Origin of the sequence: uncultured Streptococcus sp. (genome assembly GCF_963456385.1) — a bacterium.
Classification (GTDB): Bacteria; Bacillota; Bacilli; order Lactobacillales; family Streptococcaceae; genus Streptococcus.
Genome location: NZ_CAUOLF010000006.1, coordinates 1 through 99,469 on the forward strand (window position 1 = coordinate 1; position 99,469 = coordinate 99,469).

General features: G+C 43.8%; 98 protein-coding genes, 1 tRNA gene, 1 other RNA gene and 1 pseudogene. 18 read left to right on the top strand and 83 right to left on the bottom strand.

Translation table 11 applies throughout. The features are described 5' to 3' along the window. Positions 1 to 192 precede the first annotated feature (192 nt). From hpf to RP262_RS03365, 3 genes are all read right to left on the bottom strand, one after another. The gene (gene hpf, locus RP262_RS03355; RefSeq protein ID WP_311154315.1) at positions 193 to 735 is read right to left on the bottom strand and encodes a ribosome hibernation-promoting factor, HPF/YfiA family; all 543 of its coding nucleotides are present in this window, start codon (positions 733 to 735) and stop codon (positions 193 to 195) included. 81 nt (positions 736 to 816) lie between these two features. Continuing rightward, entirely contained in the window at positions 817 to 1,482 is a 666-nt protein-coding gene (locus RP262_RS03360; protein WP_311154316.1) for a ComF family protein, read from the bottom strand. Then, positions 1,479 to 2,777: a DEAD/DEAH box helicase gene (locus RP262_RS03365; protein WP_311154317.1), complete on the bottom strand. Its 1,299-nt coding sequence runs from the start codon at positions 2,775 to 2,777 to the stop codon at positions 1,479 to 1,481. The genes RP262_RS03360 and RP262_RS03365 overlap by 4 nt, the downstream gene beginning before the upstream one ends. A gap of 55 nt (positions 2,778 to 2,832) precedes the next feature. Between RP262_RS03365 and RP262_RS03370 the strand changes: the two genes are divergently transcribed. Both RP262_RS03370 and cysK read left to right on the top strand, forming a co-directional pair. Beyond that, positions 2,833 to 3,465 (top strand): YigZ family protein, encoded by a 633-nt coding sequence (locus tag RP262_RS03370; protein ID WP_311154318.1) that lies wholly within the window; start codon positions 2,833 to 2,835, stop codon positions 3,463 to 3,465. A 100-nt stretch (positions 3,466 to 3,565) separates the two neighbouring features. Next, positions 3,566 to 4,495 carry a cysteine synthase A gene (gene cysK / locus RP262_RS03375; RefSeq protein WP_311154319.1) on the top strand — a complete coding sequence of 310 codons (930 nt, stop codon included), beginning with the start codon at positions 3,566 to 3,568 and terminating at the stop codon, positions 4,493 to 4,495. 107 nt (positions 4,496 to 4,602) lie between these two features. Here the strand turns inward: cysK and RP262_RS03380 are convergent, their stop codons facing one another. The 13 genes from RP262_RS03380 to RP262_RS03440 all read right to left on the bottom strand — a co-directional run bounded on the left by RP262_RS03380 (position 4,603) and on the right by RP262_RS03440 (position 19,025). Then, a complete protein-coding gene (locus RP262_RS03380) occupies positions 4,603 to 4,965 on the bottom strand; it encodes a S1 RNA-binding domain-containing protein (RefSeq protein ID WP_002901252.1) in 363 nt (120 codons plus the stop codon). Next, the gene (locus tag RP262_RS03385; protein ID WP_308946676.1) at positions 4,965 to 6,365 is read right to left on the bottom strand and encodes a bifunctional Cof-type HAD-IIB family hydrolase/peptidylprolyl isomerase; all 1,401 of its coding nucleotides are present in this window, start codon (positions 6,363 to 6,365) and stop codon (positions 4,965 to 4,967) included. The genes RP262_RS03380 and RP262_RS03385 overlap by 1 nt, the downstream gene beginning before the upstream one ends. 39 nt (positions 6,366 to 6,404) lie before the next feature. Then, positions 6,405 to 7,037, bottom strand: a complete 633-nt coding sequence (locus RP262_RS03390) for a response regulator transcription factor (RefSeq protein ID WP_002926512.1) — start codon at positions 7,035 to 7,037, stop codon at positions 6,405 to 6,407. Then, on the bottom strand, positions 7,015 to 8,034 hold the full coding sequence (locus RP262_RS03395; RefSeq protein ID WP_311154320.1) for a sensor histidine kinase: 1,020 nt from the start codon (positions 8,032 to 8,034) through the stop codon (positions 7,015 to 7,017). Before RP262_RS03395 ends, RP262_RS03390 begins: the two co-directional genes overlap by 23 nt. Then, positions 8,031 to 8,726 carry a cell wall-active antibiotics response protein LiaF gene (gene liaF / locus RP262_RS03400; protein WP_311154321.1) on the bottom strand — a complete coding sequence of 232 codons (696 nt, stop codon included), beginning with the start codon at positions 8,724 to 8,726 and terminating at the stop codon, positions 8,031 to 8,033. The genes RP262_RS03395 and liaF overlap by 4 nt, the downstream gene beginning before the upstream one ends. A 145-nt stretch (positions 8,727 to 8,871) precedes the next feature. Beyond that, the gene (pknB, locus tag RP262_RS03405; RefSeq protein ID WP_311154322.1) at positions 8,872 to 10,725 is read right to left on the bottom strand and encodes a Stk1 family PASTA domain-containing Ser/Thr kinase; all 1,854 of its coding nucleotides are present in this window, start codon (positions 10,723 to 10,725) and stop codon (positions 8,872 to 8,874) included. Continuing rightward, entirely contained in the window at positions 10,722 to 11,462 is a 741-nt protein-coding gene (locus RP262_RS03410) for a Stp1/IreP family PP2C-type Ser/Thr phosphatase (RefSeq protein WP_004185640.1), read from the bottom strand. The genes pknB and RP262_RS03410 overlap by 4 nt, the downstream gene beginning before the upstream one ends. Positions 11,463 to 11,480: 18 nt before the next feature. After that, complete coding sequence (gene rsmB, locus RP262_RS03415; RefSeq protein ID WP_311154323.1) at positions 11,481 to 12,797, bottom strand: 16S rRNA (cytosine(967)-C(5))-methyltransferase RsmB; 1,317 nt, start codon at positions 12,795 to 12,797, stop codon at positions 11,481 to 11,483. Further along, positions 12,787 to 13,722 (bottom strand): methionyl-tRNA formyltransferase, encoded by a 936-nt coding sequence (gene fmt, locus RP262_RS03420; RefSeq protein ID WP_311154324.1) that lies wholly within the window; start codon positions 13,720 to 13,722, stop codon positions 12,787 to 12,789. Before fmt ends, rsmB begins: the two co-directional genes overlap by 11 nt. Positions 13,723 to 13,805: 83 nt before the next feature. Continuing rightward, entirely contained in the window at positions 13,806 to 16,193 is a 2,388-nt protein-coding gene (locus RP262_RS03425; RefSeq protein WP_311154325.1) for a primosomal protein N', read from the bottom strand. A 60-nt stretch (positions 16,194 to 16,253) separates the two neighbouring features. Beyond that, positions 16,254 to 16,568: a DNA-directed RNA polymerase subunit omega gene (rpoZ, locus tag RP262_RS03430; protein WP_002893503.1), complete on the bottom strand. Its 315-nt coding sequence runs from the start codon at positions 16,566 to 16,568 to the stop codon at positions 16,254 to 16,256. Positions 16,569 to 16,593: 25 nt separating this feature from the next. Continuing rightward, a complete protein-coding gene (gene gmk / locus RP262_RS03435) occupies positions 16,594 to 17,226 on the bottom strand; it encodes a guanylate kinase (protein WP_311154326.1) in 633 nt (210 codons plus the stop codon). 185 nt (positions 17,227 to 17,411) lie between these two features. Then, entirely contained in the window at positions 17,412 to 19,025 is a 1,614-nt protein-coding gene (locus tag RP262_RS03440; RefSeq protein ID WP_311154327.1) for a ribonuclease Y, read from the bottom strand. Between the two features lie 364 nt (positions 19,026 to 19,389). On the opposite strand from RP262_RS03440, the gene RP262_RS03445 reads away from it, so the two are divergent. Continuing rightward, a complete protein-coding gene (locus tag RP262_RS03445) occupies positions 19,390 to 19,872 on the top strand; it encodes an S-ribosylhomocysteine lyase (RefSeq protein ID WP_311154328.1) in 483 nt (160 codons plus the stop codon). 100 nt (positions 19,873 to 19,972) lie between these two features. Here the strand turns inward: RP262_RS03445 and RP262_RS03450 are convergent, their stop codons facing one another. The 5 genes from RP262_RS03450 to RP262_RS03470 form a co-directional block, all read right to left on the bottom strand. Continuing rightward, a complete protein-coding gene (locus tag RP262_RS03450; protein ID WP_311154329.1) occupies positions 19,973 to 21,430 on the bottom strand; it encodes a cell division site-positioning protein MapZ family protein in 1,458 nt (485 codons plus the stop codon). A gap of 12 nt (positions 21,431 to 21,442) precedes the next feature. Beyond that, on the bottom strand, positions 21,443 to 22,597 hold the full coding sequence (locus tag RP262_RS03455) for a class I SAM-dependent RNA methyltransferase (protein ID WP_311154330.1): 1,155 nt from the start codon (positions 22,595 to 22,597) through the stop codon (positions 21,443 to 21,445). 285 nt (positions 22,598 to 22,882) lie between these two features. Then, an RNA gene (gene rnpB, locus RP262_RS03460) (RNase P RNA component class B) lies at positions 22,883 to 23,250 on the bottom strand. Between the two features lie 21 nt (positions 23,251 to 23,271). Continuing rightward, positions 23,272 to 23,634: a cell division regulator GpsB gene (gene gpsB, locus RP262_RS03465; RefSeq protein WP_125337767.1), complete on the bottom strand. Its 363-nt coding sequence runs from the start codon at positions 23,632 to 23,634 to the stop codon at positions 23,272 to 23,274. Between the two features lie 71 nt (positions 23,635 to 23,705). Then, on the bottom strand, positions 23,706 to 24,233 hold the full coding sequence (locus RP262_RS03470; protein WP_311154331.1) for a DUF1273 domain-containing protein: 528 nt from the start codon (positions 24,231 to 24,233) through the stop codon (positions 23,706 to 23,708). A gap of 67 nt (positions 24,234 to 24,300) precedes the next feature. Here RP262_RS03470 and recU point away from each other — a divergent pair, with 67 nt between their 5' ends. Further along, positions 24,301 to 24,903, top strand: a complete 603-nt coding sequence (recU, locus tag RP262_RS03475) for a Holliday junction resolvase RecU (RefSeq protein ID WP_002905196.1) — start codon at positions 24,301 to 24,303, stop codon at positions 24,901 to 24,903. Further along, entirely contained in the window at positions 24,896 to 27,034 is a 2,139-nt protein-coding gene (gene pbp1a, locus RP262_RS03480) for a penicillin-binding protein PBP1A (RefSeq protein ID WP_311154332.1), read from the top strand. Before recU ends, pbp1a begins: the two co-directional genes overlap by 8 nt. Before the next feature lie 77 nt (positions 27,035 to 27,111). Here pbp1a and pepC read toward each other — a convergent pair whose 3' ends face one another. The 13 genes from pepC to rsmH all read right to left on the bottom strand — a co-directional run bounded on the left by pepC (position 27,112) and on the right by rsmH (position 40,678). Next, entirely contained in the window at positions 27,112 to 28,446 is a 1,335-nt protein-coding gene (gene pepC, locus RP262_RS03485; protein WP_311154333.1) for an aminopeptidase C, read from the bottom strand. Positions 28,447 to 28,524: 78 nt separating this feature from the next. Further along, positions 28,525 to 29,085, bottom strand: coding sequence for a GNAT family protein (locus RP262_RS03490; RefSeq protein ID WP_311154334.1), 561 nt, complete (start codon positions 29,083 to 29,085; stop codon positions 28,525 to 28,527). 37 nt (positions 29,086 to 29,122) lie between these two features. Further along, the gene (gene nadE, locus RP262_RS03495; protein WP_311154335.1) at positions 29,123 to 29,947 is read right to left on the bottom strand and encodes an ammonia-dependent NAD(+) synthetase; all 825 of its coding nucleotides are present in this window, start codon (positions 29,945 to 29,947) and stop codon (positions 29,123 to 29,125) included. Next, the gene (locus RP262_RS03500; RefSeq protein WP_311154336.1) at positions 29,944 to 31,404 is read right to left on the bottom strand and encodes a nicotinate phosphoribosyltransferase; all 1,461 of its coding nucleotides are present in this window, start codon (positions 31,402 to 31,404) and stop codon (positions 29,944 to 29,946) included. The genes nadE and RP262_RS03500 overlap by 4 nt, the downstream gene beginning before the upstream one ends. Positions 31,405 to 31,511: 107 nt before the next feature. Then, positions 31,512 to 32,426, bottom strand: coding sequence for a thioredoxin-disulfide reductase (gene trxB, locus RP262_RS03505; RefSeq protein WP_311154337.1), 915 nt, complete (start codon positions 32,424 to 32,426; stop codon positions 31,512 to 31,514). A 65-nt stretch (positions 32,427 to 32,491) separates the two neighbouring features. Further along, positions 32,492 to 32,716, bottom strand: a complete 225-nt coding sequence (locus tag RP262_RS03510) for a DUF4059 family protein (protein ID WP_311154338.1) — start codon at positions 32,714 to 32,716, stop codon at positions 32,492 to 32,494. Between the two features lie 170 nt (positions 32,717 to 32,886). Beyond that, complete coding sequence (locus RP262_RS03515; RefSeq protein WP_311154339.1) at positions 32,887 to 33,630, bottom strand: amino acid ABC transporter ATP-binding protein; 744 nt, start codon at positions 33,628 to 33,630, stop codon at positions 32,887 to 32,889. Next, the gene (locus RP262_RS03520; protein WP_311154340.1) at positions 33,630 to 34,439 is read right to left on the bottom strand and encodes an amino acid ABC transporter permease; all 810 of its coding nucleotides are present in this window, start codon (positions 34,437 to 34,439) and stop codon (positions 33,630 to 33,632) included. The genes RP262_RS03515 and RP262_RS03520 overlap by 1 nt, the downstream gene beginning before the upstream one ends. Positions 34,440 to 34,685: 246 nt before the next feature. Then, positions 34,686 to 36,029 (bottom strand): DEAD/DEAH box helicase, encoded by a 1,344-nt coding sequence (locus RP262_RS03525; RefSeq protein WP_311154341.1) that lies wholly within the window; start codon positions 36,027 to 36,029, stop codon positions 34,686 to 34,688. A 104-nt stretch (positions 36,030 to 36,133) separates the two neighbouring features. Beyond that, on the bottom strand, positions 36,134 to 37,117 hold the full coding sequence (gene mraY, locus RP262_RS03530; protein WP_311154342.1) for a phospho-N-acetylmuramoyl-pentapeptide-transferase: 984 nt from the start codon (positions 37,115 to 37,117) through the stop codon (positions 36,134 to 36,136). A 1-nt stretch (position 37,118) separates the two neighbouring features. Continuing rightward, on the bottom strand, positions 37,119 to 39,407 hold the full coding sequence (pbp2X, locus tag RP262_RS03535; protein WP_311154343.1) for a penicillin-binding protein PBP2X: 2,289 nt from the start codon (positions 39,405 to 39,407) through the stop codon (positions 37,119 to 37,121). Continuing rightward, positions 39,397 to 39,720 (bottom strand): cell division protein FtsL, encoded by a 324-nt coding sequence (ftsL, locus tag RP262_RS03540; RefSeq protein ID WP_002893529.1) that lies wholly within the window; start codon positions 39,718 to 39,720, stop codon positions 39,397 to 39,399. The genes pbp2X and ftsL overlap by 11 nt, the downstream gene beginning before the upstream one ends. A 7-nt stretch (positions 39,721 to 39,727) precedes the next feature. Beyond that, the gene (gene rsmH / locus RP262_RS03545) at positions 39,728 to 40,678 is read right to left on the bottom strand and encodes a 16S rRNA (cytosine(1402)-N(4))-methyltransferase RsmH (protein ID WP_311154344.1); all 951 of its coding nucleotides are present in this window, start codon (positions 40,676 to 40,678) and stop codon (positions 39,728 to 39,730) included. A 200-nt stretch (positions 40,679 to 40,878) separates the two neighbouring features. On the opposite strand from rsmH, the gene RP262_RS03550 reads away from it, so the two are divergent. The 3 genes from RP262_RS03550 to RP262_RS03560 are packed head-to-tail and all read left to right on the top strand — an operon-like array spanning position 40,879 to position 41,857. Further along, entirely contained in the window at positions 40,879 to 41,094 is a 216-nt protein-coding gene (locus RP262_RS03550) for a helix-turn-helix transcriptional regulator (protein ID WP_002903294.1), read from the top strand. A 47-nt stretch (positions 41,095 to 41,141) separates the two neighbouring features. Next, positions 41,142 to 41,684, top strand: a complete 543-nt coding sequence (locus RP262_RS03555) for a DUF3278 domain-containing protein (RefSeq protein WP_311154345.1) — start codon at positions 41,142 to 41,144, stop codon at positions 41,682 to 41,684. Next, positions 41,681 to 41,857, top strand: coding sequence for a hypothetical protein (locus RP262_RS03560; RefSeq protein ID WP_002927526.1), 177 nt, complete (start codon positions 41,681 to 41,683; stop codon positions 41,855 to 41,857). Before RP262_RS03555 ends, RP262_RS03560 begins: the two co-directional genes overlap by 4 nt. A gap of 60 nt (positions 41,858 to 41,917) precedes the next feature. On the opposite strand, the gene RP262_RS03565 is transcribed toward RP262_RS03560, so the two are convergent. The 24 genes and pseudogenes from RP262_RS03565 to RP262_RS03680 all read right to left on the bottom strand — a co-directional run bounded on the left by RP262_RS03565 (position 41,918) and on the right by RP262_RS03680 (position 68,929). Continuing rightward, positions 41,918 to 42,175, bottom strand: coding sequence for a DUF896 family protein (locus tag RP262_RS03565; protein ID WP_002916326.1), 258 nt, complete (start codon positions 42,173 to 42,175; stop codon positions 41,918 to 41,920). A 22-nt stretch (positions 42,176 to 42,197) separates the two neighbouring features. Next, positions 42,198 to 44,237 (bottom strand): glycine--tRNA ligase subunit beta, encoded by a 2,040-nt coding sequence (gene glyS, locus RP262_RS03570; protein ID WP_311154346.1) that lies wholly within the window; start codon positions 44,235 to 44,237, stop codon positions 42,198 to 42,200. A 2-nt stretch (positions 44,238 to 44,239) separates the two neighbouring features. Continuing rightward, the gene (gene glyQ / locus RP262_RS03575; RefSeq protein ID WP_311154347.1) at positions 44,240 to 45,157 is read right to left on the bottom strand and encodes a glycine--tRNA ligase subunit alpha; all 918 of its coding nucleotides are present in this window, start codon (positions 45,155 to 45,157) and stop codon (positions 44,240 to 44,242) included. Between the two features lie 16 nt (positions 45,158 to 45,173). Continuing rightward, on the bottom strand, positions 45,174 to 45,935 hold the full coding sequence (locus RP262_RS03580) for an elongation factor Tu (RefSeq protein ID WP_311154348.1): 762 nt from the start codon (positions 45,933 to 45,935) through the stop codon (positions 45,174 to 45,176). 313 nt (positions 45,936 to 46,248) lie between these two features. Next, the gene (locus RP262_RS03585; RefSeq protein WP_311154349.1) at positions 46,249 to 50,766 is read right to left on the bottom strand and encodes a S8 family serine peptidase; all 4,518 of its coding nucleotides are present in this window, start codon (positions 50,764 to 50,766) and stop codon (positions 46,249 to 46,251) included. A 309-nt stretch (positions 50,767 to 51,075) separates the two neighbouring features. Further along, entirely contained in the window at positions 51,076 to 51,753 is a 678-nt protein-coding gene (locus RP262_RS03590; protein ID WP_009659035.1) for a hydrolase, read from the bottom strand. A gap of 63 nt (positions 51,754 to 51,816) precedes the next feature. Beyond that, complete coding sequence (locus RP262_RS03595; protein ID WP_311154350.1) at positions 51,817 to 53,472, bottom strand: VWA domain-containing protein; 1,656 nt, start codon at positions 53,470 to 53,472, stop codon at positions 51,817 to 51,819. A gap of 13 nt (positions 53,473 to 53,485) precedes the next feature. Continuing rightward, positions 53,486 to 54,175 (bottom strand): hypothetical protein, encoded by a 690-nt coding sequence (locus tag RP262_RS03600; RefSeq protein WP_311154351.1) that lies wholly within the window; start codon positions 54,173 to 54,175, stop codon positions 53,486 to 53,488. Between the two features lie 5 nt (positions 54,176 to 54,180). Next, positions 54,181 to 55,338, bottom strand: coding sequence for a toxic anion resistance protein (locus RP262_RS03605; RefSeq protein WP_311154352.1), 1,158 nt, complete (start codon positions 55,336 to 55,338; stop codon positions 54,181 to 54,183). Between the two features lie 527 nt (positions 55,339 to 55,865). Next, on the bottom strand, positions 55,866 to 56,318 hold the full coding sequence (locus RP262_RS03610) for an acetyltransferase (protein ID WP_311154353.1): 453 nt from the start codon (positions 56,316 to 56,318) through the stop codon (positions 55,866 to 55,868). After that, positions 56,319 to 57,164, bottom strand: a complete 846-nt coding sequence (locus RP262_RS03615; RefSeq protein ID WP_311154354.1) for an aldo/keto reductase — start codon at positions 57,162 to 57,164, stop codon at positions 56,319 to 56,321. It lies immediately after the preceding gene. Positions 57,165 to 57,240: 76 nt separating this feature from the next. Next, on the bottom strand, positions 57,241 to 57,435 hold the full coding sequence (locus tag RP262_RS03620; protein WP_311154355.1) for a hypothetical protein: 195 nt from the start codon (positions 57,433 to 57,435) through the stop codon (positions 57,241 to 57,243). A gap of 158 nt (positions 57,436 to 57,593) precedes the next feature. After that, positions 57,594 to 58,745 (bottom strand): N-acetylglucosamine-6-phosphate deacetylase, encoded by a 1,152-nt coding sequence (gene nagA / locus RP262_RS03625; RefSeq protein WP_311154356.1) that lies wholly within the window; start codon positions 58,743 to 58,745, stop codon positions 57,594 to 57,596. Between the two features lie 342 nt (positions 58,746 to 59,087). Continuing rightward, on the bottom strand, positions 59,088 to 59,561 hold the full coding sequence (gene tnpA / locus RP262_RS03630) for an IS200/IS605 family transposase (RefSeq protein WP_311154357.1): 474 nt from the start codon (positions 59,559 to 59,561) through the stop codon (positions 59,088 to 59,090). Positions 59,562 to 59,736: 175 nt separating this feature from the next. Continuing rightward, positions 59,737 to 60,087, bottom strand: coding sequence for a 30S ribosome-binding factor RbfA (gene rbfA, locus RP262_RS03635; protein ID WP_311154358.1), 351 nt, complete (start codon positions 60,085 to 60,087; stop codon positions 59,737 to 59,739). A gap of 176 nt (positions 60,088 to 60,263) precedes the next feature. After that, positions 60,264 to 63,056, bottom strand: a complete 2,793-nt coding sequence (gene infB, locus RP262_RS03640; protein ID WP_311154359.1) for a translation initiation factor IF-2 — start codon at positions 63,054 to 63,056, stop codon at positions 60,264 to 60,266. 19 nt (positions 63,057 to 63,075) lie between these two features. Further along, the gene (locus RP262_RS03645; protein WP_002893557.1) at positions 63,076 to 63,372 is read right to left on the bottom strand and encodes a YlxQ-related RNA-binding protein; all 297 of its coding nucleotides are present in this window, start codon (positions 63,370 to 63,372) and stop codon (positions 63,076 to 63,078) included. Beyond that, on the bottom strand, positions 63,365 to 63,661 hold the full coding sequence (gene rnpM / locus RP262_RS03650; protein WP_002893558.1) for an RNase P modulator RnpM: 297 nt from the start codon (positions 63,659 to 63,661) through the stop codon (positions 63,365 to 63,367). Before rnpM ends, RP262_RS03645 begins: the two co-directional genes overlap by 8 nt. A gap of 168 nt (positions 63,662 to 63,829) precedes the next feature. Continuing rightward, a pseudogene (gene nusA / locus RP262_RS03655) lies at positions 63,830 to 64,928 on the bottom strand (transcription termination factor NusA); the annotation flags it as partial. A 59-nt stretch (positions 64,929 to 64,987) separates the two neighbouring features. Continuing rightward, positions 64,988 to 65,476 carry a ribosome maturation factor RimP gene (rimP, locus tag RP262_RS03660; RefSeq protein WP_049542830.1) on the bottom strand — a complete coding sequence of 163 codons (489 nt, stop codon included), beginning with the start codon at positions 65,474 to 65,476 and terminating at the stop codon, positions 64,988 to 64,990. Between the two features lie 198 nt (positions 65,477 to 65,674). Next, complete coding sequence (gene trmB / locus RP262_RS03665) at positions 65,675 to 66,313, bottom strand: tRNA (guanosine(46)-N7)-methyltransferase TrmB (RefSeq protein WP_311154360.1); 639 nt, start codon at positions 66,311 to 66,313, stop codon at positions 65,675 to 65,677. Further along, on the bottom strand, positions 66,310 to 67,104 hold the full coding sequence (ccrZ, locus tag RP262_RS03670) for a cell cycle regulator CcrZ (protein ID WP_002893562.1): 795 nt from the start codon (positions 67,102 to 67,104) through the stop codon (positions 66,310 to 66,312). The genes trmB and ccrZ overlap by 4 nt, the downstream gene beginning before the upstream one ends. A gap of 50 nt (positions 67,105 to 67,154) precedes the next feature. Then, positions 67,155 to 68,201, bottom strand: a complete 1,047-nt coding sequence (locus RP262_RS03675; protein ID WP_295505218.1) for an ABC transporter permease — start codon at positions 68,199 to 68,201, stop codon at positions 67,155 to 67,157. Further along, on the bottom strand, positions 68,198 to 68,929 hold the full coding sequence (locus RP262_RS03680; RefSeq protein ID WP_295505217.1) for an ABC transporter ATP-binding protein: 732 nt from the start codon (positions 68,927 to 68,929) through the stop codon (positions 68,198 to 68,200). Before RP262_RS03680 ends, RP262_RS03675 begins: the two co-directional genes overlap by 4 nt. A 68-nt stretch (positions 68,930 to 68,997) precedes the next feature. On the opposite strand from RP262_RS03680, the gene RP262_RS03685 reads away from it, so the two are divergent. Beyond that, complete coding sequence (locus RP262_RS03685; protein WP_002920089.1) at positions 68,998 to 69,408, top strand: HIT family protein; 411 nt, start codon at positions 68,998 to 69,000, stop codon at positions 69,406 to 69,408. 9 nt (positions 69,409 to 69,417) lie between these two features. Then, positions 69,418 to 69,705 (top strand): hypothetical protein, encoded by a 288-nt coding sequence (locus RP262_RS03690; RefSeq protein WP_125341586.1) that lies wholly within the window; start codon positions 69,418 to 69,420, stop codon positions 69,703 to 69,705. A 120-nt stretch (positions 69,706 to 69,825) separates the two neighbouring features. Here the strand turns inward: RP262_RS03690 and brpA are convergent, their stop codons facing one another. The 5 genes from brpA to RP262_RS03715 form a co-directional block, all read right to left on the bottom strand. Continuing rightward, a complete protein-coding gene (brpA, locus tag RP262_RS03695; RefSeq protein WP_311154361.1) occupies positions 69,826 to 71,064 on the bottom strand; it encodes a biofilm formation/cell division transcriptional regulator BrpA in 1,239 nt (412 codons plus the stop codon). A gap of 7 nt (positions 71,065 to 71,071) precedes the next feature. Continuing rightward, on the bottom strand, positions 71,072 to 71,593 hold the full coding sequence (locus RP262_RS03700; RefSeq protein WP_311154362.1) for a GNAT family N-acetyltransferase: 522 nt from the start codon (positions 71,591 to 71,593) through the stop codon (positions 71,072 to 71,074). Then, a complete protein-coding gene (gene tsaE, locus RP262_RS03705) occupies positions 71,586 to 72,026 on the bottom strand; it encodes a tRNA (adenosine(37)-N6)-threonylcarbamoyltransferase complex ATPase subunit type 1 TsaE (protein WP_125378667.1) in 441 nt (146 codons plus the stop codon). Before tsaE ends, RP262_RS03700 begins: the two co-directional genes overlap by 8 nt. Before the next feature lie 139 nt (positions 72,027 to 72,165). After that, positions 72,166 to 73,587 carry an NCS2 family permease gene (locus RP262_RS03710; RefSeq protein WP_311154363.1) on the bottom strand — a complete coding sequence of 474 codons (1,422 nt, stop codon included), beginning with the start codon at positions 73,585 to 73,587 and terminating at the stop codon, positions 72,166 to 72,168. A gap of 145 nt (positions 73,588 to 73,732) precedes the next feature. Continuing rightward, positions 73,733 to 74,362 (bottom strand): DUF1361 domain-containing protein, encoded by a 630-nt coding sequence (locus RP262_RS03715; RefSeq protein WP_083842606.1) that lies wholly within the window; start codon positions 74,360 to 74,362, stop codon positions 73,733 to 73,735. Between the two features lie 96 nt (positions 74,363 to 74,458). Here RP262_RS03715 and RP262_RS03720 point away from each other — a divergent pair, with 96 nt between their 5' ends. From RP262_RS03720 to RP262_RS03745, 6 genes are all read left to right on the top strand, one after another. Continuing rightward, a complete protein-coding gene (locus tag RP262_RS03720; RefSeq protein WP_002908111.1) occupies positions 74,459 to 75,271 on the top strand; it encodes a Cof-type HAD-IIB family hydrolase in 813 nt (270 codons plus the stop codon). A 217-nt stretch (positions 75,272 to 75,488) separates the two neighbouring features. Continuing rightward, complete coding sequence (adhP, locus tag RP262_RS03725) at positions 75,489 to 76,508, top strand: alcohol dehydrogenase AdhP (protein WP_311154364.1); 1,020 nt, start codon at positions 75,489 to 75,491, stop codon at positions 76,506 to 76,508. 461 nt (positions 76,509 to 76,969) lie between these two features. Beyond that, the gene (locus RP262_RS03730) at positions 76,970 to 77,965 is read left to right on the top strand and encodes a PTS sugar transporter subunit IIB (RefSeq protein WP_002893577.1); all 996 of its coding nucleotides are present in this window, start codon (positions 76,970 to 76,972) and stop codon (positions 77,963 to 77,965) included. Between the two features lie 44 nt (positions 77,966 to 78,009). Beyond that, positions 78,010 to 78,813, top strand: a complete 804-nt coding sequence (locus RP262_RS03735) for a PTS mannose/fructose/sorbose transporter subunit IIC (protein ID WP_002908109.1) — start codon at positions 78,010 to 78,012, stop codon at positions 78,811 to 78,813. A gap of 18 nt (positions 78,814 to 78,831) precedes the next feature. Continuing rightward, a complete protein-coding gene (locus RP262_RS03740; protein WP_311154365.1) occupies positions 78,832 to 79,851 on the top strand; it encodes a PTS system mannose/fructose/sorbose family transporter subunit IID in 1,020 nt (339 codons plus the stop codon). A 70-nt stretch (positions 79,852 to 79,921) separates the two neighbouring features. Then, positions 79,922 to 80,284 carry a DUF956 family protein gene (locus tag RP262_RS03745; RefSeq protein ID WP_002908107.1) on the top strand — a complete coding sequence of 121 codons (363 nt, stop codon included), beginning with the start codon at positions 79,922 to 79,924 and terminating at the stop codon, positions 80,282 to 80,284. 186 nt (positions 80,285 to 80,470) lie between these two features. Here the strand turns inward: RP262_RS03745 and RP262_RS03750 are convergent, their stop codons facing one another. The 3 genes from RP262_RS03750 to RP262_RS03760 are packed head-to-tail and all read right to left on the bottom strand — an operon-like array spanning position 80,471 to position 82,245. Beyond that, complete coding sequence (locus RP262_RS03750) at positions 80,471 to 81,103, bottom strand: GNAT family N-acetyltransferase (RefSeq protein ID WP_311154366.1); 633 nt, start codon at positions 81,101 to 81,103, stop codon at positions 80,471 to 80,473. A gap of 13 nt (positions 81,104 to 81,116) precedes the next feature. Then, positions 81,117 to 81,695, bottom strand: a complete 579-nt coding sequence (locus tag RP262_RS03755) for an NAD(P)H-dependent oxidoreductase (protein ID WP_002916366.1) — start codon at positions 81,693 to 81,695, stop codon at positions 81,117 to 81,119. Next, positions 81,688 to 82,245, bottom strand: a complete 558-nt coding sequence (locus tag RP262_RS03760) for a TetR/AcrR family transcriptional regulator (RefSeq protein WP_311154367.1) — start codon at positions 82,243 to 82,245, stop codon at positions 81,688 to 81,690. Before RP262_RS03760 ends, RP262_RS03755 begins: the two co-directional genes overlap by 8 nt. 310 nt (positions 82,246 to 82,555) lie before the next feature. Here RP262_RS03760 and serS point away from each other — a divergent pair, with 310 nt between their 5' ends. Next, positions 82,556 to 83,833, top strand: coding sequence for a serine--tRNA ligase (gene serS / locus RP262_RS03765; RefSeq protein ID WP_125402562.1), 1,278 nt, complete (start codon positions 82,556 to 82,558; stop codon positions 83,831 to 83,833). A 119-nt stretch (positions 83,834 to 83,952) separates the two neighbouring features. Here serS and RP262_RS03770 read toward each other — a convergent pair whose 3' ends face one another. The 16 genes from RP262_RS03770 to RP262_RS03845 form a co-directional block, all read right to left on the bottom strand. Next, positions 83,953 to 84,870, bottom strand: coding sequence for a TDT family transporter (locus RP262_RS03770; protein WP_009659049.1), 918 nt, complete (start codon positions 84,868 to 84,870; stop codon positions 83,953 to 83,955). Positions 84,871 to 84,942: 72 nt separating this feature from the next. Next, complete coding sequence (locus RP262_RS03775) at positions 84,943 to 86,007, bottom strand: acyl-CoA dehydrogenase family protein (RefSeq protein ID WP_049540993.1); 1,065 nt, start codon at positions 86,005 to 86,007, stop codon at positions 84,943 to 84,945. An 18-nt stretch (positions 86,008 to 86,025) separates the two neighbouring features. Continuing rightward, a complete protein-coding gene (locus tag RP262_RS03780; protein WP_009659051.1) occupies positions 86,026 to 86,574 on the bottom strand; it encodes a carboxymuconolactone decarboxylase family protein in 549 nt (182 codons plus the stop codon). Positions 86,575 to 86,773: 199 nt separating this feature from the next. Beyond that, positions 86,774 to 87,544: an acetyl-CoA carboxylase carboxyl transferase subunit alpha gene (locus RP262_RS03785; protein ID WP_009659018.1), complete on the bottom strand. Its 771-nt coding sequence runs from the start codon at positions 87,542 to 87,544 to the stop codon at positions 86,774 to 86,776. Continuing rightward, a complete protein-coding gene (accD, locus tag RP262_RS03790) occupies positions 87,541 to 88,404 on the bottom strand; it encodes an acetyl-CoA carboxylase, carboxyltransferase subunit beta (RefSeq protein WP_002901174.1) in 864 nt (287 codons plus the stop codon). Before accD ends, RP262_RS03785 begins: the two co-directional genes overlap by 4 nt. A gap of 99 nt (positions 88,405 to 88,503) precedes the next feature. Continuing rightward, positions 88,504 to 89,871, bottom strand: coding sequence for an acetyl-CoA carboxylase biotin carboxylase subunit (locus tag RP262_RS03795; protein WP_049540997.1), 1,368 nt, complete (start codon positions 89,869 to 89,871; stop codon positions 88,504 to 88,506). An 18-nt stretch (positions 89,872 to 89,889) separates the two neighbouring features. Next, positions 89,890 to 90,312, bottom strand: a complete 423-nt coding sequence (fabZ, locus tag RP262_RS03800) for a 3-hydroxyacyl-ACP dehydratase FabZ (RefSeq protein ID WP_002896886.1) — start codon at positions 90,310 to 90,312, stop codon at positions 89,890 to 89,892. Beyond that, positions 90,309 to 90,797: an acetyl-CoA carboxylase biotin carboxyl carrier protein gene (gene accB, locus RP262_RS03805; RefSeq protein ID WP_311154368.1), complete on the bottom strand. Its 489-nt coding sequence runs from the start codon at positions 90,795 to 90,797 to the stop codon at positions 90,309 to 90,311. Before accB ends, fabZ begins: the two co-directional genes overlap by 4 nt. 6 nt (positions 90,798 to 90,803) lie before the next feature. Next, positions 90,804 to 92,036, bottom strand: coding sequence for a beta-ketoacyl-ACP synthase II (gene fabF / locus RP262_RS03810; protein ID WP_223312567.1), 1,233 nt, complete (start codon positions 92,034 to 92,036; stop codon positions 90,804 to 90,806). A gap of 64 nt (positions 92,037 to 92,100) precedes the next feature. Continuing rightward, positions 92,101 to 92,835 (bottom strand): 3-oxoacyl-[acyl-carrier-protein] reductase, encoded by a 735-nt coding sequence (gene fabG, locus RP262_RS03815; protein ID WP_002922206.1) that lies wholly within the window; start codon positions 92,833 to 92,835, stop codon positions 92,101 to 92,103. Positions 92,836 to 92,847: 12 nt separating this feature from the next. Continuing rightward, positions 92,848 to 93,768 (bottom strand): ACP S-malonyltransferase, encoded by a 921-nt coding sequence (gene fabD / locus RP262_RS03820; RefSeq protein WP_311154369.1) that lies wholly within the window; start codon positions 93,766 to 93,768, stop codon positions 92,848 to 92,850. Then, entirely contained in the window at positions 93,761 to 94,735 is a 975-nt protein-coding gene (fabK, locus tag RP262_RS03825) for an enoyl-[acyl-carrier-protein] reductase FabK (protein WP_002896881.1), read from the bottom strand. The genes fabD and fabK overlap by 8 nt, the downstream gene beginning before the upstream one ends. A 136-nt stretch (positions 94,736 to 94,871) precedes the next feature. Continuing rightward, positions 94,872 to 95,096, bottom strand: coding sequence for an acyl carrier protein (locus tag RP262_RS03830; RefSeq protein ID WP_002893611.1), 225 nt, complete (start codon positions 95,094 to 95,096; stop codon positions 94,872 to 94,874). Positions 95,097 to 95,151: 55 nt separating this feature from the next. Further along, entirely contained in the window at positions 95,152 to 96,126 is a 975-nt protein-coding gene (locus tag RP262_RS03835) for a beta-ketoacyl-ACP synthase III (protein WP_311154370.1), read from the bottom strand. Then, positions 96,126 to 96,560, bottom strand: coding sequence for a MarR family winged helix-turn-helix transcriptional regulator (locus RP262_RS03840; protein ID WP_002901186.1), 435 nt, complete (start codon positions 96,558 to 96,560; stop codon positions 96,126 to 96,128). Before RP262_RS03840 ends, RP262_RS03835 begins: the two co-directional genes overlap by 1 nt. A 141-nt stretch (positions 96,561 to 96,701) precedes the next feature. Continuing rightward, positions 96,702 to 97,493, bottom strand: coding sequence for an enoyl-CoA hydratase (locus RP262_RS03845; RefSeq protein WP_311154371.1), 792 nt, complete (start codon positions 97,491 to 97,493; stop codon positions 96,702 to 96,704). 250 nt (positions 97,494 to 97,743) lie between these two features. On the opposite strand from RP262_RS03845, the gene RP262_RS03850 reads away from it, so the two are divergent. Further along, positions 97,744 to 99,108 carry an aspartate kinase gene (locus RP262_RS03850; RefSeq protein WP_311154372.1) on the top strand — a complete coding sequence of 455 codons (1,365 nt, stop codon included), beginning with the start codon at positions 97,744 to 97,746 and terminating at the stop codon, positions 99,106 to 99,108. A gap of 229 nt (positions 99,109 to 99,337) precedes the next feature. Here the strand turns inward: RP262_RS03850 and RP262_RS03855 are convergent. Beyond that, positions 99,338 to 99,411 (bottom strand) — tRNA-Asn (locus RP262_RS03855). Between the last annotated feature and the right edge of the window lie 58 nt (positions 99,412 to 99,469).

A 99,469-nucleotide genomic window follows, 5' to 3' on the forward strand; every position in this document is an offset into this window, starting at 1 on the left:
GACAACTATATTAGTATATCACCCAACCACACCTCCTGTCAATACCTTTTCTAATTTTTTTTAAAAATTTTATTTTTTTACTAAGTATAAAGTTAATTCTTTGTAAGTAGGGGCTTGTTTATATCATCTGACAGTATAACTTTCTATAAAATAAAAAGGTTGAGAATCATGTTCTCAACCTTCTTTTCTCATTTATTTGACTTCTAACAGGCCAATATCTCCATCCTCTCGACGGTATATAACATTCGTGCTGCTGTCCTCTGCATCGGAATAGATAAAGAAATCATGGCCCAATAAATCCATCTGCAGAATCGCTTCTTCCAAGTCCATCGGCTTCAAATCGATATGTTTTGAACGGACAACTTTTGACGGAATTTCTTCTGCCTCTTCAGCAAAGGAATCTATAAAAAGCTGACTTGTAGCAACCTTATTGCGATTCTTTCTTTCAATCTTGGTCTTATTTTTGCGGATTTGGCGCTCAATCTTATCTGTGACCAAATCAATTGATCCATACATGTCCTGAGAGATATCTTCTGCACGAAGAGTGATGGAGCCTAGCGGAATTGTCACTTCCACTTTCGCAGTCTTTTCACGGTAAACCTTGAGATTCACACGCGCATCAAGTTCTTGCTCTGCTTGGAAATACTTCTCAATCTTCTCAAGTTTAGAAACTACGTAGTCACGGAGAGCATCTGTTACTTCTAGGTTTTCACCACGGATACTATATTTAAGCATATAAGTACCTTCTTTCTAAACATAAATGTTTTATTTATAATATCATTATAACGCTTTCATTCTTTTTTTGCAAATTTTTTCTTATCTTGCGATTGAAAATGTCAAAATTTCTTTCACTCCTCCTTCCAGCAAGATTTGCTTGGCTAATTGCAAGGTTTTGCCAGTCGTATAGATATCATCAACCAGCAAAATTTTATCTGGCAAATCAACTCCATTCTTAATTTCAAAAGCTTGCTGCGTCAGCAGACGCTCCTCACGTGTCTTGCTCGACTGTGCTAGGGTGTCTTTTTTCTCTAAGATATTTCTATATGATAAGTTTGCAGCATCTAAAATCCCCTGCACTTGATTAAAACCTCTCACTTGAAATTTTTCGTTACTCACTGGAATCGGAACAATGGTATGCTCTCTAAACATTTTGACTGCTTTTTTAGCTGCTTTTGCAAATACAAAACGCAATGCATAGTCTCCCTGAAACTTGTATTGACTGAAATAATCCTTCATTGCATCATTATAGGTAAATAGTGACTGATGCTGGACTTGATTTCCCTCTTTCTCCCATTTTTGACAATCTGTACATAAATCTGATTTCCCGTTGCGAAAACAGCGAGGGCAATACTCTTCAGATATGCGTTCAAAATTTTGATAACAAGTGGAGCAGCAGCTTGCTCCTTCTCCTTTTAATAGAAAAAGCTGCAAAAAACTACCTTTCTCCTCAATTTGCCCTTTACATAAAAGACACTCTGTCACAATCCTGCCTCCTTATTCATATCTCTCATTTCTCGAATTGCCTTTTCCATAGCAAGGGTAGTCCCATCATGAAAAAATAGCAACTGTCCAGTAGGTCTATCCATACTGCGGCCAACTCGGCCTGAAATCTGAACCAGAGCACTACGGCTGAACAAGCGATGATTGGCTTCCAAGACAAAAACATCTACGCCAGGAAAGGTTACCCCACGCTCTAAAATAGTCGTTGTCACCAAAATAGTAATCTCCTTGCGACGAAACTGTTCGACAATTTCCAGACGATTTTCTGTTGTGGAGGCGACAAAAGCCAGCTTTTCATCTGGCAGAGCAATCTGCAAAGCCTGAGCAAAATCCTCTCCTCTTTGAATTTCAGCAGCAAATATCAAGAGAGGAAATTGAGTCTCCCTCTGTTTTTGTATATATTTTAAAAGCTTAGGTGTTATTTTCTTCTTCTGAAGATGTTTCTGAAAATCAGATAACCAAATTTTCTGAGGGATGGTCAAGGGATTTCCATGGAATCTTCTGGGAAGACTCAGGCGTTTCAGCTCACCTTTTTGAACTTTTTTATCCAGCTCATCTGTGGAAGTGGCTGTCAGAAAAATAGTTGTAGCATCCTCTTTAACCGAACTCTCTACAGCTTGATACAACATGGGATTATCCACATAAGGAAAGGCGTCTACCTCGTCAACAATCAGTAAATCAAATGCTTGATAAAATTTTAAGAGCTGGTGAGTGGTCGCAATCACCAAGGGGCTGCGAACATAAGCTTCTGACTCCCCATGCAGAAGGGCTATTTCACAAGAAAAGTCTTCTTTTAGGCGCCGATAAAGTTCTAAACAAACATCAATCCGCGGACTGGCCAAGCAAACAGAACCACCTCTATCAATAACTCTGGCAAGCACTTGGTAAATCATTTCTGTTTTTCCAGCGCCAGTAACAGCATGCACTAACGTATTCTGCCTTTTCTCTAGCGCATCAAGTAAGCCTTTGGAGACCTTCCCCTGAAAGGCTGTTAGCTGCCCCTGCCATTTAAGTACCTGATTCTTAGGAAAATCCTCTTGGGGAAAATAGTAGAGTTTTTGGTCACTACGTACCCGACCCAAGATTAAGCATTCTCTACAATAATAAGCTCCAACCGCCAGTTGGTTTTCTCGTTCAATCAAGCTGTTGCAGCGTCCACAGAGGAGCTTGCCTTTTTCTTCTTGGATACTGGGAATTTCTTTTGCTTTTGCTCGTAAGCTAGGCTCTAACTGACTTTCTGTAAATATCCGTCCTAAACAATCTTGTAACTTTAACATACTTATATATTCGTAATTTTTTGGCAAAATTCATCTTTTTTTGTAAAATATAGTTATGGAATTTAAGACAATTAAGGAAGATGGCATGGTTCAAGAGGAAATTAAAAAATCCCGCTTTATCTGCCATGTAAAACGAGTTTACTCCGAGGACGAGGCTCGCGCTTTTATCGCTGCTATAAAAAAAGAACATTACAAGGCTACTCATAACTGCTCTGCTTTTATCATTGGAGAAAAGAGCGATATTAAGCGGACCAGTGATGACGGAGAACCCAGCGGAACAGCTGGAGTTCCCATGCTGGGAGTCCTAGAAAAGCATAAATTGACCAATCTTTGCGTGGTCGTTACTCGCTATTTTGGCGGTATTAAGCTAGGAGCTGGCGGTCTGATTCGAGCTTATGCCGGCAGTGTTGCTCTGGCTATTAAGGAGATTGGACTGGTTGAGATAAAAGAACAAGCCGGCCTGCGCCTAAAACTGTCTTACAGCCAATATCAGGATTTTGCGAATTTTCTTAAGGCAGAAAATCTTGCTGAATACGATACTGAATTTACAGATACCGTCTCCACTCTTCTTTTCGTTGACAAAGGTGAAAGAGAGCTGCTCAAAGATAAACTGACTGAGTTTTTTAAGGGCAAATTGGAGATGATGGATCAAGGACTGCGCCAAGTAGAAGTCCCCTCGACGTTTTGACATAAAGAAAAGCTATGGCTCTCATAGCTTTTTTATATTTTACAAAGCTCTTGTTTCATTTTATACTAATTCTATTAAATTATATTGAGGTATGTATTCTATGTCACGTATTTATCAAAACATTACAGAACTAATTGGGCAAACTCCCATCGTCAAATTGAACAACTTGGTTCCAGAAGGAGCTGCTGAGGTTTATGTGAAGTTAGAGGCTTTCAATCCTGGCTCTTCTGTCAAAGACCGGATTGCTCTCAGCATGATTGAGGCGGCCGAACGCGATGGCCTTATCAAGTCCGGCGATACCATTGTTGAAGCAACCAGCGGAAATACTGGTATTGGTCTTTCTTGGGTTGGAGCAGCCAAAGGCTATAAGGTTGTCATTGTTATGCCAGAGACCATGAGTGTGGAGCGGCGCAAGATTATCCAAGCTTATGGTGCTGAGTTAGTCTTGACTCCGGGTAGTGAGGGAATGAAAGGTGCTATTGCAAAAGCACAAGAAATCGCCCAAGAACGAAATGGCTGGCTGCCGCTGCAGTTTAACAACCCGGCTAATCCAGAGGTCCACGAACGAACAACAGGAGCAGAAATTATTGCTGCTTTCGGTGAAACTGGACTGGATGCTTTTGTTGGCGGTGTCGGAACTGGCGGAACTATTTCCGGTGTATCTCACGCCCTCAAAAAAGTTAATCCGGACATCCAAACCTACGCAGTTGAAGCAGACGAATCTGCTATCCTTTCTGGTGAGAAGCCAGGTCCTCACAAAATCCAAGGACTTTCAGCTGGATTCATTCCAGAGACTTTGGATACAGCAGCCTATGATGGGATTGTCCGTGTAACTTCTGATCAAGCACTGGAATTCGGACGCTATATTGGCGGTCAGGAAGGCTTCTTAGTGGGGATTTCATCTGCTGCTGCTATTTTCGCAGCTATTGAAGTAGCGAAAAAACTAGGAGCTGGCAAGAAAGTCCTTGCTCTGGCACCTGATAACGGCGAACGCTACCTGTCTACTGCCCTCTATGAATTTGATGCTTAGTATTTTTTGAAAAACAAGTCCGTTTCAACTTAGCAGTCGGCTATGAATTGAATAGCAAGTCTATCTAAAACAAAAATATCCTGTTCTCTTATGGAACAGGATATTTTTTAAACTTTTTCTTCTTTTAAGAATTTTTTTGCCTCTTTGATCCAGATAGGCAGCTGTCTGCCTAAAGGCTCAAAACCAATTTTACAGCGGTCATTTGAAAAGCGGTGGCGTCTAGGGAGGCGGTGCTTTTCTTCTTCTAAGGTTCGCATGGACAGACTGGACTTCCCAGAAAATTCATCATAGTCCACAACTTGTACCAAGACTTGCTGGCCAATCTTTACACTATCATGGATATTTTCAATATAGCCCGGACGAATTTCTGAGATATGAATCAGGCCAATCGTTCCGTTTTCCAGCTCAACAAAAGCTCCATAAGGCTGAATCCCAGTGATTTTGCCTTTTAATTTATCACCGATTTTCATCAGTCTTCTACCTCAATTGTCTCAATCACAACATCTTCCACGGGCTTGTCCATAGCCTCCGTCTCAACAGCTGCAATCTTGTCCAAAACTTGGTAGGATGCTTCATCAACAAGCTGACCAAAGACAGTGTGGCGCCGATCCAAATGCGGTGTTCCTCCCTGACTGGCATAGACTTCAGAGATAGCTTCAGGCCAGCCGCCGCGGCTTAATTCCTTAGCTGAATAAGGAAGATTTTTATTTTGAACAATGAAAAATTGACTGCCGTTAGTATTCGGCCCAGCATTTGCCATGGAAAGAGCCCCACGAATATTGTAAAGCTCAGGTGAAAACTCATCTTCAAATTTCTCACCATAGATAGACTGACCGCCCATACCGGTACCAGTAGGATCGCCACCCTGAATCATAAAGTCCTGAATAATGCGGTGGAAAATAACACCGTCATAGTATCCATCTTTAGCAAGGGCAATAAAGTTGGCTACTGTTTTTGGTGCCTGTTCTGGAAACAGCTGAATTTTCATGTTCCCATGATTAGTCTTGATAGTCGCTTTTGGACCTTCTGCTGCTGCAAGTTCTACTTGCGGAAAATGTAATTCTTTTTCTACCATACCTAACTCCTCTAAAGCGGTAAAAATACCGTCTTCTTCTACTGTTTTTGTAATATAATCTGCTCTTTTTCGCAGTTCTTCATGGGAAACGCCCATGGCAATGCCAATTCCGGCATAGTCAAACAATTCCAAATCATTGAGTCCGTCGCCAAAAACCATGACATTTTCAGGTTTGAAGCCCAGATGTTCGACAACCTTGGAAACTCCAGCCGCCTTGGAACCTTCTGTCGGTACCACGTCTGACGAATGAGGATGCCAGCGAACCAAACGCAGATGCTCCGCTAACGCGTCTGGCAGCTGCAGGCTATCTCCTCTATCTTCAAAGGTCCAAAGCTGATAAATATCCTTGTCTAAATGAAAGTCCGGATTAACGGGCAAATCTGGATAAACCACATCAATGGCCTCTGAAATCAGAGAATTTCGATTGGACAAGGCTGCTCCATGGCTGCCGACCAGACCATAGTCAATCCCTTCCCTCTGAGCCCAAGCAATATAGGAAGTTACTCTATCGGCTGGGATAACCGTCTGATAAATCACCTTCCCTTTGCTGTCTTCGACATAGGCTCCGTTCAGGGTAACGAAAAAGTCTGGTTGTAAAGCTCTCAGCTCCGGCACGACACCAAACATTCCTCGTCCAGACGCAATACCCGTCAAAATCCCTTTGTCCTTCAACTGCTTGAAAACTGTCTGGATAGAGTCTGGGATAAAACCTGTATCCTTGACTCGCAGGGTATCATCTATATCGAAAAAGACAATTTTTATCTTTTTTGCCTTATACTTTAATTTTGCGTCCATATCTCCCCTTGTTCAATCTTAATCTTTTCTATTATACCATTAAAAGTCTTCTTGTGGGACAAGATGGTGCTGAAAAGCATAAACAACTGCCTGAGTGCGATCGCTCACCTCCAATTTGGACAGGATATTGGAAACATGAGTCTTGACCGTTTTAAGGGAAATGAAGAGCTCATCCGCAATCCGTTGATTTTCATAACCCTTGGCTAACAGCCCTAAAATATCACGCTCACGAGCTGTCAAATCCTCATGGAGCTCAATATGGTTACGATGATATTCCACTTTCTTACTGACCTCTGTTTCAATGGCAAATTCTCCCTTGGCCACTTTTTTGACAGCACGGAGGATTTCTTCAGCGCTGGAAGTCTTAAGCATGTATCCATGAGCGCCTGCATCCAGAACAGGATAAATTTTTTCATTATCCAGATAAGAAGTCAAAATCAAAATCTTTGCTTCTGGCCACTCTTTTAAAATGGCCAGTGTCGCTTCAATCCCATTCATCTCAGGCATGACAATATCCATGATAATCACATCCGGACGACTTGCCAAAGCCTGCTCAACTCCTTCTTTACCATTGACTGCTTCAGATACTTCTGCTATATCATCTTGCAGTTCCAGATAACTTTTCAATCCCAATCTGACCATCTGATGGTCATCCACTAACAATATCTTCATGATCTTCTCCTTCTAGTAAAGGTATCGTGATTTCAATAGAAAGACCTTTTCTGGGGGCAGTCAAAAGCTTAAAGGTACCCGCCATATCCCGCACACGGTCTTCCATATTTTTCAAGCCGTAGCTGAGTTCATCTTGAGCCAGCGGATCAAAACCAACGCCATTATCAGATACCTTGATTTTAAGTTCATTAGGTGCCTGATAGAGGTAAATATCCAGCCGACTGGCTTGGGCATGCCGCAGTGTGTTGTTGATAATTTCCTGCATGATCCTGAAGACATGCTCCTCCATCTGTTTGGGTAGATGCCCAACCTGATGATTGAAGTGAACATCAATGTCGCTTTTATCAGTCAGCTCCTTGATAATCACATCCATACCTTCGACCAGAGTCTTATTTTCCAACTCTGTAGGTCGCAGGTGGAGCAGGAGAATCCGCAAATCCTTCTGGGCTGTGTCCAGAATATCTGCAATCCCCTTGAGCTGCTTTTGCAGTTTTTGCCCATCGAGTCGTTCTACATTTCCAGCTACTCCTGAAAGAATCATATTGGCTGCAAATAATTCCTGACTGACAGTATCGTGCAAATCACGCGCAATCCGCCGCCGTTCTTTTTCGATAATTTTCTCTTCTGTCTGCAGGGTTTGATTTTCAGACTTTTGAAGATTCTCTGTCAGACGGTGCAGCCTTCTCTCGAGCTGATGCAGAGAGCGATCCAGCTCGAGTTGGTCTGTCGGCTCCAGCCTCCGTCCATCTAGCAAATGCCGAAGATTTTTTTGCACATGGGCGACCGACAGGTATTGGATCAAGCGGGCCGCAATCACAATCAGAATAGTCAGTGATAAACCGATAATCACAACAAAGAACACAAAAGACTGCAACAGCTCCAAATCATTAAAGAGCTCCTGCCAAGTGAAATCAAAAATATTAAAAATATAATGAAAGATGATAAATAAGACAAAGAAAGTATAGAGGAGAATGAGAAAATAATTTGATTTCTTCACTTTCTGACAACCTCCACATTTCCTAAGAAGCTGACGAGGACAATCTTCACTGTCTTATTGGCTCGTTTATAATCTGGTGTCGTCAGCGAAATGGTTTCGTTGCGCAGTTTGCGAGATGGATGATGCAGAAAGTTCAGCTCCCCGTAAAGAGTATTGATTTGCAGCTGAATTTCCACATCCAGCGGTACAATAATCTTGGTATCGCCAAAACCTTTTCGAATGACAATGACATTATCATGGTTGACCAAAATCACGTCTTCCAAATGAATGGTGTCTTTCCCAATGATACGCAAAAGGTTGATGTCATGAAATTGACAGCTGTCCTTAGAAAAATGCTGCAGGTCCCCCAACCAGCGATTTTTTTCACTCTGAATTTCCACATCTTCTTCGTAAATGAGATGGGTTTCTTGATTTTCCTTATAGATATAAGGATAGGCGACAATCATCCCATAAACCAGCGCGAATAAAAGGGCAGCAATGACGTAGGGATTGAGCATGATAATGAAAAACAGCATAATCATGGAAGCGACCAGCAGAAAATTCCCTTTTTGCTTGCCGAAGTAATAATAGAGCAGCAGCAAAAAAAGGACCAAGATAATGACAACTCGTGAAAAATCAGCTGCCAGCATGGTAACCAATGCCATGGATAATAAGACTGTTTCAACAAAGACAAATAATTGAACCTTCCACATAGCCGTTTCCTTTCTCTACCTTCCTATTTTAACAAAATTAGACCAAAAATCCTCCGTCCAAGGCATGAAATGGGGAAATTTGTCCAGTAAATAAGAAAAAACCATCCGTTTTAAGATAAAAAACTTGAAATGGATGGTTTATTAATCAACTATCAGATGAGCTGGAATTAGTTCCATGTCCACTATCTTCAGACGATGAGCTGCTCTTTGAGCTGCTACTAGACGATGATGATGACGAACTAGATGACGATGGTGTCGTTGCTTCTGTCACGTAAAGAGTGATTTTTTCATTAGACTTGAGGTCAATTGTCTGACCTGCTGCTGGAGACTGAGAGGTCACCAAGTCCGCCTGAGTCGAAGTGACCGAACGGTCAACAACTCGCTCAATTCGAGAAGAAGAAATTCCCATTTGAATCAAGTAAGAACGGGCATTAGCGTAGGTGTATTGCATGCTGCCAAAGTCAGGCATGGCCACACTAGTCACTTCTTTCGCCACTGTCAGCTTGATCTTATGATTAGAAGTCAAATCATAGGTCGAACCAGCTGCCGGAGACTGGCGAATGACCTGACCTGGCTCGTACTCGTCCGATTCCTCCTCAACAATCTCAATCAATTTCTCAGAAACATTATAGTTTGTTTTCAGATTTTCAACTACGGCTGATTTTGCTTGACCGACATAATCTTCCATCACAAAGGTCTTGGATCCCTTGGAAATAATCAGGTCAATCTTGCTGCCTTCGCGGCGCTGACTATTGGCCTGTGGATCAGTTTTAATGACTTTGCCGGATTCGACTTTGTCGCTGTATTCTTCCTTTTCGTCTCCGACAACCAGCTTCTTAGCTTCGATAGCGGAGCGAGCCTCTGCCACAGTCTGACCAGAAACATCTGGCACGCTGGTATTGGATGGGCTATTATAAAGAAGGACAACAAAAGCCGCCAAAACCAATAGGACTGCAAAGAAAAGTACTTTATAACGCGTTCTCAAGCGACGTTTCTTTGGAACTTTCTTAACCGCATCTAGTGTCTCTTCCTTAACTTCATCCGCTTCTGTTTTAACCGGAGTTGGCTTAACAGGTGGAACTGCTGGCTGAGGTACAGGTGAGATTTTTGGTAAGGTCTTGGTGTCTGCTTTCGAAACATCATCAAAGACTAATTTCTTTTCATTACGGCGCTCATAAGATAAGCTACTGGACAAGTCCACATACATCTCTGCAACCGACTGATAACGATCCGTCAATTTTTTGGCTGTTGCTTTAATGACCACATTTTCCAAGGCCTGAGGCACATTAGGATTTTCAGAAATGATGGATGGCAGCGGCTTTTGGAAATGCTGCAGGGCAATCGTAACAGCGCTATCTCCATCATAAGGGATATGACCAGTCAGCATCTCATAAAAAATAATCCCCATCGCATAAATATCACTCTGAACAGTTGCTTTAGAGCCACGTGCCTGCTCAGGCGATAGATAATGAACTGAGCCTAGCATTGAGTTAGTCTGAGTCAGACTTGTCTCCGCAAAGGCCACCGCAATCCCAAAGTCTGTTACCTTGGCATTGCCATCTGGGGTTAAGAGGACATTTTGTGGTTTCAGGTCACGATGGACAATCCCACGTGTATGCGCCAAGCGCATGGCCAGCAAGATTTGTCCCATGATTCTGACTGCTTCTTCATTTGAAATCGGAGAATTCTCTTTGATATAGCGCTTGAGGTCAAGACCCGCCACGTATTCCATAGCCAGATACTGCTGGCCGTCTTCTTCACCAATATCAGTGATCCGAACGATGTGCGGATGGTCCAAGTCAGCCATCGCCTTAGCTTCCCGCTGGAAACGTGCGACAGCGATAGGATCTGTCTGGTAATTGGTCCTAAGAACCTTTACCGCAACTTCCTCACCATCCAAAATCAAGTCCTTAGCCAGATAGACATCTGCCATGCCTCCGCGACCAATCTGCTTGATGATTTTATATCGCCCGGCAAAGATTTTGCCGATTTGAATCATGCCTTATCCTCCTTGTCAAAGCGAACCAGAGCAACTGTGATGTTATCCAGTCCTCCAGCATTGTTGGCAAAGCGAATTAAGGTTTGTGTTTTTTCAGACAGGCTGATGTCGCTGGTGACAATGTCACAAATTTCACTGTCTGAAATCATATTGGTCAGACCGTCACTGTTGAGCAGAAGGTAGTCACCATCTTCCAAGGTAATCATGCCATAGTCAGGCTGTACTTCGTCTTTTTGACCAATAGACTGGGTAATGATATTCTTCTGCGGATGACGCTCTGCTTCTTCTGGAGTGATCTGTCCAGCTTTCAACAAAGCATTAACAAGCGAGTGATCATTGGTCAGCTGGCGGTATGCATCACCGCGAATCAAACCAATGCGAGAATCGCCGATATGGGCATAGATGGCTTGATTATCAATGATAGCCAAGGCTTCCAAAGTCGTGCCCATGCCCTTGTATTCTTCATCTTGGCCAAATTGATGAATGCGCTGATTTTCCTCTTCCAAGTGCTCCGCAAACCATTCACGCACCTGATTCACCGAATCAATCTGTGTATCAACCCAGGCAGCTCCTAAGTCTGTCACAGCCATTTCACTGGCAATATTTCCAGCTCTGTGGCCGCCCATACCATCTGCCAAGATAATCAGGGTCTTGCCAGCCCGATTCACAAAAAGATTGGCATAATCTTGGTTATTTGTACGCTTTTGACCAACATCTGTTAACAATGAAATTTCCATACTGTCAGTTTCCTCCTCTTATTCCGATATCTTCCTAAATTGACTGATAAAAAATCCGTCGCTTTCATATAATTCCGGCGTAATCAAGATACAACCGTCTTTGACGATATCTTTTCTTTCATGGTCTAATAAGACTTGCTCAAAATTCGGATGACTGGCCAGAAATTTCTCGACAACCTCAAAATTTTCTTTGGCCATAATCGTGCAAGTACTATAAGCTATTATACCACCTTTACGTAGACTTTGACAAACGCTGTCTAGTATATCTAGCTGAATTTTTTGTAAATTCTCAAAATCTGCATTTTCTTTATTATATTTTATATCTGGTTTGCGGCGAATTAAGCCGATACCAGAGCAAGGAGCGTCCACCAGGATTTTATCGAAAGCATCTGGGCCAAAAGTCTCAAATACCTTGGTTGCGTCCAGCTTTTTAGTGGTGATTTTATCAGCCAGTCCCAGCCGTTCCGCATTTTCTTCTACGAGCTCTAACTTATGATCGTAGAGGTCCAAGGCTGTAATGTGACCGCTCGTCAGATAGGAAGCCATGTGAACAGTCTTGCCGCCCGGTGCACTGCAAGCATCCAAAATCTCCTCCTCTCCTTCGATGGCCAGAGTAGGAGCCACCAGCTGGCTAGACTCATCCTGAATCGTAATCACTCCGCTTTCAAAGAGCTGATGCCCAGCAAAATGCCCCTGTTTCTTAACCAAGGCTGACGGAGATAAGAGCGAATCCTCAGCCCCTAAAAGCTGGCGAAACTCTGCCTTGCGCGACATATCCGTCACGCGAATGCTGGCCTTGCTGCGAACAAAGAGACTGGCAAAGATGGCCAGAGCTCTTTCTTCGCCATACTCTTCTATGAGAGCTTTGACCAGCCAGACCGGCAGAGAATACTGAATCGAATAGCGCTTATTTTTGCGCTTGATTGTTTCAAAATCAGCTACACCCTCACGCTCAATCCTACGTAACAAGGCATTGACAAATTTCTCGCTGCCGCGCTTACGGATTTTCGCAATTTCAACAGCCTCATGAACAGTTGCATGCTGAGGGATTTTATCCAGATAGAGCATCTGGTACAGACTGAGCATAAGCAGAATGTAGAGCCAGTTATCCAATTTGTTCCTATCCTCAATCAGATGGGACAGATACCATTCCAGAGTGATTTTCCGAGCAACTGTGCCGTAAACCAGCTCTGTTACCAGACCTTTATCAGCTTGGCTCAGCGGACTTTGACTCAGAGCTCGGTTTAAGGCGATATTGGAATAGGCTCCTTCTTCAAAAACTTCTTCCAAAATTTCCAAGGCCTGCCAACGGGCCTTTTTTTGCTTACTTTCCAAAAGTATCTCCTGTGGACAGGCTACGGCCCAGTCCATTCAAAAAATCAACGATAGCCATTTTGGGCTTGCCAGCAGGCTGAACTGTCTTCAGCGAGAGAGCTCCCTGTCCAGCTGCGACCACTAGCTCTTTTTTACTAATAGACAATATCTGTCCCGGCTGGCCGCTGCCAGCTGCCATATCTGCTTCATAAATCTTAAAGCGTTGTCCCTGCAGCAAGGTATGAGCTACTGGCCAAGGATACATGCCACGAATTTGATTGAAAATTTGGCGGTTTGTTTTGCTCCAGTCTATCCGCTCTTCTTCTGGACTTATATTCGGAGAGAAAGTGACCTGGCTTGGATCCTGCGGCTGAGGGATAATCTGCCCTGCCCTATAAGCTGGCAGCACATCCAATAACAGATCTCGACCGATAAGCGCCAATTTTTCAAAGAGAGTTCCGACATTGTCTGTCTCTTCAATGGCTATTGCCCTGCTGGCTATCATATCTCCAGCATCCATTTCCTTGACCATTTCCATAATCGTAACACCCGCTTGCTCATCTCCATTGATCAGAGCATAGTGAATGGGAGCCCCACCTCGGTATTTAGGCAACAAGGAGGCATGAACATTCACCGCAAAGTCAACACTGTCCAGCAAGCGGCTAGGCAAAAACTGTCCAAATGCAGCTGTGACAATACCATCTGCTTCTAAGTTCATCAACTCCTCTAAATCCGAGCTTTGAGCCAGCTTTTCTGGTTGATAAACTTGCAGCCCGTATTCCAAAGCCAATTCTTTTGCTGGAGTCATACGTATCTCTCTTTTTCGGCCGACGGCCCGGTCCGGCTGCGTCACTACTGCTAATACTTCGTATTGACCGCTGTCCAGCAGTCCTTTTAGGACAGTCGCTGAGAAGTCCGGCGTTCCCATAAATATTATTTTCATCATTTTCAACTATTGATTCCTTCTTTGTTCCTTCCCTTATTATATCAGAAGTCGCCTGCAACAACCTTAATCTCGGCTAAAAAGCTTTACATGAAATTTTGTGGCTCATTATCAATTGTCAGGCGCAAATCTTTATTGTTCCGATTTTGTGTCCAATCCAAGACTTGATTTAGTGTCGCCTGCAGCTTGTCTTCAAAGCGATATTTGAGCAAAATCTGATAATGATAGAGATTGTGGGTGCGGGCAATGGGCTTCGGCGTTGGACCCAGGATTTGCACTTTTTCTGACAGACCGCTCCGCAGAATATCCATAACCTCATAGGCTTTTCGCACTGCTGTCTCTTCGTCCTTGTGGGACAGGGTTAGACCGACTGTAAAGTAATAAGGCGGATAGCCTAGCTGCCGGCGGATTCCCATTTCATAAGCATAAAAACCTTCATAATCCTGCTGCTTGGCAAACTCAATGGCATAATGATGGGGATTATAGGACTGGATGAAGACTTGACCAGCCTTTTCTGCTCTACCAGCCCGGCCCGCCACCTGAGTCAGCAGCTGGAAGGTTCGCTCTGAAGAGCGAAAGTCCGGTAGATTAAGAGCTGTGTCTGCATTGAGTACACCAACCAGCGTCACGTTTGGAAAATCTAGCCCCTTGGCAATCATCTGAGTGCCTAAGAGAATATCTGCTTGCCCTTGACCAAAGCTTTCTAAAATAGCTTCATGACTACCTTTCTTACGGGTTGTATCTACATCCATCCGTAAAATGCGAGCCTGGGGAAAGAACTGAACCAACTCATCATAAGCTTTCTGCGTCCCTGTCCCATAATAGCGAATACTGCGGCTGGCACAGTTAGGACAACTCTGAGGAATATTCTTAGTAAAACCACAGTAGTGGCAGTTCATGGTCTTGGTGTCCATATGCAGGGTCAGAGAAATATCACAGTTAGGGCAGCTATCAACGGTCCCACATTCCCGACACATGACAAAACTGGAATAACCCCGCCTATTAAGCATGAGAACCGTCTGCTCTCCCTTATCCAGACGATCTTGAATAGCATCTAGCAGGACTGGCGTGAAATTACTGGCTTCATGCTGACCGATATAATCCCGAAAATCCACCACTTCCACTTGAGGAATCTGCGCCAGCGGATTTGCGCGCTTGCTGAGCAGCTGAAAATCATAGACTCCACGGCTTGCTCGAGCACGGCTCTCCAGGCTCGGAGTCGCCGACCCCAGCACTAAGACAGCTTGATTGTACTGAGCTCGCAGGAGAGCCACCTCTCTAGCATGATAGCGAGGATTAGAATCCTGCTTGTAGGAGGATTCATGCTCTTCATCAATGATGATGGCTCCAATATTTGTCAGCGGAGCAAAAATAGCTGAGCGCGCGCCGACAACGACCTGAGCAGCTCCTCGCTCCACCTTGCGCCATTCATCATATTTCTCACCGTCAGACAGACCTGAATGCAAAATTGCAACTTGGTCGCCAAACCTAGAAATAAAGCGGTCAGTAACCTGCGGAGTCAGAGAAATCTCTGGAACCAGCATGATAGCGGTCTTGCCCTGGGCCAGTGCCTCTGCGATGACCTGTAGGTAAACTTCGGTCTTCCCGCTGCCTGTGACCCCTTCTAGGAGAACTGGCTGAGAATGACTCTGACCAATTTTCTGAGTGATTGCCGCAACCGCTGTGGATTGTTCATCATTTAAGGTCAGACTTTGCTGTTGCCGCTCCTTTTGGAAATAAGCAGCAGAACGGCTGATTTCTCTATCTTCAATGCTAATTAGGCTTTCTTTGATAAAGTAATTAATAATATCGCGCGAAAAGCTTTCTCGTAAATCAGCCAAGAGCCGGCTACCCTGCTGCTCTAGCAAGACTTCTTTTAATTCTTGTTTTTTCTTGGCTTGTCGGGGAAGGTCATGATTTTGCAGAGCGGTATGATTGACCTGATACCATTTCTCAGTCTTAATATGCTTCTTGTCCGTCGCCTGATACTCCAGTCGAATGCGGCCAGTCTGGGTCAGTCGCATCAGCTTGGCCTGACTTTTCTTGTCCAAATCAGAAAAGCGAAGACTGGGCTCCTGACCAAAGATAGCTGAGCGTTCCTCATCATTCAGCAGCTCCGTCGGATAGAGTAGTTTATCATAGCTGGAGTTGAGAAGACTAGGCAGCATAGCCTTTAAAAGGGTAATCTTATAGGAAAAGACTGTCTTGCGTAGTTCGTCCGCCAACCAGAGCTGTTCCTGATTCAGCACGGGACTGAAATCAAGGACTTCCGCAATCTCTTTCAGCTCTTCTTGGTTTCCTATTTCATCAAAACCGACCACAATCCCCTGAATCAGGCGATTTCCCTGCCCAAAAGGGACATGGACTCGCATGCCAGCTGTCAGCACTCCTGCAAACTCTTCTGGAATAGCATAACTATAGGGCTTGTCCGTCTGCATCAGAGGAACATCCACAATAATCTTTGCCACCTTCATATTCTCACCCCACTTTCCTAAACGTCATTACAGAAAAAATAAGATTGAGCATCCCCAACCTTAAATCTTCTCACCTTCTTCTTTTTCTTTAGCGATTTGCTCTTTAATCTTGCGTTCTTCTTCTTCTTTACGCAGACGCTCTTCTTCTGCCCGACGGCGAACTGCCTCGCGCTTGCCTTCTGGATCTGGATGGATAACGACATTGCCGGATTCAATTTCTTCCAAAGCACGAAGAGTGGATTTGACAGACTTGAATTCCTGCGTAGCGGGAGCTCCAGCTTCAAGCTCATGCGCACGCTTAGCTTCTAAAATAACCAAGGAATATTTTGACGGAACCTTGTCCAGCAAAGTGTCAATAGACGGTTTTAACATCATAATTTTCTACCTAATTTCTAACTTTCTATCGAATAATCGTTTCATTTTTTGGAAGCATGTCCTGATAACGGCCGATAACACGGTCTACTCGGAAATGCTCTGCTTCAATCACGCGCTTGACACGGTCGGCAGCCAGCGACACCTGCTCATTGACAATGGCATAATCATACTCGCGCATGAGGGCAATTTCCTCTTTGGCCTTTTCAATGCGCTGGGCGATAATCTCAGCACTGTCTGTCCCGCGGCCGACCAAGCGGTCTTTGAGTTCTTCTAAGTCTGGAGGAGTCAAAAAAATAAAGACGGCATCTGGAACTTTTTTCTTGACTTGCAAAGCTCCCTGAACTTCAATCTCCAGGAAGACATCAATACCTTTATCCAGCGTTTCATTGACATAAGTCAGAGGCGTCCCGTAGTAGTTTCCTACATACTCTGCGTACTCCAGCATCTGGCCCTGACGAATCAGCTCTTCAAACTCCTCGCGAGTGCGGAAGAAATAGTCAACTCCATCCACTTCGCCTGGGCGCTGAGGACGAGTCGTCATGGATACCGAGTACTGGAATTGGTTATCAGTGCTTTCAAAAATTTCTCGTCTAACAGTCCCTTTTCCTACACCAGAGGGACCAGAAAAGACGATTAGTAAGCCTCGTTCCGTCATCATGTCTCCTTCACAGTCTTTCTATCTAGTGTAACAAAATTAGACTGATATTTCAAGAGGATAGGAAGAAATGTATGTGTCTAGAGTTTTGAGAAAATAGAAAAATAAGCAAGTAATCATACGGAAAATAAATAGACCAGCAGAACATTCAAGAAAAAAGCAATCTGTTACCAGACTGCATTTTTTCTTTATTTAGCGTAGTCAACGGCCCGCATCTCACGGATAACCGTTACCTTGATATTGCCTGGATATTCCAAGTTATTTTCGATCTTTTCACGAACATCGTGAGCCAAAATCGTAATCTTGTCATCCTTAATCTTGTCCGGCTGAACCATAATCCGGATTTCACGGCCGGCTTGTAAAGCAAAGCTGTTCTTGACACCCTTGAAGCTATTAGCGATTTCTTCCAAATCTTGGAGACGCTTGATATAGCTTTCCAGAGATTCACTGCGGGCACCTGGACGAGCAGCACTGAGTGCGTCTGCTGCAGCTACGATAACAGCAATGACACTTTCTGCTTCCACATCTCCGTGGTGGCTGGCAATCGTATTAACAACGATTGGATGCTCCTTGTACTTACGAGCCAGTTCAGTCCCGATTTCCACGTGGCTGCCTTCAACCTCACGGTCAATAGACTTGCCAATATCATGGAGAAATCCAGCACGGCGAGCTAAATTGGCATTTTCACCAAGCTCACCAGCGATAATACCGGAAAGTTTGGCAACCTCAATAGAGTGCCGAAGGACGTTCTGACCATAAGAAGTACGGAACTGCAGGCGACCCATGATTTTCATCAAATCAGGATGCAGGTTAGGTGCTCCGATTTCATAAGCTGCGGCTTCCCCGTACTCACGGATGCGATTGTCAATTTCCAGACGGTTCTTCTCAACCAACTCCTCGATGCGGGCTGGATGAATACGCCCATCTTTCAAGAGTGCTTCCATGGTCATACGAGCAATCTCGCGGCGAATCGGATCAAAACCTGAGAGAGTGACTACTTCAGGCGTATCATCAATGATGACATCAATACCAGTCAGACTTTCAAAAGTCCGGATATTGCGACCTTCCCGGCCAATAATCCGACCCTTCATGCTGTCATCTGGCAGATGCACCGTTGAATTGGTTTGCTCAGCGACATAATCACCGGCAATACGCTGCATGGCTTGGACCAAGATATTCTTCGCAACCTTGTCAGACCGCTCTTTGATATCTTGCTCCGCATCCCGAATCCTAGTCGCAATCTCTTTAGAAAGCTTGTCTTCGGTCTGCGTCAAAATAATATCACGCGCTTCTGTCTGCGATAGCGAAGCAACTCGCTCCAGCTCTGCTGCCTTCTGCTTTTCAAGTTCCGCTACTTGTTCTTCACGCGCATCAATGTGTTTAGATTTATCTGAGAGACTTTGTTCTTTTTGCTCCAAAGCCTTTTCTTTGTTGCTTAAATTATCGTCTTTACGGTCAAGGGTAGAAGCACGCTCGGTCAAGCGGCTTTCGATTTGTTTCAACTCTTGACGTTCAGACTTAAATTCTGCATCAACTTGTTCACGATATTTTCTGGCTTCTTCTTTTGCCTCCAAAAGTGCTTCTTTTTTAAGCGAACTTGTTTCCCGCTTGGCTTCTTTGATAATCAAATCAGCTTCGCGTTCAGCTTGTCCGCGTAAATTGGTTGCTTCTTGTTCAGCATTTAAAAGAGTAAGCTCTGCAGCTTCTTTAGATGATTTCATCTTAGCCGAGACACTTACATATCCAATCACTAAACCAATGATGGCAGCAAAAACAGACATAATTATAGTAAATAGGTCCATGTTTTTACTCCAAATCTATTTAATTGTTGAATTCAAAATTCCATACTATTCTATCACAAATCTAAAAAATTCACAAACCTATTTTTTGAAAATCAAGAAAGCTTTTGTCCATTTTTTAGAGACAAAATCTTCAAAGTTTGCAGAAGCCTGAGCACCAAAACCTTTTCAAGACATAAGCACGATTGTTCAAATTTTTCATTTTTCTAAAACCTAAACTTTATTCCCAAATAAAATTTTTTTATGCTATAATCAGAGAAGAAAATGTGTCTATGAGACAGGCCTTTTCTTCGCTAACAAGACAAACCAATGGCTTGATATCACTAGAAAAACCTTCTCGCACTTGCTACATTGTAAAGGAGAAACCATGTCTAAAGAAGTTATCGTTGAAAGCTTTGAGCTGGATCACACCATTGTCAAAGCGCCTTATGTCCGCCTCATTGGAGAGGAAATCGGCCCTAAAGGCGATATCATTTCCAATTTTGATATCCGTCTGGTTCAGCCCAATGAAGATTCCATTCCGACTGCTGGCCTGCATACCATCGAGCACCTGCTGGCTATGCTGATTCGCAAGCGCATTGATGGTATGATTGACTGCTCACCTTTTGGCTGCCGCACTGGTTTTCACATGATTATGTGGGGCCAACACAGCTCCAGCCAGATTGCTCAGGTCATCAAATCCTGTCTGGAAGAAATCGCTGAGTCAACTAGCTGGGAAGATGTCCCTGGAACAACCATTGAATCCTGCGGAAACTACAAGGATCACAGCCTTTTCTCAGCCAAAGAATGGGCCAAACTTATTCTCAGCCAAGGGATCTCTGACGATGCCTTTGAACGCCATGTGATTTAAAACAAAAAAGTTCTCGAAATCGAGAACTTTTTTTGTGCATGTATAATGAAATTCATCAACAAACTAGAAAGCTAGCTGCTAAAGAAATGTTCAAAGATGACTAGAAATCAAGCGAGTCAGCATAACCCGGACCATTTCCGACGAAGTATCCAGTCTTACAGTTGATACTGAAGAGATAGGTGCCGTCTGGTTTGAAGAGGTTGTAGTAGCCGTTTCCTTTGATAATATTAACGCGTTCCAGAATATAGTTGTCTCCAGAAATGTAGCCGCGCTCACGAGAAGTTTGCAAAATCTTCTCCAGAACACCAGGATTGAATGTCCAAGCTGGATTGTTGACGTCATCAATAGCTGCTTGATTATAAGGAACACGACTGAGATCTCTCTGCAGATTTACTCCGTTGCTAGGAAGACCATAGCCAGAGTATGAACTGGAAGCTCCTGAACCAGAAGCAGACGAGCTTGAACCGCCACTTGTACCCGCACTAGAGCCTCCCTGATCAGTAGCAGGAGCTGGTGTTGGTACCTGTTGGCCGCGTCCTTGGGCAATTGCTGCCTTTAGAACTTCATCGAGCTTAGCATTACCACTTGATACATCTGAGAAAGTCGCATTTGTATTGGCCTTGGCTTCCTTGTTCAAGACACCGTCAGTGATTGCTCCGCCATCAAACTGCGAATTGACACTTTGAATAGCTGAAATCTGCTTGACCAAGGAATCATACTTGCTCTTGGCTGCATCATAGTCTTTGCTGCCTTTTAGCTTTTCAAGTAAGGTTTTTAATTTTTCCAAGTCGCCAAATTTACTGTTTTTGACAGCAGTTTGATTGCTATCTGTGAAAAATGCAGCATACTCATCATTAAAGGACTTCAGATCCTTGGCAGTATTATCAGAGCTAGAGGAAGACGAACTCTTTTTGCTGGACTGCGATGTTGAAGAGCTGGAGCTTGTAACGGTCTTGTGACCCCAATTATGCCCCAGAGCAAAGTAGAGCCCTGTTCCCGCTACAGCAATCCCTAGAAGTCCCAAGACAGGATAAAAGAAAGCTTTTTTCTTGTAGAAAGGTATCTTAGGAACCTGTAATTCCTTCTCATCAAGCGGTTCTGGAATAGGACCGTAAGATGTCTTTTGAACGGGAGCAGCAGCAATCGAATCCGCCTGCTCTGAGCGTTGACTGCGAGAACCTAAGGGGTTTGGAGCTGCTTCTGGCTCACTTGCAGCCTCAGTGCCTGCCGACTGAGCCGTTGGAATCTCCTGTTCACTTTCAACCTCTTGCCGTCTTTCTTTGATGAAGTCGGTCAAATCAGAAGATGCTTGCTCAGCCTGAGCCGTTTCCTGCTCCTGCAGCTTTCTGATTTTCTGGGTTTCAAATTTTCCAGCTTCGATTTCCTGACGGTGCTGCTTGATATACTTATCCAGCACATTGTCGCTTTCATTCACACCGGCTTCCAGCTCCTCTTTCTTACGAGTGGCTTGGCCGACTGTCATTTCCTTGGCCTCTTCAAAATCAAGGACCGACTCTTTCTTTTCTTCTTCCGGTGAGTAGTTTTCTTCTTTCGTCACGGCAAATCCTTTCTAATCTAACTGACGTTTGACCCGCTGGCCAAAATACTGATACAAATCAACTTTTAAAGTACCATTATAAAGCTTGCGTTTTTTATCGGCCTGACTGCCGTATTTACTTTCAAAAACTTCATCGCTAGTCAGGATAAACTTGCTCCAGGTTTTGAGCGGCGAAAAGGTTTCACCCATCTCTTGATAAAGCCGGGTCACAGCCTCATCATCTAGGAGGCGCTCCCCATATGGCGGATTAGAGATAATCACACCATTAATCTTATCTGTATGCAAATCCTGCAATCGCATCTGCTTAAAGTGAACCCGCTCTGCTACTCCTGCTTGCTCAGCGTTTTTTCGAGCTAGCTCTACCATACGGCCATCGATATCCGAGCCAGAAATATCCAGCTGGATGGTCTGATCAATCTGACTGAGTGCAGTCGAGCGAGACTGTGCTACCAAGTCTTTATCCACCCAATTCCAGTCTTCAAAGGCAAAGGAACGATGAAGCCCCGGCGCTATCTTCATCCCGATCATGGCTGCCTCGATACAAAAGGTACCAGAACCGCAAGTCGGGTCAATCAAAGGCTTATCTGGATACCAATTTGATAGAAGTAAAATAGCCGCTGCCATATTCTCCTTAATCGGCGCACCACCTTTATCAGCCCGATAACCACGTTTGAAGAGACTGGACCCTGTCGTATCAATCATCACTGTCGCTACATCTTTTAGAATAGAAACCTCTATCCTAAACTCAGCTCCATTTTCCTGCAGGGGCACCCCTTCCGGACGTGCATAGTGCTTCTGCAGCTTCTTGACAACTGCCTTTTTAGAAATAGCCTGAACACCAGGCTCATTGTGAAGTTTTGACTTGACACATTTAGCCTTGGCAATAGGAAATTTAGCTCCCAGAGGTAGATAATTCTCCCAATCCAGAGCAAAAACTCCCTGAAAGAGCTCTTCGAAAGTCTTAGCAGGAAAACTGCCAACTACAATCTTAATCCGATCGGCCGCGCGCAGCCAGAGATTGGTTTGAATAATGGTACTGACATCACCATCGAAGCGAACTCGGCCATTTTCGACCTGACAATCAAGCCCCAGCTCTCTGATTTCACGGCCGACAACAGCTTCCAGTCCTGCCGCTGCGGTCGCAATTAAATTAAATTTTTCTTTCATCTCGGCTTTTTAAATGGATTCCAATCTATACAAACAAAGGGAGTGAGACAAAAATCGTGATTTCGTCACATCGATTTTCCTCACTCTCCCTTTTTAAATTTTGGGCTGAGAAGGTTTCGCTGCCATTTGTCAGCTAGCTCATTACTTGAAATATCCATTAGACAAATGAAGCAACAGCTAGTTGAACTTGGCAGAGAATAGAGCGCTCAGCCACTCTCTTGCTATTCTATTATAAAATTTAAAGAGGACAGGACTTGCCGTCCTAGCCTCAGCCTATATGCAATTTTCTGTAAGCCATGTTTTGTTCCGGAAATGACTAGGTACCATTTCCTTCGATAATCATCTGTCTACTGTTTCCAGTCAGAGTGCTATGTTCGCTTCCACGCACTCCATGCCCCGACCAAAGTTTGGGTTGCTAGCTTGAGGGGTTTACCGCGTTCCACTTCTTCTGTTTCCAGAAGAACTACGTCACTGTGGCACTTTCAGACCTAATCAGACATATCCAAAGACTTAGCCCTTTCAGTCGCCGTAACGGAAAAATCCGTCCCTAGGCTTATTTCTTCGCCTAGCACAAACACTACCGGCATCACAGCCAGTGCTAGCATGGACTTTCCTCATGAAAATCTAAAATTTCCACGCGATTATCCAAAAATTGCACTGTTCTAAAAGAACCATTATTCACGATCCAGAATTTGTTTCCCGAATACTTCCTTTTCAAGACGGTTCAAGCGCTTCAAGATATCAAAATTAGTCGCAGAAGTCATCTGAGGGAAGTTTTCTGCAGTTGACTGAGTCGCTTGTGTTGATTGGACAGGCTGAGTCGGCTGAACCGGTGCTTTTTCAACCGGCTTCGCAGCCAACTCTTCCTTGAGACGGCGATTTTCCTCACGCAGCTCCTTTACCAAGGCTGCATAAGTCTCATAATCCTTGATAATATCATCCAAAAACTCATCCACTTCGGACTTACTATAGCCGCGTACTTCGCGTTTAAAATCCTGATCAAAAATATCTTTTGCTGTAAAAATAATACTTGCCATCTTCTCTCTCCAATCTAGTTTGTCATATTCAATTATAAACAAAATGCACTATAAAAATCAAGATTTATCATCTAATTTTCCGAAAAATTTTCGGCCACTTCATTCAGGTCATCAAATGTTAATTTTTTGATAAAATACTGTTCTTGTTTTTTCATTTCTTGGTAAAGATATTTCAGTTTTGTCTCCTGTTCTTCATCATAAAAGAGGTAGGCTCCGTCCGTATTTTGAATGATGAATTGATTGTAATCACGAAATTGACTTTGATTTTGGTAGGTCGGATAAGCATACTTGACAAAATCGGTCTGCTTAAAAGCAGCTAATTTTGCTTGATTGGCTTCGTTCCAATTTTCACCTTGATTCTCAAAGAGAAAGATGGTTGCCATCTGAAATTCATAATCCTTTTTCAATTCATTAGCTAGCTCCAAAACCCAAGACTCAAAGCCCAGATTACCCATAAAAACCAGCCAATCTACTCCATCTTCCAAAAAACGGATTAAGTCCCTTTTAGCGGCTTCTTTTATGATTTTTATTCTCATATCTTTTTCCGTTGAAATGCCGATTTCAAAGGCTTTGTAGCCTGTTATTAATAGACTGGTCATTTATTCTCCCTTAAAAAAGTTTTTTGTGGTATAATAGAGTGATGCTATTGTACCAATAAGGAGTTTTATGGTCAACTATCCGCATAAGCTAAAGGCAAAAAGCAGTATTAACAGACCTGTTCCCGGCATTGTTAACTTTGCCAATCGTGGGATGTCTTTTGAAAAGATGATCAACGAATCCAACAGCTACTATCTAAGCAGAGGACTCGCTGTCATCCATAAAAAGCCTACCCCCATTCAGATTGTTAAGGTTGATTATCCGCACCGTAGCCGAGCCAAGATTGTAGAGGCTTATTTTCGGCAAGCTTCTACAACAGACTATTCTGGTGTCTACAAGGGCCATTATATTGACTTTGAAGCCAAGGAAACCCGACAGAAAAAATCGATGCCCATGAAAAATTTTCATTCGCATCAGATTGAGCATATGGAGGCAGTCCTTGAGCAAAAGGGCATCTGCTTTGTCTTACTACATTTTTCCAGCTTAAGGGAGACTTACCTACTTCCAGCTTCTTATTTAATTGAGTTTTACAAGATCGACAAGGGAGGGAAGTCCATGCCTCTAACTTACATCCAAGAGCATGGTTATCCGATTGAAATGCAGCAGCTTCCCAGCATTCCTTATCTTGAAATTATCGAACAAAAACTACTAGGTGGTATTATAAATGAATAAACAAACTCTTATGCAGGCTTTGAAATATCTTGCAAGTGCACTTATAACCCTGCTTATGATTGGATTCGTGATTGGCTGTTTGGTATTTACCTACTATGCGGTCAAGGCTCCCAAGCTTTCTGAAAAAGACCTGATTGCGACCACATCCAGTAAGATTTTTGACAGCAATAACAATTTGATTGCGGACCTAGGCGCTGAAAAGCGGGTCAATGCTGAAACAAGTGAAATTCCTACGGATTTGGTCAACGCCATTGTCGCCATCGAAGACCATCGCTTCTTCAATCACCGCGGGGTGGACTTTATTCGGATTGCAGGTGCCCTTGTTAGCAATATCCGCGGAGGTCGTCAAGGTGGTTCAACTCTGACCCAGCAGTTGATTAAGTTGTCCTATTTCTCAACTTCTTCTTCGGACGCGACCCTTTCACGTAAAATCCAAGAAGCTTGGCTGGCCGCTCAGCTTGAGCGTAAAGCGACCAAGCAGCAAATCTTGACCTATTATGTCAATAAAGTCTACATGTCTAACAGTAACTACGGTATGCAGACAGCAGCCCGAAGCTACTATGGCAAGGACCTAAAAGATTTGAGCTTACATCAAACGGCTCTGCTGGCAGGTATGCCTCAGGCACCTAACCAATATGACCCTTATACTCACCCAGAGGCTGCGACCAACCGTCGTAATCTGGTACTTCGTGAGATGCATGATCTCAAGTACATCACAGATGAACAATATGAGCAAGCCAAGAATACCCCTGTAACCGACGGACTTCAAAGTTTGAAAGCTTCCACTAGCTATCCTGCTTACATGGATAATTATCTTAAGGAAGTAATTGAACAAGTAGAAGAAGAGACTGGTTACAATGTCCTAACAACTGGTATGGAAGTCTATACAAACGTCAACACTGATGCCCAAAAGAAACTTTGGGATATTTACAACACAGGAGACTATGTAGCTTATCCAGATGACGAAATGCAGGTTGCCTCCACTGTTATGGATGTGCAAACTGGTAAAGTCATTGCCCAGCTCGGTGCCCGTCACCAGTCTACCAACGTATCCTTTGGTACCAACCAAGCTGTTGAAACCAACCGTGACTTCGGTTCAACAATGAAGCCAATCACCGATTATGCGCCAGCTCTGGAAAATGAAGTCTATACTTCGACAGCTGCTCCTATCACAGATGCTCCATATAATTTCCCGAATTCCAGCACACCAGTCTACAACTGGGATAAAAAATATTATTACGGGATGACGATTCAATACGCTATTCAGGAATCCCGTAACGTTCCTGCTGTGAAAACGCTGGAAGCTGTTGGCTTGGATGAGTCCCTCAAGTTCCTAAATCGTATTGGGATTAACTATCCTGAAATGTTCTATGTTAATGCCTTTTCAAGTAATACCAGCAAATCCGGCAACGAATACGGAGCCAGCAGTGAAAAAATGGCTGCTGCCTATGCAGCCTTTGCCAATGGTGGTACTTACTACAAGCCTCAGTATGTCAATCGCATCGTCTTCAGTGACGGAACGGAGAAGACTTTCTCCAATAATGGTTCCAAGGCTATGAAGGAAACGACAGCCTACATGATGACCGACATGATGAAAACAGTCTTGCAGTCTGGTACAGGTACAAACGCTGCAATTTCAGGTGTTTATCAAGCCGGTAAGACCGGAACCTCCAACTATGCTGATGATGAATTAGCCAAGCTGACCAAGCCTTACTACTACTCTAGCATTGTCACACCAGACGAGCTCTTCGTTGGTTACACGCCTAAGTATTCAATGGCCGTTTGGACTGGCTACTCTAACCGCCTGACACCAATCCTTGATGACGGGGTTAAGGTTGCAACAGATGTCTACCGCGAAATGATGCTTTACCTAGCTCAAGATGGCTCTGCTTCAGAGGATTGGGAAATGCCAGATGGTCTCTACCGCAGTGGCTCTTATGTCTACCTAAACAGTGGTACCGGCTATAACCGTTACTACAATAACCAGCAATACTATAACTCTTCTAGCTATAGCAGTTACAGTACAGAAGCTAGCTCTGACACATCAGCTTCTGGTGAGCATTCTGGCGATTCAAACAATAGCTCTTCTAGCCACAATGACTCCTCTTCCGGTAACGGTGGAAATGACTAGAGTGACGAAGATTAGAATACAAACTAAAAGAGTAAGAATGAAAAATTCTTACTCTTTTCTTATTCTCTCATCAAAGCTTACTTTGCCAAAGCCCCCATCGGATCCCATGGTGCTAGCACAAGTGGCTCTGCTTCATAAGCAGCTAATTCTGCGGCTGTCAGAAATTCTTTACGAACGACGATTTGATAGGTATATTCGTCCATCCAAGCGTCAGAGGCTACGAAATAGCCCTTGTTACCAACCTTTTCACCCCAAGAGTTTTCGACCTTCCATTTCTTAGCCTTACCATTTTCATCCAAGTCTACCCCTGTCAAGACCATGGCGTGGGTCATGAGGCTTTCGCTATAGTCCAAGCGGCCAGCCTTGTCCTGAGTTAGTCGAATACCCATGCTAGCAGTGAAATCGTGCATCCCCTCTGCCATAACACCGGCCTTACGATTGCTAGACTGACCTACATCCGAGCCAAACCAAACGGTCTCGCCAGCCTGCATTTGCGCAATAGCCAGCTCTTTTAGTCGGTCCATTTCAACATTCAAATAACGAACGGGCTTGCTGCCAACGACATTTCCCAACATCTCAACCGTATAGGACCGACCATAAGGCTTGTCTGCAGTCGGCGCATTGATGATAGAAACATAGTCATCTAGCTTGAGGTCGACATATTTTTGATAGAAAGTCAGAGGTGTCAATCCGCTCTCGCTATGGAAATGATTGTCCTTATCTCGATAAGAGAAGTCAAACTGGCGAGGCGGCAAGCCTAAATTCATAGCTAGAAAGTTAAAGACTTCCTGTAGGAGTTCTTCTTTTTTAGTTTGAAGTTCAGCCGATTCTGCCCCTTCCGCTCTTAATTCTCGCAAAATCTGCGCATCTTGACGCAGGAGTTTATTGAGAATCTGATTGAGCTCGCGACTGTCACTGGAAGAGATTGACTCTGGATAGACCGACTTGGGTACGACCCCATATTTCTCAAAGAGGGAAACAACCATATCCCACTGACCGCCATCCTGCTGAGGCGTGTCTAAGAGAAACTTGACCTTGCGACTAGTCAATTCTTGGTCAGCTGTCGCCAGCACCTGCTCTAAGAACCAGTTGGATTTTTCATATTTATCCCAAAAGAAGGTATGGGCCTGAGATAGCTCAAAATCTTCCAATTGGAAGTTCGCAATCATCTTGTGGCGGAAAGTATTAAGAGCTGCAAACATCCAACAGCGCCCTGAAGCTTTCTGGTCACTGACCTTATCTTTCGTGAGATCTAGTGAAAAAACTGGTGTATTTTCCACGGCAGCGCTTCGCTTCTCCAAAGAAGTCAAAAGGCCATTGTGACTGATAGCATTTTCCATTGCTGCAAACTTGGGATTGGCCTCATAAGCAGCATACAACTTATCTGTAAAATCTTGTTCTAACGAATGCATAGAATCCTCCTTGTCATTATACATCTATTATAGAACTTTAAAAAAGGAGCGCAAGTAAAAAGGCTGGACAAAAGAGTCCTAGCCTTTTTCTAAATCGGATCTTAGGATTCCATAGACGGAAAAATCTTTGACTCGTCCTTTATGAAATACAGCCTGACGGAAAGTGCCTTCGTAGCTCATGCCAGCTTTGGCCATAACACGCCCAGAAGCTGGATTGGCTGTTACAAATCTTGCTGTGACACGATTGAAACCTGCACCTTGCAAGAGATAGATTAAAACAGCTTTCAAAGCTTCTGTCATCAGCCCCTGCCCCCAATAGTCTTTACTTAAAATATAACCGACCTCGCAAGCATTGACTGCCTCATCCATGTCCACCACACTAATATCACCAAGAACATGTTCAGGATTTTCTTTCAGGCAGATGGCCCACTTGTAAAAATCCATGTTTTGATAATTCTCAACCCAGCGAGCAATAGACTGTTTGGTGACTTCAGGACTCTCGTGAGCATCCCAGGTCACATGCAGCAAATTATCCGGACGAGAAGCCCAGTTGTCATACATAGCTTGTGCATCCGATTCCAGAAAAGGTCTTAGCAAAAGATGTTTGGTTTCAATGGACTGTGTACCTATCATTTTCATAGCTTCCTCATTTCTTGGATCAGACTAAAAGAGATTTTCACTTCCAAAACTCGTCAAAAATTGTAATTGGCAAATGCCGTTTGTGCTGCCCTTTATACCACCAAGATTCAATAGTTTCTTGGGCTTGGGCTGAAACGGACCTGCCTTCGAGGTAGTCGTCAATTTCATTGTAGGTCACACCCAGAGCAACTTCATCCGCAATCCCAGGTTTTTCTTCTTCCAAGTCAGCCGTCGGCACCTTTTCATAGAGAGCCGGATCCGCTCCTAAGGCGGCCAAAAGCCGCTTTCCTTGACGCTTATTGAGACGGTAAAGCGGTAAGATATCTGCTCCGCCATCCCCAAACTTGGTGAAAAAGGCCGTGACATTTTCGGCTGCATGATCCGTCCCAATGACAGCCCCACTGTATGAACCAGCCAAAGCATACTGGGCAATCATACGGCTGCGCGCCTTGATATTACCCTTGTTAAAATCAGAGACTTTGGCACCCGTTGCCTCTACAGCCTTTGTCATGGCATCAGCAGATTCCTTGATATTGACTGTCAGACTGACATCAGGTTGGATAAAAGCCAGAGCCTTTTGCGCATCATCTTCATCTGCCTGGACACCGTAAGGCAGGCGGACAGCGATAAAGCGATAGCCATCATCTCCAGTCTCAGCTCGCATTTCCTCTACAGCCAGCTGAGCTAAGCGGCCAGCCAAGGTTGAATCCTGACCACCAGAAATTCCCAGAACATAACTTTTCAAAAAAGGGTGCTTTCTCAGATAGGCCTTAAGAAAGTCCACTGACTTGCGGATTTCTTCCTCCGGGTCAATCACTGGTTTGACGCCCAGTTGAGCGATAATTCCTTCTTGTAGGCTCATTTTTCTGCTCCTGTCTGGTAGGCTTTCTTGCGCATCTGGTCAATCAAATCCATCTTATCCTGCCAAATATCTCTAGCCAGGTCAACTGGATAATCCTGTGGATTGAGAACCCGCTTGTACTCATCCCAGAGTTTATCAAATTCCTTACGGGCATAGGTTTGAATTTCGGTCAGACTTGGCTGATCATAGACTAAATTACCTTCTTGGAAAATCTCCACCAAAAGAGGTACGGCATCAAAATTTTTGACCGTTTTATTGATGTATGTATAGGTCGGATGGAACATTTCCAGCTCTTCCAAGCCATTGACATCAAGGCCATCATAGGTAATGTAGTCTCCCTCGGACTTCCCTTTTTCACGACTGGTAATACGCCAAACCTGCTTCTTGCCTGGAGTAGAAACTTTTTCAGCATTATTGGACAGCTTGATGGTATTGCGCAATTCTCCATTCTCATCTTCAATAGCTACAATCTTATAAACTGCTCCTAAAGCCGGCTGGTCATAGGCTGTAATGAGCTTGGTACCCACGCCCCAGACATCAATCTTAGCCTTTTGCATTTTCAAGTTGAGAATGGTATTTTCATCCAAATCATTGGACGCATAAATCTTAGCATCAGGAAAGCCAGCTTCATCTAATTGCTGCCGAACTTTCTTAGAAATATAGGCAAGGTCTCCAGAATCAATACGGACACCCAGAAACTTAATCTTGTCTCCTAGCTCACGCGCCACCCGAATAGCTGCCGGAACACCTAGGCGCAATGTATCATAGGTATCTACTAAGAAAACACAGTTATGATGAGTCTCAGCATAAGCTTTAAAGGCATCATAATCATTTCCATAGACTTGAACGAGAGCATGAGCATGCGTTCCCAAGACTGGAATATCAAAGAGCTTGCCAGCCCGGACATTACTGGTTCCGTTAGCTCCGCCAATCACCGCAGCCCTAGTTCCCCAAATAGCAGCATCCATTTCCTGGGCCCGGCGCGTACCGAACTCCATCAGAGGCTCATCCTCGATAACAGAGCGGATACGAGCTGCCTTGGTGGCAATCAGGGTCTGAAAATTAACGATATTGAGCAGGGCAGTCTCAACAAGCTGACACTGAGCTAATGGACCTTCCACCTGCACGATTGGCTCATTGGCAAAAACCAAATCACCTTCCTGAACAGACCTTACGGTCAGGCTCATCTTGAGATTCCGCAAATAATCCAGAAACTCTCCGTGATAGCCCAAGGATTGCAAATAATCTAAATCGCTCTGGCTGAATGTCAGATTATTGAGATAGGAAATAATTCTTTCCAAGCCCGCAAAGACTGCGTAGCCGTTATTAAAAGGATTTTTACGGAAAAAAACTTCAAAAACTGCATGCTTGTTGTGAATATTTTGCTTGAAATAAACCTGCATCATGTTGATTTGGTACAAATCAGTGTGCAGCGTTAAACTATCATCTGGGTACATCTTCTTGCTCCTTTATGCTAGATACCTTTTATTATATCATAATTCCAAAAAAGCTAAGCAAATCCTGTCAACTCACTTGAATAGACACACTTGCTTAGCTTATATTCTTATGCTTGCTCTGTAAGATATTTGTAGGCTTCCTGACTGGCAATGGCACCATCGCCAACAGCCGTCGTAATCTGGCGCAGGTCTTTCTGGCGAACATCACCAACAGCATAAATGCCGGCTACTGAAGTCTTCATCTGATGATCCGTCAGAATCCAGCCAGCCTCATCAGTGATACCTAAGTCCGTAGCAAATTCACTAACCGGATCTAAACCGACATAGATAAAGATGCCACCAAAATCTGCTTGGCTAGTTTCACCTGTCTTGACATTCTTGAATGTTACTCCAGTCACTTTACGCTCATCACCATGGATGCTTTCCACCACAGAATCCCAGACAAAGCGAATCTTTTCGTTGGCAAAGGCGCGATCCTGCAGCACTTTTTGTGCTCGCAGCTCATCACGACGGTGAACAATGGTCACACTTTTTGCAAAGCGCGTCAGGAAAATAGCTTCCTCTACCGCCGAGTCGCCACCACCGACAACCAGCAAATCTTCATCACGGAAGAAGGCGCCGTCACAGACCGCACAATAGGAAACCCCGCGGCTGTTGTAGTCTTCCTCGCCAGGAACCCCCAGATGACGATGATTGGCACCAGAAGCAATGATGACTGTTTTAGTTTCAAAACGCTCATCTTCTGTGATGATTTCCTTAAAATCGCCTCGGTCTTCAATTTTTTCTACTAGGCCAAATAGATGTTCAACACCCAGATTCTCAAGAGGCTCAAACATTTTCTCTGCTAGCTCTGGACCGCTGATATTGGCATAGCCTGGGTAGTTTTCAATGTCAGCTGTATTGTTCATCTGACCACCAGGAATACCACGCTCCAGCAGGGCAACTTTTAGGTTGCTGCGGGCTGCATAGAGGGCAGCTGTCATGCCGGCAGGCCCAGCTCCAATAATAATTGTATCGTACATAACTCTTCTTTCTCCTTGTTGTAACTAGAATTATTCTAACAACTTTTCTACAGTTTTACAAGCATTTAAGCTTTTAGGACAATGAGCAAGCCCAGCGTTGCAAAAGACAGGACTGGAATCGTCATAATGACAATCAGAAGGACATCGTACAGATGGCTCTGGCGCTCCTTGGCTGTCTTGTCCTTGCGGTGAATCATCCGCAGTCCAATCCATAAACCCGCAATGATCCCTACACCGACTGCTGTATAAAGCAAGCTCTCGATATAAAGTGCAAATATTTGATCTAACATGTCAACTCCTCAAAGGTCAATCAGCCTTATTCTACAAAAATAAGAACAACTCCAAATCTAGCCGTCAGCATAAAACACCCACTAGACAAGAAAGTCTGCCCCACAGCACGCTGAGACTGAAAACAAACTCAGCTGGTCTAGCCAACTGAGCCTTCACTGTCTCTATTATATCAAATATAGGTTCGTTTGTAACTAGCAAAAAATTCCTTGGTTCTTTCTTCCTTTGGATGATGGATAATCTCATCTGGTGTGCCGGACTCTATGATTTTCCCCTTGTCCAAAAAGAGTACCCTGTCGGCCACCTGAGCGACAAAGGACATATCATGACTGACCAGAATCATGGTTTGACCAGACTTGGCTGCATCAGCGATTGATTTTTCTACTTCTCCGACTAACTCGGGATCCAAGGCTGAGGTCGGCTCGTCTAGCAAAAGAACATCTGGATTCATAGCCAAAGCCCTTGCCAAAGCCACCCGCTGCTTCTGACCGCCTGACAGATGTCTAGGATAGTGATTTTCTCGGTCTGACAAGCCAACCTTTGCTAATTCTTCCTTGGCTAGCTTGGTTGCTTCTTGGTCTGACAGTTTCTTAACTACCAGCAGACCTTCCTTGACATTTTCCAGAGCCGTCCGGCGGGAAAAGAGGTTAAACTGCTGAAAAACCATGGCTAGCTTGCGACGCAGCAGCAAAATCTCATCTTTGGAAATCCTTGAAAAATCTACTTTAAAGCCGTCAATAGTAATCTTTCCGCTATCAGGCTGTTCCAGATAGTTGAGACTGCGGAGAAAGGTTGATTTCCCAGCACCTGAAGAGCCAATCAAAGCCACTACTTCACCTTTTTGAATGTCCAAACTGAGATCATCCAGAACCTTTTGACCTGAAAAAGTCTTACTTAAATGTGAAATATTAATCATCAGATTCCTTCTCCTTCTGCTTGCTGAAGCGATTCAAATTTATCCGGCTGCTTGATATCCATCATCTTTTCGATCCAGCGGCCAAGCTGTTCAATGAGAATATTGACAGCCCAATAAATCAGGGACACCGAAATAAAACGCTCAAAGTAACGGTAGTCTGCCCCTGCGATAGCCTGCGCCTTGGCAAAAATTTCCACTACACCGGCACTAAAGGCCAGAGAAGTACCCTTGGTCAAGCCAATCAGGGAATTAATCAGACTAGGCGTCGCTACCACTGCTGCATTGGGGATAATGACACGCATATAAACCTGCTTGTTGGTCATCCCTAAGCTGCGAGCAGCCTCGATTTCTCCCGGATCCACGGACAAGATTGCTGCCCGGATGGTCTCACTGGCATAAGCCGCTTCGTTGAAAGCAAAGGCAACAATCGCAAAGACAGATGCTGGAATATCATTAATATTAAAACTTGTGCCATACTGCTGATTGATGGCCTTCAGCAATAGAGGAATTCCAAAATAGGTCAGCATGAGCTGGACCAGCAGAGGTGTTCCTCTCAGAAAGCTGACAAAGAAAGCCTGAATCGGATACAGGACTTTAACCCGATTAATCTTGACGATGGCAAAAACCATGGCAAGCAGAATACCAAAGACTGCACCACCCGCTGTCAAGAGAAGGGTGATTGGCAGATTTTGCAAAATGCCAGGAATGGCCTCAAAAACGACCCTTAAACTAAATAATTTACCATCTGGAATGAACTTGAGTAACTCCTCATACCAACCAGTTGTCAGAAGATAAGTTGTAACCACCATTATTACTTCCTTTTCTTGATAATGAAATATTTTAACACAATTCTGGAACAAAACAAAGAATTTGCTTCGCTTTTACTGTCTTTTAGCAGTCAAAACGTGAGTAGCTAGTGCAAATCTCGTGTTCCTAAATATCAAATAAGCCACACTAAGCCCAATATAAAAATAGACTAGTTTCACTAGTCTATCATATCTATCTCATAAAGACTAATATATTTTTCTTATCACAGCCATAAGAAAAGTATATCACTAAAAGGTTTGGCGCTTAGCCTTACGCTCTGCCCGGCCACGTGCACGATTCTCTGCTCGTTTGGTCTTGCGGCGCTTTTCGTTAACAGCCCACTGGATTTTTTTCTTGTAGCCTGGCTTGATTTTTTTCTTTTTCTTCTTGACCAGCCCCAGCATTTCCGTATCCAGCTTCTCCCGGCTCTTTTCCCGATTGGCCCGACGGTCTCGGTCGTAGGTATCCTGGAACTCGTCATCTTTTATCATCTTGGGGATGAACTTAATCCCCATCTTTTCTAACTCCCGAATATCTGAGTCATCACTCGGCTGGTAGAGAGTAATGGCTGTGCCGGGAAGACCATTACGGCCGGTCCGGCCTACCCGATGGACAAAGAAAGACAAGTCCTGAGGAATGGCATCATTGATAACATGACTGACACCTTCGATATCAATCCCCCGCGCGGCCAAGTCGGTAGCGACAATGTACTCAAAATCCAGATTTTTGACCTGATTCATGATACGCTTGCGCTCCCTCGGAGCAATATCTCCATGAATTTTAGCAACTTTGAGCCCTTGAGCTGTCAGATAGCTGTGCAGCTCATCTGCCCTCGTCTTGGTATTAACGAAAATCATAGCCAGATAAGGCTGTAGGAGCTGACTGATTTGATAAATCTGGGCATTCTTGTCTCGTCCCTTGGTTGATAGGAGCCAGTTTTCAATGGTGTCCGCAATGACCGTCTTGGTCTTAATCTGCTCAATGACTGGATTAGACAGGTATTTTTTCAAAAAAGGCTGTAGCTTCTGTGGAATGGTCGCTGAAAAAACGAGAAACTGCAAGTCTTTTGGCAGCCGGCCCGCAATCTTATCAACCGTCGCCAAAAAACCCATGTCCAGCGTCATATCTGCCTCGTCAACGACAAAGGTCTTTGCCTTGTGAATAGCCAAGTCGCCTGACTCTACCAAGTCATAAATCCGCCCAGGGGTTCCGATGACGATATGAGGCTGACTGGACTCTAACTTCCCAATCTGACGAGCCTTGTCAGTCCCACCGACATAATTGGCCATCCGAATCTCTCTTTCAGAAAAGCTAGCCAACTGCCGAGCCGCCTGATAAATCTGTGCTGCCAGCTCCCGACTTGGGGCTGTAATAACAGCCTGCACACTGTCTGCTTCCTCATCCAGCATTTGAAAGATCGGCAGCAAAAACGTGTGGGTCTTCCCAGAGCCTGTCTTGGACTCCCCGACTAAATCCCGACCAGACAATACCACCGGAATCAGCTTCTCTTGGACTGGAGTCGCTTTAAGGAAGTTCAAATCCCCGAGCGCTTCCTGAATATAATCTTTAAACTTAAATTCTGTAAATTTCATCTTGTCCTCTATTCTATTATCCTAACTATTATACCAAAAAATTGACCATCCTGCTTACCCTCAAATCTAAGAAGCAGAAAAGCGAGCCAGAGACTCGCTTCTTGCTATAGATATAGGATAGCTAGGGTCAAAAGACTGCCCACGATACCGATTCCCCAGAAGAAGAAATCGACCTTCCATTCGCTCCACTCCTTGCCGTGGCCAGTTAGGCCTCCCAGCTCAAAGTGGTGATGAACCGGAGTCATCCGAAAAATCCGCTTGCCGCCGGTCAGCTTGAAGTAGGTCACCTGCATCATGACAGAAGTTGTTTCAAACACATAGACGATTCCAATCAAGAGCAGGGTCCACTCTTGGTGAAGGGAAATGGAGATAGCAGCCAGCATACCGCCCAAAGCCAGGCTTCCCACATCTCCCATGAAGATTTTAGCGGGCTTGTTGTTGAAGACAAAGAAGCCTAGTAAGCCGCCAATCATGCTAATGATGACAATCAGAATATCAAAACGCTTCTGCTCAACAGCAATCACAGCATAAGCCACCAAGCTGATGACCACCGAGATGCTGGCCAAACCATCAATTCCATCCGTCAGATTGACAGCATTGGAGAAGCCAATCAGCCAAAAAAGAACGAAAAAGATGTAAAGGAAGCCCAGCTGGACAGGAACGGTGAAGACATTGAGAGAGTCCCCTGCCCCATGCTGATTATAGAAGAAGTAAAAGACAACTCCACCGACTAGCTGCAGAAACAGTTTCTGCTTGGGATTAAGACCCTCGTTAATCTTACGAAACACCTTGAGGAAGTCATCCAAAAAGCCAACAACACCATAAAGGACCAAGATAAAAAGAATCATGATGAGGCCGTTGGACAGCTGATTCGAAAACAAACCGATAACAAAGCTGGCCAAAACAGATGTCAAGAGAAAGACAGTACCACCCATGGTTGGTGTTCCGGCCTTGGCCTGATGCTGCTTGACATCTTCGTGCATCTGTTGGCCTGTGATACGAGCCTTATGGTAAAAACGAATAAAGGCAGGAATGCCGATGATAGTTAGGATAAAAGTTACGATTCCTGCAATAAGAGCAATAAGCATATTAGTCTCCCATTGTAATTGTTATTTTCTTGAGTTTTTTCAGCGAAGTATTGGTCTTCTCGCTCTGCTTGACGACCTTGGAGCCCTCTCCTTTGAAAGTGACTTCGATGTCCTGCCACTTGGCAAAACGTTCGACATTGGCCTTGGTCCAGCCGTACATATCAGGCAGACTTTCTAAATCATCTGACAAGATCAAAACCTGTTGATTAGCCTTGAGATTTTTACCCTCTTTGACAGATACTTTTTTAATCTTGCCACCTGTTCCCAGCACAATTGGCTGGACTAGGTTGCGGCGCAATTCATCTGCCAGACCGCCAGGGCTGATTTGATTTTTCAGACCTAGTTGCTTGGTCAGTTCCTCTACGGATGGCATTTTATAACCGGTTTCTTCAGTGACTGTTTCAAGAGCCGGAGTCGCCTCCGTTGTCAGATTAAGGCTGTCTTTGAGAGCGACTGCTTCTTCCAAGACCGGATTGACCACTTCCTGCCAGAATATAGGCTGGAATTTTTCCTCAGGCTGCTGAACTGTCACATACATGATAAACTCAGGATTTTCTGCCGGCGTCATGGCAACAACTGAGTAGATATAGTCGTTCTCACCCTCTAGATAACCATTTTCAGAAGCAATCTGAGCGGTCCCTGACTTAACAGCGACATTCTGACCAGCCACTTGGATGACGGGTTCTCCACCGACATTCAGGGTTCCGTGGTAGGCGTCTGTTCCGACCTGAACCATATAATCCCGAGTGGTTTGAGCCGCTTTTTCTGAGACAGGATTTCCGATAATTTCCGTCGCAGTCTTACGAGCTGTATTAGTTTTAGGATCATGGATAGCATTGATAAACTTAGGCTCTACCATAACACCGTCATTGGCTACGGACGAGAAGGCACGCAGCATCTGCACCTGGGTCACACCAATCCCTTGACCGAAGGAACTCATGGCAATCGTAACATAGTTATCACCTGGCAAGGAGCCATAGGTTTCATTCCCCATACCAAAGCGGGTCGGCAGACCAAACTTAAACTTACTCAAGTAGTCCAACCACTTATCATTGCCCATCTTCTGCTCTAGAATGGTCATACCGACGTTACTGGAATAGGTAAAGCCTTGAGCAAAGGTCAGGGTTTCCCCTTCTGAAATCCCCATGTTGACGTTCCAGTCTCGAATGGTCGCATCCATAACCTTGTACTCTCTACTGTCATAAGTATCATGAGGATTAAAGCTGCCATTATCAATAGCTGAAGCCAGGGTCATGACCTTCATGGTAGATCCAGGCTCGTACTGGCCTTGATAGAGCATGGTGTTCCAGTTGCCCAGATTTTTCTCGTTCAAGCCTTCCTTGGTATCTGCATTATAGGTCGGCCTTTGAGAAGTGGCTAAGATTTCGCCAGTCTTGGCACTGACCAAGGTTGCATTGACAAACTTGCCTTTGACCTTTTCCTGGAAGGCATTCATCCGCGTTTCTAGGTAGGTTTGCAAATCAGCCGACAGCGTTGTATAAACATCCTTGCCGTCCTCTGCTTGTACAGAGACCTTTTCTGACCCAGGCACAACATTGCCATTCCGGTCTTTTTCGTAGGTCACAATCCCATTCTGACCAGCAAGAATCCTATCCAACGCCTGCTCCATGCCAGAAGTCCCTTTCAGCGTCTTATTGCCTTCCTTATCCTCCTGCAGCTGGGCAAGACCGATAAACTGGGAGGCAAACACGCCGTTATTATAACTGCGGTTAGGACTGGTAGTAAAGTCAATCCCTTCAATACCAGCAGCTTCAAAGGCTTCCCGCATAGCGTTCATATTACTGTAGGTAATGCCATTGCCCTGTGCCCCGAAGGAAACCTGCTTGAGATTTTTTTGCGACAGCTGGGTTTTGACGTAGTCCTTGTCCAGCTCTAGGTACTGATTGAAAATCTCTGCCACCTTATCGTACTGGGATTCTTCTACATAGAGAATCTTGCCGGTAGCTGACTTGTAACTCTTGTCAATAATGGCATAGACATTATAAGTCGTGGCATCCTCTGCAATGGGAACCCCATTTCGGTCATAAATCGTTCCCCGCCGGGCAGCGACTGTGACAGTCTTTTGATGGACCACTTCTGCTCCCTTTGATAAATTAACACCGAACTTCTGGTCAGTCCCGATAATGATAGCAAAATTAATCAAGAAAACGAAAAAGAGAAAGATAGCTAAGATACTCATGCTCTTTCCCACTTGCCGGCGATTGTATTCAGGGGTTTGCCTATTTTTCAGGGCGTATTTTTTAATTCTTTCAAAAATTCTATTCTTCATCCGTTGAACTCACTGTTTTACGATTTCCCTTCTGGAGTTTCATATCCTGAGAGCTGGCTAACTGGGACAACCTTTCATAGCGGGTCAGTTCATTGACTTCCTGCTTGATGTCGGCCAGCTCTGTCTGCTCCGCTTCAATCTGTGTATTGACTTCCGTCAAATCCCGATCCACCTGCAATAGCTTGGTCTGCATAAAGACGATGCTGACCGCTAAAATAATGGCAGTCAAAACGATGGAGCCGTAAAAGGCCTTCTCAACTCGGGAAAATTTTCTCATCTGATCTTGAAGCGGGTTTGGTCTTTTTTCTGACATTTTTTCCTCACTTGTGTATCTTACGGGCCACGCGCAGCTTGGCGGAATGAGCCCGGTTATTGCTTTCTAATTCTTCTTTGCTTGGTAAAATTGGTTTGCGGCTGACCAGCTCCAGCTTAGGCTGCAGTTCATCTGGGATGAAGGGCAGGCCCTTGGGAACATCCACTGTTGACGCCTCCTTGAAAAGCTGCTTGGTCAGACGGTCTTCCAGCGAATGAAAAGTAATGACCGCAATCCGGCCGTCCACCGCCAGCAAATCAATAGCTTGCTGAATAGACTTATCCGCCGCTCCCAACTCGTCATTAACCTCAATCCGAATAGCCTGAAAAATCTGCTTGGCTGGATGACCTTTCTTCTTCAGCTCCTTAGCTGGCTTGGCTGACTTGATAATTTCAGCCAGTTCTGTCGTTGTTTCAATGGGCTTGACACTTCTAGCCTGCTCAATCTTGCGAGCAACCTGCTTAGAAAACTTGTCTTCGCCATATTTAAAAAAGATTCGTACCAAATCCTGATAACTATAATGATTGACAACCTCAAAAGCTGTCAAGGCTGCCTCGCGGTTCATACGCATATCCAAAGGCGCATCCTGTTTATAGGAAAAACCACGCTCACGCTGATCCAGCTGAGGGCTGGAAACGCCTAAATCATAACAAATCCCATCAATTTCTTCCACACCGGCTTCTTGCAAACGGCTCTTGAGGTGGCGGAAATTGTCCTTGATAAAGGTCACCATCCCCCGCTCTATATAAGGAGCCAAGCGCTTTTTAGCATTGTCAATAGCTGTCTGGTCCTGATCAAAGGCATAGAGATGCCCTTCGTTTCCGAGCTGGCTCAAAAGATATTCGCTGTGACCAGCACCCCCTAGGGTCGCATCGACATAGATGCCGTCAGGCTTAACAGCCAGCTGGTCAACCGTTTCATGAAGAAGAACAGTAATGTGATGAAATTCGTTTGTCATATCTTACTTATTATATCACATTCAAAAGCAAAAAAAAATTTAAAAGAAAAAGTAAGCGGATGAAATCCTTTTTTAAATTTTTTGTCAGATATACTTGACACTTTTTTCAAAAAGTATTATACTAGCATAAAATAAAAGTCAAATATAACTGACAAACTTGCTGAAAGTTATCAGTTATAGAATTAGAAAGGAAGGGTGTAATGAATCGTGTCAAAGAATTTCGAAAAGAAAAAAAGATGTCTCAGCTAGAGTTGGCAAAGTCTATCGGGGTATCGCGGCAAACTATCAATATGATTGAAAACAACAAATACAACCCCACCCTCGAGCTCTGTATCAATCTGGCTAGAGCGCTGGATACTGACCTCAACGCCCTCTTTTGGGAACCCCAGCTGACAGATGAAGAATCAGATGACTAAGAGTTTTTCCCTGCAGCAACATTCATACCTAAAGAAAGGAAACAAACATGAAAAAAGAAACATTCTCAGACAAGATGATTAAACGATTTTACGGTATTACTGGACCTTTGGACGAGCAAAAGCGCCAACAGGCTGAGCACTTAGGAAATATAGGCTTTATTTGGCTTTTCTTTATCCTGATTTTTGGCAATGCCATCGCCTTTCCCCTAGCCTTTCGCTGGCCCAAAATTATCGCTCTAGCCTATCCTATCATGCTAGAAATCCTTATCCTCGGCTTCTGTGTCTATATAATCATCCAAGCACGCCGCAAAGGAATTGATGACCTAGAGCTAGGACTTCAGGATGAAAAAGAAGAAAAAGCTATGAAACATGCTGGTCTCAAAGCAGGCTTCTCTTATTGGCTGCTCTTTTATCCTCTCTTCGGCATCATGATAGCTGTCATGGAAAAGAAAGATATCCTGCAAATTTTGCTTCAGCCTAAACTCATTATAACTGGATTAGCCGCAGGCCTTGGATTTGGACTGATTATGCATTTCATTGCCAAAGGAAAGATTCGTCAAGCACAAAAAAAGGAGGAAGAAGACCTATGAGACTCAATCTCAAAGAAAAAATGGATCTAGGCATTCTGTCCCTCATTATTGCCATCGCTGCTTATTTCTTTTTCCGTATCACGGAGCCTTGGATTTTCTGGCTGGATGTAGCAATCATCGTTAGCTGCATCTATGTAGCCCTCCGCATTTTGAAAAAACGTAAACAAGAATAAAAGAATCCCTCGACAGGAACTTTCTAGCTTCCTAGCGAGGGATTTTTTATTTATATCTACTTAAGACTCTGGGTCATCCAGACTTCGGCCATGAAGACCTTTCTCGCGCTGAACTTGACGCAACTTCTCAGGTGTCACATCATTGCCATCCTCATCAACAATCTTGATGCCTTCGATGTGATGACGAACAGAGCGACGGTAGCCTTCAATATACTCTTCACGAAGCTTGGCTTGTTCCACTTTTTCCTCAGCAGTTAGGCCTTCCGTTTTTTTCTTTTTAGCCAGTTCGTTGATGCGTTCAATTTTTTTAGGATCCATGATTCTACCTCTCTCTTACCTTTTATTTGGTATTAATCTGATTAAACTGCGCCAACTGGCCAGCCTTGGCTGTCAAAGAAGCTAGGAGAGCTAGGCGATTGTTACGCACAGCCTCATCTTCTGCCATGACCATGGTATGGTCAAAGAAAGCATCAATGACTGGACTGAGGGCAAAGAGTTGATCCAGATTGGCAGCTAAGTCAGATGTAAGCTCCACTGCTTCAATAGCAGCTGCCAAATCTTTTTCCTCTTGATTTTCAAAGAGAGCTGGATTGACAGCTGTCTGCCCTCGGGCTTTCTCAGCTAGATTAAAGACCCGAGACAGGCTTTCGACTGCTGATTTGAAGTTGTCTTCCTGAGCTTTTTCTGCTAGAAGCGCAGCTGTTTCTACCAAATCGCGTACGACGAAGTGAGTGCTTTGAAGAACAGCCGCCACGATGTCTTTCGGAATGCCGCGATCCATCATTTTCTCAACGCGGGCACGGAAGAAGTCCAGCACAGCCTCTTGATTGTCATAGCTTAGGCTATCAAACTTCAGTTCGTAAAGTCGACCAAGAAGCTGAGCCAAGTCAATGTTCCAGCCAAACTTGTCCAAGATACGCACGACACCCTGAGTTGCACGGCGCAGAGCATAAGGGTCATTGGAACCGCTCGGAATCAGCCCAACTGAGAAGAAGGACAGAATAGTATCCAGCTTATCAGCCAGAGCCAAGACTGCTCCGACCTTGGTGTCAGGTAATTCGCCATCGGCTGAAGTCGGCATATAGTGCTCCCGAATGGCAGCTGCCACCGCAGCATTCTCACCAGCCAGAAGAGCATACTTCTCACCCATGATACCTTGCAGCTCATCAAATTCCCCAACCATACCAGTCAGCAGGTCAAACTTATAAATAGCCGCTGCACGAGCCAAATCGACTGTCTCATCAGCATCCAATCCTGCTTCTTGCGCCAAGAGAGCAGCAATCTTGCCAGTCCGCTCCATGTGCTCTGCCAGAGAGCCAATCTTTTCATGGAAGGTCACATTGCTCAGCTTTTCAACCAAGTCGGCAATAGCCAGTTTTTGGTCTTCTCTCCAGAAGAATTCCCCATCTTCCAGACGAGCCACCAAGACTTTTTCATTTCCCTTGATGACATTTTCTAGATGCTCTGCATTTCCGTTGCGAACAGAGATAAAGTGCGGCAAAAGTTTGCCTTCAGCATCGCGCACAACAAAATAACGCTGGTGCTCTTTCATGGAAGTCACCAAGACTTCTTCTGGCACCTCTAAATATTTAGCATCAAAATTACCTAGGAAAGCAGTTGGATATTCTACCAGATTCAACACTTCATTAAGCAGGTCTTCGTCAATTTCGATAGAAACACCGTGCTCCTCTTCCAGTGCTCGAATCTGCTCGACAATAATATCTCCCCGTTCAAGAGGGCTGGTTATTACAAACTGAGCCCGTAGGTCATCTTCATAAGAATCCGCTGAAGCAATCTCCGTTTCTTGACCCAAGAAGCGGTGTCCTCGGCTAGTACGTCCACTCTTGATGTCCAAGAAATCCAAGTCAAAGGCCTGCTCATCTAAGAGTACAGTTAAGGTATGGACCGGGCGGATGTATTCAAAGGTGTTGTTGGCCCAGTGCATGCTGACAGGGAAGGTCAGGGCTTGCAAAACTTCTGTCACTGCTGGGATGATTTCCTCAACCGGGCGACCGACCTCTTCCTTGGTCACATAGACGTATTCTTCCCCCTTAATTTCGCGGAAAGTAATGTCCTCAACCGTCAAGCCCTTGCCACGGACAAAGCCTTCTGCTGCCTTGGTAAAGTTGCCATTAGCGTCCAGAGCAATTTTCTTAGAAGGGCCTTTGAAATCTTCGGTTAAATCGGACTGCTTGTCCGCCAAGCCAACCACGCGCACCGCCAGACGACGAGGTGTGGAGAACATTTCAATTTTCTCAAAGGTCAGACGATGGTCTGTCAGGAAAGCTCCCATCTTGTCACGCAGCTGCTTCATGCTTGGTGTCACGACATAGGCTGGCATTTCCTCCAAGCCTAATTCAACTAATAAATTTTTTACCATGATTATTCTCCCTCCTCTGCCAAGAGTTTCTCGCGAGTCTCTGCATCCAAAAGTGGATAGCCTAGACGCTTGCGCTCAGCCACAAAGGTCTTAGCCACAACACGGGCCAGATTACGAATACGGGCGATATAACCAGCCCGCTCTGTCACAGATACGGCTCCACGCGCATCCAAGAGGTTAAAGGTATGCGAGCATTTGAGAACATAGTCATAGGCCGGGTGCACCAGATGCTCGTTCAGACAGCGCTTAGCTTCCGCTTCAAACTTCTCAAAATTCCCCAAGAGCAAGTCTTGATCGCTGACCTCAAAGCTGTACTTGGAATGCTCATACTCAGGATGAGTGAAAATTTCGCCGTACTTGACGCCATCAGCCCACTCAATATCATAGACAGAGTCCACTTCTTGGATATAAGAAGCCAGACGCTCCAGACCATAAGTCACCTCAGCAGTCACCGGGTGAGTTGGCAGACCTCCGACCTGCTGGAAGTAGGTGAACTGAGTAATTTCCATACCATCCAGCCAAACTTCCCAACCCAGACCAGCTGAACCAGTTGACGGATTTTCCCAGTTATCCTCGACAAAGCGGATATCGTGCTCCAGCGGATTGATGCCCAAGAGCTCCAAAGACTGCAAGTAAAGTTCTTGGATATTGCTTGGAGAAGGCTTCATAACCACTTGAAATTGGTGGTGTTGATAAAGACGGTTAGGATTTTCCCCATAACGACCATCTGCCGGCCGGCGAGACGGCTCTACATAGGCCGCATTCCAAGGCTCTGGCCCAATAGCCCGCAAGAAGGTATAGGGACTCATCGTTCCCGCCCCCTTCTCATTATCATAAGCCTGCATGAGCATACAACCCTGGTCATTCCAGAACTGCTGTAAAGTCAAAATTATTTCCTGAAAGGTAAGTTTTTTAGACATTTGTTACTCCTTTTGTTTATATCTCTTTGTCTATTATTTTCTGCTCTATGAACCAATCCAACAAGGGAAGTGTTTTATCTGTGTTTGCCCACCGATGATAAGAATCAAAGACCGCTTGCACACTGCCTAGATTTTTTACTAGCTTGTCAACTGTCAAAAAACTGCGCCAGTATTCGTAAAAAATACTAGCATAATTCCCTTGATAAGTCGAAGTGCCGAAATCATTCAATGAGTGCCAACCGTGCTTTTTCTGAAAGAGCTTTACGAGAGACTGATTACAAGCTTTTTCCACTCGAAATTCCTCAATTGTAAAGAAATACTTACGGCTAATATACTCAACCATCCCTTCTTCAAACCAGATATAGGCACCGTATCCATCAAAGTCATCTAAAAAATGCTCCGACCAATGAGCTAACTCATGGCCCACAATCTGTAAGAGAGAATTTTCAGACAAAGACTGATAGTGGTTGGCTATTGCTTGAGTTTGGTGAGAGGTCTCGTAATTCTCCAACTGAAGAAGATATAAATCTTTCCAAACCGTCAATTCGGGAGTCATAACCATCCGCCTATCATTTGTATAGGCTGGTACAGGAATTTCCCGAATGATCTGCGTAGCAGAATCAAAATCAGACCAAATGATGGCTTGCGGCAAGTCATAAACCGCAAACTCGTCTTTTAAAAAAGCTAGATAACCCTGCAACTTTGCGGCATTCTTTGCGACGAAATCTCGAAAAGCTGCTAATTGGTTCTCGTCTTTTACAAGATAAAGGTTCTCCACGAATCTCCTTTCTTTCGAACAATAGACTCAGTACGCAAAAGAACCACATCCGACAGTCCTAGGCTCTTCAACCTAGGGGCGTCAAAACGCGGTTCCACCCTAATTTATTACTTCATTGCTTTTGAAATTATAACTGAAAGCGCCACCTGCACTGCTTCCCTATCCGGCTCACACTATCCCGAACTCGCTAAAAAGTAGACAATGAGAATTCTTTCTAAAAAAGATTATAGCAGAAAATAGGGCCAATGTAAAATACTTATCGAAAAATCCCTCAAGTTTCAACTTAAGGGATTTTAACTGACTTGAAAACTAATTAAGCTTGTCTAGGTTTTTTCGGTCTTACGACTCTTGGCTTTCTGCCATCGAGTTTTCTTTTTGCCTCTCTGAGGTTGGCAATAGCTGCTTTGACATCTTCCTGGCTAGCACCTGGATCCGCCAAGACTGCCTTTGCCTGTGCATAAGCCTCTAGATAAGCTGCCTTAACCGCGTCAGTAGCATAGATGAATTTATTGCTGATGGCTTGGTAATGCACTTCATCATCAACTAATTTCTTGAGGTTAGCGAAGTTGGTCACCTTGCCATCCAGCTTCTTCTCTGCTGTAGTCAACTGAGCTAGAGCAGTATCAATTTGCTCCTGGGTCACCTTGTCCTGCACCAAGAGCAGAGCAACTGCTTGGAAGGCCTTATCATAAGCACGGCGAGTTCTATCCTTGGCATTGGCATAAGCACCTGTCTTAGTGGTAGCTGCATAAGCTTCCACAGCTGCTTTAACCGCAGCAATATCAGAGTCCTTGCCGTCTAGAGCAGCAGATGCTGTTTCTAGCTTACCTCTTACGGCATCAACTTGCGCTTGGGTCAGTTTACTTGTCAAAGCTTCCTTGGCTGCCTGATATGCTTGGTCGTAAGCTGTGCGCTTCGTTGCAGAAGCATTGTAATACTGAGCAGTGCCGACTAGACTAGACTGCTGATTGACAGCCGACAGCAAGCCTGACTTGACGATAACTCCCAACTTCAGCAGGTTATTCTTGCCTTCTTTGACCTCAACTGTCGGCTCATTTTCCCAGAGCTCATAACCAGTCGGCAGGTTGACAAAGACAGAGTAGAATCCAGCTGCTACGGATCTTCCGAAGGCATGCTTGCCAAACAGTTCTGCTGGAAGCGTATAGGCATCGCCATTGTTATTCTTGAGAACCACTTGAGTATTCTTCGGAACAGCTTGATCAAAGGCAACGCTGACCGGTGCAAAGACCAGCTTCTTGACCAGAAACTCAATCGTCTTAAAGCTATCTTGGGCTGTCAGCTCAAACTCCTGAGTCAGAGCGCTGTAAAAACGAAGCTCATCCTTATCATAAGTAAAGATCTCAGCTGTGTAGCGTCCAAATGGCAGAGCATTAATTTGCTTGCCTTTGTCCAGTTCGACATACTTGCCCTTGCTATCCTTGATTCGATAGACAAAGGTCGAATGCACATCTTGACGCGTATTGGCATCCACCAGAGCGACACGGATACGACCATCATTTTCAGCACTGACTAGCTCTGACAGAGCTATGGCATCACGGTTACCCGCATAGTCCTCTACCACATAGAAGATCTTGGACTTGTCCACTCCTTTTGGCAAGGTGTAGCTGCCATCTGCATTGGCTGAGATGTAAACCCGACGCTCGTAATCACGCTCAATACCAAAATCATCCACTGCTTTATAGGTCTCTTTCCCTTTTTCATCTGCTTGCAGATAGAAGACCTGTTCTCTCAAAATACCGCCGTTGCCAACATCTTTTGGCTTACGAGCCGTAAAGGTTTCCGCACCATCCTTGGTACTGATATAGCCTGAGCTAATCAAAGGCTTCTGATTATCAATCTGCAGGTTAAAGCTAATCTGCTGCTCTTTAGCACCTGGTACATCTGGCGTATAGCGAACCACATAGGTATAGAGGCCATCTTCCAGCTTCTCACCCTTGCTATCACGACCATCCCAGTATGTATCTTCTAGTAGGTAGGACTTAGGATTGTCTGACTGACCACTATAATAGTTCTTGCGGCTTTCTCTAATCGTGCTGCTCTGCCAGATTGGGAAGCGATAGTCCTTATCATCTGCCGTATAGACACTAGCTGTCAGATTATTGATATTACGATAGAGAACTGTCCGATACTGGATGCTGTCCTGATTGCCATCACCATTAGGTGAGAAGGCTAGACGAATCTTGCCATCTGCCCCCAGCTGCAGCACATGCTTACCATTAGCATTTTCTGCAGTTCCCAGTACAATTGAGCTGCGAGCAGCTGTTCGACCGGTCGAATAGAGCTTGTCATTGGATTCCGTCACAAGCGAAGAGACATTGTCATCAGACAGGATACTCTTGTCCTCTGGCACTGGGTAATAGAAGCCTGACTTGCCTTCTTGGACCAGATCATAGATTGGTCTTTCTACAGCTGGAAGATCTTGGAATTGCCCACGGAAGCCCATAAATGGCAGACTAACAACATCGCCGTCATCTGCTGGATCGACAAAGCGGACAAAGCCTTCTAGGAAATAGCCATTCGGCATCTGCTTGAGCAGCTCTTCCGCAAACTTAGCAGTATTTACCTTGACCGTCACTTTTTGGCTGCTGTGAGCCTTGACCGTAACTTCTGGCCAGACCGTTTCAGTTAGTTTGCGAGGTGTCAGGGTAAAGTAGCCATCCTTGACCGCATCCGTGTTGGTATTGACAATCATCTTCAGTGTCCGATCCTTATCCGTGATATTATGAACCGTAACATCAAAGGTGAAGCTGTCTTGGACATTGCCCAAGGAAACGCTAGGATATTGGTTATCCCCTGTCACATAGAGGCCCGTAGAAATAGCCGCTGCCGTATCTACGATACCAGCTCCCTGCTGACGCGGAGAGGTATGGACACCTGTTTCCTTATTGACGTGCAGCTTGGCTGTGGACATGATGAGCGCTTTGACCAAATCGGCATTCTGGGCAGGTGTCAGGTCTGGATAGTGCTGAAGGAGATATTCCTTGACCAGAGCCGCTACACCAGCCACATGAGGGGTAGCCATACTGGTTCCCTGCATATTTCCATAGGTATTGTCGTTAAGTGAAGAGTAAATATCGCCACCTGGTGCTGTCACATCTGGCTTGAGCAAGCCATCTGTCGTTACACCCCAACTAGAGAAGTCAGACAGACTACCTGCTCCTGGATGCGGCCGATTGACCTTAAGTCCATTAAAGGCCACCTTGTAGTTACCAGCTGCTAAAGCCTCTCCATATTTCTTACTGATAAAGGCTGACGGAACCTTTTTAGATTCACTGTCTAGGCTCATCGTTAGGTTAGCTCCGTCGACATTATTGTAGATCAGAGCACCAATAGCACCATGGCTAATGGCATTTCTAACTTTTTCAGCAAAGGTAAAGGAACCACGCTGGATAAGAGCCAGCTTACCTGTCAGATCCTTACCAGCAAAGTCCTCTTCACGGCCAAGACCAACATGAACATACTCATATTCCTTGCCCTTTTCAAAGGTTGCATTTGTCTCACCCATGGAGTAGCTGAAATGACCGTTCAAAAGCTTATCGTTCTTTTCCAGACCACGAACTTCCATGACTTCCTCTGTCAGAACAGTGTTATTGACAGAAGCGACTGAGATAGAGCTTTCTGCTGTTGAAGGACTGCCAACTAGACCATAGTCTGGATTTTCAACCAGCGGTTTAGAGTATTCACTTCCGAAGGTGTTGTCATTACCCGCTGCAATGACAACGCTCACCCCCTTGGCTCGAGCACGCTCAATAGCGGCCTGCAGACTAGGGCTGACATCAACCGTTGAACCTGTTGCTGAACCTAGACTCATATTGATGGTATCAGCCCCCAAAGCCACCGCATCATCAATAGCTTTGATATAGATAGCGTCGCTAGTTGTGCGTTGACGGTCTGAGAAGACCCGCATAAACATAACTTGTGCTTCTGGCGCAACACCATAGACATACTCGTCATTAGGAGCTTTCTTGTTGGGATTTCCCGCTGTAATCCCCGTTACGTGCATACCATGTGAGTAGCTATTCTTTTCCTTGATATTGTCATCACCGTCAATATAGTTATAGGCATAGACAACCTTGCTGTTGTACCACTTCCCGTAGTCAATGCCGGCCTTTTTCTTGGCTTCTTCCAGAGCTGCCTCTGTCTGATACTTGGCCTTTGATGGATCAGAAATCTTCAGAACCTCATGATGGACATCCAGACCTGAGTCAATAATCGCTACCACACGGCCTTGACCTTTGTAGCCTTGAGACCAGGTCTGAGGAACCTTGATAATCTCATTGGTACTGATGCTGTTTGGTTTAGCATCCCGAGAAGTTGGTGACTCTGCTACTGCATCAGGATTAGCAGCAGGCTTTTCTGAGTTTGCGGCTGACGGAGACTCTGCAGTCGGACTAGCCGGATCTGTCGGTTTGGTCTCTGTGGCAGATGCCTGAGTTACCTTCTCAGCACTTGAAGAAGCCTCTTCTGATGAAGAAGTCGCTCCTTTTTCTACAGGAGCTGCAACTGCTTCCTTAGCCTCTGTCGTAGAAGGCTGGCTAGCCTGCTCTGTACTTGAAGCAGCCGATTCAGAAGAAGCTGGTACTTTCTCCACAGTAGCTGAACTTGCCGGCTGATTCTCAGGTGTAGTTGCTTGAGAAGCAGGCTCAGTCGCTGATACCACAGCGGCAGTCGTCTGACCTTGCCCTGACGAACTAGCTGTCGCCTGCTCATCCGCCTGAGCCTGTCCAGCACCAAAAACTAGAGCAGTTCCCAGGAGAACAGAAGCCAAACCGAACTTATATTTACGGAGTGAAAAACGTTGTCTTTGCATAGAAGTCTCCTTACTTTATTTATAAACCATATTATAATAAAAATTTTCTGACAATTCATACACTTATAACAAATGTAACCAAAATGTAATAATGACGAACATTATAGTCAATAACAGCTATATAATAAAGTTTTAAGCATCTATTTATTTGAAACATAGAATAAATACAGTTTAAAATCCGGAAATAAGAAAAACTCTCGATTCATTTATGACCGAGAGATTTATTTTATATTGTAAATAGTACCTAAAACTCATTGAAACTAAACCGACCAATGACTAGTAATTTTAGGGCTTATTAATCCTGAAATGTTATTCACTATCACTACGATAAATTTCCATTTTCTTATGGAAGTACCGTTCCATCATTCCATAAGCAGTATAGGTAATTGCATTGGCACCAGCTGCAATGGTGTCTAAGATATTTTCTTCTGTTTTACCACCAGAAGCAATAATAGGAACATCTGGGTATTGTTCTCTTACCCATTTTACTAATTCAACCGTATCTTTTCCGCCGCTGACATTGAAAATATTCACACCAGCCTCAAGGTAAGGTCCCAGCGGTCGAGATTTATCAATTACTGTATAAATCAGGGGGATATCGACATAGGTCCGGACAGCTTTTGTTGTTTCAATGTCAACTGGTCCATTGAGTACAATTCCCCCAGCATTGTTTTCTTCTGCGTGAGAGGCTAGTCGAGCTGAACGATCACCACTAGTCAAACCACCTCCAACACCAACTAAAATCGGAGCCTTCGCAACTAGTGAAACTGCATTTAAAATCTGGGTATTTGGTGTAAAGGGGTACACACATAGAATAGCATCTGCATTCGTATTGGCAATAAGAGAAACATCTAGGGAATAGACAATTGATTTAATACGTTTCCCATAGATTATGATCCCTGACGCCTCCTTGATACAAGATGGCATTGCAATAATAGAATCACGCAAGGGGCTGGTTACAACTGGAATTTTTTTATTACTTGTCATTATTTTTTTACACTAATCCTTTATTTAATAATAATCTAACACTCAAATTTAAAGCTGAATTTATTAAAATTCAGCATTAAACAATTCTTTTAATTTATATATAACATCATCATTTGATGCATCAATAGAAACAGATTCATTAATTTTAGACAGCTTGGTTAATTCTTTCAAATCTGCATTGTAACCAATGGTATTAACCGTAATACCTAAAGCTTTAATAATGGGTTCAACTCGTTCAAATTCATAGCCGCCATTAGTCTGACCGTCTGATAGAACAAAGATAACAGGTCTAGCACCTGGATTTTCTTTCATTTTATCCAAAATCATCTTCACCGCTACAAGCGTTCCATCATAAGTGGCTGTTCCACCAGATGGCGTCAATCCTTTAATGGCAGATGTGAAGTATGATTTTTGCGTGCTATTCATAGTGTCAATCGGAACATTAATAGTCACATCATCACTATATGAAACTAGACCTATTTGATTTTCTTCATTGATATATTGCAGGGAATTTAGCAATGACTTCTTCAAATTGTTCATCGGCTCACCATCCATAGAGCCAGATACATCTGTTACAAATACACCGACAATAGGTTGGCTATTATTCTTATTCTTTTTCCAAAGGTTCTGCATGGACATCAGCAGATTTCCGTCAGTCGTTTGTTCTTCAAAACTATAATCATCCAGTTTATTAAAACCATATGATGTCGCTTTTGATTGATTATTTCCTTCAAGAATATAGCTAGAGAATTTCTTCAATACTTCTTGTTTAGTAGCATCATTTGTTGTTGCATAAAGCGGTGAATCCTGACGAATACCAAAAGGAACATATTCATAATCACTGAATTCCGGAGTATTGATATAGGTTTGATAGGAGATAGACAGAATATCAGCGCTACCATTTTTTGCTGCTTCGCGCAACTGAGTTGTCGTTACAAATGTAGATGGAATGTTATTTTGAAATTGTTGGAACTCTGTTTTAGCTTTGTCACTAATTGGATTTTCTTTATCAAAGGTAAACAGTAATTGCGATAACAAACTCAAACCTGTTGATGAGGTGTAAGGATTTGTATAGCCTAGCAATTTCCCGTCTTTCACAGCTTTGGCTAAGTTTTCAACAGTCACGTCACCATAGGCTTTCTTAATCTCATCATAGACATTTTTTTTCATTAAGAGTCCACTGGTGTTACCGAATAACCGTTCTGAAATCTGAGTGGTAGCTGTTCCACGTGCATTTAAAATATAATTCCATTGTTGATTTGATGGAGTATAGCCATCTGGCACATGATTTTTACTTGCGATATAATCGACTGATGTTCCTGAAGGGATAGAACGAATCGATACGCTGACTGTTTTCCCATCAATCGTTTGGTGCTGGTTATTAAAGCTTTCAGCAATTTCATTCAAAATACCATCTTTACCGCTGCCTGCTTTTTCGGAACTGACAAAGATTTCAGCATTGATTTCTCCACTACCTTTCACGGTATAAGGATAAGTTGCATCAATATCTGGCAATTCTTCATTTTCCTGCAAGGAAGTATTTGAAATATCTTTTTTCAACTCTGCAATCTTGGGATCGATTTTCTTATAGTAAGCTTCGACTTCCGTTTTAGCATCTTTTTCTGATAGTTTGGAATTGATAGGTCCATCACCAGAACAAGCAGTTAAAAATAAACTCGCACCAAGCGCAAGAAACAGAGAGGTTTTTTTAAGTTTCATAAATAAACTCCTTCTAAATAAGTTTAATAAGCTCTTTGAGTGATTCTGTCAAGTTCTTCAGATCAATTTCACTTGTTGATGTTTTTACATCAATATAGTTAATCGCTTCAACAATTAAACTATCTGCATCATCAAGCAACTTATTATTATGAATTAATTTAGCTTCAATATTTTCAGCATCTTTCGCAATAATTAATCGACGATAAATGCTTTTGGCATCTTGTAGAATACGGACTCGAATAGAAATTAATTCCTTAGCAATATTTTGAATAATCGGTTGGTCGTTATTCTCAACAATCTCAGCGAAATCATCAGACAATGCTTTAGCATCAAGCAGTTGTTTTAAAATACGTTTTGCATAGTCAATGTATTCAGGATTTTCTATTGTTCCTTGAATACCCGTTAATTTTTCAATCATTGATGCTTCATCGTACAATGGATCTTTTCGTTGTTCTTCTTCAATAGCAACGAGTTGTAATTCTTTGCTTTTACTTGCAATATAAGTCTTGATAACAAAGCCTGCATACAAAATGGTTATCCCCAAGGCGATGTATGCACCAACATTAATCATTTTATAAGTTCTAATACCTGATTCTACAATAATATCATCCTTATCAAACATTACTAATTTAAACAGAATGATGGTTAATATGCTTAATCCACCAGATACTAAACCATGCCTTATAATAAATTTATTTATCATAACTTTTACCCGTTCACATCAGTATGATTGATTGTTGTTACAAGCTGTGTTTTTAATTCCTCACGCAATTCACCAATACGAAGCGATGCTCTTTCACGATATTCTCGTCCTTTGGCTTGTGCCGCATCAATATCTTTCAATGAATTAACAATATCAGATGTCATAGACTCTAAGGTTGTAATATCAATTGCTGCCCGCTCGCTTTGTTCTGCACTACGCTTACTTGTCTGGTGCAGACTCCTTGTGACATCTTTTAATAATTGGTTCGTAGCATCGGTTACATACTGATCTGCTTGCAAAGCTTTTTCCGTTTGGGTATTATAAAACGCAGCCATCATGTACATATTCCAAGCTGGAATCATAATCGTTTTACTACGATTAATCTTTTGGATTAGACCTCGATTAGTATTGGTCAATGTTTCTAACTGGATAGCCATTGCTTGTGACAGAGACATTTGCGCATCTAAGTCATGGATTTGTTTTTCAAACAGATTTAAGGAATTTTTATATTCAGTCAATTCATTAATCTTTGTTTGGTCACCGCTTTTCGCCTCTTCTTCTAAGGCTGGCAACTCAGACTGATAAGCTTCTTGAATCTTTAATTTACCAGCATCCACATAGACAGATAATCTTTGGAAATTTTCTCTATTACCTTCTTTCATCTGTTCTAAGTCTTTATTGTTTTTAATTAAAGTCAGCTGGTTATTTTCAAGGGTTGCAACTACTCGGTCAATATTTTCTTTAGCAGATTCATATCGAATCTGCAAAGTTTTGATATGATCCTTAGCTTTCTTAAAGATCCCAAAAATACCTTTTGGACCATCCTCTTCAGAAACAGTTAATTGTGTAGCTAAGCTAGATAAAAGTCCTCCAATGTCACCAACATCTGAAGCCTTGACATGCGATAAAGTCTTGTTTGTCAGTGTCATCAAACTATTAGACTCTTGTGTTCCGTATGATAGAATAAGATCTTCATCACTTAGTACAATGGCATTTTTTACTTGTTCTACAGCCGCATTTTGTTCATCAGTTCTTTCAATAGGCTCAAAAGTTTCTTCTGTAACTTCAGAGATTAGTTTTTCTTCCTCCTTAAATTGTTTTTCAATTTCAGGGGTGATTAATGGTGAGCCAACTGTTGTGTCACCAACTGTAAATCCTGCCATATGTATTAAACCAAACCTTCCTAGTTTATAACAAAATAAAACTTGCTTAAGATAAAAATTATTTTACTAGTAATTACTTCTTTAAGCTAAGCAATCACATATCTAACTACTTTATCTTCAGTTTTTTAATTTGATTTTTCCAAACTGCAATAACTGCACTAAATCGAGATAACTCTCTTGCTAGAATAGAAGCTAATGAAATTCACATATAAAACAAACTATCCACTCAAGTACAATATCAATTGTATTGCAATGGCTCTTTAATCAAATCGTATTTTAATTTTAACACAATTAGGAACTTTGAGCAATATTAGTATCAAGCTATTCGTTGGCTTATTTGAAGTATGATATACCTAGATTTTAATTCTCAGATTTCAAACTCATGTTTGGATAATTTAGCAGAATTTTTGGAAGCTAAAATCGATTAACTGATATCTCTTAAAACAAGCAATCAAAATCTAATTTATTATGCTATTTTTTAGCTAATATACTAAAAATCCCCAGCTCTTTTCAAACTGGGGATAGCTTTAGATTTTTAATTCATACACTTCCTGCCAGCCGGCTGGTCCTAATATGCGTTGGAGCTGTTTGCTAAAGCCAGTCTCTCGGTAGAGATAGGAAGCTACTTGATTTCTCTCATTGACACCTAGTATGATGCTTTTATACATAGGCAAATACTCTCTTATGAAATCAGGCAAGAGCTTCAGCGTCTGACTACCGTATCCTCGCATCCGAAAGCCTTCATCCGTTGAAAAGCTACGAAGGAGCAGGCTATCTGGCTGACCGCCATAAGCAAACTTCTTTTCTCCAGCATCCAAGATCAGAAAGGTTACGATTTGATGTTCTACAAGGCCCAAGATAGCATAGCGATTTTCTAAGTCAGCAACAGCCTGACTAGGATGATTGGTAAATCTCAAGTCGGTTAAATGGTAAGACTGCAAGGCTTCTCTATCTGAACTTCGATAGAATCGGATTTGCATCTAAAAATCCATCCCATCCGGATTTGGAGCGCCACCGGCCAAACCGCTGACATTTTTGAGCACTTCCAAGTCCGCAGCATCTAGCTCGATGTCAAAGCAGTCCAGATTGCTGGCAATCCGGCTCGGAGTGACCGACTTAGGCAGGGGCAGGAATCCTTCCTGCAAGCTCCAAGCTAGCGCGACTTGTGCAATGGTCTTGCCATACTTGTCTGCCACAGCCTGTACGGCTGGATTTTGGAAGAGCTCGCCTTGACCAAATGGTCCCCAAGCTTCCAGTAAAATCTCATGCTCACGGCAGAAGTTCACCGCTTCTGTCTGATAGACACCTGGAGCCAGGCGGATTTGATTAACAGCAGGAGTCATGCGCGCTGTTTCAAGCAAGGCTTCTAAGTGATGAGGCAGGAAATTGCTGACGCCAATCGCTCGAATCTTACCGAGATTATAAAGATCTTCCATAGCCCGCCAGACTTCGGCATTGCGCTTTTTCCAAGCATCGTTTTCCCTCAGGGGTTTGGGATTCGGCCAGTGGATGAGGTAGAGATCCAGATAGTCCAGTCCCAACCGCTCCATTGAGGCAGCAAAGGCCTCTTGAGCTTCCTCGTAAGTATGAATGTCATTCCAAAGCTTGGTCGTGATGAAGAGCTCCCTCCGCGGGATGCCGCTGTCCTTGATTGCCCGTCCGACACTCTCTTCGTTCTTATAGATAGCTGCCGTATCAATGTGCCGATAGCCTGCCTTGAGAGCGGCTAATGTTGCCTGATAGGCTTCTTCGCCATCCTGAGCCTTCCAAGTACCGAAGCCCAGTACCGGAATGCCTACACCATTGTTCAAAAGATATTCTCTCATCTCACGTCTCCTTTACAAGTTCCATCTACTGCCTTCAGCAAGGCAGCTGCTATAGTGTTCACAAGAGCAGAACTGCTCACTTTTTTTCCTTTCTCTTCAGTATTGGTTTGGGTTTGAAGATATTTTCCTTGGTCGGCTCCATCCCTTTACTGAAAAAGCTATAGATAATGAAAGCTACTCCTGCGACAAGGATTAAGATTCGTCCAAACATCAGTCCGGCCAGCAGTAAAACAAGTCCCATTATCAAAAATTTCGCATCAATTCGTTTCATAGCCTACTCCTGTTTGCATTATAGTCTCATTATATCACGCTTAAGAAAGCAATTCAAATCTAGGCGAAGACTATCAAGGCGTCTGCCAACCAAAAAGAACAGGTTGCCCTGCTCTTTCTGAAAAATATAAGGAGACTAATTTAAAATACCTGCGGTTCTCATACATGGAATCGTTCTTGACCATCAAGATAAGTAGCTACCAGCTCTAAATCTTTATCTAAAACGATAAAATCAGCAGCGTAGCCTTCCTTGATCTGTCCGCAGACATCATCAATATGGACGGATTTTGCTGGAATCAGGCTAGCCATCATAACTGCCTGATGAGGATTGGCAATGCCCCATTTGACCACATTTTTCAATCCGTCCTTGAGTTTGAGGATAGAGCCAGCTAGATTGCCCGTTGACTTGAGCCGAGCTGTTCCTTCCGCCACAACCACTGGAAATTCTCCCAGCATGTAGTCGCCATCTTCAAGACCTCCAGCTGTCATACAGTCGGTAATGAGAGCAACATTTTCATGTCCCTTCTGCTTAAGCAAGATGTCACAGGCCTTAGGATCCACATGGTGTCCGTCACAAATCAGCTCCGCATAAGTGTGAGGCAGCTCGTACATGGCACCAACCATGCCCAGCTCCCGGTGGGTCAAGCCCCGCATACCATTATATGCATGCACCCAGACACTGGCACCTGCTTCGACCGCAGTTTTGGCTTCATCATAGGTTGCGTTAGAATGCCCCAGAGCAACAGTCACGCCTTCATCAGTCAGCGTGCGGACAAATTCCTCCACGCCATCACGCTCTGGTGCGAGAGCAATCTTATTGAGCAAGCCATTTGCGGCTTTCTGCCAAGCACGAAACTCATCCATGCTAGGATCTTTCATATAGGCAGGGTTTTGGGCGCCTTTATACTTCTCGGTGAAATAAGGCCCTTCAAAATAGAGACCGCGAATCTTGGCCCCGCTGGCTTCTTGATAGCGAGCACCGATATTTTCAGTTACTGCTAAGAGCCGCTCATAGGATGAGGTCAGGGTTGTTGGTAAAAAGCTGGTCACACCGGTAGTCAAGAGACCCTCACTCATGGTATGAAGAGTTCCTTCGATGTTATTGTCCATGACATCAACACCGCCAAAGCCATGAATGTGCGTGTCCACCAGACCCGGCGCAATTGAGTAGCCGCTGTAGTCTATGACTTCCGCATCCTGCGGAACAGACTGCACCAGCTTGCCAAATTTGCCGTCAATCAGTTCTAAATAACCGCCCTGACGGATTCCCTGAGGATAGAAAAATTGATCTGCTTTGATATATGTAGGCATAAGACTGCCTCCCTTGTTCTTGACTTCTGTATTCTCTGCCATTCAAAGCGGAATTCTGTGATAGAGCTAGCATCTTTCTATAGCTGCTTTCTAACTCCCGCTTTTGAATCTCTGAGTTTTCTTGACTATATTATAACTCTTTCTTTTTTATTTGTAAATGGTATATACCTATTTTTGCGAAAAATTGTTATATTAAATTAAAAAGTCATAACCACCCGTGAAAACGGGTGGCTTGTACATCGGCTATAAGCCGTTTCCCTACAGCGACGTCTAAAGACGTTCGCTGAACTTCGTTCAGGTTAATGCTATGATTACTTGACTAATGCCCGTAAAAACGAGCTTTTATCTTGTTCTAAAACTACCATCTGAGAACGGATCCTCGTACTCTTTGACACTTAACTTATCCAGGGCAATGTCATTTTTCTCTTGCTCCCGAATATATTTGGCAACTGTCTTTTCATTGAGGCCAACGGTACTTACATAGTACCCTCTCGCCCAAAACTTTCGATTACCATACTTATATTTTAGGTTGGCATGTTTATCAAATATCATCAAAGCACTCTTGCTTTTCAAATATCCCATGAAATCGGAAATCGAAAGTTTTGGAGGAATCAAGACAAGCATGTGAACATGATCTGGCATCATATGTCCCTTAATAATTTCCACACCTTTGTATTGACATAGATGACGAAAAATCTCAATGAGATCTCGTCTTATTTTGTAGTAAATGGTTTTTCTGCGGTACTTGGGGGTAAAGATGATATGATATTTGCACATCCATTTGGTATGTGATAAACTGTAACTGGTTTTAGTCATTTCTTTTTCCTCCTTTGTCCTACCTGAACAAGTAGATTATACCAGGAAAAAGAAATGAAAGCTCAAAGCCTTGGCAGCCACCAGCTTAGCTGGTGGTTTTCTTGTTTTTCTCTGCGAGAAAAACTGGCTTGAAGCCAAAACAAGAAAACCCAGCCATGACAGCTGAGTTTCTACTTTATTTTTTATCTAAATCGCGCAGCATCTGGTCGATTTTATTGCCATACTCGATGGATTCGTCCTTGATAAAGGTCAAATCTGGAATCTTGTACATCTTCAGATTGTGACCCAGCTCTCGCTTGATGGTACCGGTCGCTTTTTCCAGACCGGTCTGAGCTTTTTGATTATCAGAGGCGAGATTGCTCATAATCGTGTAGTAGACCTTGGCCATGGATAGATCGCCCAGCATTTGGACATCGGTAATGGTCACACCTTGAACACGCGGGTCACGAACTTTCTTCTGCAAAATTTCATTGACTTCGCGCTTGATTTCCATGCCCACACGGTCTGTACGAAAATTATTTGCCATGAGATTTCCTTTCTAATTTTTCTCTTCTGCAATATAAGCTAGGCCTAGCCTAGCTTATATGTTTTGTTTTGGTTGATTAAGATTCGTTTTAAACTCTTGGTGAAAAAACGTGGGATTAGAAGTACAGACTTCCACCAAAAATGATTTCACTGCGAGTTTTTAACGGACTTCTTATCTTATTTCTTAATTTCTTCCATGATATAGGCTTCGATCGTGTCATCTACTTGGATGTCATTGTAGCCATCAATCATGAGTCCACCTTCACGGCCGTTGGTAACTTCCTTAACATCATCCTTGAAGTGCTTGAGGCTGGCAAGCTCACCATCGTAAATCACGACGCCGTCACGGATAACGCGAACCTTGGAATCACGGGTAACTTTACCGTTGATAACCATAAATCCACCGATAGTACCAACCTTGGAAACCTTGAAAGTCTCGCGGATAAGAGCTTCCCCGATGATTTTTTCTTCGTATTCTGGATCCAGCATTCCCTTCATGGCATCTTCCATTTCTTCGATAACCTTGTAGATAATGCTGTGGAGACGGATTTCGACATCGTCAGCTTCTGCCTGCTGGCGAGCTTGAGATGTTGGACGAACGTTAAATCCGATGATGAAGGCATTTGAAGCTTCTGCCAGTGTCACGTCAGATTCATTGATAGCACCAACTGCTGAGTGGACGATGGTAATCTTAACGCCTTCCACTTCAATCTTCTGCAGGGAAGCAGACAGGGCTTCTACAGAACCTTGCACATCAGCCTTGATGATAACATTGACAGACTTAACTTCACCAGCTTTGAGGGTATCAAAGAGATTTTCCAGACTGACACGGTGAGTAGCTTGACGCTGTTTGAGAAGGGCACGTTTGGCACGTTCTTCACCGGCTGCACGCGCAGCTTTTTCATCTTCATAGACCGCAAAGTGGTCACCAGCCATCGGAGTTTCATTGAGACCAGTGATAGAAACCGGTGTAGATGGTCCTGCAACCTTAACACGACGGCCCAGGTCATTGGTCATAGCCCGAACCCGACCGAAAGTATTACCAACAACGATTGGATCCTGCACATTCAGAGTTCCCTGCTGAACCAGAAGGGTTGCGACAGCACCTTTTCCTTTATCAAGACGGGCTTCAATAACTGTACCAATCGCTCGAACAGTCGGATCTGCCTTGAGTTCTTGAATTTCAGCCACCAAGAGGACTGTTTCCAGCAAGCTGTCGATATTTTGATTGAATTTCGCTGAGATTTCAACAAACTCAGAATCTCCGCCCCAAGCTGTTGACATGACACCGTGCTCAGCCAATTCACCAATCACGCGCTCAGGATTCGCTCCTGGCTTATCGATCTTGTTGATGGCTACGATGATTGGGACATCAGCGGCTTTGGAGTGGTTGATAGCTTCGATCGTTTGCGGCATAACACCATCATCAGCCGCTACGACTAGGATAGTGATATCCGTAACAGAGGCACCGCGGGCCCGCATAGAAGTAAAGGCCGCGTGTCCAGGCGTATCCAAGAAAGTAATCTTCTTGCCGCTTTCCTCAATCTGGTAAGCACCGATATGCTGAGTAATACCACCTGCTTCACCTGTTGCTACGCGAGAGTTACGCAGGGTATCCAAGAGGGTTGTTTTACCATGGTCAACGTGTCCCATGATGGTTACAACCGGCGGACGCTCTACCAAGGCATCTTGATTGATATAACCTTCTTCTACGAAGAAGCGCTCAATGTCAGCTGTGTCAACTTCCACCTTCTTCTTAGCTTCGATACCGTAGTCCACCATAAGGAGCTCAATAGTATCGCCGTCAAGAGATTGGTTTTGCGTTGCCATCACGCCCATCATAAAGAGCTTCTTGACAATTTCAGCTGGCTCGCGCTTAATCCGTTTTGCGATTTCTGCAACGGTCATTCCGTCTGTATATTCAAATTCAGTTGGCAACTCATGGAACTTACGTTCTGTAACAGGTTTTGGTGCCTGATTATTGTTGCCCTTTCCTTTTTTATTTTTCTTGTTTTTATTCCAATTACTATTTCTTTGATTTCTCACTTGATTTTGACTGCTTCGATTCTTTTGTTGTTTTCTTGGACCTTCTTCTTCGCGATCAAAATCATCGCGCTTCTTATCTGGTCGAGCTTGCTTCTTACGACGCGTATCCACAGCGGCTGGCGCTGGGCTTGGATTCACTGCTGGTGCAGATGGAGCTGGTGCAGGCTGAACTGGTGCACTTGCTTCTGCCTTAGGCTGCTCCTTGCGGCGGTTTTGCCGTTCCATAACTTCTTTTGCTTCCTGAGCTTGCTTAAAGCGTTCCTCGCTGGAGCGAGCGTATTCAGCATTCTGCTCTGCTTTCAAAGCTGCGGCCCGGGCCTTAAAGTCAATCTTCGGTCCTTGAGGCTGTTGGCGGTTTTGACCATTAAATCCTTGATGATTCTGACCATTTCGGCGGCCGTCTTGACCACGATTATCGCGACGGTCATTTGGACGATTGCCCCTATCTCGGTCGTTGCGGTTTCCACGATTCTTATTTCGATTATCGCGGTCCTCACGCTTGCCTTGCTCTTTATTTTGTGGTTTGCGGTTGCCTTGCTGCTTACGACGTTCTGCCTCTTCTTTGGCTCTCGCTTCACGCTCTGCCTTAAAGTTCCGGCTTTGCGGGCGCTTGACAGGCGCCGCTGTTTCTACTTTCGCTTCTGGCTTAGCAGTTACTTTTGCCTCTGTCTGTTCTGCCTTGACTGGCGCAGCCTCTTTGGCAGGAGTTTTTTGCGGTGACGGCTGAGCTGCTACAGGCTTTTCTGCAGTGGCTTGAGGTGCGGCTGCTTTTGTAAAGCTGGATTTGATTCGCTCACCAGCGTCAGCTTCTACGCTAGACGAATGACTTTTGACATCCAGTCCCAGCTCCTTAGCACGAGCCACTACCTCCTTGCTTTCTTTTCCCAGTTCTTTGGCGATTTCATACAATCTTACTTTAGACAAATCTTGTCCTCCTCTTCTATTACATAAGAGACCTCATTTTCTTTGTAAAACCAGCATCTGTCACGGCGAGCACTTTTCTGGCCTTGCCAATAGCAGAGCTTAATTCCAGTGTTGAAAACACGGTTGATACTTCTACTTGGTAGTAACGACTTTTATCAGTGATTTTCTTGCTGAGATTAGGAGCTGCATCCTGGGCCAAAAAGACCAGATGTGCTTTTCCCTCCTGGATAGCTTTGACAGTCAGCTCCTCACCAGAAATGATGCGGCCAGCCCGCTGAGCCAGTCCCAGCAAATTTGCAAGTTTCTCTTTATTCAAGACCTAACTCTCTTCTTTTGACCTTATGATCGACATAAGCGATTAACTCATCATAGAAAGCCTCGTCCACTTCCATACTGAAGCTGCGGTTAAAGACCCGCTTCTTCTTGGCCTGAAGGGCTTCCTGATTATCCAGCTTGATATAGGCCCCACGGCCGTTGGCCTTGCCTGTCGGATCGATAAAGACTTGACCTTCCTTGTTCTTGACAATCCGCAGCAAATCACGCTTGTCAATCACTTCGTTGGACACCACTGATTTTCTTAAAGGGATTTTTCTTGTTTTTGCCATTCCAGCCCCCTTAATCTAGTTCTTCAGCTTCGCTTTCTAAACCAGCTGTTTCTAGTACAGTTTCCTCTGCAGCTGCGTCAAAGTCAGTTGCTTCTGCTGCTGAAACTTCTGTCTCTAAGACAGCTGCATCCGCAAGAATTTCTTCTGCTTCCTGAGCAAATCCGCCCAGCTCATTGGCTGCTTCCATTTCTTCAAACTCTGTGGCAGACTTGATATCGATTCTAAAGCCTGTCAAATGAGCTGCCAAGCGTACGTTCTGTCCACGACGGCCAATAGCCAGAGAAAGCTTGTTGTCCGGTACGACAACCAAGGCCCGCTTGTTATCTTCTTGGTTAAAGATAACTTGGTCAACCTCTGCAGGAGCAATAGCGTTGTAGATAAATTCAGCTGGATCTGCTACCCACTCGATGACGTCGATATTTTCTTCAGTCGGCACCATACGGCCGCTCTTTGGATCGTATTTGGCAGGATGGAACTTGCTCGTAATTTTCTTGATATTGGCTCCACCGCGTCCGACGATTGTTCCAATGGCATCCACATTAGGGTTGTGGCTGCGAACCGCTACCTTGGTCCGATCGCCTGCTTCCCGTGACACGCTCATGATTTCCACAGTTCCGTCATAGACTTCAGGGATTTCCTGCTCCATCAAGCGCTTGATCATTTCTGGATGGCTGCGGCTGACAAAGACATTGACACCGCGAGGGTTATCTTCTACCTTGTAGACAAAGACTTCGATGCGGTCATGAGAGGCAAAGACCTCACCAGGAATCTGATCTTGTTTCGATAGCTGCGCTTCAATGCTGCCAAGATTGACATAGATAAATCGATTATCAAAGCGCTCCACAGTTCCTGACATGATTTCATTTTCATGTTCTTTGTAGGTATTGTAGGTGATTGCTCGGGTCTGCTTGCGCATCTTTTCCATGATGGTTTGCTTGGCAGACTGAGCAGCGACACGGCCAAATTCAGCTGGCGCTTCTTCAAACTTGATCTTATCTCCCAATTCATAGGCTGAACTGATAGCCAAGGCATCTTTGAGACTGATTTCCAAACGGCTGTCAAAGACCTCGTCCACGACTTCGCGAACAGTATAGACACGGAAATCTCCTGACTTTTCGTCAAACTCAATGGCTGCGCTGTCTGCCTGACCATAGCGACGACGATAGGCAGAGCGGAGTGACTCGGTCACTGCGTCAATGATATCTTCTTTCTTGATTCCTTTGTCTTCTTCCAAAATGCGGAAGGCCTCTAGCATTTCTTTACTCATTTTCATATGACTTTTGCCGAAACAAAAGTGTTCCTTTCTTTTCTATATTGCTTCTGCGGCTAAAACTTAACGGCTAATCTGGCTTTGGAAACCAGACTGTAGGGAATTTCGACTTCTTTTCTGCGAGTCTTGTCCAGATATTCCATGTGCAAAACATCCTCTTCAAAGCTCAGTAAGGTACCTTCAAAGACTTTCTGCTTGTCAACAGCCTTATAGAGACTGACATGGATATAACTGCCGACTGCATCGGCTAGCTGTTCCTTGATCTTGAGCGGGCGCTCCAAGCCTGGACTGGTCACTTCCAGAAAATACTGTTCTGGGAAAGGATCTGGCTTGATTTGATCCAAGAGCGGACTGATAATATCCGTCAAATCCGCTGTATCATTGACCGTAATACCTTCAGGCTTATCTACAAAGACACTGAGAACGTAGTCTCCGCCCATCTTTCCGTACTCAATATCGACTAATTCATAGGGGGCCAGAATGGCTGGTTCAATAACCTCCCTCACCAATTCAACAATCGTTGCGATATGACGACACCTCCTCACAGATAAGAGGCGAAGATACTTCCTCGCCTCTCTTTCCTTATTCATTACTAGTATTATAGCACGACAAGTCCCAGAATGCAAGGGAAATATGCTGTGCAAGCTTTTAAAGACAGAATGCCATTTAAAATACTCTTTTTTTAAAGTAAAATTCTTTCCCAATAAAAAGTCTTCAAGGAGTATTTCCTCGAAGACTCTTTCTTATTCAAACGCTGCTTCCACCCGATAGATGACTTGTCCCTTGTTAGCAAATTTCTGCTCATACTCAGTCAGGACATTATCCTCGAAGTCGCTGGCATGCAAATCTAACCACACGCCCTTTAACTTCATACCATACTGTGAAAAGCTAACTAAGCTATATTCAAAAAGACCGCGGTTGTCCGTTTTGAAGTGGATTTCTCCATTTTCTGGCAGAATCTGCTGATAGGTCGCCAGAAAGGACTGATAAGTCAGACGGCGCTTTTCATGGCGTTTCTTGGGCCAAGGATCTGAGAAGTTCAGATAAAGGCGGTCAATCTCGTCCTCTTCAAAATAATCAGTCAGATCCGAACCGTCCACCCAGAGAAGCTTGATATTGGGCACATCCGTTGCTAGCACCTTGTCCAAGGCATAGCTGAGGACCGATTTCTGGATATCAATCCCGATGTAGTTGATCTCAGGATTGGCCTTGGCCATACCGGACACAAAAGCTCCTTTGCCACTGCCAACCTCTACATGAATGGGATGGTCGTTGCCAAAAATCTCCTGCCATCTGCCCTTGGCGTCTGCCGGATTCAAAATCACATACTGGGGATGCGCCTCTAGCAGTTCCGTCGCTCCCTTACGATTCCTTACTCTCATTGTCCTCTTCCGTATTTGGAACGGAAGTTTCGTAATGCGTAAATCTCCCGGTTCACATTTTCTAAATCATTGTTTTCATAGTATTTAGCAATCTGCATCAGATAAGAATACTGTCCAAACCAGTATAGCTTATTGAAAACAGTCTGATTATACTTATAGCCATAAGCACTCAGCCACTCTTGCCAGCCTGAATCAGGCACATAATGGCTCAAAATATGAGCTACATCCATCATCCTGTCTGTCAGACGCACAGAATCCCAATCCACCAAGTAAATAAGCCCGCTGTCGGTCTCTACCCAGTTGCTGTGGCGCACATCTCCGTGAACGATGGTCGCATAATCCTCACGAAAGGCCGGTACTGTCTGGCGCAGGTCGCGGATAACTGATTGCAGATATTGATTATTTCTCAAAGCAAGCGGCACTTGATTGAGCCAAGCATTCAGCAAATCAGTTGGCGTTTCCAGTGTATAGCCCAGCTTGGTCAGCTGTGTCATCAATGGGCGCGAGCGATGCAGCCGTGTCAAAATATTGATTACCTGCTTTTTGGACATATCATTTGGGGTCAGAATAGTGCCTGAAAGCCACTCCTGCCCGCTCATTACGTTGCCGTCCGGCATCCGGCGGCTCCACAAAAGCTGCGGTGCGATTTGTTCTCGAGCTAAGCCTGCTAAGATAGGGGTTGTATTCATCTTGACGAAAACGCGCCCCCCGTCCGGATAAGTCCCCATATAGGCCTTTCCGCTCTTACCAGCTATCGGTGTCAGGGTCAGCTCGTTATCAACCAAGTCCATGTTTCCCCTCCGTAAAAAGTTTCTTTATCATTTTACTAGTTTTACCTCTTTTAGTCAACCAATCTCCGTAACTTAAACGGCAGATAGAACAGATAGAGCAGGGCAGTTGCTCCCAGCATGGCCAGCACTGCTGTCTTGTCTTGGAAAAAGAGCAGAGCAGTCAGCACTTCAGTCAAGAGAACACTGCTGCCAATAGATGTGATAATTTGTCTTGCTCCTTTCAGCTTTTCCCCAATTTCTATCGGAAAAAGCTGGGTCAAAAACTGATAGTCAAAAGCTTCATACAGGGCCGTCAGCTGGAAGAGTAAGAGGTAATTGAACAAGACCGCAAAAGCTGCAGCAATCCAAGCTTGACTGACAAAAACCAAGGCCAAAAGAGCCAAAAAGAGCAGTCTTAAGGTCAGAGCAAAGAAGTCTCCATTTCGCAAGTAAGAGCGCAAAAAGAGATTCTGCCAGGTCTTGCTATGCTGCTTGCCCACAAGCCTCGTCAAACCATCCAGATAAGTCCGGCGCTTGACACTGTTTGAAATGCCTTTAACATTGGTAAAGAGAGCAAAAAATCGCAGAATCGTCTGCTTTCGGGCTGCTTCATAAGCTACCAGAGCCTGCCAATCTAGGCCATTTTCAGCAAAGAACTTCTTGGCCTTAGCCTGAAACAAAAACCATTTCAAGACTAGCATAAGGAGACAGTAGAGCCCGAAGCCCCAAACAGGCAATCCCAGAGCCAGAAAAAGCGGAGCCAACAGCAGCAATATCCCAGTTTGTATGATTGCGAATAAGAGATAAGAACGCAGAATTTGGCCTTTGATAAAATCCCTGACCTCTGCTTCTCTGACCAAGAGAAAGAGAGCATCCGGCTTTTCCAGATAGGTCGCAATCCGTCCAAAAGGCAAGATAAAGGCCGATAGAATAACCAGACTAGCAATAATGGGGAGGTGATTGGTCGGAAAATGCCGCAAAAGCTGACTGTACTGAACACCTAAAAATCCCATAAAAATCAGAAGAAAGAGCACGAAATGATCATTAAAAACATAACGCAGGTACTTCAGGCACTGCTGACGAAAATCCTGCTTTCGTTTGGCAAATAATTCTTTCATAGCACTGCCTCTTCTGTCAGGGCTAGATAGATGTCATTCAGACTAGCATCCGGCATTTGAAATTGAGCCCGCAACTCAGTCAAGCTGCCCTTGGCCCGTACTTGACCCTTGTGCAAGATTACAAAACTATCGCACATCTTCTCGGCAGAGTCAAGAACATGGGTGCTCATCAGAATGGACTTGCCCTTCTTCTTTTCCTCATCCAAGAGCTGGATAAGGTCTGCAATAGCTACCGGATCCAGACCTAGAAAAGGCTCATCTACGATAAAAAGGCTGGGATCAACTACAAAAGCACAGATAATCATCACTTTTTGCTTCATCCCTTTTGAAAAGTGAACAGGGAACCAATCTAATTTTTCCTTGAGTCGGAACATTTCCAGTAGCTTATCCACGCGCTTAAAAGCCGTCTCCTGCTCAATGTCGTATGCCATAGCTACCGTCTCAATGTGCTCGCGCAGGGTCAATTCTTCGTAGAGACTAGGCGTTTCCGGAATAAAACCGATCTTCTTGCGGTAATCGCTGGGATTGGTCCGCAGCTCCAGTCCATCAATCTGAATCTGCCCCTTATAAGGCGTCAGAAGACCGATAATCTCATTGATAGTCGTGGACTTGCCCGCACCGTTGAGACCAATCAGACCAACCAGCTGGCCATTGCCCACTTCAAAGCTGACATCCTTTAAAACCGGGATATTAACATAGCCGCCCGTAAGCTCTTTGATTTCTAACATATTTTCTCCGAATTCTGGTATAATGGTTCTTATATTATAACAAAATCTAGCGAATAGAGGTACCATTTATGGCTGATTGTATTTTTTGTAAAATTATTGCCGGAGAAATCCCTTCTTCTAAAGTCTATGAAGACGAGAAAGTCCTTGCTTTTCTGGATATTTCCCAGGTAACACCAGGTCATACCTTGGTTGTCCCTAAAGAGCATTTCCGAAATGTGCTGGATATGGATGCCGACAACACCAGTCAGCTCTTTGCTCGCGTACCTGACATTGCCCGTAAGGTGATGAAAGCCACAGGTGCAGCTGGTATGAATATCATCAACAACAACGAAGAAATTGCTGGACAAACTGTCTTTCATACCCATGTGCATTTGGCACCACGCTACAGTGATGCAGATGATCTGAAAATTACTTTCGCAGCCCACGAACCAGACTTCCCAGCTCTGGCCGAATTAGCTGAGAAGATTGCGCAAGCTTAAGGAGGGAATATGAAACTGTCAAATATTTTCCTATTTATTGGTGCTGCAGTAGCCAGCTACAAGCTAGTTGAAAACCGTCAAAAAATCCAAGAAGAAATCATTGAAACAACAGATAGCCTAGACAAAGTAAAGGACAGTCTAGCCAGTATTCAACGAAATATTGCCATCATTCAAGAGCAAAAAGAGCAAGTCAAAGACATGGCTCAAGATCTTACTTATAAATATAAAGTCCTTGAAAACCAAGCTCAGGTGCAGATCCAGCAAATCAAAGACATCTGGGAAAAGTACGAGTCTTGATAGAGAAAAGGTGTATGATAGGGGAACAATAATTCCAATCAGCCACTGCGTCAAGAGCTTTCCGTCATAACCAAAAGAGACCAAGACATTTTGTCCCGGCCTCTTTTTATATTTAACTTTTTACTCTGTAGTCGCATTGACCACTGGCTGACTTTGTGGGGCGCTGACACTGACATCTGCCGCTGGGGCGGAGGAAGCTGCTGGAGCAACTGGAGTCGTATTCGTAGTTCCAACTGTTGTATCTGTCGACGGATAAGAGTAATTCTCATAACCATTATTATAAGTAGGCTGACTATAAGAATTCTGGTAATTGCTATAGCTTTCTGTGCTACTAGCTGTACTACTGCTATTGCTGCTTCTTAGACTGTTGCCACCCATAATATCTTCATAGAGAACAGCATTGGTCTTCAGACTCTTAACTGTGTCCAAGCCCAGAGACTTGCGGATTAGATTCTGCATGCTCAGCAAATGCTCTGACGTCACCAGCTGATAGCTTCCACCGTCAGGCAAGGTCGCATCTTCTCCACGCAGCTGCTCAGACTTAATGTTCTTAAAGGCATCCTGATAGCCTAGCAGTTGGGGAATGCTTTTTGAATCAAGCGCGATATTGGTCTGCATGTTGCTGCTGACAGCTTTTAAAATAGCCTGATAATGGCTGACACTGTTGAGACTGAGAACTTTTTCAACCACTTTCTTAATTACTTCACGTTGACGCTTTTGGCGGCCATAGTCACCCTCTGGATCCTGATAACGCATGCGAGCATAGACCAGCGCCTGATCACCATTGATGGTTTGCTTGCCTGGCTCAACCTTGGCAGTATACTCAGGCTCATTATCCTCAATAGAAATTGGGAAGTCAAAGGTATTATTGACCTCAATACCACCTACTGCGTCTACTAACTGAACCAAGCCCTGCATATTGATCATCATATAGCGGTCGATGTGGATATTCATCAAGCCCTCAATAGTCGAAATGGCTAACTCTGCTCCGCCTGTCGCATAGGCTGCATTCAGCTTAGCTTCAACTGTCTGACCATTTTCATCAATCTGAGTCAGAATATCACGTTCCAAACTCATCATGACTGTTTTCTTAGTCTTTGGATTCACGCTCAGGAGGATCATGGTATCACTGTTCCCGACCCAAGTATCCTCGCGGGATCCGCTCCCTGTATCTACACCCATCAGCAAGATGGTCATGGGCTTAGTCGCAGAAATGACATCTGTCTCATTTCCCAAGCCCTTATAAGTCTTGGACAGTTCATCTGTTGACTGACCATAGATTGTCCAAGCATAAGTCCCGATACCAGCTGTCGTTACGACAAGGAGGCTGAGAAACATCATTATAATCTTTTTAAACATATCTTTTTTAGTCTATCAGTTTCCCCATCAGGTAAACATCAAGAAACATCCCTTCTTTTAAATAGGCTCCTCTTTTTTGTAAGCCTTCAATTTCAAATCCTAAATCTTTATAAAGGTGAACTGCTCGTTCATTTCTAACCTGAACGCTCAATTCCAAACGTCTAATATCCTGAGAATCTTCTGCCCAAGTCAGTGCCTCTTCCAGCAGTATGCGTCCCAGTCCTTGGTTCCAGAAAGCTTTCCTCACTACAATAAAGACTTGACCAATATGGCGAATTCGCTCATGGAAATCAGCTGTGATGCTGACTAGGCCAGCAATCTCACCATTTAAAAGCGCCAACAGATAAAGCTGATTACTAGAAGCAGACTGATGCTCAATGAATGAAGCCATCTCCTCTTGATTCATCAAAATTCCAGCCTCATCCAGCGTCATATAATCTGACTCAGACCCGACCTGATTGAGGAAGGCAATCAGCTCAGCAGCATCTGTTTTTTCCGCTTCACGCAAGCATAATTCATATTCAGTCATTCTGCAGTTCCTCAAACAACTCTTGGGCTCGCTTTCCTTTGGCTTCAAAAACCAATTCACGCCCATCTTCCTTTTTCAAGAAGCTTAATTTGAGATAGTCTTCAGGCAGATTTTCTCCCAGCAGCTCTCCCCATTCAATGACCGTCACGCCTTCCCCGAAGAGAAAGTCATCCAAATCTATGGAGTCTGGATCGTCTCCGATGCGGTAGACATCCAGATGATAGAGTGGCAAGCGACCCTCGTATTCCCGAACAATGGTATAGGTTGGACTTTTAATCATCTGACTGATACCCAAACCTAGAGCCAGACCCTTAGTAAAGGTTGTCTTCCCTGCTCCTAAATCTCCCGTTAAAACCAGTACGTCCCCTGCCTGGAGCAATGTGCCCAGACGCTGACCCCACTGGATTAATTCTTCCTCATTATGACTAAACATTCTCTTATTATACCAGAAAAAATTTTTTTCTGCTTAATTTTGCAAAAGAAAAATCAGCCAGGAAAAGCTGATTTTTTATACCAAAAACATATCCTATACAAAGGGTACTAAAATCTATGAAATCCAGCAATGTTTAGACCTAATTTAAAGCAAGATTTACGAAATTCAAAATAAAGAGAAGATCCAAAATCCAAATCATAGAATGCACATCCTTAGCTTGACCTTTGAAGATTTTGACCAAGGTGTAGGTAATAAATCCAGCTGCTATCCCGTGAGTGATAGAATAGGCAAATCCCATAAAAATAGAAGTAAAGAAAGCTGGAATGGCCTCCGCCATATCATCCCAATGGATATTTTTCAGACTAGCCAGCATCATAATCCCAACAATAATCAAAATCGGTGCAGTTGCAGCGTTGGGAACAATGGCTAAAAGAGGGCTAAAGAAACTTGACACCGCAAAACAGATGGCTACGACCAAGGCTGTCAGACCTGTTCGGCCGCCAGCTCCGATACCAGCTGCAGACTCCACATAAGTCGTCACGTTAGAGGTTCCAGCAATGGCGCCAATAGAGGTTCCGATGAGGTCCGAGTAAAGCGCCTTATCCAAGCCTTCTGATTCATGGTTTTCCCCAGAAGTCGCCACAATCCCGACCTTTTCACCTGTACCAATCAAGGTACCAATGGTATCAAAAATATCTGTCAAGGAGAAAGCCAGAATGGCCATAAAAGTCTGAGGCCAGCGACCCGAATCTGCTAAGAGGGCACCCAGACCTTTCGGACCTACTGCCACCCCAAAAATCTGCCCCAATTCACTGACAGCAGTGCCAATGTTATTCTGCCCAAAGTCAATTGCTGACAAATCAACCAAGCCAACCAGAATAGCTACCACTGTCGTGACCAGAATAGATAGGATAACACCACCCTTGATATTTTTCACGATAAAGAAGATTGTGATAGCAAGACCGACTAGGGCTACGATGACAGCTGGATTGTTAAAGTCTACCAGACCGGGAGTTGCTGCCGAATTAGCCGTGATAGCCGCTGCAGCCTTATCTGCTCCCTTACCAGCTACTGTATAATTGCCTGGATCGATTGAAAACTTTAGCAAGCCAGCATTTTTAATACCTACATAGGCCAGAAAGACCCCGATCCCTGCTGAAATAGCTGCGCGCAAGGAGCCTGGAATTGACTCAATGATCATCTTACGCACCTTGGTCAGAGTGATAATGAGCGAAATAATCCCACAGATAAAGACCATAGCCAAGGCTTCCTGCCAAGTGTAGCCCAAGGCAAAGACGACCGTAAAAGTGAAAAAGGCATTCAACCCCATGCCCGGTGCCTGCGCATAAGGCAGATTGGCAAAGAAAGCCATCATCAAGGTACCTGCAACAGCCCCGATAATCGTAGCTAGGAAAACACCCTGTTTGGGCATACCTGTCTGAGCCAGCATAGCCGGATTGACAAATAAAATGTAGGACATAGCAAAGAAAGTCGTCAGACCAGCCAAAACCTCTGTCCGGACATCTGTCCCTTTTTCGGTCAGTTTGAAAAATTTATCCATTTTTCAACAAATCTCCTTTTGAGTAAAATTTCTAATATCTAGTTCAATAACAAAGAAAAACAGATTTAAATCTGTTTATTTGCGAACGATATTTTAAATTATAATAAAAAACATTCACTTTTTCAAGATGAATGTCTCGCTTTTCTTATTTTTTATTATCTCTCATCAGAAATACCAAACTCATAAACTGCAAAAAAGTAAAACCAAGAATGAAAGGCAGTCGATCAGGCTGCAAAGTTTGCAAGAGCTTCTGTAGAACCATCTGAGGATGAAGCAATAAATCCCAGCTATTGAGGCGATCATAACGTCCTATGTAGATAGCCAGACTGGACACAGCCGACAGAGCTGCCGTCAGCAACAAGTCCAAATACCAGTTAAGCTTCCAGCCTTCCTTGATGACATACCAGCTCTCCATCCCACAGAAAATCGCGAATAAAATACTGGAAACAAAAGCTAAAAAGAGCATGAAAACACTTGGCTTACTCAGAACATCTGCCACCCAAGTCATGTGAATCAAATCTGTAATCATATAGAAAGTGTTGGGGAAGAAAAGCAACCACAAGAGGAAAAGAAGAGGATAGATCCATTTCTGTTTCTTGAATAAAAGTGTCAAGACAGCTACATCATAGCTGATTAAGGCCAAGGTCATATTCCAAATGAGATAGGTCGGACCGCCATTTAGAGATTGGATATAGATAAAAAAGGCAATTATCAGAAAAAGAGCATGAATCATGATCGGTTTACGCATACGAAAAGCTCCTCCTTGGTGTGTCATAATTGTGACTGATTAGAGCACCATTATAACATAAGTCGTGTTATTTACACTGAATTCTGTTATAATAGTCTGTATTATCACTGAAAAGAGACTCACATGACAAAAAAAGTAATCGCTGTGGACTTGGACGGCACCTTGCTGGATTCTAACAGCAATCTGTCGGACTTCACTAAAGAAACTATCAAAAAAATTTCCCAAAAGGGCCACAAGGTCATTATCACAACAGGACGGCCCTACCGAATGGCTTTGAAATATTATAAAGAATTAGAGCTCAATACGCCCATGATCAACTTCAATGGCTCTTTGACTCACATTCCAGAAAAGAAATGGGACTTTGAAAAATCGCTGACGCTGGACAAGTCCTTTCTGCTGGATATGGTTAAGCGTAGGGATGAGATTGAAGCGGATTTCATTGCCGGCGAATACCGCAATAAGTTCTACATCACCAATCCCAATGAAGAAATTGCTGATCCCAAGCTATTTGGCATCGATGCTTTTAAGCCTGAAAATCAGTTTCAAGCCAACTTGGTAACGGAGAATCCTAACGCCATTCTCCTGCAGACGCGAGCAGCTGATAAATATGCTCTGGCAGAGGAAATGAATGCTTTTTACCAGCATGAACTTGCCATCAACTCTTGGGGCGGACCGCTCAACATTCTCGAGTGTGCTCCAAAAGGGGTCAATAAGGCCTTCGCCCTTCAATACCTGCTTAATGTTCTCAATGTAGATCGTAAAAATTTGATTGCCTTTGGCGATGAGCAAAATGATACTGAGATGCTGTCCTTTGCTGGTACTGGCTATGCCATGAAAAATGCCAATACTGACCTGCTGCCCTACGCCGACCAGCAATTATCTCTGACTAACGACCAAGATGGTGTCGCCCACGAGCTCAACAAACTTTTTTTATAAAACTAGACAATTAGGCAAACTCTGTTTGAGAGTTTGTCTTTTATTTTTGTATTCTCTAGAGCCTCTTCAGGCTCAAAAAGCTTTAAAAATAGAAGCTTATCAGTTATACAAGAATATTATAGCAAATTTACGCTTATATTTGTGAGCGTTTGCCATTTGTTTGAGTTTGTGATATAATTAACATAATCGAAAACTAAATAACAGGAGGAAACTACTTATGAAAGCAGTTGTTGTAAATCCAGAAGGAACCGCTGTCCAACTCATCGAAAATAAGGAACTTCGTCCTCTTGAAACAGGGGAAGCTCTCGTTGATATCGAATACTGTGGTGTCTGCCATACTGATTTGCACGTCGCACATGGTGACTTTGGTAAGGTACCGGGTCGCGTTCTTGGGCATGAAGGTATCGGTATTGTCAAAGAAATCGCTCCAGATGTAAAAAGTCTCACAGTCGGAGACCGCGTCAGTGTCGCTTGGTTCTTTGAAGGCTGCGGCGCTTGTGAATACTGTACAACTGGACGCGAAACCCTTTGCCGTACAGTAAAAAATGCTGGTTATTCTGTTGACGGTGGGATGGCAGAGCAATGTATTGTAACAGCCGACTATGCTGTCAAAGTTCCAGAAGGACTGGATCCTGCCCAAGCTTCTTCTATCACCTGTGCCGGTGTAACTACCTACAAGGCCATCAAAGAAGCCCAGCTGCAGCCATGCCAATGGACAGTAATCTTTGGAGCAGGTGGATTGGGTAACCTAGCGGTTCAATATGCCAAGAAAGTCTTTAATGCCCATGTTGTCGCTGTTGATATCAACAATGACAAACTAGCTTTGGCCAAAGAAGTTGGTGCTGATATCGTCATCAACGGCCATGAAGTTGAAGATGTTGCTGCTCTTATCCAAGAAAAAACCGGCGGTGCGCATTCTGCCGTAGTAACAGCTGTTTCTAAAGTTGCCTTCAACCAAGCTGTTGATTCTGTTCGTGCTGGCGGTCGGGTAGTTGCAGTTGGACTGCCATCTGAAATGATGGACCTCAGTATTGTCAAAACTGTTCTAGATGGTATCCAAGTCATCGGCTCCCTCGTGGGTACTCGCAAGGACTTGGAAGAAGCCTTCCAGCTTGGTGCAGAAGGATTAGTGGTTCCTGTCGTTCAAAAACGCCCTGTTTCAGATGCTGTGGATGTCTTTGACGAAATGGAAGCAGGTACTATTCAGGGACGTATGGTACTTGACTTCACACACTAATACTTTAAAGCATTTCAGTCCCAACATTTACTAAACTCTTGGAAACTTATGATGGACAGGCTTAATATTATTTAGAAACTTTTGCCATTATAGAGGGAGACTAAAGACATAAAATGCGATTTTTTGTCTTTGGTCCTCCCCTTTCTTTTTTGATAAATAAACACTTTCTCAAACACGATTCTTTTCTTTCATTTCAAAAGTCTTTTTCATATTATTTCAACATTTTTTCATATATTGACCTATTGTATTTTCCGTTTTCCTAATTTATTAAAACATTTCTATAGCTAAGGTTTGCTTATACCTATATTTATCAGGGTTTCAGCAAATACTGACATTTTTGAAAGAAAAAGTCGTTTTTAGGAACAAACGCTTGCATTTTTCATGAAAACGTTTTATAATAAACTTGCCTTAAAGTTTTCTTAAAACTTAAGTCAAACATTTTATAAGGAGGAATGTCAATAATGAGTATCGGAATCATTATTGCTAGCCACGGTGAATTTGCTGCTGGTATTCATCAATCAGGTTCTATGATTTTCGGTGAGCAGGAAAAAGTACAAGTTGTAACTTTCATGCCCAACGAAGGACCAGATGATCTCTATGCAAAGTTCAATGACGCTGTGGCTTCGTTTGATGCGGACGATGAAGTGTTGGTCTTGGCTGACCTTTGGAGTGGCTCTCCATTCAACCAAGCTAGCCGTGTCATGGGTGAAAATCCAGACCGCAAGTTCGCTATCATTACAGGCTTGAACCTGCCTATGCTGATTCAAGCTTATACAGAAAGGATGATGGATGCCAATGCCGGCGTTGAAGCTGTTGTTGCTAACATCATCAAAGAAGCCAAGGAAGGAGTCAAAGCTCTGCCTGAAGAGCTGAACCCTGCTGCTGAAGAAGCAAATGCTCCTGCTGCAGCTGCTCCAGTTGCCCAAGCAGCAATCCCTGAAGGGACTGTAATCGGTGACGGCAAGCTCAAAATCAACCTTGCCCGGATCGACACACGCTTGCTACACGGTCAGGTAGCAACAGCTTGGACGCCAGATTCAAAAGCAGACCGTATTATCGTTGCTTCTGACTCAGTAGCTCAAGATGAACTTCGTAAAGAATTGATTAAGCAGGCTGCACCAGGTAATGTCAAAGCCAATGTAGTCCCAATCGACAAATTGATTGCTGTTTCAAAAGACCCTCGCTTTGGCAATACACATGCCTTGATTCTGTTTGAAACTCCTCAAGACGCCCTTCGTGCTGTTGAAGGCGGTGTGCCAATCAAGACCCTTAATGTTGGTTCCATGGCTCACTCAACTGGTAAAACAATGGTCAACAACGTACTTTCAATGGACAAGGAAGACGTTGCTACTTATGAAAAGCTGCGTGACCTTGGCGTTGAATTCGACGTACGTAAAGTACCAAATGACTCTAAAAAAGATTTGTTTGATTTGATTAAGAAAGCCAACGTGCAGTAGAATCAAACGTTTTGCTTTTATTAATTTACGAAAGGATTTAGAACATGTCTATTATTTCTATGGTTTTAGTAGTCTTTGTTGCCTTCTTAGCTGGTCTAGAAGGTATCTTGGACCAATTCCAATTCCACCAACCACTGGTTGCTTGTACCTTGATTGGACTGGTAACTGGTAATTTGGCTGCCGGTGTTATGCTGGGCGGCTCTCTCCAGCTGATTGCTCTTGGCTGGGCTAATATCGGAGCTGCTGTAGCACCTGATGCTGCCCTCGCTTCTGTTGCCGCTGCAATTATCTTTATCAAAGGTGGTGAATTTACTCCAGAGCGCCTTGGAGTTGTTCAAGGATTAGCTGTAACACTTGGTGTTGCTGGACTCTTCTTGACTATGATTGTTCGTACAATTTCAGTTGGGTTAGTTCACGGGGCAGACGCTGCAGCTAAAAAAGGGAACTTCAAAGCCGTTGAACGCGCCCACTTCACAGCTCTCTTTCTTCAAGGTATTCGCATTGCAGTCCCTGCAATCCTCCTACTAGCTATTCCTGCTCAAACTGTTCAACATTACTTAGGATTAATGCCTGAATGGTTATCAAAAGGTATGGAAATTGGTGGAGGAATGGTCGTGGCTGTCGGTTACGCAATGGTTCTTAATATGATGGCTAGTCGCGAAGTGTGGCCTTTCTTTGCTATAGGTTTTGCTCTCGCCGCTGTAAGTCAACTGACTTTAATCGCATTTGGAGCAATTGGAGTAGCTTTAGCTCTTATCTACATCAACCTCTCTAAAAAAGGAGGAAATGGTGGCGGTGGAGCAACTACTTCTAATGACCCAATCGGTGATATCCTAGAAGATTATTAAGAAAGGAGATACACTATCATGACAGAATTAAATACTGTAAAACCTGATGAGTCAGGAAAATTGACTCTTTCAAAGGCTGACCGTCAAAAAGTTTGGTGGCGTTCTACTTTCTTGCAAGGTTCTTGGAACTATGAACGGATGCAAAACTTGGGTTGGGCATATGCGCTTATTCCTGCCATCAAAAAACTCTACACTAAAAAAGAAGATCAAGCTGCTGCTCTTGAACGTCACTTGGAATTCTTCAATACTCACCCATATGTTGCAGCTCCAATTCTAGGCGTAACCTTAGCATTAGAAGAAGAAAAGGCTAATGGAGTTGAAATTGACGATGTAGCTATCCAAGGGGTTAAAATTGGTATGATGGGACCTCTGGCTGGTATCGGAGACCCTGTCTTCTGGTTTACAGTTCGTCCTATTCTTGGAGCTCTGGGAGCATCTCTTGCTTTAACAGGAAATATTCTTGGCCCTGTTATCTTCTTCCTAGCTTGGAATGCTATCCGGATGGCTTTCTTGTGGTACACACAAGAATTGGGATACAAGGCTGGTTCAGAAATCACTAAGGATCTTTCTGGAGGAATTCTCCAAGATATTACTAAAGGTGCATCGATTTTAGGTATGTTTATTATTGGTGTTCTTATCAAACAATGGGTATCTATTAAATTTATCTTTAACGTATCATCTGTCAAGTTAGAAGACAAAGCCTATATTCATTGGGATAAGCTTGTTTCCTTTAGTAAAGAATTGACTGACAAATTGAGCGGAGGCAAAGGACTATCTCCTGAGGAAATAACAAATTTCCAATCGTCTATTAATAATGGAATACACAGTGCTTTTAAACAAGTAGCTGAGGGGGCTTCTCAAACTCCTGAAAAGGTCACAACTTTCCAACAAAACTTAGACTCTTTGATTCCAGGTTTAATGGGATTGATTCTGACTTTCCTCTGCATGTGGTTGCTTAAGAAGAAAGTATCCCCTATCACTATCATCATCGCCCTCTTTGTAGTTGGTGTACTAGCTCACGTTGCTGGTTTGATGTAATCAAAAAGAAGGTTTCGGCCTTCTTTTTATTGTGGTATAATAGCTATATTATTTAAAAGGGAGTTACTCTATGGCACAGTCACAAAACAAAACAGTTGAGTTTAATACCACTGGCGTATCCTATCTTGGATTAGGCGGAAAGGTTGGGAAATTTTTAATCGGCGAGACAGCTCTGGAGTTTTACGCTGATGCCAATGTAGAAGACTATATCCAGCTGCCTTGGACTAGCATCACTGCTATCGGTGCCAATGTTTCTGGCAAGAAAGTCAGCCGCCATTTTGAAATCTGGACTGATAAAGGAAAGTTTCTCTTTGCCTCCAAAGACTCTGGCAAGATTCTCAAAATTGCGCGGGAGCATATCGGCAACGACAAGGTTGTTAGATTGCCGACTCTGTTACAGAAAATTGCTGAAATCTTTAAGAAGAAAAAATAGGGTTGAAAAAGTTTCAACCTTATTTTTTATATTTTCGACTAAGATAAAAGCTGCTTGTATCAGCAAGATGGAGCTAGCACAAAAAATTGGAAAGTGAAATAATCTGAGAATGCACTATTTCAGCCCCTTGAAATGATAGGGTGGGGTAAGCTAACATTATCAATGCAAGACCGTATCATTAGATTTTCAAAAAGGATAAACATCAGCTAAATTTTTCTCGAAAGTCCATGTCTTGACACCTTCAACATCACGGACATCTAGTTGTTTAAATCCGTTCTTTTTGTAAAAACGACAGTTGCTTTCTGTATGAGTAATCAAAGTAATCCGCTGGCATTTCTCTTCTTTTGCAAGCAACTCAAGCCCCTTTGAGATAAAAAGACCGCCAACTCCCTGCCCTTGATAATCAGGCAGCACACCCAGTAGTTCAAGATAAAGAGTTGAAACACTCCTTTTCTTAGCTTCTTTACTGCCCTCCCCAAAGACTTTTTGAAAAGCTAAAAGCTGAGGAATATATTTCCACATCCTCCATGCTCCTGCCCGCAAAAAGGAAAGCATACCGACAGGATGATTACCGAGCTTATGAATGGTAGCGACCGCCATAAGACGCCCATCCACTTCAGCAAGCAGACAAATATGATGACGCATCGCTGCCTTAACCATAACTGCATGCAATCTATTTAGAAAATCAATGTAAGACTGGCTGCTGCCAAAGAGAGGGCGGAATTTTTCTCTATAGACCTCATGCTCAGCAAAAGCAGCAGTTAAAACCGAGACCGCAGCAGCAAGATCCCTTTCATCTGCTCTTCTAAAACAAATCATGATAGCTACCTCTTCAAATCTTTTCTGCTAATTTTTCTAAGAAAGCCTGCCGTTTTTCAGCTGTAGACTGAGAAATATTCCCGAAGTTCAACCAACGGCGCTGTCTAGCACCGATAGACTTAAAGGTATGGCCCAACATGGCTTTCTTGACGACATCACCACAGAAATATTTAAGATAGAAGGTCGGTGCTGCAGAGGTAGTAATAGCCAATACCTCTTTAATATTGGTCAGACGACCAACTAACTGGCGAGTTTTCGTCTCCTCGTAAATCTTATTTTTCAAAAAGACCTTATCTTCAAAGCCCTTGACAATAGCTGGCATATCCGCCCACCAGATAGGAAAAATCATGATAAGGCGGTCACAGGACGCAAGAGCTTCCTGATATTTTAAAACCAGCGGGTCTAGTGCCTGCCCTTTATTAAAAAGCGCTAGCTCTTCCTTGGTATAGACTGGATTAAAACCATCCTCATAGAGATCAATCAGTTCATAGGTCTGACCTTTCTTCTCCAATAAGTCCTGAACCTGCTCTAAAATAGCATGGTTAAAGCTTTTATCATAGGGATGTGCATAAACAATGAGATTTTTACTCATATTTGTAACCTCCTAGTAAATCATTGAACATTGAGCGATAGACTTCCTCATCAAAAGGCTCCAAGCCTTTGGCAATAAAATGACCATAGCCTGTGATGAAAGTGTCCAGCTTGAGCAAGAGAATCTTTTTCTCTTTCTGACTCTCAATAGGCAGCCTATCCAGATAAGCCACCGTCTTGTTCCCGATTTCCAGAAGCTCACCTTTCCGGTAAGCCTCTATCGTCACAGGACTGAAAAAGAGAAAATCCATCATCCGACTGTTGGTCTCATATTCTGATAAAAGAAAGAGTCCTATCTGCCAAATGCAATCCAAAGGATTAGACACTCCGTATAAATACTGTTCCTCTAAACGTTTAATCTGCCTCTGGTTTTCCAAAAGACAGACCTGATAGTAAAGTTCCTCCTTATTCTCAAAAGCCTTGTAAAAAGCACCAGTCGTAACCCCCAGCAGAGATGCCAGTTTTCTCAAGGGGATATTCTGATAGCCATACTCTCTGATAAGCTGGCTTGCCTTCTCAATCATACGGTCGCGTGTTGTTTGTTTTACCATAAGAACTCCTTCAGATAACTATGTTACCTTTATTCAAAGATAACATAGTTATCTTTTTCTGTCAAGATTTTTCCTATCCTGGGATTTACATTTTCCGGAAAATCCTGTATAATAGTCGAAACGGATAAGTACTATTGGGCACTTTTCAGAAAGTCTGCGGTGGCTGTGAGCAGATAAGAAGAAAATAGGAAATTCTACCGTTAGTTTAAAAATGAATAATTAAGCAAGTGCACTTTTGTGAAGTTGGATGGAACCGCGGTTATGCCGCTCCAACAGTTTCATAAAGCGCTTTTTATTTTTGGAGGTACTTATGTTAGATTTAAAACGCATCCGTACAGATTTTGATTCTGTCGCTGAAAAATTGGCTACGCGAGGTGTTGACGCTGCTACACTCAACCAAATGAAAACCATTGACAAAGAACGCCGGGATTTGTTAGTCAAGGTCGAAGAACTCAAGGCAGAGCGCAATACTGTTTCTGCTGAAATTGCCCAAGCTAAACGCAACAAAGAAAATGCTGATGACAAGATTGCTGCTATGCAAAAACTTTCTGCTGAAGTCAAGAACTTAGACGCAACCTTGGCTGAGCTAGACGCTAAGTTGACCGAGTTCACTACCACTCTGCCTAATATCCCGCACGAAAGTGTTCCTGTCGGAGCGGATGAAGACGAAAACGTTGAAGTTCGTCGCTGGGGCACACCGCGCCAATTTGACTTTGAAGCCAAAGCTCACTGGGATTTGGGTGAGGATTTGGACATCTTAGACTGGGAACGTGGGGCAAAAGTTACTGGTGCTCGCTTCCTCTTCTATAAGGGGCTGGGAGCAAGACTTGAGCGTGCCATCTACAATTTTATGCTGGACGAGCATGGCAAAGAAGGCTATACTGAAGTCATCACTCCTTATATGGTAAACCACGATTCCATGTTTGGGACTGGGCAATATCCTAAGTTCAAAGAAGATACGTTTGAGCTAAGCGATACCAACTTCGTTCTGATTCCGACTGCTGAAGTTCCACTGACCAACTATTATCGAGACGAAATTCTCGACGGAAAAGAATTGCCAATCTACTTCACGGCTATGAGCCCATCATTCCGCTCTGAAGCGGGTTCTGCTGGTCGTGACACGCGCGGTCTAATCCGTCTGCACCAGTTCCACAAAGTTGAAATGGTGAAATTTGCCAAGCCAGAAGAATCTTATGAAGAGCTGGAAAAGATGACTGCCAACGCAGAAAACATCCTGCAAAAGCTGAATCTGCCTTACCGCGTTGTAGCACTCTGTACTGGAGATATGGGCTTCTCAGCTGCTAAGACCTACGACTTGGAAGTTTGGATTCCGGCTCAAAACACCTACCGTGAAATCTCTAGCTGCTCTAACACAGAAGATTTCCAAGCTCGTCGAGCTCAAATCCGCTACCGTGATGAAGCAGATGGTAAGGTCAAACTCCTTCATACTCTCAACGGTTCTGGACTGGCTGTCGGACGTACGGTGGCAGCTATCTTAGAGAATTACCAAAACGAAGATGGTTCTGTAACTATCCCAGAGGTTCTGCGTCCTTACATGGGTGGATTAGAAGTCATCGCGCCAAAATAAAAATCAGATCATCCTGATACTTTACCTGTATCATTAGGTCTATACAAAGACTTATTTTGCTAAAATTAAAAAATCCGAGATCAACTCAGAGAAAATCAAAAACAGATTTTCAAAGAGTATCATCTCGGATTTTTTGTTATCTTTCTAGCTCGCAATGAGACTGTATAGTAAAAACAAACATAGAGGACGATTGCGAAAGCTAGCAGAGCTTCTGCATGACTTAGCCAAACAAGCCAGGTCCAACCTAGATAATCAAGTCCCAGTTTCAGGGCAAAAGCTGTATTGACAAGAGGAAAGGTCAAGGCTGACCAGCTAAGCTGAGGCCCCAGTCGGAAAATGCGAGGTAAAAGACATAGGACCAAGAGATAAAAGGCCTGCGATAAGAGGAGCAGCAAGGCAACAAACCAACCTTCAGCATCAGAACCAGCCAGACGGATATAACTTCCCAGCAGGAGCGAGAAAGGCGCACAGTAAATGGCCCACTGTGGCTTTAAAGTATCTGGCAGCCTTTGTGTCCGCCTAACCTTGTAAAACAAGGGATAGAGAAGCAAACTCAGTAGCAGAGCAAAAAACCAAGCCAAATAGCCCAAAAGCGGCTGATGAACTACACCCTGAGTCAAGCTTGCCATGGCTAATCCAACATATAGGACCGTCCAGCTCGGGGTTAAAGATAATCCTTCGGCCTTAAACACATTCTTCCAAGTAAAGATAACTATTAGAAAAACATGCAGCAGCAAGGCCATGTACCAAAGCAACTGACTCACCCAAAATAAGCCAAGCTTGCTTAGGTAAGCAGCTAAGAGCATACTAGCCATAGGATAAGTCGCAAAGCTCGATAAGAAAGGGGCCTTTTGCAAATCCTGTCGATAGTACGAAAATGACAGCACTAAAGCCAGTGTCAGATAAAGCCAAAGTATCAAAGCCAGACCATTCAAGAAGTGGAAAAAGATAGAATGGTAGTTCAGTAAAAGATTAGCTAAACCAAATAGGCCAAGAATCAACCCGGATAAGAGAATGGGCGGTCGTTTGCTGTTCACGATGCAACTCCTTTATAGTAATGTCTTGAAGTCCCTTTTCAATGACAATCAAACGTTTGTTTGCTATCATTTCTATGAAACTTCTAAAATATGCCGTAGCTGGACTGCACTCGGTGAGACAATGGGAAGAAAAGCTCCTTCGTTCCAACGGCGAATAAAGCCAGAAGTCGAATTACTCAAATATCCTCTGCCTCCACTAGCCTGCAGCTCTAAGAGCAGACTTTGGGCCACCACATCAACTATATCAATTCGCAGCTGGAAGAGCTCCTTAGGACGCTCAACAAAATAACCAGGCTGAAGAAGACCTCTATAGAGCTGATCCTGGATCGCAGTCAGAGCAGCCACTTGCTCCTCCCACTCCTCTCTCAAAATAGAGCGGACTGACAGATTAGCTTCGACCTCCGCCAGCGATTTCTCCGCTAGGCCAAGAGCCAGACCAAACTGATAACCTAGAAAAGCTGGGCGATTTTCTGCCAAAAAGGTCTGGGCATCTCGAGCGAGAATCCATTTCTCTTGCAAAGGCACATGGTTAAAGGTCAGGGCAGCTGTATTTCCCCCTTGCAAGGATACAAACTCTAAATCCGCTGAACGGGAGAAATTCTCTGCGTCAGACGGCACAGCCAGAACCAGAGGCTGGCGGCTCCCGTCTTCGAAACCGGCAACAAATATACTGAGGAAGCGATCCGCTCGAGCATTGGTTACCCAAGGCAGACGCCCCTTGAGATAAAGCTGCCCGTCTTCCTCCACAATAGAGACATTTAACTCCTCTAGGTCCGACAGGAATTTGACAGCATTGGACAGGGCTGTCGCACCTGCATATTCCCCTGACAGGAGCCCTTCCAAATAGTGGTCTCTAAAGTAGGGATTAGGAGATTTTAAAATGTTATCAATAAAGGTCCTTTGTCCCCAAGAGATAAAGGAAGCGGTCAAGGAATGGTGAGCCAGCTCCTTGAGCACTTCAATCACATCCGTATCATTGCCACCTCGGCCTCCCAGCTCTTCTGGAACGCCAACCCTAAAGGCTCCTTCAGCGGCGATACGCTCAATCAGTTGGTTACCCGCTGCACAGGATTCTTTGTCAATTTGGTCAGCGTGATTATCCAACCAGTTGATAAACTCTTCTGAAAAAAATGTCATTTGCCACCTCCTCAAAGACTAAGCATAAGGTTGCAATTCCGGATTAATTGGCGTGTTGGCCAAATTATTGGCATAATTGCAAAGGGTCGCAAGGCTGACACCCAGAACTACATCTAGAGCATTCTCATGTGTATAGCCTGCTTCTAGGAAGTCTGCCAAAGCCTCGTCTCCGACCCGTCCCTTAGTATTAATGACAGCAATGGTAAATTTAGCAAGCGTATCTAGCTTCGGATCTGTATCAATCGGAGTACGATTGCGCAGAGCCTCCAAAAGATCATCATTCATTTGAATCTGTTTGATTGAAAAGGCTGTATGACCCGCCACACAGAAAGCACAGCCATTGGTAACTGCAGCCGTAATCTGCACTACTTCACGCTCAGTCGGTGTCAGACTGTTACGGCGATTGATGGCTCCAACCGTCCGATACGTTTCCAAGGCAGTTGGTGCATTGGCCAAAAGACCGATAAGATTGGGAATGTAGCCACCATTATCTTTTTGAACAGTTTCCAGGACTTCTTTTACCTCAGCTGGTGCGGACTCAATCGTGTGGATAGTAAATTCTGACATATGAAACCTCATTTCTTTTAATTAGAAACTATCTTAACATAGGATCAATGGCTTGTATAATATATATTTTATATAAGTCCTATAAAGAGAATATAATGCGATTTTTCAAACTAAAATATATTTCCCTCGTGAGGTAGCTCCACATCAATTCCAAATAAGAATCCGAAACGAGAAAAAGAAGCCTTCTGGCTTCGATTTTTTAATATCTCCTGAATCGCTGGTAGCGATTTTCCAATAATTGCTCCAAAGGAAGCTGAGACAGACTATCCAACTCCGTTGCGATTTCTTCTTTCACTGCAGCCAGTAATTCATGGTTGTTAAATCCTCTTTCAGGAATAACCTTATCCACCACTTCCATCTGCAAGAGCTCGTGTGAAGTAATTTTCATCAGCTCTGCCGCTTCCATAGCGCGGCTGCCGTCTTTCCAGAGGATAGAAGCAAAGCCTTCTGGACTGAGAACTGCATACATAGAGTTTTCCAGCATCCAGACCTTGTCTGCTACAGCTAAAGCCAAAGCCCCACCAGAGCCACCTTCACCAATGATGATGGCAATAATCGGTACTTTGAGATTGCTCATTTCCATCAAGTTACGGGCAATGGCTTCCCCTTGACCGCGCTCCTCAGCACCGACACCAGGGTAGGCACCAGCCGTATTGATGAAAGTTACCACAGGACGGCCAAATTTTTCCGCCTGCTTCATGAGGCGCAGGGCCTTACGGTAGCCTTCCGGATGTGGCTGTCCAAAGTTTCGGCGCAGATTGTCCTGCAAATTGCGTCCCTTTTGAATACCGACCACCGTTACAGGCTGACCGTTTAGCGTCCCGATACCTCCAATCACCGCACCGTCATCTCGAAAAGAGCGATCTCCATGCAGCTCAACGAAGTTATCAAAAATTCCTTGTGCAAAATCCAGCGCAGTCAAACGAGCCTGATCACGCGCTTCTTTAATAATCCGAGTGATTTTTGTCATGCTTGACCTCCATGGAATGCTAATAAGGTAGCAAGTGTATCTCTCATGTCCCCACGCTTGACGATGGCATCTACAAAACCATGCTCCATGAGAAATTCAGCCTTTTGAAAATCATCTGGCAGCTTCTCACGAACCGTGGATTCAATAACCCGACGCCCCGCAAATCCAACCAGAGCCTGTGTTTCAGCCAGAATAATATCACCTTCCATTGCGAAAGAGGCTGTAACACCACCAGTCGTCGGATCTGTCAAGACGGTCAGATAGAAGAGACCTGCTGCAGAGTGCCGCTGAACAGCCGCAGAGACCTTAGCCATCTGCATCAAGCTCATAATGCCCTCCTGCATGCGGGCACCGCCAGAAGCCGTAAACAGAACGACCGGCAATTTATGCTCTGTTGCATACTCAAAGAGACGGGTAATCTTTTCACCCACAACTGTCCCCATAGAAGCCATGATAAAGTTTGAATCCATGATTCCAAGAGCCGTTTTATGCCCCTTGATACTAGCTGTTCCAGTCAGAACCGCCTCATCTAAGCCTGTCTTCTCTCGGGTAAGAGCCAATTTTTCTTGATAATTAGGGAAGTTCAGAGGATCCTTGGTTTCAATTCCAGTGAACATCTCCTCAAAACTATTCTCATCTACGGTTAGGTTTAAGCGCTCATGAGCAGAAATACGGAAATTATAGCCACAGTTAGGACACACACTGTCATTTCCAAGATCTTTTTGGTAAATGGTATGCTTACAACCTGGGCATTTCGAAAAGAGTTCGTCTGGTACCTCAGGCTTTGCTTGAGGCTTTTCCCGACTCGCTCGATTAGGATTGATACGGATATATTTATCCTTCTTTGAAAACAAAGCCATCGTTTACGTCTTCTCCTTTTCAAGATTTTATACTCAGGCACATCAAACTGCAAGAGCCACTGTCTTTCGAGTTTACAGAGCAGCTCTTACATGTCGTATCTATTGTTTCTCTTGATAAGCCGGAAGGAACTTCTCCATGAGAAAGGCTGTGTCATAATCACCAGCAATTACATTAGAATCTGAGATTAAGTCCAGTTGGAAGCCACTATTGGTCACAACACCGTCAATTTCTAGTTCATAGAGTGCACGTTGCATCTTCATCAGAGCATCAAATCGGTTTTCCCCGTGAACAATTATCTTCGCAATCATGCTGTCGTAGTAAGGGGGGATGGTATAGCCAGGATAGACGGCTGAATCCACGCGCAGACCCACTCCACCGCTTGGCAGATAAACATTTGAAATCTTACCTGGACTCGGCGCAAAGTTAAAGGCTGGATTTTCAGCATTAATCCGACACTCAATCGCATGCCCTCGGATTTCAACATCATCCTGACTGAAGGACAGCTTCTGACCGTTTGCAATCTTAATCTGCTCTTTTACAATATCCACACCGGTAACAAACTCGGTCACTGGATGCTCAACCTGCACCCGAGTGTTCATCTCCATAAAGTAGAATTCACCCTTGGCTTCATCAAGCAGAAACTCAATTGTACCAGCATTTTCATAGCCGACAGACTGAGCAGCCCGAACAGCTGCTTCACCAATCTGCTGACGCAGGGTTTTCCCAATCGCCACAGATGGACTTTCTTCCAGCACCTTCTGATTATTACGCTGCAAAGAGCAATCCCGCTCGCCCAAGTGGACGACATGCCCCTGCTGATCTGCCAAAATCTGCACTTCAATATGGCGCGCTGGATAGATGACTCGCTCCATATACATAGCACCATTACCAAAGGCCGCTTTGGCTTCGCTAGATGCAGACTCAAAGGCCGCTACTAAATCCTCAGCCTTCTCAACCTTACGAATTCCCTTGCCGCCGCCGCCAGCAGAAGCTTTAAGCATGACTGGATAACCAATCTTTTCAGCGACTTCCAAAGCTTCTTCAGAGGTATGAACTTCTCCATCAGAACCTGGGATAACCGGCACTTTCGCCTTAATCATTTGAGCCCGAGCATTAATCTTGTCGCCCATCAAGTCCATCACAGCACCTGAAGGTCCAATAAACTTAATGCCGACTTCTTCGCACATGGTCGCAAATTTAGAGTTTTCGCTCAAAAAACCAAAACCAGGATGAATGGCTTCTGTACCTGTCAGAACAGCAGCAGACAGGACAGCGTTCATATTCAGATAAGAATCTGTAGACTTGGCTGGGCCGATGCAGACAGCCTCATCAGCCAGTAAGGTATGGAGTGCTTCCTTGTCAGCCGTTGAATAGACAGCTACCGTATCAATTCCCAACTCGCGGGCTGCACGAATAATTCTGACCGCAATTTCCCCACGGTTAGCAATTAAAATTTTACGAAACATGGTGAAAGCTCCTTTTATCTACTGGCCAATCGCAAAGGTCAAGGTACCACTGGCTGCAAGTTTCCCATCAACTTCTGCTTTCGCCTCTACAACCGCAATGGTTCCGCGACGCTTGACAAACTTAGCTGTCATAATTAGCTGATCACCTGGTACAACTTGCTTCTTGAACTTAACCTTGTCCATGCCAGCATAGAAGACCAGTTTGCCCTTATTTTCTTCTTTGGACAATTCCAGCACGCCGGCTGTTTGAGCCAGAGCTTCCATGATCAAGACACCTGGCATAACAGGATACTGAGGAAAATGCCCGTTAAAGAAAGGCTCATTGACTGTCACATTTTTCAGAGCAACAATCTCATCTTCGCTAACTTCCAAAACACGATCCACCAAAAGCATTGGGTAGCGATGCGGAAGTGCTTCTTTTATTGCATTGATATCAATCATTTGATGCGTACCAGCCCTTTCCCAAATTCAACCATTTCTTCATTCTGAACCATAATTTCTGTAACCAGACCATCTTTAGGTGCTGGAACTTCATTCATGACCTTCATTGCTTCAATAATCATCAGGGTTTGACCTTTTTTAACTTGGTCTCCAACAGATACAAAAGGCGGCTTATCTGGACCTGCTGCTAAGTAAGCCACACCAACCAAAGGGCTTTCCACAACATCACCTTCAGCAGCAGGTGCCGGAGCTTCTGAAGCTGTTTCTGGCTCTGCAGGCGGAGCTGCTTGAGGAGTTGGCTCAATCACAGGCGCACTCGCAGCCTGCAAAGGTGCAGCAATTGGAGCAGCGCTGGCTGTTGGAACTGCAGCCTGACCCTCATTCTTACTAAAAGTCAGCTCATAGCTCTGATTTTTGTAAGAAAACTCACGCAGACTAGACTGGTCAAACTGCGCCATTAAATCTTTAATTTCGTTGATATTCATAGGTTTTTAAGCCTCCCAGCGTTTAAAGGCAAGAACGGCATTGTGGCCGCCAAAGCCAAATGTATTGGAAATCGCATAAGGGATTTCCTGTTCCTTACCTTGACCGTAAATAACGTTGGCTTCAATATAGTCTGGCAGCTCTGTTGTACCAGCTGTTTTTGGCACATAGCTATGACGCATTGCTTCAATCGTCGCAATAGCCTCAACTGCGCCCGCTGCACCGAGCAGATGTCCTGTAAAGGATTTAGTAGAAGACACCGCTACATCTTTACCAAAGACAGAAACAATGGCTCCGCTTTCGCCTTTTTCGTTAGCAGGAGTTGATGTACCATGAGCATTGACATAAGCCACATCTTTTGGCTCAATTTCAGCTTCTTCAACCGCCTGTTTGATCGCCTTGATAGCTCCCAAACCTTCTGGATGCGGAGAAGTCATATGGTAAGCGTCACAAGTGTGGCCGTATCCTACTACCTCAGCCAAGATAGTAGCTCCGCGCTTCTCAGCATGTTCCAAGCTTTCCAGAACCAGCATACCAGAACCTTCACCCATGACAAAGCCGTTGCGGTCCTTGTCAAACGGAATAGAAGCGCGCTTAGGATCTTCTGTCGTAGAAAGAGCTGTCAGAGCTTGGAAACCAGCAATCGCAAATGGTGTAATAGAAGCTTCTGAACCTCCGACCAACATCACATCTTGATAACCGAATTTAATTGAGCGGAAAGCTTCACCAATCGCATCGTTTGCTGAGGCACAGGCCGTATTGACAGACTTACAGATACCATTGGCTCCAAAGCGCATCGCTACATTTCCTGCCCCCATATTTGGCAGGGCTTTTGGCAAGGTCAAAGGTTTGATACGTTTAGGACCCTTTTCATGCAAGCGAACAACCTGCTCTTCAATTTCCTGAATCCCGCCGATACCTGAGGCAACGATGACACCAAAGCGATCCTTATCCAGCGTATCTACATCTAAGTGAGCATTATTCACCGCTTCTTGAGAAGCATAAATCGCATAAAGTGTGTAATTATCATAACGATTGGTATCCTTTTTGACAAAGTATTTATCAAAAGGGAAATCCTGAATTTCCGCCGCATTGTGAACACTGTATTCACTATGATCAAATTTAGTAATTGGACCGATTCCAATATTGCCTTCTTTTAAATTATTCCAGAATTCTTCTGGAGTATTTCCGATAGGTGAAGTTAAACCGTATCCTGTTACAACAACTCGATTAAGTTTCATATTGAGCTCCTTTATTTAGATGAATCAACTGATTTTCTACTCGTTAATATTCAAAAACTGTGACTTACTGCATAGTAAAGCCGCCATCAATCGTGATGACTTGACCCGTCAGATATTCTTGACCTGCCAAGAAGAGAGCAACATCTGCAACTTCTTCTGGAGTGCCAAAACGCTTCATTGGAATGAGTGCCAGAGACGCAGCCTTTACTTTTTCTGGGAGCACATCTGTCATATCAGATGCGATAAAGCCAGGGGCAATACAGTTGACACGGATATTGCGCGCTGCTACCTCACGGGCTACTGACTTAGAAAAACCAATCAGACCGGCCTTGGAAGCTGCATAGTTTGCCTGACCGATATTTCCAGCCAAACCAACGACACTCGATAGGTTGATAATAGCACCCTGACGAGCTTTTGTCATCGGTTTCAGGACTGATTGTGTCATATTGAACGTTCCAGTCAAGTTCACTTTCAGCACCTGCTCAAAATCTTCTTCCGTCATTTTCAGCATGAGCTTATCACGGGTAATACCAGCATTATTGACCAATACATCAACAGACCCCAGAGCCGCAACAGCTTCTTCCACTATCCGCTGAGCATCCGCAGATTTAGACACATCCCCAATAACAGCTACGACTTTACCAGAATAGCCGGCAAATTCAGCCAAAATATCATCAGAAATCCCGCTTAGTCCGTTTAAGATAACATTGGCTCCGACACTGGCAAATTTATGCGCAATTGCCAGCCCAATCCCACGAGCGGACCCTGTAATTAACACATTCTTGTTTTGTAATTCCATGATGATTCCTCATTATTTTTCTAGAAGAGCATTCAAACTTTCTACATCTTCAACTTGGCGTACATCCGCAGATTTATCAATTTTCTTAATAAAACCAGACAGAACTTTGCCAGGACCAATTTCGACAAACTCAGTCACACCAGCTTCCTGCATTTTAGCAATGCTGTCATAGAAACGCACTGGCTCCATTACCTGACGAGTCAAAAGCTCTTTGACTCTCTCTTTTTCCATCACAGTTGCTTCTGTATTTCCGACTAATGGCCGTACAAAATCTGAAAACTCAACTGTTTCCAATACTTCTGCCAATCGTTGGCTGGCTGGCCTTAAAAGCGCCGTATGGAAAGGCCCGGATACATTGAGCGGGATTAAACGCTTGACACCGGCATCTTTCAAAAGCTCCACAGCTTTGTCCACCGCTGCCACTTCTCCGCCGATAACGATTTGACTAGGCGTATTATAGTTAGCTGGTGAGACTACACCAATAGCACTTGCTTCTTGACAGACCGCTTCAATGAGAGAAACTTCTGCATTTAAAACTGCGACCATTTTCCCAGAGCCAGCTGGAGCTGCCTCTTCCATGAAGCTACCCCGCTTAGCGACCAAGCCCACTGCCGTCTTAAAATCAAGAGCACCAGCAGCTACCAAGGCAGAATATTCTCCAAGTGAGAGACCTGCTACCATATCAGGCTCGATTCCCTTATCAACCAAGAGCCGATAAATAGCTACTGAAGTCGTTAAAATAGCCGGTTGCGTGTACCGAGTTTGATTGAGTTTTTCCTCATTCTGATCAATCAAAGCTCGGACATCATAGCCTAGAACTTGGCTAGCATCATTAAAAGTTGACCTCACAAGCTCATACTGATCATAAAGCTCGCGCCCCATTCCAAGGTACTGCGCTCCTTGACCGGCAAAGAGAAAGGCTCTTTTAGTCATTTCTAGTTACTCCTGCCCAACGTTTTGCTTCCTGCTGAATCTTCTCAGCAGCACCATAGTAGATATCTTTGAGGATTTCTTCGACTGTTTCTTCCTTACTGATTAAACCAGCAATTTGACCAGACATGACGGAACCATTTTCCACATCTCCGCGAACAACCGCATTAGCCAAAGCACCAGCTCCAAGATTTTCAAAAACAGTCAAATCTGGATTTTCTTGCTTGAAGGCTTCTTTTTCTGCCTTTTCGAAATCACGCGTCAGCTTATTCTTGATAGCACGAACCGCATGACCAAAATGCTGGGCAGAGATAGTTGTATCAATATCGCGAGCCTTCAAAATCATATCCTTGTAGTTCTGATGAGCATTGGATTCCTTAGCGACGACAAAGCGAGTTCCGACCTGAACGGCCTCCGCTCCTAGCATAAATCCAGCCGCAGCCCCAGAACCATCTGCAATACCACCTGCAGCAATAACCGGAATGCTAACTGCTTCTGCAACCTGACGAACCAAGGACATGGTAGTCAATTTTCCGATGTGACCACCGGCTTCCATACCTTCTGCGATGACTGCATCCGCACCGATTTTTTCCATTCGCTTAGCCAAAGCCACACTTGGCACAACAGGGATAACTGTAATCCCCGCTTCATGGAAACGAGCCATGTGCTTGCTTGGATTACCCGCACCAGTTGTTACTACTTTTACTCCCTCTTCAATGACGAGATCCACAATGTCGTCTGCAAAAGGAGAAAGAAGCATGATATTAACCCCGAAAGGACGGTCTGTTAAAGACTTAATCTTATCAATATTAGCCTTTACCACTTCTTTGGGTGCATTTCCGCCACCGATGATACCAAGACCGCCAGCTTTTGAAACCGCGCCAGCCAAGTCACCATCAGCAACCCAGGCCATCCCGCCTTGGAAAATAGGATAATCAATATTCAATAATTCTGTAATACGTGTTTGCATAATACCTTCCTTTTATCATTGCTTAAGTAATAGCTTGATCTCAAACTATCACATACTGGATGTATTTTCTTTACTTTGACAGTCAAACTATTACCTAAACAAGAGAGAATATCTTTCGATACTCTCAGTTACTTGCTTATTTAGTTTTTTCTTCTACATAAGCAACCAAATCACCAACTGTGTTCAAACCTTCTTCAGTTTCGATTTGGATGTCAAATGCATCTTCAATTTCTGAAATCACTTGGAACAAGTCCAATGAATCTGCTTCAAGATCATCGAAAGTTGACTCAAGAGTAACTTCTGATGGCTCTTTGCCAAGTTCTTCAACGATAATTTCTTGTACTTTTTCAAATACTGCCATGGATAGACTCCTTTAAAAATAAAATATTTTTTATCATGTGTTTCCACTTGATTAACTAAATTGTAACAATAAGCGTGCCCCATGTCAAACCTCCACCAAAACCTGACATCAAAATTGTCTGATTTCCGTTCAGTTTGATCAGTCCTTGCTCCACACACTCAGATAATAAAATCGGGATGCTAGCTGCGCTAGTATTGCCATATTCCATCATATTAGCTGGAAGTTTCTCCCGCGAAACACCAAGCTTCTTAGCCATTTTATCCAAAATACGGATATTGGCCTGATGAAGCAACAGAAAGTCCAAATCTTCTGCTGAAAGCTGACTGCTTTCAATGGTTTCCTTAATAGAACGAGCAACATCACGAATAGCAAAATCAAAAATAGCTCTACCGTCCATTGTCAGATAAGGCTGATTCTCACCTTTTTTAGAAAAAGGTGAAGACAAACCGATTTTTCCACAGGTCAGACTATCTCCGCGAGATCCGTCAGTAAACTGACTTTCTGCCAAAAAATGCTGTTCTGAAGCACTTTCCAACAGTACACCGCCAGCACCATCTCCAAAGAGAACCGCTGTTGAACGATCCGACCAATCTACAGTCTTAGAGAGCGTCTCACTTCCTATGACTAGACCTTTTTGATAACGGCCTGAAGAAATAAATTTTTCCCCAGTAGATAGTGCGAAGATAAAGCCACTGCAGGCTGCTGTCAAATCAAAGGCAAATGCATTCTTAGCACCGATATTTGCCTGTACTCTAGCAGCTGTTGAAGGCATTAAAGAATCCGGCGTAATGGTGGCAACAATGATAAAGTCCAGGTCCTGAGCAGAAATTCCTGACTTTTGCAGCAAATTCTCTGCTACTTTTGTAGCTAAATCACTGGTCGTTTCATCTGACGATAAATGGCGGTTTTTAATCCCAGTTCGACTTGAAATCCACTCATCACTGGTATCCATAATCTCGGCTAGATCATCATTGCTGACAATCTGACGGGGAGCATAATGAGCCACCTGGCTAATCTTAGCATAGTTCATTATTTCAAATCCTCTAGGAAACTATATAAATTTTGCAGGCCCTTTTGCATCACTTGTCTCTCTTCTGGACTCATTCCATCCACTACCTGCATGACCATGCGATTGTGGAATCGCTTGTGAAGACGATACAAAAGCCGCCCATTCTTTGTCAAATTCAGATGCACCACACGACGGTCAACTTCCGACCGACGACGCTCAATATAACCCTTACGTTCCAGATTATTCAAACTAGTCGTAACAGTCCCCAAAGTAACCATCAATTCTCGTGATATATCACTTGGAGTAGCATTTGGGGTCGTGCCGATGACATCTATCGTATGCATTTCCTTAATGGAGACGTCGTTGAAGCGACTGCTTCTTAGGCTCGATTCTTCAATAACCAAGACATTATTGAAAATAGACGTTAAGTAATCATTTACTAACTGAAAATTCAAAACCAACCCTCCTTAAGAAAATACTTTGACAATCAAATTTTATCAGATGGAAAAACAATTTGCAAGCTTTTTTGAAAATTAATTTGATTTTCAAATATTTTTGTAAACAACTTGCAAAATAAGCAACCTTGAACCAATACATTATTTACCAGTGAAGTTTGGGCGACGCTTCTCAGAATAAGCCCGAACCCCTTCTTTGAAATCCTCTGTGAAAGCCAGCGATTTCTGCAATTCCAACTCTAGTTCTGCATACTCAGACCAGCCACTGAACAGACTCTTCCAGACCATTTCTTTCATGGCTCTGTAAGAATTTAGAGAGCCACGTTTCAGCTTCTTCAGCAACTGTTCAGTTGTTTTTTCCAACTTTTCTGCTTCACAGACTTTATAAAGCAAGCCGTAATCCAGAGCTTTCTCTGCAGTCAGAGCTTCCCCAGTCATAACCAGATGGGTCGCCCGAGTCACGCCGATAGCACGAGCCAGTAAGAAAAGACCGCCAGCATCTGGCGCCAGACCAACACCGACAAAGGCCTGAATGAAGCGGGATTTTTCAGTGGTAATACAGAAATCTGCTGCAACGACCATATTAGCAGCCGCACCAGCAACAGGGCCATCGACACTCATGATAACTGGCTTAGGAAGACGTTTCATAGCAAAGGAAATATCATTCACCAGTTCGGCAATTTTCACCAAGGATTGGACGTCATCATCACTGACAGCTCTCTGCATCTCAGCCAAATCCCCGCCCACTGAAAAAACCTTACCATTCGCATTGATAACTAAAAATTTGACGGACTCATCCTTAGAAGCAAGTTCAATAGCCTCTAAAATTTCCTCACACATAGGAATATTAAAACCATTTGAAACTTCAGGACGATTGAAAGTAATCGTTGCTACCTCATCTGCTACATGATAGAGAATTCCATTAAATGTCATTTCAGCTCCATTCCCGACCCGATTTCAAATCAGCCGTTTTGTTTTATTCTTAAATAATTTGATATTCAAATTATAAACAACTTATATTTTATCATAAAATATAAAAGAAAGGAAATAAAAAATGGGAAAAATTAGATGCTCTTCAAATTTAAAGTGTAAAAGCAATATTATGGATAAAAATAGTATAAAAACAGTGTTTGAATAATTTTCAGAATTTTGTTATAATTTTTAAAATAAGATAGGAGAACCTATGAAAGTTGTAAAATTTGGCGGAAGTTCACTGGCTTCTGCGACTCAATTAGAAAAAGTTTTGAATATTGTCAAATCTGATCCTGAACGTCGATTTGTTGTGGTATCAGCACCAGGAAAACGCCACGATGACGATATCAAAGTAACCGATGCCCTGATTAAATATTACCGAGAATATATTGCAGGAAATGATGTCACACCAAACCAACAGTGGATTATCAATCGCTATGCAGATATGGTGGCAGAACTAGGTTTGAAACCAAAAGTTCTGGAGAAAATTTCCAAAAGCATCACAAGCCTTGCAACTTTGCCAATTGAAGATAATGCATTTCTTTATGATACTTTCCTTGCAGCAGGAGAAAACAACAACGCTAAATTAATTGCAGCATATTTCAGTCAAAATGGCGTTCCAGCTAGCTACGTACATCCAAGAGAAGCAGGACTCATCGTTTCCAGTGAACCTGGCAATGCAAGAATTCTTCCTTCCAGCTATGATAAGATTGAAGAACTCAACAATTCTGATGAAGTTTTAGTTATTCCTGGTTTCTTTGGTGTAACTCAAGATGGCCAAATCTGTACATTTTCTCGCGGAGGTTCTGATATCACGGGCTCTATCATTGCTGCGGGTGTCAAAGCAGATATTTATGAAAACTTCACTGATGTTGACGGAATCTTTGCTGCCCATCCCGGTATCGTTCACAAACCACATTCCATTCCTGAGCTAACCTATCGGGAAATGCGAGAATTAGCTTACGCAGGCTTTACAGTTCTCCATGATGAAGCTCTGCTTCCAGCTTACCGCGGCAAAATCCCGCTGGTTATTAAAAATACCAACAACCCAAAACATCCAGGTACTCAAATTGTCCATAAACACAGTAAGGACCATCTCCCGGTCGTTGGGATTGCTGGAGATGCAGGATTTGTCAGCATTAACATGTCCAAGTACCTGATGAACAGAGAAATCGGCTTTGGTAGACGCGTCCTTCAAATTCTAGAAGACTTGAATATTGGTTGGGAGCACATGCCTACAGGAATTGACGACCTCTCCATTATCTTACGTGAGCGCGAATTAACTCCTATCAAAGAAGAAGAAATCCTTCGACAACTTGTCCAAAAAGCAGAGGTTGATCATGCAGAAATTGAACACGACCTTTCCATTATCATGATTGTTGGCGAAAAAATGAAAAGTCATATCGGTGTAACAGCCACTGCAACCAAAGCTCTTTCCGAAAATAACATCAACATTCAAATGATGTCCCAAGGCTCAAGCGAAGTATCCATCATGTTTGTTGTTGAAAAGAATCAAGAAAAAGCTGCCATTCGTGCTTTATACAGAGCCTTCTTTGAAGTAAATACAGAATCATAAATGCAAACCTCAGAAGCATTTTTATCAAATAAACTCTAATCAAAAAAGCAGAAACCAGTCTCAGACTAACTTCTGCTTTTTTCATTCAACTATAAAGAATACAAAGTCAAACTTTAGAATACACTAAGTACTAATATAAGTTTCATAGCTCATCAATAAGACTATAGAATACCTTGTCTCCATTATATCCTATCACTAAAAATAAAAAGAGGTAAAAACCTCTTTGAAACTCCGCCAGTAGGACTCGAACCTACGACATCATGATTAACAGTCATGCGCTACTACCAACTGAGCTATGGCGGATAACTGCTAAGCGACTTCCATATCTCACAGGGGGCAACCCCCAACTACTTCCGGCGTT

Excerpts from the sequence above, each read along its gene's own strand:
- hpf (WP_311154315.1), bottom strand. The coding sequence starts at position 735 with ATGCTTAAATATAGTATCCGTGGTGAAAACCTAGAAGTAACAGATGCT.
- RP262_RS03365 (WP_311154317.1), bottom strand. The coding sequence starts at position 2,777 with ATGTTAAAGTTACAAGATTGTTTAGGACGGATATTTACAGAAAGTCAG.
- RP262_RS03370 (WP_311154318.1), top strand. The coding sequence starts at position 2,833 with ATGGAATTTAAGACAATTAAGGAAGATGGCATGGTTCAAGAGGAAATT.
- cysK (WP_311154319.1), top strand. The coding sequence starts at position 3,566 with ATGTCACGTATTTATCAAAACATTACAGAACTAATTGGGCAAACTCCC.
- RP262_RS03380 (WP_002901252.1), bottom strand. The coding sequence starts at position 4,965 with ATGAAAATCGGTGATAAATTAAAAGGCAAAATCACTGGGATTCAGCCT.
- RP262_RS03385 (WP_308946676.1), bottom strand. The coding sequence starts at position 6,365 with ATGGACGCAAAATTAAAGTATAAGGCAAAAAAGATAAAAATTGTCTTT.
- RP262_RS03390 (WP_002926512.1), bottom strand. The coding sequence starts at position 7,037 with ATGAAGATATTGTTAGTGGATGACCATCAGATGGTCAGATTGGGATTG.
- liaF (WP_311154321.1), bottom strand. The coding sequence starts at position 8,726 with ATGTGGAAGGTTCAATTATTTGTCTTTGTTGAAACAGTCTTATTATCC.
- pknB (WP_311154322.1), bottom strand. The coding sequence starts at position 10,725 with ATGATTCAAATCGGCAAAATCTTTGCCGGGCGATATAAAATCATCAAG.
- RP262_RS03410 (WP_004185640.1), bottom strand. The coding sequence starts at position 11,462 with ATGGAAATTTCATTGTTAACAGATGTTGGTCAAAAGCGTACAAATAAC.
- fmt (WP_311154324.1), bottom strand. The coding sequence starts at position 13,722 with ATGATGAAAATAATATTTATGGGAACGCCGGACTTCTCAGCGACTGTC.
- RP262_RS03425 (WP_311154325.1), bottom strand. The coding sequence starts at position 16,193 with ATGAAGGTGGCAAAGATTATTGTGGATGTTCCTCTGATGCAGACGGAC.
- rpoZ (WP_002893503.1), bottom strand. The coding sequence starts at position 16,568 with ATGATGTTAAAACCGTCTATTGACACTTTGCTGGACAAGGTTCCGTCA.
- gmk (WP_311154326.1), bottom strand. The coding sequence starts at position 17,226 with ATGATGACGGAACGAGGCTTACTAATCGTCTTTTCTGGTCCCTCTGGT.
- RP262_RS03440 (WP_311154327.1), bottom strand. The coding sequence starts at position 19,025 with ATGGACCTATTTACTATAATTATGTCTGTTTTTGCTGCCATCATTGGT.
- RP262_RS03445 (WP_311154328.1), top strand. The coding sequence starts at position 19,390 with ATGTCTAAAGAAGTTATCGTTGAAAGCTTTGAGCTGGATCACACCATT.
- RP262_RS03455 (WP_311154330.1), bottom strand. The coding sequence starts at position 22,597 with ATGAAAGAAAAATTTAATTTAATTGCGACCGCAGCGGCAGGACTGGAA.
- gpsB (WP_125337767.1), bottom strand. The coding sequence starts at position 23,634 with ATGGCAAGTATTATTTTTACAGCAAAAGATATTTTTGATCAGGATTTT.
- RP262_RS03470 (WP_311154331.1), bottom strand. The coding sequence starts at position 24,233 with ATGACCAGTCTATTAATAACAGGCTACAAAGCCTTTGAAATCGGCATT.
- recU (WP_002905196.1), top strand. The coding sequence starts at position 24,301 with ATGGTCAACTATCCGCATAAGCTAAAGGCAAAAAGCAGTATTAACAGA.
- pbp1a (WP_311154332.1), top strand. The coding sequence starts at position 24,896 with ATGAATAAACAAACTCTTATGCAGGCTTTGAAATATCTTGCAAGTGCA.
- pepC (WP_311154333.1), bottom strand. The coding sequence starts at position 28,446 with ATGCATTCGTTAGAACAAGATTTTACAGATAAGTTGTATGCTGCTTAT.
- RP262_RS03490 (WP_311154334.1), bottom strand. The coding sequence starts at position 29,085 with ATGAAAATGATAGGTACACAGTCCATTGAAACCAAACATCTTTTGCTA.
- nadE (WP_311154335.1), bottom strand. The coding sequence starts at position 29,947 with ATGAGCCTACAAGAAGGAATTATCGCTCAACTGGGCGTCAAACCAGTG.
- RP262_RS03500 (WP_311154336.1), bottom strand. The coding sequence starts at position 31,404 with ATGTACCCAGATGATAGTTTAACGCTGCACACTGATTTGTACCAAATC.
- trxB (WP_311154337.1), bottom strand. The coding sequence starts at position 32,426 with ATGTACGATACAATTATTATTGGAGCTGGGCCTGCCGGCATGACAGCT.
- RP262_RS03510 (WP_311154338.1), bottom strand. The coding sequence starts at position 32,716 with ATGTTAGATCAAATATTTGCACTTTATATCGAGAGCTTGCTTTATACA.
- RP262_RS03515 (WP_311154339.1), bottom strand. The coding sequence starts at position 33,630 with ATGATTAATATTTCACATTTAAGTAAGACTTTTTCAGGTCAAAAGGTT.
- RP262_RS03520 (WP_311154340.1), bottom strand. The coding sequence starts at position 34,439 with ATGGTGGTTACAACTTATCTTCTGACAACTGGTTGGTATGAGGAGTTA.
- RP262_RS03525 (WP_311154341.1), bottom strand. The coding sequence starts at position 36,029 with ATGAAATTTACAGAATTTAAGTTTAAAGATTATATTCAGGAAGCGCTC.
- mraY (WP_311154342.1), bottom strand. The coding sequence starts at position 37,117 with ATGCTTATTGCTCTTATTGCAGGAATCGTAACTTTTATCCTAACTATC.
- pbp2X (WP_311154343.1), bottom strand. The coding sequence starts at position 39,407 with ATGAAGAATAGAATTTTTGAAAGAATTAAAAAATACGCCCTGAAAAAT.
- ftsL (WP_002893529.1), bottom strand. The coding sequence starts at position 39,720 with ATGTCAGAAAAAAGACCAAACCCGCTTCAAGATCAGATGAGAAAATTT.
- rsmH (WP_311154344.1), bottom strand. The coding sequence starts at position 40,678 with ATGACAAACGAATTTCATCACATTACTGTTCTTCTTCATGAAACGGTT.
- RP262_RS03550 (WP_002903294.1), top strand. The coding sequence starts at position 40,879 with ATGAATCGTGTCAAAGAATTTCGAAAAGAAAAAAAGATGTCTCAGCTA.
- RP262_RS03555 (WP_311154345.1), top strand. The coding sequence starts at position 41,142 with ATGAAAAAAGAAACATTCTCAGACAAGATGATTAAACGATTTTACGGT.
- RP262_RS03560 (WP_002927526.1), top strand. The coding sequence starts at position 41,681 with ATGAGACTCAATCTCAAAGAAAAAATGGATCTAGGCATTCTGTCCCTC.
- RP262_RS03565 (WP_002916326.1), bottom strand. The coding sequence starts at position 42,175 with ATGGATCCTAAAAAAATTGAACGCATCAACGAACTGGCTAAAAAGAAA.
- glyS (WP_311154346.1), bottom strand. The coding sequence starts at position 44,237 with ATGGTAAAAAATTTATTAGTTGAATTAGGCTTGGAGGAAATGCCAGCC.
- glyQ (WP_311154347.1), bottom strand. The coding sequence starts at position 45,157 with ATGTCTAAAAAACTTACCTTTCAGGAAATAATTTTGACTTTACAGCAG.
- RP262_RS03585 (WP_311154349.1), bottom strand. The coding sequence starts at position 50,766 with ATGCAAAGACAACGTTTTTCACTCCGTAAATATAAGTTCGGTTTGGCT.
- RP262_RS03590 (WP_009659035.1), bottom strand. The coding sequence starts at position 51,753 with ATGACAAGTAATAAAAAAATTCCAGTTGTAACCAGCCCCTTGCGTGAT.
- RP262_RS03595 (WP_311154350.1), bottom strand. The coding sequence starts at position 53,472 with ATGAAACTTAAAAAAACCTCTCTGTTTCTTGCGCTTGGTGCGAGTTTA.
- RP262_RS03600 (WP_311154351.1), bottom strand. The coding sequence starts at position 54,175 with ATGATAAATAAATTTATTATAAGGCATGGTTTAGTATCTGGTGGATTA.
- RP262_RS03605 (WP_311154352.1), bottom strand. The coding sequence starts at position 55,338 with ATGGCAGGATTTACAGTTGGTGACACAACAGTTGGCTCACCATTAATC.
- RP262_RS03610 (WP_311154353.1), bottom strand. The coding sequence starts at position 56,318 with ATGCAAATCCGATTCTATCGAAGTTCAGATAGAGAAGCCTTGCAGTCT.
- RP262_RS03615 (WP_311154354.1), bottom strand. The coding sequence starts at position 57,164 with ATGAGAGAATATCTTTTGAACAATGGTGTAGGCATTCCGGTACTGGGC.
- RP262_RS03620 (WP_311154355.1), bottom strand. The coding sequence starts at position 57,435 with ATGAAACGAATTGATGCGAAATTTTTGATAATGGGACTTGTTTTACTG.
- nagA (WP_311154356.1), bottom strand. The coding sequence starts at position 58,745 with ATGCCTACATATATCAAAGCAGATCAATTTTTCTATCCTCAGGGAATC.
- tnpA (WP_311154357.1), bottom strand. The coding sequence starts at position 59,561 with ATGACTAAAACCAGTTACAGTTTATCACATACCAAATGGATGTGCAAA.
- rbfA (WP_311154358.1), bottom strand. The coding sequence starts at position 60,087 with ATGGCAAATAATTTTCGTACAGACCGTGTGGGCATGGAAATCAAGCGC.
- rnpM (WP_002893558.1), bottom strand. The coding sequence starts at position 63,661 with ATGGCAAAAACAAGAAAAATCCCTTTAAGAAAATCAGTGGTGTCCAAC.
- trmB (WP_311154360.1), bottom strand. The coding sequence starts at position 66,313 with ATGAGAGTAAGGAATCGTAAGGGAGCGACGGAACTGCTAGAGGCGCAT.
- ccrZ (WP_002893562.1), bottom strand. The coding sequence starts at position 67,104 with ATGGACTTGGTTGATAACGAGCTGACCCTGACACCGATAGCTGGTAAG.
- RP262_RS03675 (WP_295505218.1), bottom strand. The coding sequence starts at position 68,201 with ATGAAAGAATTATTTGCCAAACGAAAGCAGGATTTTCGTCAGCAGTGC.
- RP262_RS03680 (WP_295505217.1), bottom strand. The coding sequence starts at position 68,929 with ATGTTAGAAATCAAAGAGCTTACGGGCGGCTATGTTAATATCCCGGTT.
- RP262_RS03685 (WP_002920089.1), top strand. The coding sequence starts at position 68,998 with ATGGCTGATTGTATTTTTTGTAAAATTATTGCCGGAGAAATCCCTTCT.
- RP262_RS03690 (WP_125341586.1), top strand. The coding sequence starts at position 69,418 with ATGAAACTGTCAAATATTTTCCTATTTATTGGTGCTGCAGTAGCCAGC.
- brpA (WP_311154361.1), bottom strand. The coding sequence starts at position 71,064 with ATGTTTAAAAAGATTATAATGATGTTTCTCAGCCTCCTTGTCGTAACG.
- RP262_RS03700 (WP_311154362.1), bottom strand. The coding sequence starts at position 71,593 with ATGACTGAATATGAATTATGCTTGCGTGAAGCGGAAAAAACAGATGCT.
- tsaE (WP_125378667.1), bottom strand. The coding sequence starts at position 72,026 with ATGTTTAGTCATAATGAGGAAGAATTAATCCAGTGGGGTCAGCGTCTG.
- RP262_RS03710 (WP_311154363.1), bottom strand. The coding sequence starts at position 73,587 with ATGGATAAATTTTTCAAACTGACCGAAAAAGGGACAGATGTCCGGACA.
- RP262_RS03715 (WP_083842606.1), bottom strand. The coding sequence starts at position 74,362 with ATGACACACCAAGGAGGAGCTTTTCGTATGCGTAAACCGATCATGATT.
- RP262_RS03720 (WP_002908111.1), top strand. The coding sequence starts at position 74,459 with ATGACAAAAAAAGTAATCGCTGTGGACTTGGACGGCACCTTGCTGGAT.
- adhP (WP_311154364.1), top strand. The coding sequence starts at position 75,489 with ATGAAAGCAGTTGTTGTAAATCCAGAAGGAACCGCTGTCCAACTCATC.
- RP262_RS03730 (WP_002893577.1), top strand. The coding sequence starts at position 76,970 with ATGAGTATCGGAATCATTATTGCTAGCCACGGTGAATTTGCTGCTGGT.
- RP262_RS03735 (WP_002908109.1), top strand. The coding sequence starts at position 78,010 with ATGTCTATTATTTCTATGGTTTTAGTAGTCTTTGTTGCCTTCTTAGCT.
- RP262_RS03740 (WP_311154365.1), top strand. The coding sequence starts at position 78,832 with ATGACAGAATTAAATACTGTAAAACCTGATGAGTCAGGAAAATTGACT.
- RP262_RS03745 (WP_002908107.1), top strand. The coding sequence starts at position 79,922 with ATGGCACAGTCACAAAACAAAACAGTTGAGTTTAATACCACTGGCGTA.
- RP262_RS03750 (WP_311154366.1), bottom strand. The coding sequence starts at position 81,103 with ATGATTTGTTTTAGAAGAGCAGATGAAAGGGATCTTGCTGCTGCGGTC.
- RP262_RS03755 (WP_002916366.1), bottom strand. The coding sequence starts at position 81,695 with ATGAGTAAAAATCTCATTGTTTATGCACATCCCTATGATAAAAGCTTT.
- RP262_RS03760 (WP_311154367.1), bottom strand. The coding sequence starts at position 82,245 with ATGGTAAAACAAACAACACGCGACCGTATGATTGAGAAGGCAAGCCAG.
- serS (WP_125402562.1), top strand. The coding sequence starts at position 82,556 with ATGTTAGATTTAAAACGCATCCGTACAGATTTTGATTCTGTCGCTGAA.
- RP262_RS03775 (WP_049540993.1), bottom strand. The coding sequence starts at position 86,007 with ATGACATTTTTTTCAGAAGAGTTTATCAACTGGTTGGATAATCACGCT.
- RP262_RS03780 (WP_009659051.1), bottom strand. The coding sequence starts at position 86,574 with ATGTCAGAATTTACTATCCACACGATTGAGTCCGCACCAGCTGAGGTA.
- RP262_RS03785 (WP_009659018.1), bottom strand. The coding sequence starts at position 87,544 with ATGACAAAAATCACTCGGATTATTAAAGAAGCGCGTGATCAGGCTCGT.
- accD (WP_002901174.1), bottom strand. The coding sequence starts at position 88,404 with ATGGCTTTGTTTTCAAAGAAGGATAAATATATCCGTATCAATCCTAAT.
- RP262_RS03795 (WP_049540997.1), bottom strand. The coding sequence starts at position 89,871 with ATGTTTCGTAAAATTTTAATTGCTAACCGTGGGGAAATTGCGGTCAGA.
- fabZ (WP_002896886.1), bottom strand. The coding sequence starts at position 90,312 with ATGATTGATATCAATGCAATAAAAGAAGCACTTCCGCATCGCTACCCA.
- accB (WP_311154368.1), bottom strand. The coding sequence starts at position 90,797 with ATGAATATCAACGAAATTAAAGATTTAATGGCGCAGTTTGACCAGTCT.
- fabF (WP_223312567.1), bottom strand. The coding sequence starts at position 92,036 with ATGAAACTTAATCGAGTTGTTGTAACAGGATACGGTTTAACTTCACCT.
- fabG (WP_002922206.1), bottom strand. The coding sequence starts at position 92,835 with ATGGAATTACAAAACAAGAATGTGTTAATTACAGGGTCCGCTCGTGGG.
- fabD (WP_311154369.1), bottom strand. The coding sequence starts at position 93,768 with ATGACTAAAAGAGCCTTTCTCTTTGCCGGTCAAGGAGCGCAGTACCTT.
- fabK (WP_002896881.1), bottom strand. The coding sequence starts at position 94,735 with ATGCAAACACGTATTACAGAATTATTGAATATTGATTATCCTATTTTC.
- RP262_RS03830 (WP_002893611.1), bottom strand. The coding sequence starts at position 95,096 with ATGGCAGTATTTGAAAAAGTACAAGAAATTATCGTTGAAGAACTTGGC.
- RP262_RS03835 (WP_311154370.1), bottom strand. The coding sequence starts at position 96,126 with ATGAACTATGCTAAGATTAGCCAGGTGGCTCATTATGCTCCCCGTCAG.
- RP262_RS03845 (WP_311154371.1), bottom strand. The coding sequence starts at position 97,493 with ATGACATTTAATGGAATTCTCTATCATGTAGCAGATGAGGTAGCAACG.
- RP262_RS03850 (WP_311154372.1), top strand. The coding sequence starts at position 97,744 with ATGAAAGTTGTAAAATTTGGCGGAAGTTCACTGGCTTCTGCGACTCAA.